Below are 115343 nucleotides of genomic sequence, written 5' to 3' on the forward strand. Positions count from 1 at the left end.
CTCCGCCGTCAGCGCGTCTTGCGGAAGCGGATTCCCTCCGCCGTCAGCGCGTCTTGCGGAAGCGGATTCCCTCCGCCGTCAGCGCGTCTTGCGGAAGCGGATTCCCTCCGCCGTCAGCGCGTCTTGCGGAAGGCGTGCAGGGTGAAGACGGGGTCCGGGCGGGGGCGGTCCCGGTCGGGGAGGGCCGCCAGGCGGTCGGCGAAGGCGGCGGCCAGCGCGGATTCCGGAGGCAGCGTGACGAACCAGCCGCGTCGCAGGTCGGCGATGGTGCGGCGGGGGCTGCGGCCCTGACCGCATCCTGTGAAGCGGGCCTGACCGGCCCGGTTCAGGCCGTGTGCGGCGGCGTACTCGGCGACGCGTTCCGCCGCGTCGTTGACCAGGCTGCCCGGCCGGGCGGCGAGCACGGCGTCGATGTCGCTTCCCACGTTGTGGGAGGCGGCCTTGTCGACCGTGGCGACGAAGACGCCGCCGGGCCAGAGCACCCGGGCGCACTCGGCGACGAGGGCGCGGGCGTCCGCCGCGCTCGGCGCGAGGTGGAGCAGCCAGACGCCGGTCACGGCGTCGAACCGCTCGTCGGCGAAGGGCAGTCGGCGGCTGTCGGCGCGGACGACCGCGCCGGGCAGACGGGTTGCGGCCTGCCGGGCCATCGCGGCGGACCGGTCCACGCCGGTCACCCGCGTCCCGGCGCGGGCGGCGGCGAGGCGGCGGGTCACGATGCCGGTGCCGCAGCCGGCGTCCAGCAGCTCCCGCGCCCGCGGGGGCACCAGATCGAGTACGGCCTCGGCCGCCGCGGCGGCCCGGGGTTCGCCGCCGCGCAAGGCGTCGTAGCGCTCGGCTTCCTCGTCGTAGTCCAGCACCCGGCTCCCCCGTCCTGGCCCCCGGCGCGGCTCAGTCCGCGCCGTGCACCGGTGCCAACGCGTGTACCCGGCGGGCGAGTTCGAAGTCCTTGTCAGTGACGGCGCCGCCCACGCTGTGCGTGTTCACGCTGAGCGAGACCGTGTCGTAGCCGAGGGTCAGATCGGAGTGGTGGTCGAGTTCCTCCTGCACCTGGGCGATGTGCACCACCATCGCCGTGGCCGCGGAGTGGGAGCCGAGCCGGAAGGAGCGGGTGAGCCGGTCCCCGTCGACGGACCATCCGGGCAGTTCCGCCAGCCGGACCTCGATCTCCTTCTGGGACAGCGGTTCGACGGCCATGCGCCGGCTCCCTTCCTGGGCGTCGCGGGGTCGCTGCGGACGCCTTCAGACTGCCACAGGACGGCCTCTCCGTCCCTGACTCGGGGGCCCGGCGCGGCGCCGCCCGTCAGCGGGGCCCGCACTCGGCCGCGAGGTCGTCGGCCAGCGCGGCGATGCGGTCCCGCCCCTCGACTTGCCGCACCCACGCGTGCGGCAGGCCGTGGTCGCCGTGCCGGGCGCCGAGGATGTTGCCGCAGATCGATCCGGTGGAGTCGCTGTCGCCCGAGTGGTTGACGGACAGCAGCAGCGCGTCCGCCGCCTCGGGAACGGCCAGCGCGCTGCACACGCCGATGGCCAGCGCCTCTTCGGCGACCCAGCCGCCGCCGAGCCGTTCCAACCGCTCAGGGGACGGCCGACCCGCGGACGCGAGGTCGAGCGCCTGCTCCAGGGCGGCGGCGGTCTCCTCGTGGCCGGGGCGCCGGGCGAGCAGGCGCAGCGCGCGCAGCACCGCCCCCTCCACGGAGTCCCCGGCCACCAGACAGGCGACGATCGCCGCGAGGGCGCCGGCCGCGTAGTAGCCGGTGGGGTGCCCGTGGGTCATCTGGGCGCAGCGCGCGGCCATGCCGAAGGCCGTCTCGGCATCGGCGCCGGTGAGGCCGAAGGGCGCCGAGCGCATCACCGCGCCGCAGCCTTTGGAGTCGGGGTTGACGGGGCCAGGCGGGCCGAGTTCGCCGTACGGGTCGGGCACGAAGTCCTGGGCGAGCCCGGTCAGGCAGGCGTTGCCGGGGGCCCGGCGGGCGTACAGCCACTGCTCGTCGACCAGTCCCCCGCGCGGTCCGGCGTAGCCGGCGTCGCCAGAGGACCGGGCGCGTTCGCCGGCCTCCGGGCTCTCGTGGCGCTGGGTCTCCAGCCAGCGCTCGTAGGCCCAGCGCACCAGGCGGGGCCAGCCGCCGCCGATGCCCTTGCGCCGTTCGCGCTCGTGCGCCTGCCGCAGGCCCTCGGCGGTGAACAGGGTCATCTGGGTGTCGTCGCTGATCAGGCCCACCGCTCCGGCGGGGCCGGGCGCCAGGTCGGTGATCCCGCGCGGGCCGTGCGCGGCGCGGACGGCGTCCAGGGAGCTGAACTCGATCGGATAGCCGAGCGCGTCCCCGACGGCGCCGCCCAGCAGGCAGCCGCGCACCCTGGCCCGGTACACCGCCGTCTCCCAGGACGGCCCCCACGACGTGCTCATACGTCCCCTCCCCCGGCACCGGTCACACGATGGTCGTGCCCATGACCATAGCCGCATGCACGAGCGCCGCATCGCTCTGAGGGAGGCGGCGCGCGGTCGGCCGGAGCGGGCGTCAGACAGCGGGCGGCCGACGTCGAGCAGCGGGCGGCGGGCGGCGGCCCGGTGTCCGGGCGCGACGAGCTCGGTGTCAGGCGGCTCCTCCCTTGGCGTCGCGGTCGTCGTCGACGATCTCCGCGTCCACCACGCCCTCGTCCTCCTGCCCCGACGGACCCGCCCCCTCCGGGCGCCGCGGCCCGGCGCCCTCCTCCGCCGGGTTCTGCTGCGCCTGGGCGTACATCGCCTGGCCCATCTTCTGGCTGACGGAGGCGAGACGGTCGACGGCGGTGCGCAGGGCCGCGGTGTCCGCCGCGCCCTCGTCCCGGCCGAGGAGGCCCTTCACCTCGGCGACGGCGGACTCGACCTCCGTCCTGGTCTCGGCGGGGACGCGGTCGCCGTGCTCGCGGAGGAAGTTCTCCGTCTGGTATACGAGTTGCTCGGCCTGGTTGCGGGTCTCGGCGGCCTCCCGGCGCCGGCGGTCCTCCTCGGCGTACTGCTCGGCCTCGCGCATCATGCGGTCGACGTCGTCCTTGGGCAGCGCCGAGCCGCCGGTGACGGTCATCTTCTGCTCGCGGCCGGTGGCCAGGTCCTTGGCGGAGACGTGCATGATGCCGTTGGCGTCGATGTCGAAGGCGACCTCGATCTGCGGCACGCCGCGCGGGGCGGGCGGCAGTCCGGTGAGGTCGAAGACGCCGAGCTTCTTGTTGTACACCGCGATCTCGCGTTCGCCCTGGTAGACCTGGATGCCGACGGAGGGCTGGTTGTCGACGGCGGTGGTGAAGATCTCCGAACGGCGGGTCGGGATCGTGGTGTTGCGCTCGATGAGCTTGGTCATGATGCCGCCCTTGGTCTCGATGCCGAGGGACAGCGGGGTGACGTCGAGCAGCAACACGTCCTTGACGTCGCCGCGGAGCACGCCGGCCTGGAGGGCGGCGCCCACGGCGACCACCTCGTCGGGGTTGACGCCCTTGTGCGGGTCCTTGCCGGTCAGCTCGCGCACCAGGTCGGTGACGGCGGGCATCCTGGTGGAGCCGCCGACCAGGATCACGTGGTCGATGGCGGACAGCTTGACGCCCGCGTCCTTCACGGCCTGGTGGAAGGGCGTACGGCAGCGGTCGAGCAGGTCCGCGGTGAGTTCCTGGAACTGGGCCCGGGTGAGCTTCTCCTCCAGGTGCAGCGGGCCCTCGGCGGAGGCGGTGATGTAGGGGAGGTTGATCGAGGTCTCGGTGGACGAGGACAGCTCGATCTTGGCCTTCTCGGCGCCCTCGCGCAGCCGTTGCAGGGCCATCTTGTCGGCGGCGAGATCGATGCCGTACTGCCCCTTGAACCGCTGGACCAGGTGCTCGACGACCCGCTGGTCCCAGTCGTCGCCGCCAAGAAGGGTGTCGCCGTTGGTGGCCTTCACCTCGATCACGCCGTCCCCGATGTCCAGCAGGGACACGTCGAAGGTGCCGCCGCCGAGGTCGAACACGAGGACCGTCTGCTCCTCGCCCCGGTCCAGGCCGTAGGCGAGCGCGGCGGCCGTGGGCTCGTTGACGATCCTGAGCACCTTCAGGCCGGCGATCTCGCCGGCTTCCTTCGTCGCCTGCCGCTGGGCGTCGTCGAAGTAGGCGGGGACGGTGATCACCGCGTCGGAGACGTCCTCGCCGAGGTACGACTCGGCGTCCCGCTTGAGCTTCTGGAGGACCCGGGCGGACAGCTCCTGGGCCCGGTACCGGGTGCCGTCGACGGCGCCCTGCTCGGGGAACCGCCAGGCGGAGTCGCCCATGTGCCGTTTGACCGAGCGGGCGGTGCGCTCCACGTTGGTCACCGCCTGCCGCTTGGCGATCTCCCCGACGAGCACCTCGCCGGTCTTGGCGAACGCGACCACCGACGGGGTGGTGCGGGCGCCCTCGGCGTTGGCGACGACCGTGGGCTCGCCGCCCTCCAGGACGGAGACCACCGAGTTCGTCGTCCCCAGGTCGATACCGACCGCGCGTGACATGTCCGTCCCCTTCCGCCTGCGCGAGGGCCGCCTCCCGTCACGCGGGGGCCGTCGTCCGCTGGCGGGAGGGCCGTCCGCATGTCCGGCTGTCCTTCCAGCACAGAACGCGGGCGGGCGGTTGTCAATGCGGCGCGGGCCCGGCGGGAGACGCGAGGGCCGCGTCCCGCCGGGCGGGACGCGGCCCTCGCGGTGCGGGGCGCGGGCGTCAGGCCAGCTTTGCGTCCAGGGTGATCGTCGTACCGGTCAGCGCCTGGCTGACCGGGCAGTTCTTCTTGGCGTCCTCGGCGGCCGCGACGAACGCGTCCTGGTCGATGCCGGGGACGACGCCCTGCACGGTGAGGTGGATTCCCGTGATGCCCGTGCCCGGCTGGAGGGTCACGTCGGCCTTGGTCTCGATCTTGGTGGGCGGGGTGCCGGCGCCGGCCAGGCCGTGCGACAGCGCCATCGAGAAGCAGCTCGAGTGGGCGGCCGCGATCAGCTCCTCGGGGCTGGTCTTCCCGTTCGCCTGCTCGGCGCGCGAGGGCCACGACACCGGCTGCTGGCCGATGCCGGAGGAGTCGAAGGTGACGACGCCGCTGCCCTCCAGCAGGTTGCCCTCCCAGACGGTGTGAGCGGTGCGCGTGGTTGCCACGGTGCGGTCCCTGCCTTTCGCCTGGCAGCCCGTCTTCGGGCTTATGTGGCCTCCATACGATCACATCCGCGCGGCGCGCACCCGGCGATCGGCCGCGCCGTGCCGGAGAGACACCGGCCGTCGCGGGGCCGCGCGCGGGTCAGGCGGCCCGCTCCCCTTCGCGGGGCTCCCCCGCATCCGCGGGCTTCGCGGGCTCTGCGGTCTCCGCGATCTCTGGGGTCTCCGCGGTCTCTGCGGACTCTGCGGTCTTCGCGCGCCCTGCGGACTTCGCGGACTCCACAGGCCCTGCGGGCGCCGCGATCTCCGCGGGCTCCCCTGCCTCCGCTGGCTTCCGCGCTTCCGCGGGCTCCGCGCTCTCCCCCGCCTTCGCAGGCTCCCCCGCCTCCGCTGGCTTCCGCGCCGCCGCGGGCTCCGCGCTCTCCCCCGCTTCCGTGGGCCGCTCCGTCTCCGCGGGCTGCCCCGCTTCCGCGGCGTTCCCCGGCCGGTCTGGCGTCCGCGACGTCTCCGGCTCTGCCGCCGGGTGCGGCGCCTGCGGTTCGGCGGCCTCGTGCAGCCAGCGGCGCAGGACGCGGTGGATCTGCTGGGCGCCGACGAGTTCCGCGTCCTGCGCCGCGGGTGGGGAGCAGGCGAGCGGCGCCAGCAGGAACGGGCGGCTCTGCGCGCCGCCGAGCCCGCCGTGGGAGCCGATCTGCTCCTCGAACGCCAGCACCTCGCCGTCGGCCGGTTCGTGGACGGAGTTGACCATGATGTCCGCCACGTGCGGGAAGGCGTGGGTGCGCCGTACGGCGTCGGCGGCGCCGTCGCCGAACGCGGCGAGCGGGCCGGTGTGGTCGGCCAGCTCGTCCAGGGGCGTCCGCGCGCCCCGCGGGCCCAGCACCAGACCGCCGTGCTCCTCGCTGCGCACCAGCAGGAAGCCGACGCCGGGGTGGTCGGCGAGGGTGCGCAGCAGCGCCGGGAAGCGTGCGTCGATCTCCTCCCGGCTCATCCGGTGCGGCACGTCCGGGAACGAGATCAGGCCGAGGTTGCCGGAGGCCAGCACGACCGGCTCCGAACCGCGGGCGGAGCGCAGATGCGCCCCGCCCTCCTCCACCGGACGGCGCAGCGCCGCCCGCACCGCGGCCCGCGCCTCGGCGCCGCTGCGGGTCCGCTCGGCCCGGCGCGGCACGGGCAGCCCGCAGCCGGCCCGCACCAGGTCGCCCAGGGTGAGGCCGAAGCGGGCGCGGAAGGTCTCGCCGGGGCTCTGGCCGTGGTCGGACAGCAGGACGATCCGGTACGGGCGCGGCGCCTGCGCGGCGACGTTCGCGATCAGCGCGAGCGAGCGGTCCAGGCGGCGCAGCACCTGCGCGGCGTCGCGGCTGTGCGGCCCGGAGTGGTGGGCCACCTCGTCGTAGGCGACCAGGTCGGCGTAGACGGCGGTGCGCCCGGCGAGCAGGTCGCCGATCACGGAGGCCACCACGACGTCCCGTTCGACGACGGTGGCGAACGCGCGCACCAGCGGGTAGAGGCCGCCCCGGGAGACGCGCGGGCGCTGCCGCCGGATCCGGGCGCGCAGGCACTGGCCCCACTCGCGTACGACCTCGGCGACGAAGGACAGGGCGGTGCGGACGGCGTTGGCGGGGTCGGAGAAGTAGGCGAAGTAGCCGGCCCGCGAGCGGTTGCCCGGTCCCCGGCGTGCGGACACCGACAGCACGAGGGCGAGTTCGTCCGCGCCGCCGCTGAACAGGTTGCCGCGGCTGGCGCCGTCGGAGGCGAGCAGTCCGTCGTCGCCGGCGCGTGCCACGGCGCGGCGCTGGAGTTCGGCGGCGCTGCTCGGCCGGTTGCAGACCATCACCTCGCCGGTGTCCTTCTCGTACCAGCGGAACGCGGGGACGTCGTAGTTGTCGCCGTGCAGGATGCCGAGCTGGCTGGCGCCGGTCTGGCTGGACCAGTCGGTGCGCCAGGGCAGGAGCCGGTGGGTGGGGCCGCGCCCGTCCGGACCGGCGCCGAGCCAGTGCGCCACGGTGGGCATCAGCCCCCGGTCGACCGCGTCCCGCAGCACGTCGTGGCCGACGCCGTCGAGCTGGACGACGAGCGTGCCGGGGGCGCCCGCGCCGGACGGCGGGCCGCCGCGGCGGCGGGCGGCGAGCCGGTGCAGACGGCGCCGGTACGGCTCGTCGTCGCGGACGGTGAGGGCGCCGCCGGTGGCGGAGGCGACCGCGGACATCACGGCGGCCACGATCACGGCCGTCTCGGGGGCCGCCTCCGACTGGCCGTACGGGTTGAGGCTCAGGGCGAGCATGAGCAGCGAGCCGTTGAGGAAGAACACCAGCAGCCCGAGCACCAGCGCGGGCACGAGCAGCAGCAGCCGTACGAGCAGCGGCCAGACGACGGCGGAGAGCACGCCGAAGACGCCGGCGCCGAGGGCCGCGGTGACCGCTATGGCGGTGGCGCTGTCGCCGTCGGCCGAGTGGAGCCGGAAATCGGGCAGGATTCCGGCGAGGACGAGCATGGTGACCGTCGAGACGGCCCACACGGTGACGCTCCGCCCGATCTGACCGGCGGCCCGCCGCCACCACGCGCCACGCAACGCCCGCACTCCTCACGTTCCACCCGGACCCGCGCCCGGCGGGCTCCAGCTTGTCACACGCCCGGTACGGCGCTCCGGCCCCGTCGTCGAACGCCTGTACGACGACCGTCCGGGGCCCGCGCGTCCCGTTTCACGGCGGGGGACGGGCGTGCGGGAACCGGGAGCCTCCGTGCGGGAGACCGGGCCTGCCGGCCATCGCAGCCCGCGGTCGGCCGTCGCAGCCCGCGGCCGGCCGGCGCAGCCCGCTACCGGCCGGCGCAGCCCGCTACCGGCCGTCGTAGCCCGCGGTCGGCATGGACAGGCGGCGGTGGACCCGGGCCTTCATCCGGGCGTCGTAGGAGGGTTCGGCCTGGCCGACCGTCTCCACCCGGACGCCGCGCCGGGCGCATTCGGCGGTGAACTCCTCCAGGGAGGACACCGCGCGCTCCAGCACGCGCCGGCTGGGCGCGACGAACACGTCGACGCCCGGCCGCACCCCGTCCCACAGGGCGCAGTGGTCTGGGCGCAGGCTCCGCAGCAGCAGCTCGCGCCGCACCACGTAGCCGCGCTCGGCGGCCCAGCGGGCGCACATCGCGTGCTGGCCGCGGGAGTCCACGAGGAAGGGCTCGTCGTGCAGTTCCTCCAGGGGCGTCAGGCTGGCGATGGCCGTGACGCGGACCGGCGTCGCGGCGTCGCCGCCGCGGGCGTCCCCCGCTGCTCCCATGGCGTCCCCTCACCTACGGGTCCTCGCCGCAGACCCTACCGCTGCACGTAGGCTCTGCGGGAGTCGCGCGAAGGAGGCGGAGAAGGTGCCGGTGGAGATCACCTGGTGGGGTCACGCGACCTGCACGGTGGAGGACTCGGGCGTGCGTGTGCTCACCGATCCGCTGTTCGCCCGGCGGCTCGCGCATCTGCGCCGCCGTCGCGGCGCGCCGCCGCCGCCCGGCGCCTGGCGCGCGGACGTCGCGCTGGTCTCCCATCTGCACGCGGACCACCTTCACCTGCCCTCGCTCGCCCGGCTCGCGGCGGGTACGCGCCTGCTCGTGCCCCGGGGCGCGCCGCGGTCGGCACCCGGACTGCGCAGGCTGACGGGGCTGCGGATCACCGAGGTGGAGCCCGGAGACCGGGTCGAGATCGGCGGGCCCGGCGGGGGCGGCGAGGTGGTCGTCCGGGTCGTGTCCGCGCGGCACGACGGGCGGCGGCTGCCGGTGGGCCCGCACCGCTCGCCCGCGCTCGGCTTCGTGGTGGAGGGCGAGGCGAGGACGTACTTCGCCGGGGACACCGGGCTGTTCGCGTCGATGGCCGAGGAGGTCGGGCCGGTCGACGCGGCGCTGCTGCCGGTGGGCGGCTGGGGGCCGTACCTCGGTGAGGGGCATCTGGACGCGCGGCGGGCGGCGCAGGCGCTGGCCGCGCTCGCGCCGCGCACCGCCGTGCCGGTGCACTACGGCACCTACTGGCCGATCGGGATGGACGCCGTGCGCCCTCACGAGTTCCACGCGCCGGGCGACGAGTTCGTGCGCTACGCGGCGCAGTGCGCGCCCGAGGTGTCGGTGCACCGGCTCGGGCACGGGGAGAGCGTGCGGCTGGAGGTCGCCCGGTGATACGGCTCGCCGCCGCCCTGACGTCGCTGGGGCCGGAGTCGACGCAGGCGGCGGGATATCCGACCCTCTTCCTGCTGGTGCTGGTCGGGGCGCTGGCGCCGGTGGTGCCGACGGGAGCGCTGGTCAGTTCGGCGGCCGTGGTGGCCGCGCACCAGAGCGCGCCGTACGCCTCCGGGCTGGTGTTCGTGACGGCGTCGCTGGCCGCGTTCCTCGGGGACGCGGCGCTGTACTGGCTGGGGCGGCGCGGGCTGGGGTCGAAGAACGGCTCGCGCTGGCTGGAGGCGATCCGCTCGCGCGCGCCGGAGCACCGGCTCGCGCAGGCGCAGGAGAAGCTCGCCGAACACGGGGTGGCGGTGCTGGTGCTGTCCCGGCTGGTGCCCGCGGGGCGGATACCGGTGATGCTGGCCTGTCTGCTGGCGAAGTGGCCGCTGCGCCGGTTCTCCCGCGGCAACCTCCCCGCCTGCCTGGCCTGGACGGCCACGTACCAGGTGATCGGCGTGGTCGGCGGCGCCCTGTTCCCGGCGCCATGGGAGGGCGTGCTCGCCGCGATCGCCCTCACGGTGCTGGCCGGGGCGGTCCCGGGCGCCTGGCGCCGGCTCCGGCGCACGGCCCCGGCGGAACGCACGCACTGACGGCGACGCGCCGCGCAGGGGCTCGGGGAGCGGTACCGGGACGCGCGGAGCGATACCCGGGGCTCGGAGAGCGGCGCCGGCGAGGCGCGGGCCGCGCCCGAGGGAGAGCGGACAGCGGTCCGAGAGGCCGGCCTAAGAAAGTACGGGCAGCGGTGCAGGGCCAGGTACGAGATACGAGCAGCGGTGCGGGCGAGGTGCGAGGCGCGGGCAGCGGTGCAGGCCAGATGCGAGGCGCGGGCAGCGGTGCAGGTCAGGTGCGAGGCGCGGGGAGCGGTGCGGGCGGGGCACGGGCAGCGGTGCGGGCGGGCTGGGCGGGGGCCGGTCACTCCAGGACGCGGGAGGCGCCCACCGGGAGGTCCCACAGGTCCTCCCGGGCCAGCCCCTCCTTGTCCCAGGCGGCGCGGACCCGGGTGAGGGGCTCCAGGACCGGCTCGGCGGACAGCACGAACGTCCCCCAGTGCATGGGGGCCATCCGCCGGGCGCCGAGGTCCACGGCGGCCCGGACCGCCTCCTCCGGGTCGCAGTGGACGTCGCTGAGCCACCAGCGCGGGTCGTAGGCGCCGATCGGGAGCAGGGCGAGGTCGATGCCGGGGTGGCGGCGGCCGATGCGGGAGAACCAGTGGCCGTAGCCGGTGTCCCCGGCGAAGTACAGCCGCTGCCCGTCGGGCGCGGTGAGCACCCAGCCGCCCCACAGGCTGCGGCAGGTGTCGGTGAGCGTGCGCTTGGACCAGTGGTGCGCGGGCACGAAGTCGAAGCGGACGCCGCCCAGTTCGGCCGCCTCCCACCAGTCCAGCTCGGTCACGCGGGTGAACCTGCGGCGCTGGAACCAGCGTCCGAGCCCGGCGGGCACGAACACCGGCGTGATGCGCGGGAGTCGGCGCAGGGTGGGAGCGTCCAGATGGTCGTAGTGGTTGTGGCTGATCACTACGGCGTCGACCGGCGGCAGCGCGTCCCAGGAGACGCCGACGGGGGTGACGCGCGCCGGGGTGCCGATGATGCGGCGGGACCAGACCGGGTCGGTGAGCACGGTGAGCCCGCCGATCCGGATGACCCAGCTCGCGTGCCCGGCCCAGGTGACGGCGACGGTGCGGGCGTCGACCCGGGGCAGCGGGCCGGGCGCGTAGGGCAGTTGGGGAATGCCGGCCAGGCCGTCCTTCCCCGGTCTCACGGAGCCCTCCCGGGCGAACCGGGCGAGGGCCTTCAGGCCGGGCAGCGGGGCGGTGAGCCGGTCGTGGAAGGTGCGCGGCCACAGCCGCCGCTCCCCCAGCGGCCGCGGCCGCACCTGTGGCGGCTCGGCGGCGGGCGGCGCGGCGAGAGCGGCCGTGCCCGCCGTGGCGACGGTCTCCCGGGGGGCGGTCGCCACGGCCTGGAGCGCGGAACCGGCGGGCGGCGGGGACGGGACGGGTGGAGCGGGCGGCGCGGACGCCGGTGTGAGGGACGCGGCCGTGGGCGCCGACGGGGCCGTGGGCGTGGTCGGCTCGGACTGCTGCGTCATCGAGGAGACTCCCATCGCTGAGCGTGGTCGCGGAGCGCGTCGAAGACGGACCCCAGGGACATCAACGCGCGTTGCACGTGCGGCAGTTCCAACGGGTGGGGCGACAGGAGGCATTCCGTGCGCTCCTCGGCGCCGCCGCCGAGGAGGTCCGCCGTGGACAGCCGTACGCGCAGCGCTCCGAGGTCGTCGCCGAAGCGGTGGCCGCCGGGCGCGGACAGGCCCAGGCGGGCGCTGAGGAAGTCCTCCAGGTCCTGCGCGTCGGCGACTCCCTGGGCCGTGAGGGCGGGACGCAGCGGGCCGAGGTCGGCGTAGAGATGGCGGCCCGCCTGCGGCGGCCTTGCCAGGGCGCCCGCCGCGTCCAGGGCGCCGTGCAGGGCGCGGGCCAGGCGTGCGTGCAGGCGCACGGCCTCGGTCCGGCGCGCGGTGACCGGACCGGGCTCGTCGAGGGCGTAGGCGGCCGCGGCGGCGACGGGGTCGGCGATCCGGGCGTCCAGCGCGGTGAGGACGTCGAGGACGCGTGCGCGCAGCGCCTCGCCGTCGGCCCCGGCCGGGAAGCGGGCGATCGCCGCGGGCCAGCCGGCGGGCAGGAAGGGACCGGCGAGGTCGGTGACGACGACGGTCCGTTCCGGCAGCATCTCGGCGGGACTGAGCAGGACCGTCTGGTGCGGTGCGTGCACGGTGTCGCGCCAGGTCTCGTCGCTGACCAGGTGCAGTCCCTCGCCCGCGGCGGCCTCGACGGTCTCGTGCACCGCCTCCGGCGGCGCGACGGCGGCGGTGGGGTCGTCGGCGACCGACAGCACGAGCAGCCGGGGGTCGCCGCCCTCCGCGCGCACCCTGCGCACGGTCTCCAGGAGCGCGTACGGGTCGGGGACGCCTCCGCACTCCGCGGGGGTGGCGACGTGGAAGACGGGCCGTCCGAGCAGGCGCGCGTAGGGCGCCCACCAGGCGGCGCAGGGCCGGGGCGCCAGGACGTCGCCGCCCAGCGCGGCGGTCAGCGCGAGCAGCAGGGCGGGCGCCCCGGGCGCGGCCGCCACCGAGCCGGGCCGGGTGGGCAGCCCGCGCCGTCGCCAGTACCCGCCGGCCGCGTCCAGCAGCGCGGCGCCGCCGCCGATCGGCCGGGCGCGGGCGGGGGTGCGGTCCGCGGCGGCCGTGAGCGCGGCGGCGATCTCCGGCAGCACCGGCAGGCCGTCGCCGGGCAGGGCCGACGGCCCGTAGCGGACGGAGCCGTGCCCCTCCGCGTCCGTCCGCCGCATGCGTGCCTCCGCGCAGTCGTCGCCGTGCCGTGCCGCCGCCGGGCCCCGTGCGCCGGGGTCTGCGGGTCCGCGCCCCGCGGGGCCGCGCCGCGCGCGCCCGGCGCGGCGCTCTGGGCGTGCGGGTACCCAGCCCCGAGGCGTCCCATGGGCGCCCGGCCGCCTCGGGGCTATCGTCCGTCCGCGCTGGTCCCTCCGGCGCCGCTGCGGTCCGGCGCCGGTCAGCCTCCCGCGCGCCTGCGGCGCCATGTCCGGTGCGCGGCGCCGCACAGCGCGATGGCGATGAGCGCAGCGCCGCCGATCAGCGCGGGCAGGGACGCGGTGAACGAGCCGCCCTCGCCGGCCTGCACCCCGTGCGCGAAGGCGCCGTCCGGCTCGCGGGCTCCCGGCTCGGCAGGCGGTACGCGAGAGGGCTCCCCGCGAGCGGGGTCCTGCGCGTCCGCCGCACCGGCGGGGGCGTGCGCGGCGCCGGTGTCGGCGGGGGCGTGCGCGGCGCCGGTGTCGGCGGGGGCGTGCGCGGTGCCCGCGTCGGCCGGGGTGTGCGAGGGGGCCTGGGCGGCCCCGGGGGCGGAGGCGCCGGACGGGTCGCGGCCCGCGCCCTGCGCCGGGTCGTGCCCTGCGCCCTGGACCGGGGCGTAGGCCGGGTCGCCGGCGCCGGGAGCGCCACCCGCTCCGGTCCCGGGAACGGCCGCGCTCGGGGCGGCCGCACCGGGGGCGGCGGCGCCCGGATCAGCGGCGCCGGGGACGGCGTCCAGGGCGGGGGCGCCCGGATCGTGGGCCAGTGCGTCGAGGAGCAGCGGGTCCGCGGCGGGGTCGCCGGAGGCCCCGCCGGACGAGGCGGCGCCCGACGAGGCGGCGGCGTCGCCCGGCGCTCCGGGGGCGGCCCGCACCGCCCCGGTGCAGGCGGCGCTGTCGGCGGCGCCCGCGGACGCGCACGCGCGGGGCTGAGGGGGCAGCTCACGGGACGCGGCGGCCGGGTTCGGGGAGGCGAGGACCGGGCGGGGCGTTCGCGGCCCCGGTCCGGCCGCGGCAGCGGCCGTCGCCGCCGAGCCCGCTATCAGACCGGCCAGGACGGCGGCGGACAGGGCGCGGGGGGTGCTACGGCGCATGGCGGGCTCCTCGAACCGGCGGGCGGCTGCGGGCGGCACGGTGCGTGCCGGTCCAGCCATCACAGCCCCGGCCGCCTCCGGCCGCGCGCCACCGAGCCCCATTCGCGGGACGCCACCGGCCCTATCGGGTGACGAGGGGGCAGCACGGGTGACCCGTCCGAGCGCCTTGGCAGCACGGCGACGGCGACCCGCCCCGGCCACCCCGCCGGTCGGTCGAGGTACGGCGGGGCAGCACGGGTGACCCGTCCGACCGCCCCGCCAGCACGGCGCCGCTCACCCGACCGACCGCCCGGCGATACGGCGATGATGGCCCGCCCCGGCCACCCCGCCGGTCGGTCGGATGACAGCGGGGCAGCACGGACCACCCTTCCGGGCGCCCCGCAAGCACGGCGACACTCACCCGACCGACCGCCCCAGCGGCACAGCGCCGCTCACTCGCCCCGGCCACTCCGCTGGTCGGTCGGGGGACGGCGGGGCAGCACGGGTGACCCGTCCGACCGCCCCGCCAGCACGGTGCCGCCCACCCGACCGACCACCCGACGATACGGCGACGGCGACCCGCCCCGGCCACCGCGCCGGTCGGTCGGTCGGATGACAGCGGGGCCATACGGATCACCCGTCCGGGCGCCCCGCCAGCACAGCGACGCTCACCCGCCCGACCGCCCCAGCGCCACGGCACCGCTCACCCGTCCCGGCCACCCCGCCGGTCGCCGTCTCGCGCGGCCGCCGGGGGGCTACGGCATGTCCCGTAGCACCTGGTCGCGCAGGCGGTTGCAGCTTCGGCTGATCAGGCGGGAGACGTGCATCTGGGAGATACCGAGCAGCTCGGCGATCCGGCTCTGCGTCATGTCGTCGAAGAACCGCATGTAGAGGATGGCCCGTTCCCGCTCGGGCAGCGCCGCCAGGCGGGGTTTGACGGCCTCGCGGTCCACCACGGTGTCGAGCGCCGGGTCGGACGCGCCGAGGGAGTCGCTCAGGGAGTAGCCGTCCTCGCCGCCGGTCATGTCCGCGTCGAGGGAGAGGGCGGTGAAGCTGTCCAGCGCCTCCATGCCCGCCCGGACGTCGTCCTCGCTCATCCCGGCGTGCTCGGCGACCTCCGCGACGGTGGGCCCGCGGCCCGGGATCGTCTGCGACAGCTCCTGACGCGCGGTACGGACGCGGTTGCGCAGGTTCTGCACCCGGCGCGGCACGTGCAGCGTCCACATGTGGTCGCGGAAGTGCCGTTTGATCTCACCGGTGATGGTGGGCACGGCGTAGCTCTCGAACGCGTTGCCCCGGTCGGGGTCGTAGCGGTCGACGGCCTTCACCAGGCCGAGGGCGGCGACCTGCCGCAGGTCGTCGAAGCTCTCGCCGCGGCTGCGGAACCGGCCGGCCAGCCGCTCCGCCATGGGCAGCCACGCCTCCACGATCTCGTCGCGGACGGCGTCGCGCTCGGGACCCTGGGGCAGCCGGGCCAGCCGGAGGAACGCCTCGGCGGTGCGGGGGGCGTCGTCGTGCGGGTGGGGCCTCGCGCTCGCTTGCGTTTCCATGGCGCCTCGCAACTCCCTCGGAGTGCTCTACGGGTGGGACGGTCACCGTGAGAGCGCGAGCGCGGCGCCGGAGAGCACCGCCGCCCGCGGGCGGCGGTCGTACGCGTCGCCTCCACGGACGTGCCTCCGGTCCGAAGCACTTGGACGAGCGCATGCCCCCGGCCCCCTGCACCAAACCACCCGATCGGGTACGGAAAGCGCATCCGGCGCCCCCGTGTCATCCGGCCGGGAAAGGGCGGTGTCGGTCACGCCTGCACGGGTACGCGGGGGGCCGTCCCCGACCTCTGGAGGGAGAAAATGCAGCGAGGCAGTGACCGGCTGAGCGTCCACCGCGACGACGAGATGAAGCACGAGCTGGAAGGGCTGCTCAGGTCCGGCCGTCTCACCCGCACGGAGGAGTGGCACGACCCCGAGCCGACCGCCGAGGACGACCCCGAGGTCTGGGGCGGACCGGTGGCGCCGGACGGCCCCCGGGCGTCCCTGGAGAACGTGCGGCTGGAGATGGCCCGCATCCTGGGCCGCGGTTCCTTCCCCGGCGGGCCGAGCGACCTGATCCGCGTGCTGCGCCGCGAGCACGCGCCCGACGCGCTGATCGAGGCGCTGGAGCGGCTGCCCCAGCGGGCGCGCTACGCCACCGTCCAGGAGCTGGCGGAAGCGCTGACGCGGACAGAGCGATCCGAGCCGACCGGGCGCTCCGAGCCGACCGGGCGATCCGGTCGACGAGCCCATGGATAGGCCCGGCCCCGGAGCGGGCGAGCCGGAACGGACCGGGTCGCGGGCCGTGTACGTGCGGGACGTCATGACGCCGGGCGTGACCGCCGTCCGGCCGGAGGCCTCCCTCTTCGAGGCGGCCCGGCTGATGCGCACCCAGGACATCGGGGACGTGGTGGTGGCCGACGGGCAGGAGGTCGTCGGTCTGCTGACCGACCGCGACATCACCGTGCGGGCGGTGGCCGAGGGCCTGGACCCGCAGACGGTGAGCGCGCGGTCGGTGTGCACCGAACAGCCGCTGGTCGTCGGCCCGCACGACCCGCTGTCCGCGGCCGTCGCGCTGATGCGCGAGCACGCCGTGCGGCGGCTGCCCGTCGTGGAGGACGGCCTGCCGGTCGGCATGGTCGGTCTCGGCGACGTCGCCGAGGCGCAGGACCCGGACTCCGCGCTCGCCGAGATCAGCCGCGCCGAGTCCGACACCCCTCCCGCCGAGCGGCCGCGCCCGTGACGCGACCGGCGCGGGAGGGACGCGAGGCAGAAGCACGACATGACACAGGAACGAAAGGAAGTAGAACAGCCATGCGCATCGCATTTCTGACCGCACCCGAGGGCGTCGAGCAGGTCGAGCTGACCGAGCCCTGGAAGGCGGCGAAGAACGCGGGTCACGAACCCGTGCTCGTGTCCACCGAGTCCGGCCAGGTCCAGGGGTTCAACCATCTGGACAAGGCGGACACGTTCCCCGTGGACGAGGTCGTCTCGGAGACGTCCGCCGACTCCTTCGGCGGGCTGGTGCTGCCGGGCGGCGTGGCCAACCCGGACTTCCTGCGCACGGACGAGAAGGCCGTGGAGTTCGTCCGGGACTTCTTCCGCCAGGGCCGTCCGGTCGCCGCCATCTGCCACGCGCCCTGGACGCTCGTCGAGGCCGACGTGGTGCGCGACCGGGTGCTGACCTCGTGGCCGAGCCTCCGGACGGACATCCGCAACGCGGGCGGCACCTGGGTGGACGAGCAGGTGAAGGTCTGCGACCACGGCCCGAGCAAGCTGGTGACCAGCCGCAAGCCCGACGATCTGAAGGCGTTCTGCGAAACGTTCCTGGACGTCTTCTCCGAGAGCGCCGGCTGACCGCACACGGGCCGGGGCCGGCTGCCCCGGGCAGGCGAGCGAGTGCCCGCCGACGCGCCGCAGGAGGCGCGTCGGCGGGCACGACCGTGACGTCACGACGACATGGCGACCATCGCGCCGCCGGGCAGCGTCAGCCGCGCGGACCGGCGGGACCGCCCGCCCTGCTCAGCCGCGTTCCCGGGCGCCCTCGCGGGTGCGGCCCGCGGCGACCGGGCGGCGGGGATTGCGGCGCAGGTACTCGCCCTCGAGCTGGGCCATGCGCTCGTTGTGGGCGCGCAGGGCGTCGTTCGAGCCGTAGAGGAGCGTGTCGTGACGCGTGCGGTGGATGGTCTCCAGCTCCTTCATGAGCTGCTGGTCGTCCAGCCGACCCGGGTCGACTCCGGTCATGGTGACACCCCGCTCGTCGTGTTCGTTCATGCGGTACGGGTACCCGGCCGAACAGGACTGCCACCGAGCGGCGACCGGGAGGGAGCCATGGATCTGGCTTACCTGCACCCACTCTACGAAGCGCCGGGGCCGTGGGCTTCCGTGTACGTCGACTCCTCCCGGCGCACGGAGGACACCGCCCATGAGGTGCATCTGATGGCGCGGTCGGCGGTCCGGGAACTGGCGCGGCAGGGCGCGGACGTGGCGACGTGCCAGGCCGTGCGGGACGCGATCGAGGATCTGCGGCACTCCCCCGAACCGTACGGGCGCGCCGTGTTCGCCCGGGACGGCGCGGTCGCCCTGGACCCGCGCCTGGCCCGGCCGCCGCAGGGCGGGACGTGGGCGGAGTGGACGGCGCTGCCGCGGGTGGGGCCGCTGCTGGACCTGGCGGGCGAGGACCCGGTCGCGATCGTGGCGTACGTCGACCGCAAGGGCGCGGACTTCGAGCTGCGCGGCGCTCTGGGCGGCGCGCAGGCAGGCGCGGCCGCGGGGCGGCAGTGGCCCGCCCACCCCGCGACCGGCATGGACTGGTCGGAGCGGCACTTCCAGCTCAAGGTGGAGAACGCCTGGGAGCACAACGCGGCGGAGATCGCCGACGCGCTGAGCGTCTGCCAGGAGGAGACCCGGGCCGATCTGCTGATCATGGTCGGAGACGACCGGGAGCGGCGCGAGGTGCGCGAACGGCTGCCGAAGCGGCTGCACGACCGGGTCGTGGAGGCCGCCCACGGCGCCGGCAGCCGGCTGCTGGACGAGGACGTGGAGGAACTGCGCGCCGAGCATGTGCGCGATCTCGTCGACGGGGAGCTGGACCGGTTCCGGGCGGCCCGCGCGCCCGACGAGGAGGGCCGGGCCGGCGCGGTGGAGGGCGTGCCCGCGCTGGTGGAGGCGGCCCGCGAGCACCGGCTCGCGGAACTGCTGATCCGGTCGGAGGGGGCCGACGCCCACCGTCAGGTGTGGATCGGCGAGGACCCGGACCAGATCGCGGCGCGCCGGACGGAGCTGAAGATCCTCGGCGAGCGGCACTCCCGGCCCGCCCGCGCGGACGACGCCCTGATCCGCTCCGCGGTCGCCACGGACGCCGCCGCCCTGTCCCTGGCCCCGGTTGCCCCGCTGATGGAGCCCGACGTCCCGGCGGGCGGCCTCGGCGCACTGCTCCGCTGGACATAGCGTCGCGCGCCGGATCCTCCCGCGACGCCCCGGCCGGACGGCGTCGCGGCCCCGGGCAGGCACCGCTCCGGCCGCGGCAGCCCGCTGTGCTCCGCCCCGAGCGCGCGGCGGCGCGTGCGAGGTGAGGCGGTGTGCGCGAGGGTGACGGGCGGGTGCGGGGCGGTGCGCGCTCGGCCGCCGTCGGCGCCGTGAGAGCGGTCCGCGCGGCCGCTCAAGCGGCCGGTCGGGCGTACGTCCGGCCGCTCCGCGTACGCGTGTGCACAAGAAACGGCCAGTTCAGGGTAACGGCACCTGTATGACCCCAGACGTCGACCTCACCGCGCCGAAGAACGGCGCGCACACCGCCCTGAAAAGCCTGCTCGCTCTGGACGGCCGGCTGTTCCAGGGAGCGGCTGAGCGCAACTGGCCGGCCGCCGAGCCCGTACTGCCCCGGCTGAGCCGGAGCGCGAACCACGGTGTGCTCTGGTTCGCGACGGCCGCGGCCATCGCGGCCAGCCGCACACCGCGCGCCCGCCGCGCGGCGGCGCGCGGCCTGGCGTCCCTGAGCCTGGCCTCGCTGACCATCAACACGATCGGCAAGCGCTCGGTGCGCCGCGCCCGGCCCGTGCTGGACCCGGTGCCGACGGTGCGCCGACTGCGGCAGCAGCCGATCACAACGTCGTTCCCGTCCGGGCACGCCGCGTCCGCGGCCGCCTTCGCGGCGGGCGTCGCCCTGGAGTCCCCGGCGTGGGGCGCGGTCGTCGCGCCGGTGGCCTTCTCGGTGGCGGTCTCCCGCGTCTACACCGGGGTGCACTTCCCGAGCGACGTGCTGGCGGGAGCGGCGCTGGGCGCCGGGGCCGCGTTCGCCGTGCGGGCCTTGGTCCCCACCCGCAGCCAGATCGTGCCCCCGGCCCGGCCGCTGGCCCAGGTTCCGGCGCTGCCCGAGGGCGAGGGCCTGGTGCTGGTGGCCAACAGCGCCTCCGGCACCTCCGACCGGGCGCGGGCGCTGCTCGGCGCGCTGCCGAAGGCGGAGGTCGTCGAGTGCGCGCCGGAGGACGTGCCGACCGCGCTGGAGAAGGCGGCGTCCCGGGCGCGGGTCCTCGGGGTGTGCGGCGGCGACGGCACCGTCAACACGGCCGCGGAGGTCGCGCTGCGCCACGACCTGCCGCTCGCGGTGCTGCCCGGCGGCACGCTGAACCACTTCGCCTACGACCTCGGCGTGGAGGACGCGCGCTCTCTGGCCCGCGCCGTGGAGGGGGGCGAGGGCGTGCGCGTGGACGTGGGCCGCTTCGTCTCCGGGCGCCGGCAGGGCATCTTCCTCAACACCTTCAGCCTCGGCGTGTACCCGGAGCTGGTGCGTCAGCGCGAGCTGTGGACGGAGCGGATCGGCGGGTGGCCGGCCGGGATGCTGGCCGCGCTGCGGGTGCTGCGCGCGGACCGGCACCCCCTGGAGGCGGAGTTCCAGGGCAGCCGCCGCCCGTTGTGGCTGCTGTTCGCAGGCAACGGCACCTACCACCGCATGGGCCTGGCGCCGGGCCGTCGGCTGGACCTGGCGGACGGGGTGCTCGACGTGCGGGTGGTGCACGGAGGCCGCAGGCCCGCCCTGCGGCTGCTGTCGGCGGCGCTCGCTGGCCCGCTCACCCGCTCCCCCGCGCACGCCGCGGTCCAGGTGAGCCGGCTGCGTCTGGCCGGTGTGGAGCCGGGCACCCTGCTGGCCTACGACGGCGAGGTCATGGAGGTGGAGGACGAGGTACGGCTGGAGAAGCTGCCCCAGGCGCTGACGGTGTACCGGCCGCTGCCCCCCGCCTGACCGCGTCCCGGGGCAGAGGAGAACCGAGGGCCCGCCCTGAGCCGATGGGCCGTCAGTCCACATGGCAGGACGCATGTCTCGCCATTCGGCGGACGCGCGTACCGTGATCCGCGTCCGCCCCGGGGCCGCGGGCCCCGCCGGGGCCGAGGCGACGAGAAGGGGCGCCGCCATGCCGGAACCGCAGCGGGCACGGGAGACGGCCGTCTACACGCACGGCCACCACGAGTCGGTGCTGCGTTCGCACACCTGGCGCACGGCGGCCAACTCGGCCGCCTACCTGCTCGGTTCGCTCACGCCCCAGACGACGATCCTGGACATCGGCTGCGGACCCGGCACCCTCACCGCCGACCTCGCGGAACGGGTTCCCCAGGGGCACGTCACCGGTGTGGACCAGGCGCCGGGCGTCCTGGAGCAGGCGCGGGCGACGGCCGCCGAACGGGGCCTGTCCCACGTCGACTTCGCGGTCGCGGACGTGCACGCCCTGGACTTCCCGGACGACTCCTTCGACGTGGTCCACGCCCACCAGGTGCTCCAGCACGTGGGAGATCCGGTGGGGGCGCTGCGCGAGATGCGCCGGGTGGCGAGGCCGGGCGGCTTGATCGCCGTGCGGGACGCCGACTACGCGGCGATGACCTGGTATCCCCAGACGCCCGGCCTGGACCGGTGGCTGGACCTGTACGAGCGGGTGGCGCGCGCCAACGGCGGCGAGCCCGACGCCGGACGGCGGCTGCGCTCCTGGGCGCTGGCGGCGGGCTTCGCCGACTCCGCGATCACCGCCGGCTCCAGCACCTGGACGTACGCTGCCGCGGCTGAGCGGGAGTGGTGGAGCGGTCTGTGGGCCGACCGCACGCTCGCGTCCGCGTACGCCGAGCGCGCCGTCGCGGGCGGCCACGCGACCGAGGAGCGGCTGCGGGCCGTGTCGGCGGCGTGGCGGGAGTGGGGCGCCCGGGAGGACGGCTGGTTCGCCGTGCTGCACGGCGAGATCCTGTGCCGCAAGGAGTCGTGAGCGCCCTCGCTCGCCCGAGACCGTGGCCGTGGCCGTGGCCGTGGCCGTGGCCGTGGTGGGTCAGGGCCCCGGGCGGCGCGGCGTCACGGCGGCCCCTCCTCGGCGGCCCCAACGGCCCCAACGGCCTCAACGGGCTCAGCGGGCTCAGCGGGCTCAGCGGGCTCGCTGGGGCGCCGCGCTCGCGGCGTCGCCGAGCCGGTCAGCGCGTTCAGGTCGACGCGGACCAGGTCGCCGCCCGCGACGCACAGGGCGACGTCCCCGGTGACGACGGCGCCGCCGCCCAGGAGCCGGTCGAGCAGGTCGGCCAGGGCGAACTCCCGCCGTTCGACGACCGTCACGGCGCTCCCTCCCCCTCCTCCGGCGCCGCCGCGGCGGGCTCGCCCGCGAAGGAGTAGGCCGCCCAGGGGCCGGTGAGTTCCACCCGCAGCCCGGGGACGTCGTCCTTGGTGCGGTCCACGACCTCCACGAACTCCTCGGAACGGGCGCGGGAGACGAGATACGCGGCGTTGAGCGCGTTCGGTCCGGACGCCCCGGTAAGGGCGGCGTTCTGCGGCGCGTGCAGCCGGGAGTCCTCGGCGTACCCGGCGAGCCGCTCGTGCAGCCGGGACGCGAAGGTCTCCGCCCGCTGCCGCAGTTCCTCCTGGGCCACAGGCGCCGCCGGTTCCTCGGCCGCCTCCAGGTAGACCTTCACGCCCCACTCCACGCGCCCGTGGAGCCGTTCCAAGGTGGCGCGGAAGTGGTCCTCACGGGCCTCGATCATGGTGCGCACCCCGCTGTCGTCGCGGAAGACGGTGGCCAGCCGCAGCGGCAGCGGGGTGGTGACGACGGTGAGAGCGTCGATCACGCCGTGGTGGGCGCGGGCGGTGGCGGCCAGCCACTCCAGGTCGTCCAGGTGCGCGCGCAGCGGCTCGTGCGCGAACTCCGCCTCGGGCACCTCGCTGACGACGGCGACCAGGCCGTGGTGGGCGAGCGGTTTGGCCGGGGCGCCCGCCACCCCGGTCAACTGCGCCTGGAGCGGCGCGCCGAGGGGGCGGCAGACGGCGTAGACGTACCGCAGTCCGGTCATGGTCCCTCCTCCCGGGGCGGCCTGCGGCCGGCGCGGCCGGCGCCCCGCGCGGTTCCACCGGTTCTCCCGGCGTGCGGTCCTGCTCTGTCCGGTCCCGCGTGCGCGCAGGACGCCTGCCTTTCCGCGCACGCGGGACCCGGCGTCCTCCGCCGGCCGTCCGTCCCGCCTCGGCGCCGGACGGCCGTCGGCGGACCGTCGCTTACGGCGCCACCCCCTCCTCCACGAGCAGCCGGGCGGAGGCGGCGATCGTCTCGGCGTCGATGCCCGCCGCGTGCAGTTGCTCCTCGGGCGAGGCCGACCCCGGCATCGTCCGGACGGCCAGCCGCGCCAGGCGCGGCACCGGGCGCCCGTCGAGGAAGGCTTCGAGGACCGCGTCCCCGATGCCGCCCTCCTCGCGGTGGTCCTCGACGGTGAGCAGGCAGCCGGTGTCCTCGGCGGCCTCGCGCAGCGTCGCCTGGTCGACGGGCTTGACGGAGTACAGGTCGATCACCCGGACCGGGACGCCCTCCCGGCCGAGGGCGTCGGCGGCGGCCAGCGCCTCGTGCAGGGTGACGCCCGCGGCGACGATGGTCAGCCGGTCGCCGTCGGAGGAGCGCAGCACCTTGCTGCCGCCCACCGGGAACTCCTCGTCGGGCCCGTAGATCACCGGGCTCTCGCCGCGCGAGGTGCGCAGGTAGCGGATCCCGTCCAGGTCCGCCATCGCGGCGACGAGTTTGGCGGTCGAGTTGGCGTCGCTGGGGTACAGCACGGTCGAGTCGTGCACGGTGCGCATCGTCGCCAGGTCCTCCAGGCCCATCTGGCTGGGCCCGTCCTGGCCGATCGAGACGCCCGCGTGGGAGCCGTTGAGGTTGATGCCGGCGCCGCTGACGGCCGCCATCCGCACGAAGTCGAACGCCCGGGTGAAGAAGGCGGCGAAGGTGGAGGCGTACGGCGTCCAGCCGAGCCGGGCGAAGCCGACCGCGGTGGCGACCATCTGCTGCTCGGCGATGTAGCACTCGAAGTAGCGTTCGGGGTGCTCCTTGCCGAAGAACTCCGAGCGGGTGGAGTCCCCGACCTCGCCGTCCAGGGCGACGACGTCGCCGCGCGCGGCGCCGAGCGCGGCGAGCGCCTGGCCGTAGGCGTCCCGGGTGGCGACCTTTTCGCCCTCGTCCCAGCGGGGCAGTTCGAGGCTGCCGTCGCCGACGGCGCGCAGCGAGCGCGCGGACGGCGGTTCCTGCACCTGGACGCGCAAGTCGCGTACCCCGCCGAGTTCCTCGATCGCCTCGTCGGCGTCTTTGAGCGGCTTGCCGTGCAGTCCCTCGTGATCCTCGACGCCCTTCACGCCCTTGCCCTTGAGGGTGCGGGCGATGATCGCGGTGGGCTGTCCGGTGGTGGAGACCGCCTCGTCGTAGGCGCGGTCGACGGCGTCCACGTCGTGGCCGTCCACCTCGACGGCGTGCCAGCCGAAGGCGCGGAAGCGACGGGCGTAGACGTCCAGGTCGTGGCCGTACCGGGTGGGGCCGCGCTGGCCGAGGCGGTTGACGTCCACGATGACGGTGAGGTTGTCCAGGCGCTCGAACCCGGCGGCGTCGGCGGCCTCCCAGATCGAGCCCTCGGCCATCTCGCTGTCGCCGCACAGCACCCACACCCGGGAGTCCGAGTGGTCCAGCCGCTTTCCGGCCAGCGCGATGCCGACGCCGATGGGCAGGCCCTGCCCGAGGGACCCGGTGGCCGTCTCCACCCACGGCAGCCGCTGCGGTGTGGGGTGGCCCTCCAGGCGGCTGCCCAGCTTGCGGAAGGTGAGCAGTTCCTCGTCGTCGATCGCGCCGGCCGCCTTGTAGGCGGCGTACAGCAGCGGGGAGGCGTGTCCCTTGGACAGCACGAAGCGGTCGTTGCCCGGGTGGTCGGGGCGGTCGAAGTCGTAGCGGAAGTAGCGGGCCAGCAGCACGGCCATCAGGTCGGCGGCGGACATGGAGGACGTGGGGTGCCCGGAGCCCGCCGCGGCCGCGGCGCGCACGCTGTCGACGCGCAACTGCTGTCCGAGTTCGACGAGTTCGTCACTGTTCCCGAAGTTCTCGAACGCGTCGCTGTTCACGGGTTCCTCGCGGTTCATGAGTCTCCTTCTGCGGGGATGTCGTCACGTTTGACCGGACCGGGGGCGGGGTGCTGGTCGTGCGGTGCGGCGGGCGGGGACGGCGGCCGGTCCTCGTCGGACTCCCCGCTCGCCCACTGGGCCTTCTCGGTCGCGTCGACCACGTCGGTGAGGTCGTCCGCGGCCGGGCCGCCGGCGGCGCCGCTCTCGCCGGGCCACCCGGTTCCGGTGGGCACGGCGCCGGTGGGCACGGCGCCGGCGGCGCGCGCGCCGTCCGGGGCGCCGATCACCCGCGCCACCTCGGGGGACGCGGTGTCCAGCGGCACCGAGCGCGCCCTGACGAGCCCCAACTGGACGGCTTGGCGCGGCAGTACGGCGTCCAGCAGCCAGTCCGCCGCGACCCGGACGCGGTTGCCGGGCATCGCCGCGAGGTGGTAGCCACGCGTGACCGCTCCGGCCAGCAGGCCGGAGAGAGGGACGCCGAGCGGGTCGGCGGCGGCCCGCACGCCCCCGAGGTCCACGACGAAGCCGAGGTCCCGGTGGCGGTAGGCGCGCCGGGCGCAGGCGCCGAGCGAGGCGGCGACGTTGATCGCGGCGATCCGGCCCTGCCGCCAGGCGTGCTGGGCGGTCATCGGGGTGTACTGGCCGGGATGGTGCAGATCGGGCACGGCGGCCGCGTCGCCGCACGCGAACACCTCGGGCCGCTGCGGCGTCTGGAGGTAGGCGTCGACCACGAGCCGTCCGCGCTCCAGCGGCTGCCCGGTGTCCGCCACGAGCGGGTCGGGCCGCACGCCCACGCACCACACGAGGGTGCGGGTCGGGACGAACGCGCCGTCCGTGAGGAGCACCCCGTCGGGCGTGGCCTCCTTCACGGAGACGCCCATGCGCACCTCGACGCCCCGTTCGCGCAGCACCCGGTCTGCGGTGCGCGAGAGCCGTTCGTCCATCTCGGGCAGGACGCGCGGGGCGATGTCGAGCAGCAGCCAGCGCGGCCGGACGCCTTGGCGCAGCGGGTGTCCGCGCACTTGGGCGTCCGTGTACATCTGCTCCTGGGCGGCGACCTCGGTGCCGGTGTAGCCGGCGCCGACCACCACGAAGGTGCTGCGGGCGGCGCGGCTCTCCGGGTCGGGCGCGGCGGCGGCCAGTTCCATCTGGCGGGTGACGTGGTCGCGCAGGTACAGCGCCTCGGGCAGGCTCCGGAAGCCGTGCGCGTACTCGGCGACCCCGGGGATGGGGAGCAGCTTGTTGACGCTGCCGACCGCCAGCACGAGCCGGTCGTAGCCGAGCGTGCCGTCCGCGCCCTCGGGGCCGGTGTAGTGCACGGCGCGGGCGTCCAGGTCGACGCCGTGGGCGTCGCCCAGGACGAGGCGCACGCCGGGCAGGGCGTCCGGCAACGAGACGGTGACCCTGCGGGGTTCCAGCACGCCCGCGGCCACCTGGGGCAGCAGCGGCAGGTACAGGAAGTAGTCGGTCGGGTTCAGCAGGGTGACGTCCGCCTTGTTCCGGGACATGCGGGACAGTGTCCGGGCCGCGCGGTAGCCGGCGAAACCGGCACCGACGACCACGATGCGGGGTCGACTCACGGTTCGCCTCCCGACGTCGTCGCGGTACGCAGTGCGGGAACCGCGTCCCCCGGGGCGCGGCGGGCAAACACCCCGGCGCCGCGGCGGCCCGCCGGTTTCCGCCCGCGCCGCCGGGTACTCGGGAGTCCGTCCCGACCGCTCACGCCGCGGAGGTCTCTCCCATGCCCGAATACGGCTGCTTCCTGTCGAGCGAGCAGTACGGCCCGGCGGACCTCGTCGAACAGGCGAGGATGGCCGAGCAGGCCGGCTTCCAAGCGCTGTGGATCTCGGACCACTACCACCCCTGGAACAGCGCGCAGGGGCAGAGCCCGTTCGTGTGGTCGGTGATCGGGGCGCTGTCCGAGGCCGTGTCCCTGCCCGTCGAGACGGCCGTGACCTGCCCGACCGTGCGCATCCACCCGGCGGTGGTCGCGCAGGCCGTCGCGACGAGCGCCGTGATGACGGAGGGGCGGTTCCGGCTCGGCGTGGGCACCGGCGAGGCGCTCAACGAGCACATCCTGGGCGATCGGTGGCCGCCTGCCCCTGTGCGCCTGGAGATGCTGGAGGAGGCGGTCCAGGTGATCCGGCGGCTGCTGACCGGCGAGCAGGTCAACCATCACGGGCCGCACTACACGGTGGAGAACGCCCGCCTCTACACGGTCCCCGAGGAGCCCGTCCCGATCGACGTCTCCGGCTTCGGGCCGAAGGCGACCGCGCTCGCGGCGCGCATCGGCGACGGCTACATCACGATGACGCCGGACGAGGAGATGGTCACGCGGTTCCGCAAGGGCGGCGGGGGCGCGAAACTCGTCAGCGGCGGCACGAAGGTCTGCTACGGGCACGACCGCGAGAGCTGCGTCCGCACCGTGCACGAGCTGTGGTACAACGAGCGACTGCCCGGTGAGGCGGCCCAGGTGCTGCCGACGCCCCGGCACTTCGAGCAGCTCAAGCCGCTGGTCACCGAGGACATGGCGGAGCGGAGCGTGGTCTGCGGCGACGACGCCGAGCAGCACGTGGCCGCGCTGGCGCGGTTCGCGGACGCGGGCTTCGACCGGGTCTACGTCAACCAGATCGGCGCCGACCAGCGCGGCTTCTTCGACTTCTACCGCACGAAGGTGCTGCCGCGGCTGCCGTAGGCGCCCGGCGGCCCAATTCCCGTCCGCGGCACGGCGGTCGGCGGGTGAGCGGGCCCGGCGCGGGGATCCGGCGGAGTGATCTCCTCACCGACAGGACACCGCATTAGGCTCGTGGGCATGGAGATTCTGGGAACCAGCCTGCGCGTCTGCGTCGACGAGTTGGAGACCGCCGTCCCCTTCTACGAGCGGCTGGCGGGCGGCAGAGCCGTCCGCTTCGAGCGCGGCGGGGTCCAAGTGGCCGCGGTCGGCTGCTTCCTGTTGATGAGCGGGCCCGAGGCCGAGCTGGAGGTGCTCCGCAAGGTGGCCGCGACCATCGCCGTAGACGACGTCGACGAGGCTCACCGGGTGCTGACCGAGCTGGGCGCCCGGATCGTCGCGGGCCCGCTGGCCACTCCGGCGGGCCGCAACCTCATCGCGCTGCATCCCGACGGGACGGTCTACGAGTACGCGGACCGCCGCGGCTAGTGCCGTGACCGGAAGGGTCTGACGGGGAGGCGAGCCGGTGGGGCCTCCCGGTCACGGCGCCAGCCGGACCGGCCTCGCTCACGGCGTGGGCGGCCGCATCCGGAAGTCGTGGCGCGCGGGCAGGTCGCCGCCGCCGAGCCGGTCCCACAGGCGGCCGATGCGCTCCTCTCCCTCGCGCAGGTCAGCGACCTCGAACCCCTCGTCGAAGAGGGCCCGCGCCTCCTCGCGCCGTCCCTCGGCGAGCAGCAACTCCGCCTGGAGCAACCGGAAACGGCCGCGGGCCCGGGTCGCCGGGCGCAGCCGGTCCCAGACCGCGCGCGCCTGCTCCGGGCGCCCGGCGCGCAGCAGCGCCTCGACGGCCTCGCGGCCGAGCGCGGCGGTGGCGGCGGTCCACTGCTCGCCGTCGTCGCGGCGCTCCCGGCACAGGTCGTCGAAGGCTTCCGCGTACCGGTCCGCGGCCCGCTCGCCGTGGCCCGCCTCCTGATCTGCGACGGCCAGGCAGCGCAGCAACGGCCAGAGAGAAGGGGCCAGTTCCAGCGCGCGCTCCCAACTGCGCACGGCCTGCGCGCGGTCGCCGGCGTGCCACTGGGCGACCCCGAGGTGGTACTCGGTCAGCGGCGCGGTCGGGGCGGTCTCCAGCATGTCCCGCCAGTGCGGCGCGACCAGCGTCGGGCCGGGCGGCCGGACCCGGCGCGGCTCGGGGAAGGCGCCGGAGCGCAGCAACTCGCGCCAGGGCGCCTGCTCCTCGCCGAGGCCGGACTCCGGGAAGGGCGTGCCCGGCAGCTTCCAGCCCGCGCGCAGCACTTCGAGCGCGCCCCAGCCCGACCCGGTCGCCAGCGCCTCGCCGGGCTCGGCGTCGGCGTACGGCTTCCAGGCGGCGTGGGCGGCCGCCACTTCGGCGCGCGGCAGCACGGCCTCCAGGCGGGCTTCGGCGCCCGCCACGGCGGCGTCCCACTCGCCCGTCGGCGGCGGCGCGTTGAGCGGACCGTACGACTCCAGCCAGGACACCTCGCTTCCGGCCTCCATGCGGACGTGCTCCATCTGGGTGCGGGCCAGTCCGGCCTGGATCTCGCAGTAGCCGCCCGTGCCGGGCTCGGTGAGCCACCGCTGCCAGCGGCGCCCGCCCGGACCGCTGCCCCACACGAACAGCTTGCGGCCGCGCAGCGCGTCGGTGGAGGTCTGCACCAGGCCGTCGCCGTGCTCGTCGAGCGCGGCGATCCAGCGGCGCCGCCCGTCGGGCACGTCGTAGAAGCAGTCGGCGGGGTAGACGCTGTTCAGCGGGCGGGTGCGGTCGGTTCCGCCGGACACCGGGACGGCCACGCGGCGCAGCCGGCGCTCGTAGCCGAAGTGCCACGCCTCCTGGGCGGGCGCGAGCACCCGGCGCTCCTCGGGCACGGCCGCGTTGGACCACCAGTAGGCGGCCACGGGCCGGTCGTGCGGGTTGCGGATGCGGACGCCGACGTGCAGGAAGTCGGAGCCGTCCGGCAGCCACAGATCGACCTGGAAGGGCAGGTCGCGCAGCCGCTCCCACTCCCACAGGCGCAGCATCGCGCCGCCGTCCGGCGCGGGTGCGACGGCCGCGTGCAGGGGCGCGCAGGAGAGCGCGGTGTGGCCTGTGGCGCCGATGTTCCATTCGATGCCGCCGGAGAACCAGGCGCCGTTGAGGGCGAAGTTGGCGGGCTGGAACACCGGGTTGCGGTAGAGGAGTTCGCGGCCGGTGGGCTTGTGGAAGAGGGAGGCGACCCGGCCGCCGAGCCCGGGGAGCACGGTGGCGCGCAGCCGGTCGTTCTCCAGGACCAGGGCGTCGATCCGGCGCGGTTCGCGCGCTCTGCCGTACCCGTCGCGGACCCGCTCGGGCAGCAGGCTGCGCAGCGGCGCCCAGCCGATCTGCCGGGCCATGTCCTGCGGCAGGCCGGCGCGGTCGCGGTCCTCGATGCGGTGCGCCTCGTCCAGCGGGCGCAGCGCCGGCAGCGGGTTGTCCGGCCCCAGCGGTGCGGCGGGCAGCGTCAGTGCCTCGCGTCGGATCGTCGTCACGACGACCATGGAACCCGGTCGTCGGTGCGCTGGCCAGGGGCGGCGCCGGTCAGGATCGCGCAAAGACGTCCGGTTCGCTCCCGGTTCCGGGTCGACGCGCGGCCGGCGTTTCAGGGGCGCCGGCGCATCTCCGTGGTGAGCGCCCACCGTTCGTGGTCGCGCCAGGCGCCGTCGATGTAGAGCATGCCGGGCGAGTAGCCCTCCAGGCGGAAGCCGCAGGAGCGGGCCAGGGCGAGGGAGGCGGCGTTGCCGGGCTGGGCGTTGATCTCCAGGCGGTGCAGGCCCAGGGGGCCGAACGCGTGGTCGATGACGAGGTTCACGCCCTCCTTCATCAGCCCGCGCCCGGCGGCGTGCGCGAAGGCGCCGTAGCCGAGGGCGCCGCTGCGGAAGGCCCCGCCGACGATGTTGTTGACGCTGACGTATCCGGCGAGCGCGCCGTCGCCCCTGTCGCAGACCAGGAACCCGGCTCGGGCCGGGTCGTCGGCGAGCCGTGCCGTGTAGGCGGCGTACGTCTCGGCGGTGGCGGGCGGGAACAGCCACGGCCGGTGCAGGTCCTCGCTCTCGCGCGCACGGGCGGTGAACTCGGCCTCGTCCTGCGGGGTGAAGGGGCGGACGCCGACGCGGGGGCCTTCGGCGAGGAAGCGGGATGCGGTGTGCGGCACCCCGCCACCCTATGCGCTCACACCGCCTCCGCCGCGCCCCCGGGGCCGTCGCGGCGGCGTCGCGCCACCCGCACCGCACCGCACCGCGCACCGCAGCCGCGCCGGACCAGGTGCGGCGACCCCAGCGCGCCGCCCCCATACGCCGCCCCCGGCGCGGCGGTCAGCGCAGGGCGGGCTCGTCCAGCGTCAGCGTGCCCGCTTCGGCGTCGAGTTCGGCGGCGACGCCGAAGGGGACGGTGAGCGCGCCGGCGCAGTGGCCGAAGCCGAACTCCTCGGCGACGGGGACCCCGAGGCCGCCGAGCCGGTCCGCCAGCATCGCCCGCACCCGCTCGGGGGCGGCGCAGCCCTCCCACGAGCCGAGCAGCACCCCGCGCACCCCGTCGAGCCAGCCGGAGCGCAGGAGTTGGGTGAGACAGCGGTCCAGGCGGTACGCGTCCTCGCCGACGTCCTCCAGGCACAGCAGGCCGCCGGCCGCCGAGGACCGCGCGCCGGGGACGCCGAGTTCGGAGGCGAGCAGGGTCAGGCAGCCGCCGAGCGTGACGCCCCGGGCCCGCCCGGGGACCAGCGCGGCGCCGCCCGAGGCGAGGGTGCGCACCGTCTCGGGAGCGAAGAGGGTGGCCCGCAGGTGCTCCTGCGCGCGGGCGTTCTTGAGGAAGTCGACGCCGGCGGCCATCGGCCCGTGCAGGGTGACCAGGCCCAGGCGGGCGGCGAACGCCTCGTGCAGCGCGGTGACGTCGCTGAAGCCGACCAGCACCTTGGGCCCGGCCGCCCGCATCGCCTCCCAGTCCAGCAGGTCCGCCATCCGCTGCGCCCCGTAGCCGCCCCGGGCGCACAGCACCGCGTCCACCGCCGGGTCGCACCAGGCGTTCTCCAGGTCGGCGGCCCGGTCGGCGTCCGTGCCCGCCAGGTAGTCGAAGACGCCGTGCCGGTCCAGGACGTGCGGCGCCGCCACCGGGTCCAGGTCCCAGCCGCGCAGCACGTCGAGACCCGCCTGGAGCCGTTCCTCGGGCACCGGCCCGCTGGGCGCGACGACGGCCACGCGGGCGCCGGGGGCGAGCCTCGCGGGACGCACGAGTTCCTTCATGTGCCCAGCTCCAGGGTCGGGACGCCTGGCTGGTCCAGGCCGAACACCTGAGCGTACAGCGACAGCTCCGCCTCCAGCGCGCGCACCATCGTCGCGGTCCGCCGGAACCCGTGCCCCTCGCCCGCGAACGTCAGGTACGCGTGCGGCGTCCCGCGCCCCTTGAGCCGGGACAGGAAGCGCTCGCACTGCACCGGCGGGCAGATCACGTCGTCCAGGCCCTGGAGCAGCAGGAACGGGACGTCGATCCGGTCGGCGTGCTCGGCGGGCGAACGCTCGGCATACCGCTCGGGCACCTCGGCGAGCGGTCCGACCAGCGACTCGAGGTACCGCGACTCGAAGTCGTGGGTCTCCCCGGTCCCCCAGCCGGTCAAGTCGAGGATCGGGTAGAAGACGGCGCCGCAGGCGTAGACGCCGGCGGCGGCCAGGGACGCGGCGCTGGTCCAGCCGCCGGCGCTGCCGCCCCGGATCGCCAGCCGGGAGCGGTCGGCGGCGCCCTCCTGGGCGAGGGCGAGCGCGACGGCCGCGCAGTCCTCCACGTCCACCACGCCCCACTGCTCGCGCAGCCGGTCGCGGTAGGCGCGGCCGTGGCCGGTGGAGCCGCCGTAGTCGACCTCCACGACGCCGATGCCCCGGGAGGTGAAGTAGGCGATCTCCAGATCCAGCGCGAGCGGGAACCGGCTGGTGGGGCCGCCGTGCGCCCACACGACGTACGGCGGCAGCTCGCCGCCGGGCGCCTGGCAGCCGGGGTTGCGGGGCGGGTGGACGTGGGCGTGCACGTCGCGTCCGCCGGGCCCGGCGAACGTGCGGACCCGCGGCTCGGGGTAGTAGGCGGGGTCCACCGGGTCGGCGTGCGCGGCGCCGATCACCCGGGCGTGGCCGGTGCGCGTGTCCAGCTCGACGACCTCGTACCCGCTGCGCGGACCGGCGCCGACCGCGACGACCCGCTCGCCGTGCGCGGCGAGCACGGCGTCGAACTCCGCCCAGGGGCCCGCCGCGTCGGCCACCTCGCCGGTCTCCGGGTCGAGCACGCCCAGCGCGAGGGCGCCCCGGCCGTGCAGGACGGCGATCAGCCCGCTGTCCAGGGGCGCGAACCAGCGCTGGCCGAGCTTCCACAGCGGGCCGCCGAACTCCTCCTCGCGCGGGCACAGCGGTTCGCCGTCGCGGTACAGGTTCCACCACCCGCTGCGGTCGCTCGCGTACAGCAGGGCGCCGTCGGGGGCCCAGTCCACCTGGGCGACGGACTCCTCGGGGCCGCCGGCCACCGTGCGCGGCGTGCCGAACCGGCCGTCCGCGCCGACCTCGGCCACGATCGCCTCGGTTCCGTCCCACGGCATCCTCGGGTGGTCCCAGGCCAGCCAGGCCGCGCGCCGCCCGTCGGGCGACAGCCGGGGACCGGTGACGAACCGGTGCCGCTCGGGGGTCAGTTCGCGCACCGCGCCGCGGTCCTCGGCGGCCGAGCCGTCCAGCGGCACCGCGACCAGGACGCGCCGCACGTCGCTGGGGCCCTCGCCGGTGAACTCCTCCAGCACGCACCAGACCTCGCCGGACTCCAGGCGCACCTGCGGCTCGGCCCAGCGAAGCCCGCCGCCCACCGGCGACAGCGGCGTCAGCGGGCGCGGCTCGCCGCCGGGTTCCCACCGGTACAGCCGCTGGTCGTCGAAGTGGACGAACACCGCCAGCGGCGCCCCGTCGCGGACCGCTCCCGCCCAGGGCCGGCCGCCGTACTCGATGACGCGGCTGCGCACGTTCCACGGCGCGGGCAGGACGGACTCCTCCGCGCCGCTCGCGACGCGGCGCACCAGCGTGCGCCGGCCGCCCTCGGCCGGACGCGGCTCGGTCCACCACACCTCGTCCCCGACGTAGCCGGTGAACTCCGGTTTGCCGTCGTGCGCGGCGGCCAGGGCCGCGTCGACGGGGGACGGCCAGGAGCCGTACGGGAGGGTCTGCACTGCCTGTTCTCCCCACTCGCTCTCAGGACGCCCGCAGGAAGCGGTCCAGGACGCGGACGCCGAAGTGCAGCGCCTCGACGGGGACCCGCTCGTCCACTCCGTGGAAGAGGGCGTGGTAGTCGATGTCCTCGGGCAGCTTCAGCGGCGAGAACCCGTAGCCGGTGATCCCCAGGCGCGAGAACTGCTTGGCGTCAGTGCCGCCGGGCATGCAGTACGGCACCACGTGCCCCTCGGGGGCGAACTCCTCCACCGCCGCCCGCATCGCGGCGAACACCGGTGCGTCCACGGGGGCTTGCAGCGCCACCTCGTGGTGGGCGAACTCCCAGTCCACGTCCGGGCCGGTCAGCCGGTCCATGGTGGTGCGGAACTCGTCCTCCCCGCCGGGCAGATAGCGTCCGTCGACGTGGGCGACGGCCTCCCCCGGGATCACGTTGAGCTTGTAACCGGCCTCGAACATGGTCGGGTTGGCGCTGTTGCGCAGCGTCGCCTCGACGAGCCGGGCGCCCGGACCGAGCTTTTCGAGGAACGCGTCCAGGTCGTCGAGATCGGGCGCCACGCCGTACAGGGCGGCGAGTTCGGTGACGGCCGCGCGCACGGTCGGGGTGAGCCGCAGCGGCCAGGTGTGGTCCCCGATCCGGGCGACGGCGGCGGCCAGCCGGGTCACCGCGTTCTCCCGGTTGACCCGGGATCCGTGGCCCGCCCGGCCCCGCGCGGTCAGCCGCAGCCAGGCGGTGCCGCGCTCGCCCGCCGCGATCGGGTAGATCTGCCGTCCGGCGCCGTCGTGGAAGGTGAACGCCCCGGACTCCCCGACCGCCTCGGTGCAGCCCTCGAACAGCTCCGCGTGCCGGTCGGCGAGGAAGCCGGAGCCGTCCTCGGCGCTGGCCTCCTCGTCGGCGGTGAACGCGATCACCACGTCCCGGCGCGGCTTCAGGCCCCGCCGGGCCCAGGAGCGGACCACGGCGAGGATCATCGCGTCCATGTTCTTCATGTCCACCGCGCCCCGGCCCCACACGACGCCGTCGCGGACCTCGCCGGAGAACGGGTGCACGCTCCAGTCCTCGGCCCGCGCGGGCACCACGTCGAGGTGGCCGTGGACCAGGAGCGCGGGGGCCGACGGGTCGGACCCCGCGACCCGGGCGACGACGTTGGTCCGGCCCTGGGTCCGCTCCAGCAGCACGGGGTCCAGGCCCGCGTCCGCCAGCCGCTCGGCGGCGTACTCGGCGGCCGGACGCTCCCGGCAGTCGCCGCCGCCCCGGTTGCTGGTGTCGATGCGGATCAGGTCGGAGGTGAACCCGACGACCTCGTCCAGCGCCTGCGCGTCAGCCATACTGCTCCTCCACGGCGGCCGAGGCGATGGTGGTGACCGCCTTGAACGTCCGGATCGCCTCGTACATGGTCGCATTGGTGTACGCCGTCCTGCGCTCCCCGATCCGGGTCACGCCGGGGACGACGGTGACGGCCTGGGCGAGGTGCTCGGCGTCGAACTCCGTCACCACGGTGAACGGGCCCCGGTCGGACGGCTCTCGGCGGCCCGCCAGGGAAACGGCCTCCTTGGCCGCCGCGCGGATGTCCGCGGCGGTGCGGGCCGGGGTGCGGCACACGGCCGCGTACCGCGACACATGGTCCTTCACCGCGACCTTCAACGCCTCGGGCGCGTACCCGAGGGCGTCCTCGCAGGCCACGTCGTCCCCGGTGACCAGCACGACCGGCACGCCGTGCTCGGCCGCCACCCGCGCGTTCAGCAGCCCCTCGCTGGCCCGTACGTTGTTCAGCCAGACGCCGGTGAGGGAGTTGGCGAGGTAGGTGTGGGCGAGGACGCCCTCCATGCCGGCGCCCGCGTGGTAGCCGACGAAGGCGACGCCGTCCACGTCACCGTGCTGCACGCCCTCCACCATGGACAGCGACTTGTGGCGTCCGGTGATCATCTGCGCCCGCTCGTCCAGCTCTTCGAGCAGCAGGTTGCGCATCGTCCAGTGCGCCTCGTTGATCAGGACCTCGTCGGCGCCGCCGTCGAAGAAGCCGAGGACGGCGGCGTTGACGTCGGAGGTGAACATCGAGCGGCACCGCTGCCACTCCGGGGTCCCCGGCAGCACGTCCGCGGGCCAGGTCACCCCGGTGGCGCCCTCCATGTCGGCGCTGATGAGGATCTTCACACCACTGCTCCCTCTCCTGCTCGGGTCGACCCGGCGCGGTCCGTGTCCGTCGTTCGCCGAGGGGCAGGCGCGAGTTTAGACCCCGGCCGAGTGATCGCCTAGCGATCCCCTGGTGATCCCCTACGGCGGGCCCTAGACCGCCTTCTGCGAGGCGGCGGCCTCGGGCCGCAGGTCGGCGAGGGTGAGCGGGTGCGCCGGAGGGTCGGGCAGGATCACCCGGCGTGTGGTCCGCTGGTCGGGTCCTACGTGCAGCAGTTCGCCGGAGGCCAGGGGCCGCCAGTCGGGGTTGTCGTCCATGCGCTCGCTGGCCACGACGACGGAGGGCGAGTCGGCCAGGCTCTGGGAGTGCACGCGCATCCGCCCCTGGGCGCCGGAGTGGTCCAGGTGCCGGCCCCCGTGCGGGCCGCCGGCCGCGCGCTGGAGGACGTACAGCTCGTGCGTGGCGGGGTAGCGCAGCGCCCACAACTGGTCGGGGGCGGCGAGCACGAGGTTGAGGGCGAAGACGGGCAGGTGCGCGGCGATCCACCCGGCGGCCCGCTCAAGGCCGGCGGCGACGTCTCCGCCGGCCAGGCGGGTCTCCCGGGTGATCAGGGCGAAGAACCGCTCGGAGTCGGTGTCGCCGTGGACCAGGGAGCGGTCCTCGCCGAGCCGCTCGTCGAGCCGGTCCAGGTCCTCGATCACCCCGTTGTGCGCGAACAGCCGCCCGTCCTGCGCGAACGGATGGGTGTTGCGGGCCTTCAGCGCGCCGGTGGAGGCGTAGCGCACATGGGCGACGAACACAGCGGAGTCCGCCTGCCGCGCCTCCGCGGCGAAGGCGCGGTCCCGGTAGGCGGCGATCGGCGATTTGTCGACGCGCGGGGCGCCGTCCGCGGCGAAGTAGCCCAGACCGGTGCCGTCGGGGTCGTGGCGGCTCTGCCGGCTGAGGCTGTCCGGGGCGTCCAGCAGCCAGAACGTCGCGTGGGTGCGCCGCGGGGCGCTGCTGAGAGCGAACAGACGGCACATCGGGTCCTCCTGGAGTCCTTCGCGAGGGACGGGCCCGGCCTGGTCCGCGCATGCGGACCCGGTCAGCGCCGTCCCGGCCGGAGCGGGTTCTTGGTCTCGGCGCCGTGGGCGAAGCCGCCCGCGTCGTCGGCGCTGCGGCAGGGCTCGCTCTGCTTCTCCAGCCGGGGCAGCACGCGGCGCAGGTCGGCCATCAGCAGGTCGGCCAGGTCGCGGCTGAAGCCGTTGCGGATCACGAAGCGCAGCACGGCGAGGTCAGTGCGGTTTTTGGGGAAGGTGTACGCGGGCACCTGCCAGCCCCGCTCGCGCAGCGCGGCGGACACGTCGAACACGCTGAAGCTCTCGACGCCGTCGCGCACCCGGACGGCGACGACCGGCAGCTCGCCGCCGTCGGTGATCAGCTCGAACGGGCCGAGCGCGGCTAGCTCGGCGGCCAGCCAGACGGCGACGTCCCGGCAGGTCTGCTGCACCCGTCGGAAGCCGTCGTGGCCCAGGCGCAGGAAGGTGTAGTACTGGGCGACGACCTGGGCGCCCGGCCGGGAGAAGTTCAGCGCGAACGTCGGCATGTCGCCGCCGAGGTAGTTGACGTGGAACACCAGGTCCTCGGGCAGGGCGTCGTGACTGCGCCACACCGCCCAGCCGACCCCGGGCATGACCAGGCCGTACTTGTGCCCGGAGGTGTTGATGGAGGCGACCCGCGGCAGCCGGAAGTCCCAGGTCAGGTCAGGGTCCAGGAAGGGGGCGATCATCGCCCCGGAGGCGCCGTCGACGTGGATCGGGATGTCCAGGCCGGTGCGGGACTGGAGGTCGTCCAGGGCCGCCGCGATGCCGGCGACCGGCTCGTAGCTGCCGTCGAAGGTGGAGCCCAGGACCGCGACGACCCCGATGGTGTTCTCGTCGCACAGTTCGACGGCCGTCTCGGGGGTGAGGTGGAACCGGTCCCCCTCCATCGGCACGTAGCGCGGCTCCACCTCGAAGTAGTCGGCGAACTTCTCCCAGCAGATCTGCACGTTGACGCCCATGACCAGGTTGGGCCGGTCGGCGGGCTTCCCCTCGGCGCGGCGCCGGTGCTGCCAGCGCCGCTTGAGCGCGAGGCCGCCGAGCATGGCCGCCTCGCTGGAGCCGGTGGTCGAGCAGCCGGTCGCGTGCCGCGGGTCCTCGGCGTGCCACAGCCGGGCCAGCATGTGCACGCACCGGGTCTCGAGTTCCGCCGTCTGCGGGTACTCGTCCTTGTCGATCATGTTCTTCGCGGCGGACTCGGACATCAGCCGCAGGGCCTGCGGCTCCGCCCAGGTGGAGACGAACGTCGCGAGGTTCTGCCGGGCGTTGCCGTCGAGCATCAGCTCGTCGTGGACCACCTGGTAGGCGGTGTCGGGCTCCATCTCCCGCTCCGGCAGCGTGTAGCGGGGGATCTGGAGGGGCTCCCGGCTGAACACCGGGTTGACCTCCAGGTCCCTGCTCCTGCCCTGGTCGTCGTGGGGATGCCTCACCGTCATGCGCGCTTCGTCTCCCGTGTCGTCCATGCTGCCCAGGGGTGTTGGCGTGCGGCAGGAGCGGCCCGTCGGCCCGTCCTCAGCGCTCCAGGAAGTCGAACAGCGCTTCCCAGCGGTCCGTGATCTCCTCCGGTTCGAAGCGCCGTACGCTGCGCAGGGCCTGCTCGCCCATCTCGTCGCGCAGGCGGTCGTCCGACATCAGCCGGACGAGATGGCGGGCGAGTTCGGAGGTGTTGCCGGGACGGGCCAGCAGGCCGTCCTCCTCGTGGGAGACGATCTCGCGGACGCCGGGCGCGCAGTCGAACACCGCGCAGGGCACGCCGCAGGCCATCGCCTCCAGCAGGACCAGCGGGAAGCCCTCGCCGCGGGAGGACTGCACGAAGACGGAGGATCCGCGCAGCGCCCCGGGCACGTCGGCGGTCTGCCCGGCGAAGTCCACCGAGTCGTCGAGCCCGAGTTCGGTGCACCGCCGGCGCAGTTCCTGCTCGGCCTCTCCCCTGCCGTAGACGCGCAGGGTCCAGCCGGGCTGCTGCGGCGCGGCCTCGGCCCAGGCGTCCAGGAGCAGGTCGACGCCCTTCTCGTGGGAGAGCCGGCCGATGCTCACGACTGTCTTCTCGCTGCGCGGGGAGGGCGCGTCGGGCACGATCGGCAGCGGGTTCGGCATGAAGCCGACGTTGTTCAGGCCCTCGCCGACCCAGCGGTCGGCGTCCTCCTGGGTGAGCGCCAGCATCCGGTCGACGTCCGCGAAGTACGTCTTGACCCGGTTGAACCGGGAGCTTTTCCGGCAGGTGTCGAAGGACTCGTGGCTCATGCCGACGACGCGGTGCCCGGCGGTGTCGGCGAGCGCCACCCACTCCATCGCCCACACCTGGGGCACGATGATCATCGCACCGGGCCGGGCCTCCCGGAACAGGTCGCTGAGCCGGGAGGCGGCGGCGCGCATGTGCGCCTCGTGGCGGCGCGGGGCCGGGTCGGCCGGGCCCAGCAGGCGGCGTGCCCGGGGGCGGCCGGGCGGCCGCTGGGAGTACAGCGTCACGGTCCGGAAGGGGGGTTCCTCGCCGAGGTCCATCGGATGGTGGGCCGGGGCGATGCCGCAGACGGTGACCCGGTGGCCGCGGCCGGCCAGCAGTCCGGCGAGCTGGGTCTGCCAGCGGCCCACGCCGCCTAGCTCGTTGACCTCGTTGGCCACGAAGAAGATGTCGCGCTGGGTCATCGGGTCTCTCCCGCGGGGCCGAAGAAACGGTCCACGATCTGCGCCGCGGCGTCCCCGCGGTCGTACTCGCCGTACTTGTCCACGAATTCCTTCAGCCGCGCCTCGTACGCCGTGCGCACGCCGCTCAGGTCGTCGAGGACCCCGAACAGCTCCTCCGGGGTGCGCGGGACCGGGCCCGGCGCCTCGGAGAGCAGGTCGAAGTAGGTGCCCCGGGTGTCCTGGGCGTACTCCTCCCAGTCGTACGCGAAGAACACGAGGGGACGCTGGAGCAAGGCGTAGTCGAACATCACCGAGGAGTAGTCGGTGATCAGGGCGTCGGCGAGCAGCATCAGCGGGGTGATGTCCGGCTCGGCGCTGACGTCGATCACGCGTCCGGCCACCGACGGGGGCAGGGTGAGCCGGTTCAGGTAGTGCGCGCGGACGAGCAGGGTGTAGTCGTCGCCGTAGCGGCCGGCGAACTCCTCCACGTCGAAGGGGAACTCGAAGTCCTTGACCCGGCCGTCGGCGCGGGCGCGGAAGGTGGGCGCGTACAGCAGCACCTTGCGGCCCGGCTCGACGCCGAGGCGTTCGGCGATCTCGCGCGCCTGGGGGTCGGGAGCGCCGGACTGCCGGGCCCGGACCAGGGCGTCGTTGCGCGGGTAGCCGGTGCGCAGCAGCTTGTGCTCGGGGATGCGGTAGGCGCGGGCCAGGGTGCGCACGTCGTGTTCGCCGCGGACCACGAAGTGGTCGAAGCGCTCCAGCGCCTTCTGGTAGTCGCGCTGCTCCGTCTCGGACAGCATCCGCAGGCCGGGCTCGTCGTAGCCCATCCGCTTCAGCGCGGAGCCGTGCCAGGTCTGGATGTACGTGGTCTCCGGGCGCTTGGGCAGGCGCAGCGGGTAGCCCTGGTTGTCGATCCAGAACTCGGCCTGGGCGAGCGCCTTGAGGTAGCCCCAGGACCAGCGGCGCACCAGCTCGGCGTCCTTGGGGAAGTCGCGGGGGCGCTCGCCGGTGTAGGACCAGATCGGGGTGATGGGCGTCCCGCGGCGGCGCAGCTCCTCGAAGACGGCGCGCGGGCTGTCGCTGTACTGCTTGCCCAGGTGGCTCTCGAAGACGACCGTGCCCTTGCGGATCGGCAGCCTGGTCAGCATGCGCTCGTACACCTGGATTTTGCGGGCGCCGGAGTTCAGCTCCCGGCGCAGCTCGCGCACCTTGCGGTAGGCGTCCTTGGCGGAGCGCGCGGGGCGGCCGTGCAGGTTGCGCTCCACGGCGGCGCGTCCGGCGCGCGCGGCCTGACCGTGCTGGGTCAGCACGAAGGCGAGGTGGCCCTTGGCGGAGACCTGGGCCTCCAGCCGGTCGGCCAGCAGCCGGGTGAGCCGGGGCCGGACGGGCACGGCCGCGGCGTGTTCGAGGTCGACGGCGCCGACGGTGAGCCGGCTGGTGCTCTTCGCGCCGTCCACGGTCAGGTGCAGGCGGACGTCCCAGACGTCGTCGACCAGGCCGAGCGGCCGCAGTCTCTGGGCGAGCGGGAGCACCGCCTTCCAGGCGACGGCGTCGCCTTCGTGGCGCGGGGCGGGGACCGGGAAAGCGAACGTCTGGAGGCTGCGGCGGCGGGCGCGGAACTCCAGTTCGGCGCTGAGGGTCGCGCCCGGGGCGATCGTGCCCAGCGGGTTGACGACCTCGCCCGCGAGCGTCACGTCGCCGCCGCTCACGGTGCACTCGGTGAGCTGGTTGCGCAGGTTCATCTGTTCCACGCGTTTGGCGTGGTAGCCGAACGCGGTGACGTCCAGGACGGAGCGCATCCCCTCGTCGTCGAGGTAGCGGTCGGTCCAGTAGATCCTGCCGTCGCGCTCGGTCAGCGGGGCGGAGATCTTGCCGCGGTTGATGAGCGTGTCGATGGCCGGCATCAGGTCGGTCCAGTCCTCGCGCAGCAGGAGCTGGGCGCAGATGGCGTGGATCCGGTCCAGCTCGGCGTAGGCCGCCTCGGGGAAGCCCTGGATGTAGCCGCGGGCCAGCTCGGCGAAGCGGTGCCGGTACTCGTCGTCCAGGAACGGCAGTTCGCGCAGGTAGAGCACCAAGTCGTGCTTGAGGAACTTGATGTCCTTGCGCAGCTTCAGCTCGTCCTGGCCCTGGAGGTCGAGGAGGCCGTCGATGCGCCGGTGGATCTCGACCCGGTGGGCGAAGTTGCTGATCTCCCCGCGCCGGTTGCTGATCGACTTGACGGCGGACTTCTGCACGACGTTCCAGAAGTAGACCGTGTTCGGGATCAGGGTGATGCGCCGGGCGGCGAGGTACGCCTGTGCGGAGAAGAGCAGGTCCTCGTAGTGGATGCCCCGGGGGAACTCGAGGGCGTTGTCCACCAGGAAGTCACGCCGGTAGCACTTGTTGGTGGACAGGGTGTCGAAGACGAACAGGTCCGGCAGCTCCGCGATGGAGTCGATCGTGCGGGTGCCGCGGTACAGCCACTGGTACCACGCGGCCCGCTTGGTGTGCCGGCTGTCGGTGTGCACGCGCACGCACAGGCCGGAGACGAGGTCGGCGCCGGTGCGGTCGCCGGCCTCGACCATGTTCCGGCACGCGTTGGACTCCAGCGTGTCGTCGCTGTCCAGGAACATCACGTACCGGCCGCGGGCGACCTTGACGCCTTGGTTGCGGGGCTCGCCGCAGCCGCCGCTGTTCTCGGGCAACTGGATCGCGCGCACTCTGCCGGGGTGGGCCGCGGCGAGCGCCTGGGCGACCGCGTAGGAGCCGTCCGTCGAGCAGTCGTCGGCGATGATCACCTCGACATTGCGCAGAGTCTGCGCAAGGACGGAACCTACGGCCGCTGGAAGGCGCTCTTCGTCGTTGTAGACGATGACGACAACACTGACGTCCGGTTCGGGCGCGACGCTCGACACGGCCACCTCTCGTCCTTGTTAGCTGAGCGCTCGCTCAGCTCCATTGGGGGTGGGGCAATCCTACAGGCTGTAGGTAAGACCCCGTCCCCGGCCCTTCAAACTACGCGAATACGACAATATGCCACCCCTGTGACACGCAGAGGGTCGCACGGGGGCGGGACGTGGGCCACGTGGGGCCGTCACCACCGGGGCTCAACGGCGCTCAGAAACAGGAGAGTGCGGGACCCGAACCGGGTGCTTCGAAGCCGGGCGGTCCGAACCGGCGGGTGCTTCGAGGCCGGGCGGCCCGGACCGGGTGCGCGGAGAGGCCGCCCGGAGCCGGTCCCGGGCGGCCCGGTCCGGTCCGGGCCCGTGCCGGTCAGTCCTCGTGGCCGAGCTGGAGGTCGCGTTCCGTGCGTCCGCCGCCCGCGACCTGCAAGACCGTGGCGACCGGCGGGTAGCCCGCGGCGATCACCGTGTACTCGCCGGAGGACAGGTCCACGAACCGGAACGTCCCGTCCAGTCCGGTGGTGAGCGTGTCCACCACGTTGCCCGCCGCGTCGAGCAGCGTCACCCGCGCATCTTGCACGGGCCGCCCGCCGCCGGCCCGGACCGTGCCGCGCAGCACCGCGCCCCCCGCCAGCTCGACGTCCTGGCGGGTCTCCCGGGACGCCTGCACGCTGACCGGGAGCGCCACCGGGCGGAAGGCGGGCGCGCTGGCGGCCAGGGTGTACTCGCCGGCGACCAGCTCGGTGAGGACGTAACCGCCCTCGCGTCCGGTGCGGGTCCCGGCCACCACCTCGCCGTGCACGTTGGTCAGGGTGACGGCGGCGTCGTACACGGGGCTGCCGTCCGCCGTGCGCACGGCGCCCGCCAGGCGGCCGGCCCCGCCGAGGACGACGTCGAGTTCGACGGGCCGCTCGCCGACGGTCACGGACACCGCCTGCGGCTGGTGGCCGCCGGCCGCGGCGATCAGCACGTAGGACCCGGCGCCCGGCGTGGACAGCGCGTAGCGTCCGTCCTCGCCGCTCGCGCCCCGCCCGATCTGCTGCCCGCCGACGTCGATCAGGGTGAGCGCCGCGCGGGGCACGACGGTGCCGTCCGCGTGCTGCACGGCGCCGCAGACGGGGACTCCGGCCGGGTACGGCGCGCGCGCCGGCGGCACCTCGGGGGTCAGCGGCGCGGGGTCCGTCTCGTAGACGGGGGCGGCGGGGGTGTGGTGGGACACCAGCGGTCTCTCCTTGAGGAAGAAGGCGATGATCAGGCCGAGGACGAGCACCGGCACCAGGTAGAGGAAGATCCGCGGCATGGCGTCGGCGTACGCCTGGACGTAGGCGTCGCGGACGGCCGGCGGCAGCGCCCGCACGGCCTGCGGGGTGATCGACTCGGGGTCGGGCAGGGCGGCGCCCGCGGGCAGCCGGTCGCGCAGGGCGGCGCCGAGCCGGTCGGCGAACAGGGTGCCGAAGACGGCGGCGCCCACGCTGCCGCCGATCTGCCGGAAGTAGTTGTTGGCGCTGGTCGCCGTGCCGAGGTCGGCGGGGCGCACGGAGTTCTGCACGGCGAGCACCAGGACCGGCATGACCAGGCCGATGCCCGCTCCGAGCACCGCCATGAAGACGCTGTACTCAAGCTGGGGCGTGTCGGCCTGGAGACCGGACAGCAGCCACATGCCGACGGCCGCCAGGGCGGCGCCGAGCACCGGGTAGACCTTGTAGCGGCCGGTGCGGCTGATGAGCTGGCCGGAGAGGACCGACGCGCCCACGATGCCGCCCATCATGGGCAGCATCAGCAGTCCGGATCCGGTGGCGGAGGCGCCGTCGACCATCTGGAGGAAGGTCGGCAGATAGCTGGCGGCGCCGAACAGCGCGACGCCGATGACCAGTCCGACCAGGCCGCTGACGGTGAAGACGGAGTCGCGGAACAGCCGCAGCGGGATCAGCGGCTCGGCGGCGAAGCGCTCGGTCACGGCGAACAGCGCGGCCGCCGCGACGGCGCCCGCGCCGAGGCCCAGGATCACGGCGGAGCCCCAGGCGTACTCGGTGCCGCCCCAGCTCGTGAGCAGCACCAGGCAGGCGGAGGCGGTGGCGAGCAGCAGCGCGCCCAGGACGTCGAACCGGGCCCTGGCGCGGGGCCTGGGCAGTTTGAGCACGACGGTGATCACGGCCAGGGTGACCAGGCCGAAGGGCACGTTGACGTAGAAGCACCAGCGCCAGGAGAGGTGGTCGGTGAAGTAGCCGCCGAGCAGCGGTCCGGCGACGGAGGCGAGGCCGAAGGCGGCGCCGATCAGCCCCATGAAGCGGCCGCGCTGCCGAGGCGGGACGATGTCGGCGATGATCGCCTGGACGCCGATCATGAGGCCGCCCGCGCCGACGCCCTGCACGGCGCGGTAGGCGATCATCTGGTCCATGGTCTGCGCCCGTCCGGTCAGCGCGGAGCCGATGACGAAGACGCCGATGGCGAACTGGAAGACGCCCTTGCGGCCGATGAGGTCGCCGAGCTTGCCGTAGACGGGCAGTCCGACGGTGGCCGTGAGCAGATACGCGGTGATCGCCCAGGACATCCGGTCCAGACCGTGCAGCTCGCCGACGATCTTGGGCAGCGCGGTGGCCACGATCATCTGGTCGAGCGCGGCCAGCAGCAGCGCGAGCATCAGGCCGAGGAAGACCAGCCGCACCTGGCGGGGGCCGAGGTCGGGGACCGGCGGCGCGGCGTCCGCCGTCGCTCCCGGCGCGCCCGGCGCGCCCGGTGCGCCCGGGACGCCCGGGTGCTCCGCGGCCGCCGGGTCCCCCGCGGTCTCCGGATGAGCGGCACGGGGGTCCGGCGGGGGCGCGACCGGTTCGTCCTGCACCAGAGTGATCCCGCCCACGTGCCTCTCCCTCGTCGCGGCCGCCGCGCGTTCTCCGCGCATGAAGCGACAACTACGGGCAAGCACGGCGAGTTACGGCAAGACGGGGCGCCGTGCAGAGATCACTCGAACCGGTGAGAGACCAACGCTGGCCTCCCAGAGGCGAGTTGCGCCGGGGTCTACTTCTCGACCTCGGCGGCGAGCCGGGCGAGCACGGCGTCGTAGATGCGGCCGAGGCCCTTGGGGGCGAACGTCTTCTCGAAGAAGCCGCCGACGCCGCCGGCGCCCTGCCACGTGGTGGTGACGACGACGCGGGACCTGCCCTCGCCGGCGGGGGTGACCCGCCAGACGGTGACCATGGAGGAGTTGCGGTCCTTCTCGACCAGCTCGCCGTCGGTGGGCTCGCTGACGTCCAGCAGGCAGTCGCGGACGCGCTTGCTGGTGGCCTGGAGCTTCCAGTGGACGAGGGTGCCCTCGCCGTCCCCGCCCTCGCGCACCTCGTACTCGCTGAAGTGCTCGGGCAGCAGCCTCTCGCGGGTGCCGCTGTAGTCGGCGAGGGCGTCGAACACCTTCTCCGCGTCCGCCGCGACGACCCGCTCCGTTGTGGCCTCGACCTGCGCCATGAGGTTCCTCCAGGACATCCGTACTCAGGGTGGGGGCAAAGCCAACCACCCCGCCGTCCGGCCCCCCAAATCGGGGTGCGGCGGGCGAGCGGCGCGGGGCGCGGGCGCCGCGGGGCGACGCAGGGGCACGGGGCGGCCCGCGGACGCCGGGACGCCCCCCTCGCGGTGCCGTCCGCACGATCAAGGGAACATGTGTTCTATTCTGGAGCCAGAGCTACCGAGGAGGCGTCATGCGCTGGGACAACCTCACCGCCGGCTCCGGGGACTCCGGCGACACGCGGGACTCCGGAAGCGCCGGGGGCACGCAGCGGGGCCGGGCCGAGGCCGCGCTCTTCGGCGCGGAGGCGGTCGTCACCCGCACCTTCGACACGCCCGAGTTCCGCGGGATCACCTTCCACGAGGTCCGGGCCCGTTCGATCATCAACCGCGTGCCGGGCGCGTCCCGCATGCCGTTCGAGTGGACGGTGAACCCGTACCGCGGCTGTTCCCATGCGTGTGTCTATTGTTTTGCCCGCAAGACGCACAGCTACCTGGACCTCGACACCGGCCTCGGCTTCGACAGCCAGATCGTGGTCAAGGTGAACGCGCCGGAGCTGCTGCGCCGCCAGCTCGCCTCGCCCCGCTGGCACGGCGAGCACATCGCCATGGGCACCAACGTGGACTGCTACCAGCGGGCCGAGGGCCGCTACCGCCTGATGCCGGGCATCGTCGCCGCGCTGCGCGACCGCGCCAACCCGTTCTCGATCCTGACCAAGGGCACGCTGATCCTGCGCGACCTGGACCTGCTGACGCAGGCGGCGGAGGTCACCGACGTGGGCGTCTCCGTCTCCGTGGGCTTCACCGACGCCGAGCTGTGGCGCACCGTGGAGCCGGGCACGCCCTCCCCCGAGCGCCGCCTGGACGTGGTGCGCGCCCTCGGGGAGCGCGGCATCGGCTGCGCCGTGCTGATGGCGCCGGTGATCCCCTTCCTGAGCGACGGCCCGGACCAGCTCAGGGCGACCGTGCGCGCCATCGCGGCGTCCGGCGCGGCGTCCGTCACGCCGCTGACGCTGCACCTGCGGCCGGGCGCCCGCGAGTGGTTCATGGCCTGGCTCGGCCGCCGTCACCCGCACCTGACGCCGCGCTACGAGCGCCTGTACGCCGACGGCGCCTACGCCCCCACCTGGTACCAGCGCCGGATCACCCGCCAAGTGCACGACCTGGCGCGGGAGTACGGCATCGGTCCCGCGCGTCCCGGCGAGGCGCGGCGCCTGCGCCCGCCGGAACCCCCGGCGCCGGGGCCGGACGGCGCCGCGACGACCGGACCGACGCAGCTCACGCTTCTCTGAATCATCCGCTCATCCCCCTCTGAGGTCGCCTCATCCTCAACTGAGGTCGTCCGTTCACGATCCTCTGAGATCGTCCGCTCACGCGCCTTCGGGGTCGTCCGTTCACGCCCCTTTGAAGTCGTTCGAGCGCATCACCAGGCCCGATCGGGTCAAGATTCACCTGAACGCCCCTCTTTGGGCGATCTTTCCGGGACGATGCGGCGGCGAGGACCGCGAGACCCGCGGTCCTCGGCGGCTCCGTCCTGGGAGGACCCATGAGAAGAAGCGCTGCCCTGCTGTGCGGCGCCGCCGTCGTCGCCGGTTCCCTGACGGCCGTCCCCGCCGACGCCAGCACGCCCCGCCCCGCGGCGGCGGTCCGGGCGGCCGGGATCCACTGGAAGAAGTGCGGCGCCGATGCGCAGCCGGCCCTCCAGTGCGGGTCGGTGACCGCGCCGCTCGACTACCGGCGCCCCGGCGGCCGGCAGATCACTCTCGCCGTCTCCCGGGTGCGGCACACCGCGAGGGCCTTCCAGGGGCCGCTGCTGGTCAATCCGGGCGGGCCGGGCGGCAGCGGCCTCTCCCTGGCCGCGTTCGTCGCCTCCTCGCTGCCCAGGGCGGTCGCGTCCCAGTACGACGTCATCGGCTTCGACCCGCGCGGCGTGGGCGCGAGCCGGCCGGCGCTGGACTGCGCGCCGGGGTACTTCGGCCCGGTGCGCCCCGACTCGCTGCCGAGCACCCCCGCGCTGGAGCGGGCCAACCTCACCCGCGCGCGCTCCTTCGCCGCCGCCTGCGGCAGGAAGTACGCGAAGCTGCTGCCGTACGTCGACACGGTCAGCGCGGCCGCCGACATGGACGCGATCCGCCGGGCCCTGGGCGCCCCGAAGGTCAGCTACCTCGGCTACTCCTACGGAACCTACCTCGGCGCGGTGTACGCCAAGCTCTTCCCGCAGCGGGTGCGCCGACTGGTCCTGGACTCCGTCGTCGACCCGGCCGGCGTCTGGTACGACGACAACCTCCGGCAGGACTACGCCTTCGACGACCGCCAACGCGCCCTCATGGCCTGGATCGCCGCGAACGACTCGACCTACCGGCTGGGCGGCGACCCGGCCGAGGTGGCGGCCGAGTGGTACGCGATGCGGGCGGCGCTCGCCAGGAAGCCGGCCGGCGGGAAGGTCGGCGCCTCCGAACTGGAGGACACCTTCATCCCGGGCGGCTACTACAACGGCTACTGGCCGTCCCTGGCAAGGGCGTTCGCGTCCTACGCGCACGGCGGGAACACCGGGCCGCTCCTGACCGCCTACGCCGCCCTCGGCGCGCTCGGCGCCTCCGGCGACAACGGTTACAGCGTCTACACGTCGGTGCAGTGCCGCGACGCCCGCTGGCCGCGCGACTGGAAGCGGTGGCGCGCGGACGAATGGGCGGCGTACAGCAAGGCGCCCTTCATGGTCTGGAACAACGCCTGGTACAACGCGCCCTGCGCGTTCTGGCCGACCGCCGCCGCGCGCCCGGTGAACGTCGCCAACGGCGAGCTGCCGCCCGTGCTGCTGTTCCAGGCCACCGACGACGCGGCCACCCCGTACGAGGGCGCGGTGACGGCGCATCGCCTGCTGGCCCGCTCCAGCCTGGTCGTCGAGCAGGGCGGCGCCAACCACGGCGTCACGCTGAGCGGCAACTCCTGCCTGGACCGCTACCTGTTCGACTACCTGCGCCACGGCACGGTGCCGCGCGGGCGCCTCGGCACGGCCGACGCGGTGTGCCCGAAGCTGCCCGACCCGGAGCCGGAGAGCGCCAAGGCGGCGGCCGCCGAGCCGTCCTCCGGCGCGTCCCGCGGCGCGCTGCTGCACGGGCTGATGGGGTTCCGCGGCTGAGGGCGCGACCGCCCGCCGGACGAGACGCAGGAGCAGGAGCAAGGGCAGAGGCAGGGGCCGAGGCAGAGACACAGGTGCAGCCCCAGACCCAGGCGCAGACCCAGGCGCAGGCAGGCGGGGGCTCACGGGTCCCCGCCCGCTTCCCTCACCGCTGCCGGGGAAGGCGCCCCAGCGCCCGTACCGCCGCCTCGGCCAGGGCCGGGTGGGCCAGGGCCTCGCTGAGCACGGTACGGGCTCGCGCGTCACCGAGGGCGCCCAGGCCGTCCACGCAGGCCAGCGCAACCCGGCGGTACGGGTCGTGCGGGCGCAGCCGGCGCTGCAAGGCGGTGATCAGTGCGGGCGCCGACTCCGGGGCGCGCAGCTCCACCAGGAGGCGCACGGGGTGCAGGGCGTAGGCGACGCGCAGTTCGTTGGTGGCCAGGGCCGCCGCCGCGCGGGCGGTGCGCGGGTCGCCGAGGCGGGCCAGGGCGTGGGCGGCGGACGCGCAGCGCGGCGGGTCGCGGTGGTTCAGCAGCAGGACCAGCGACTCGAAGGCACGCCGGTCCCCCGCGAGGCCCAGCCGGAACGCGGCCAGCTCCCTGGCCCACAGCGGCTGTCCGGGCGCCATAAGGACCTCGGCCAGTTCCTCCGCGTCCTCGGCGCCCTCGACGTCTTCGCGCGCCGCGAGGCGCCGGTAGGCCGCCGTCCCGCCCGACTCCTGCCGGACGCGCTCCGTGAGCGATCGCCACTCTTCGTCCACGAAGGCCACCATAGAGCCGAACCGCCGGCGTGAAACCCGTATCGCGCACGCAGCGCACCCCATCGGGGACATGGAGGGCTCGGCGCAGGGGCAAGGGAGATCCGCCTCGGCCATGCGGGAACCCGACCAGTGAACTCAAGGGGGTGGCGCGCTCGTTACTCACGGGTTAAGCTCATACGAGCGAGTTACCCACTCGCACCCCCTCGCGGTGGCCTGGTGACGCAGCCACTGCGAGCGTTGTCGGTTCGGTACGTCAGGTACCGCAGTACGACTCGGCTTGGGACAGAGCCGGTCGGCACCATGCCGCTGTCCGTGGGCGCGTGAGCCCGCGGCGTTCGGCGCCGGGCGTGTGCGCTCGCGGCCCGGCCACACCCGCACCCTCTCTTCCTCCGCACCCGGTGCGCCGTCGCGGCGCACCGGGCCGCGCTCCCAGTCGTCACCCTCATTCCTGGAGTCCCGCGATGGCCACTCCCCTCTCCGACACCTCTCTGTCCTCCTCCGCGTCCCCGCTGAAGACGATCGCCGTGGTCGGCCTCGGCACCATGGGCACCGGCATCGCCGAAGTCCTGGCCCGGGGCGGCCGCGAGGTCATCGGCATCGACGTCAGCGAGGCGGCGGCCGCCCGGTCCGTCGCCGCTCTGGAGACCTCCACCGCCCGCGCCGTGGAGCGCGGCCGCCTCACCGAGCAGGAGCGCGCGGACGTCCTCGCCCGTGTGCGCACCGCCGCCGACCTGGCCGCCGCGGCCGACGCCGACCTGGTCATCGAGGTGGCGCCGGAGTCGTACGAGATCAAGCAGCAGATCTTCCGCGAGCTGGACCGGGTGGTGCGGCCGGAGACGATCCTGGCCACCGGCACCAACGCGCTGTCGGTGACCCGGCTGGCCGCCGACTCCGCGCACCCGGAGCGGGTGCTCGGCCTGCACTTCTTCAACCCGGCGCCGGCCATGAAGCTGGTCGAGGTGGTCTCCTGCGTGCTCACCGCGCCGCAGGCCGTCGCCGCCGTCACCGATCTCGCCGTCGACCTGGGCAAGGAGCCCGTCGCGGTGGGCGACCGGCCCGGCTTCGTCGCCGACGGCCTGCTGTTCGGCTACCTCAACCAGGCCGCCGCGATGTACGAGGCGAAGTACGCCTCCCGGGAGGACGTCGACGCGGCGATGCGGATGGGCTGCGGCCTGCCGATGGGCCCGCTGGCGCTGCTCGACCTGATCGGCGTGGACACCGCGCGCACGGTCCTGGAGGCCATGTACGCGGAGTCCCGCGACCGGCTGCACGCCCCCGCGCCGATCCTCAAGCAGCTCAGCGAGGCGGGCCTGACCGGCCGCAAGGCGGGCCGCGGCTTCTACACCTACGAGGCCCCCGGCAGCGGCGCCGTGGTGCGCGACGCGCTGACCCCGCCGGAGAGCGGCGCCCTCGCCGCCGGCCGCCCCGTCCGCTCGGTCGGCGTGGCCGGCTCGGGCACCATGGCGTCGGGCATCGCGGAGGTGTTCGCGAAGGCGGGCTACGACGTCGTGCTCGCCGCGCGCACCGAGGAGAAGGCGCAGGCCGCCCGCGCCCGGATCGGCGCGTCGCTCGCGCGCTCGGTCGACCGGGGCCGGATGACCGCCGAGGCCGCCGCGCAGACCCTGGACCTGGTCAGGGCGACGGGGACGTACGACGACTTCGCGGACGTCGACCTGGCCGTGGAGGCGATAGCCGAGGACCTGTCGGCCAAGCAGCAGTTGTTCGCGACGCTGGACAAGATCTGCAAGTCCGGCGCCGTGCTGGCCACGACGACCTCCTCGCTGCCGGTGGTGGCCTGCGCCCGCGCCACCTCGCGCCCGCAGGACGTGGTCGGCATGCACTTCTTCAACCCCGCGCCGGCCATGAAGCTGGTGGAGGTCGTGCGGACGGTGCTGACGGCGGACGACGTCCACGCCACGGTCCGCGAGGTGTGCGCCCGGATCCGCAAGCACCCGGTGGACTGCGGCGACCGGGCCGGTTTCATCGTCAACGCCCTGCTGTTCCCGTACCTGAACAACGCCATCAAGATGGTCGAGGAGCACTACGCGTCCCTGGACGACATCGACGCGGCGATGAAGCTCGGCGGCGGCTACCCGATGGGCCCGTTCGAGCTGCTGGACGTGGTCGGTCTGGACGTCTCGCTGGCCATCGAGAAGGTGCTCCACCGGGAGTTCCGCGACCCGGGCCTGGCCCCGGCGCCGCTGCTGGAGCACCTGGTGGCCGCGGGCTGCCTCGGCCGCAAGACGGGCCGCGGCTTCCGCGAGTACGCCCGCCGCCGCTAGGAGGCGCCTCATGGGTGAGGCCGGCTCCGAGGAGCGGCCCCGCGGACGGTCGCGGGAGGGGCGCCGGGCGGAACGGGACTGGGGCGGCCTGCTGGACCCGGCCGCCCCCGGCCGCCCCGCCGGGCCCGACCGTCCCGCCGGGCCCGGGGGGACGCCGGGATCCGCGCACCGGGCCGCGGCGATGCAGTACGTTCAGGTCATGCCCCAGTCCGCCAGGTCCTCTCGTACGCCGTCCGCGCAGGATGCCCCGGAGAGCGCCGCCGGCTCCCGCGCGGCCGCCCAGCGGCTCAAGATGCGCCGGGAGCTGGCCGCCGCCGCGATGGAGCTGTTCGCGACGAAGGGGTACGAGGCGACCACGGTCGACGAGATCGCCGCGGCGGCCGGGGTCGCCCGCCGCACCTTCTTCCGCCACTTCCGCTCCAAGGAAGAGGCGATCTTCCCCGACCACGACGACACCCTGATCCGCGCCGAGGCGGTGCTCAACGCCGCTCCGGCGCACGAGCACCCGCTCGACACAGTGTGCCGCGGCATCAAGGAGGTCATGAGGATGTACGCGGCGCGGCCGGACATCTCGGTCGCCCGCTACAAGCTGACCCGCGAGGTGCCCACGCTGCGCGAGGCGGAGATCGCCTCGGTGGCCCGCTACGAGCGCCTGTTCACCCGCTATCTGCTGGGCCACTTCGACGAGCGCGCGCACGCCGACGACGCCAACGACGACCCGCTGCTCGCCGAGGTCGCCGCCTCGGCCGTGGTCACCGCGCACAACCACGTGCTGCGGCGCTGGCTGCGGGCGGGCGGCCAGGGGGACGTGGAGGCGCAGCTCGACCACGCCTTCGCCATCGTCCGCAGGACGTTCGGCACCGGGATCGGGGCCGGGCGCAGCACGGCGGCGCGGACCGCGTCCGGCGTCTCCGCTTCCGGCGTCTCCGCGACCGTGGCCTCGGCGGCCGTCGTCTCCACAGCCGGCCCGTCGGCGTCCGGCGCCTCCGCGGTCGCCTCGCGACAGGGCGACGTGCTGGTGACCGTCGCCCGCACCGACGCTCCGCTGGACGAGGTCATGCGGACCATCGCGGAGGCGCTGAACCAGCGCTGAGCGCCGCGCTCGCACGCCGGAGACGGCGCGCCCGGCGGTGAGGGCCGGTCCGTACGGCGAGACCCGCTCCGTCCGGGGAGACCCGCTCCGTCCGGGGAGACCCGGTGAGACCACCGAGAACGGCCACCCCGCCCGGGTGGCCGTTTTGGCGTTCAAGGTGCGCTTTCGGCCCGGATCGTAGATCCTCTTCGATCGATCATCGCTCATTTGTTGCGCAAAGATTTCGTCTGAGCGAAGATAGTGGCACTCAGTGCCTTGTCACCTGACACGCGGTGTCATACGTTGAAGGAGTCCGAGCGACCGGCGTGCGGCCACCGCACCGCGCACCGGCTGTCCCGGCGGACCTTGCCGGCCCGCACGCCCGGACGCCTGCGTCACAGGCAACCTCCCGCGCCACCCAGCGCTTCCCGCACCACCCGCCGAACCGACGGCGCCCTCACCCCCGCCCTCACCCGCACCGACGCAACCCTCAGCGCCCCTCCCTCATGGGCGCTCACCGCCGGAGGCAACACCGTGACCGTGAAGGACATCCTGGACGCGATCCAGTCGTCGGACTCCACGCCCGCCGACTTCGCCGCACTGCCGCTCCCCGAGTCGTACCGGGCGATCACCGTGCACAAGGACGAGACGGAGATGTTCGCCGGGCTCGAGACCCGCGACAAGGACCCCCGCAAGTCGATCCACCTGGACGACGTCCCGGTGCCCGAACTGGGTCCGGGCGAGGCCCTGGTGGCCGTCATGGCCTCCTCGGTCAACTACAACTCGGTGTGGACCTCGATCTTCGAGCCGCTGTCCACGTTCGGGTTCCTGGAGCGCTACGGCAAGGTCAGCGAGCTGACCAAGCGGCACGACCTGCCGTACCACGTCATCGGCTCCGACCTCGCGGGCGTGGTGCTGCGCACCGGCCCCGGCGTCAACGCCTGGCAGCCCGGCGACGAGGTGGTCGCGCACTGCCTCTCCGTCGAACTGGAGTCCTCCGACGGCCACAACGACACGATGCTCGACCCCGAGCAGCGCATCTGGGGCTTCGAGACCAACTTCGGCGGCCTCGCCGAGATCGCGCTCGTCAAGTCCAACCAGCTCATGCCCAAGCCCGCCCACCTGAGCTGGGAGGAGGCCGCCGCGCCCGGACTGGTCAACTCCACCGCCTACCGCCAGTTGGTCTCCCGCAACGGCGCCGGCATGAAGCAGGGCGACAACGTGCTGATCTGGGGCGCGAGCGGCGGACTCGGCAGCTACGCCACCCAGTTCGCGCTGGCCGGCGGCGCCACCCCGATCTGCGTGGTCTCCTCGCCCGAGAAGGCCGACGTCTGCCGCGCCATGGGCGCCGAGGCGGTCATCGACCGCAACGCCGAGGGCTACAAGTTCTGGAAGGACGAGCGGACCCAGGACCCCAAGGAGTGGAAGCGCTTCGGCAAGCGCATCCGCGAGTTCACCGGCGGCGAGGACATCGACATCGTCTTCGAGCACCCCGGCCGCGAGACCTTCGGCGCCAGCGTCTACGTCACCCGCAAGGGCGGCACCATCACCACCTGCGCCTCCACCTCGGGCTACATGCACGAGTACGACAACCGCTACCTGTGGATGTCGCTGAAGCGGATCATCGGCTCGCACTTCGCCAACTACCGCGAGGCGTGGGAGGCCAACCGTCTGATCGCCAAGGGCAAGATCCACCCGACCCTGTCGAAGACGTACTCCCTGGAGGAGACCGGGCAGGCCGCCTACGACGTGCACCGCAACCTGCACCAGGGCAAGGTCGGCGTGCTCTGCATGGCGCCCGAGGAGGGCCTGGGCGTGCGCGACGCGGAGATGCGCGCCCGGCACCTCGACGGCATCAACCGCTTCCGGAACATCTGAGGACACGAGGTCACCCATGACTGAGCGTCAGCCTGCCGGAGAGCGGCGGGAGAAGGACCGGCCGTGGCTCATGCGCACGTACGCCGGTCACTCCACGGCGGAGGCGTCCAACGAGCTGTACCGGCGCAACCTCGCCAAGGGCCAGACCGGCCTGTCGGTGGCGTTCGACCTGCCGACGCAGACCGGCTACGACCCCGACCACATCCTCGCCCGCGGCGAGGTCGGCCGGGTCGGCGTGCCCGTCTCGCACCTCGGCGACATGCGCCGGCTGTTCCAGGACATCCCCCTGGAGCAGATGAACACCTCGATGACGATCAACGCCACCGCCATGTGGCTGCTGGCGCTCTACCAGGTCGTCGCCGAGGAGCAGGGCGCGGACGTCGCAAAGCTCCAGGGCACGACCCAGAACGACATCGTCAAGGAGTACCTGTCCCGCGGCACGCACGTCTTCCCGCCGGGCCCCTCGCTCCGCCTGACGACGGACATGATCGCGTACACGGTCTCCCACCTCCCCAAGTGGAACCCGATCAACATCTGTAGCTACCACTTGCAGGAGGCGGGCGCCACGCCGGTGCAGGAGATCGCGTACGCGATGTCCACCGCGACAGCCGTGCTGGACGCCGTGCGCGACTCCGGCCAGGTGCCGCAGGAGCGCATGGGCGACGTGGTGGGCCGCATCTCCTTCTTCGTGAACGCGGGCGTCCGCTTCGTCGAGGAGATGTGCAAGATGCGCGCCTTCGGCCGCATCTGGGACCGGATCACCCGGGAGCGGTACGGCATCGAGAACCCCAAGCACCGCCGCTTCCGCTACGGCGTGCAGGTCAACTCGCTCGGCCTGACCGAGGCCCAGCCGGAGAACAACGTCCAGCGGATCGTGCTGGAGATGCTGGCGGTCACCCTCTCCAAGGACGCCCGCGCGCGGGCGGTGCAGCTTCCCGCCTGGAACGAGGCGCTGGGGCTGCCCCGCCCCTGGGACCAGCAGTGGTCGCTGCGCATCCAGCAGGTGCTCGCCTACGAGAGCGACCTGCTGGAGTACGACGACCTCTTCGAGGGCTCGAAGGTGATCGAGGCGAAGGTCGAGGAGCTGGTCGAGGCCGCGACGGCCGAGATCGAGCACATCGAGGAGCTGGGCGGCGCGCTGGCCGCCGTGGAGTCCGGCTACCTGAAGTCGCAGCTCGTCGCCTCGCACGCCGAGCGCCGGGCCCGGATCGAGTCCGGCCAGGAGAAGATCGTCGGCGTCAACGCCTTCGAGGGCACCGAGCCCAGCCCGCTCACGGCCGACCTGGACACCGCGATACAGACGGTCGACCCGGCGGTCGAGGCCCGGGTGGTGCGGGCGCTGGGCGACTGGCGCGACACCCGTTACCAGCCGCCGTTCAACCACCCGCGCCCGTGCAAGGCGCTGGAGCGGCTGAAGGAGGCCGCCCAGGGCTCCGCGAACCTGATGGAGGCCACCCTGGAGTGCGCCCGCGCGGGCGTCACCACCGGCGAGTGGGCCGGGGCGCTGCGCGAGGTGTTCGGCGAGTTCCGGGCGCCCACGGGCGTGTCCTCGGCGCCGGTCGCGGTGACCGCCGGGGAGGGCACGGCGATGGCCCGGGTCCGCCGCACGGTCGATCTCACCGCCCGGGAGCTGGGCGTGGGCAAGCTGCGCTTCCTGGTCGGCAAGCCGGGTCTGGACGGGCACTCCAACGGCGCCGAGCAGATCGCCGTGCGGGCCCGCGACGCCGGGTTCGAGGTGGTCTACCAGGGCATCCGGCTCACCCCGGAGCAGATCGTGGACGCGGCGCTGGCCGAGGACGTGCACGCGGTGGGCCTGTCCATCCTGTCCGGCTCGCACGCCCAGCTCGTGCCGGACGTGCTGAACCGGCTGCGCGAGGCCGGCGCGGCCGACATCCCGGTGATCGCGGGCGGGATCATCCCGACCGGCGACGCCGCCCGGCTCAGGGCCGCGGGAGTGGCCGCGGTCTTCACCCCGAAGGACTTCGACATCACCGGGATCATCGGTCGTATCGTCGACGAGATCCGCAACGCGAACAAGCTCGACCCCCTGGAGGTCCCCGCATGACCGCCCTCGCCCCGAACGGCGCCGCCGCGCCCCAGTCCGGTCCCCCGGTCGACCGGCTGCGCCCGCGGCGCTCCTGCCTCGCCGTCCCGGGCAGCAACCCCCGCTTCCTGGAGAAGGCCCAGGGGCTGCCCGCCGACCAGGTCTTCCTGGACCTGGAGGACGCGTGCGCCCCGCTGGCCAAGCCGGAGGCGCGGCACACCATCGTCAAGTTCCTCAACGAGGGCGACTGGACGGGCAAGACGCGTGTCGTGCGGGTGAACGACTGGACCACCGAGTGGACCTACCGGGATGTCGTCACGGTCGTCGAGGGCGCGGGCCCCAACCTGGACTGCATCATGCTGCCCAAGGTGCAGAACGCCCAGCAGGTCGTCGCCCTCGATCTGCTGCTGACGCAGATCGAGAAGACCATGGGCTTCGAGGTCGGCCGCATCGGCATCGAGGCGCAGATCGAGAACGCCCAGGGCCTGAACAACGTCAACGAGATCGCGCAGGCGTCCCAGCGGATCGAGACGATCATCTTCGGCCCGGCCGACTTCATGGCGTCGATCAACATGAAGTCCCTGGTGGTGGGCGAGCAGCCGCCCGGCTACCCGGCGGACGCCTACCACTACATCCTGATGAAGATCCTGATGGCCGCCCGCGCCAACGACCTCCAGGCGATCGACGGCCCCTACCTCCAGATCCGCAACGTCGACGGCTTCCGCGAGGTCGCCGGCCGCGCCGCCGCGCTCGGCTTCGACGGCAAGTGGGTGCTGCACCCCGGCCAGGTGGACGCCGCCAACGAGGTGTTCTCCCCCTCCCAGGAGGACTACGACCACGCCGAGCTGATCCTGGACGCCTACGAGTACTGCACGTCCGAGGAGGGCGGCAAGAAGGGCTCCGCGATGCTCGGCGACGAGATGATCGACGAGGCCAGCCGGAAGATGGCGCTGGTCATCGCGGGCAAGGGCCGGGCGGCCGGTCTGCGGCGCACCACCACGTTCGAGACCCCCGCCAGCTAAGGAGCCCTGAGCCCGATGCAGTTCGGACGCACCTACGAGGAGTTCGAGGTCGGCGCGGTCTACAAGCACTGGCCCGGCAAGACGGTCACCGAGTACGACGACCACCTGTTCTGCCTCCTCACCATGAACCACCACCCGCTGCACCTGGACGCGCACTACGCGGAGCGGACGACGGACTTCGGCCAGAACGTCGTCGTCGGCAACTACGTCTACTCGCTGCTGCTCGGCATGTCGGTGCCGGACGTCTCCGGCAAGGCCATCGCCAACCTGGAGATCGAGTCGCTGCGGCACGTGGCGCCGACCTTCCACGGCGACACGGTCTACGGCGAGACGACCGTGCTCGACAAGTGGCCGTCGAAGTCGAAGAGCGACCGGGGCATCGTCCACGTCGAGACCCGGGGCCACAAGCAGGACGGCACGCTGGTGTGCGTCTTCCGCCGCAAGGTGATGGTGCCGACCGAGACGTACATCAAGGAGCGCGGCGGGGAGCAGCCCGGCCGCCCCGAGCCGGCCGCGCCCGCGGAGAAGAGGACGGAGAAGCAGACATGAGCCGTCTGGCGCAGACCCACGGTCTCACCGAGGTCCAGCGGGAGATCCTCTCCACCGTCCGCGACTTCGTGGACAAGGAGATCATCCCGGTCGCCACCGAGCTGGAGCACCGCGACGAGTACCCGCAGGCGATCGTCGACGGCCTCAAGGAGCTGGGCCTGTTCGGCCTGATGATCCCGGAGGAGTACGGCGGCCTCGGCGAGTCGCTGCTCACCTACGCGCTGTGCGTGGAGGAGATCGCCCGCGGCTGGATGTCGGTGTCCGGGATCGTCAACACCCACTTCATCGTCGCGTACATGCTGAAGCAGCACGGCACGCAGGAACAGAAGGACTACTTCCTGCCGAAGATGGCCCTCGGCGACGTCCGGGGCGCGTTCTCGATGTCGGAGCCCGCGCTGGGCTCGGACGTCTCGGCGATCACGTCGAAGGCGGTGCGGGACGGCGAGGAGTACGTCCTGAACGGCCAGAAGATGTGGCTGACCAACGGCGGCACGTCGTCCCTGGTGGCGGTCCTGGTCCGCAGCGACGAGGGCCATCCCGAGGGCGCCGCCCCGCACAAGTCGATGACGACGTTCCTGGTCGAGAAGGAGCCCGGCTTCGGCGAGGTCCGTCCGGGCCTCACCATCCCCGGCAAGATCGACAAGATGGGGTACAAGGGCGTCGACACCACCGAGCTGATCATGGACGGCCTGCGCCTGCCGGCCGACCGGGTGCTCGGCGGCGTCACCGGCCGCGGCTTCTACCAGATGATGGACGGCGTCGAGGTCGGCCGGGTGAACGTGGCCGCCCGCGGCTGCGGCGTCGCCCAGCGGGCCTTCGAGCTGGGGGTGGGGTACGCCCAGCAGCGGCACACCTTCGGCAAGCCGATCGCCCAGCACCAGGCCGTCCAGTTCAAGCTCGCCGAGATGGCCACCAAGGTCGAGGCGGCGCATGCGATGATGGTGAACGCCGCGCGCAAGAAGGACTCCGGCGAGCGCAACGACCTGGAGGCCGGGATGGCGAAGTACCTGGCCTCGGAGTACTGCAAGGAGGTCGTCGAGGACGCCTTCCGCATCCACGGCGGCTACGGGTTCTCCAAGGAGTACGAGATCGAGCGCCTCTACCGCGAGGCCCCGATGCTGCTCATCGGCGAAGGCACCGCCGAGATCCAGAAAATGATCATCGGCCGCCGACTGCTCGAAGAGTATCGGTTCCAAGGCTGAACGTCCGTTACGGGGTGTTTTCTCCGAGGGGAAGATCACACCCCGTAGGCGCTCTTCGGCGACCGACTCGGCTTCCCGGCTTACCCAGTTGCGGCCCTTAACCGCTACGATCGCGGAAAGCCGCCGTCCCCCGTCGAAGAGCGCGGCACCACCCGCTACGAAGGTCATCCATGCCCCACAGCCAAACCTCTGCACCTCGCGACAGCCTCGCCGGCGTACGCCTCGCGCGCGGAGCATCGCCGTGGCTCCTGCCGACCGTCGCCACCGCGGCCGTCAGCCTGGTCCGCGCCCGCCGCTCGGGCGCCGCCAAGGCCGTGGCCGTCCCCGCCACCGCTCTCGCCGCGGGGATGCTGTGGTTCTTCCGCGACCCCGAGCGCGAGATCGCCCGGGGCCGGGTCATCTCCCCCGCCGACGGCGTGGTGCAGAGCATCATGCCCTGGAAGGACGGCCGCACCCGGGTCGCTATCTTCATGAGCCCGCTGAACGTCCACGTCAACCGCGCCCCGCTCTCCGGCACGGTCACGTCCGTCGAGCACATCCCCGGCGGCTTCGTCCCGGCGTTCAACAAGGAGAGCGAGAACAACGAACGGGTCGTCTGGCACTTCGACACCGAGCTGGGCGACGTCGAGATGGTCCAGATCGCCGGTGCGGTGGCCCGCCGCATCGTCCCCTATCTCCCGTCGGGCTCCAAGGTCGAGCAGGGCGAGCGGATCGGTCTGATCCGCTTCGGCTCGCGCGTGGACGTCTACCTGCCCGAGGGAGTGGAAGCCGACGTCGAGGTCGGCCAGAAGACCGTCGCTGGGGTGACTCGCATTGACCGTGACTGATCCCGAGACCCAGGCAGGCTGGGTGCCCGAGGCCGACGACGACGTCGACGACGAGGAGATGCCCCTCTCCCTGCGTCTGTCGATAGCGGACACCCTCACCCTCGGCAACGCGACGTGCGGCTTCATGGCGGTGTACTTCACCACCACCGGCATCCTGATCCCGCACCTCACCGGCAGCCAGGAGTCGGGCATGGCCCGGCACAGCGCCGCCACCGCCGTGATCCTGATGCTGTGCGCGGCCGTGTTCGACCTGTTCGACGGCCTGGTGGCCCGGAAGCTGCGCTCCTCCCCCATGGGCGCGGAGCTGGACAACCTCTCCGACCTGATCAGCTTCGGCCTGGCCCCGGCGTACTTCGTGCTGGTCTACGGCATGGTCGCGGACGACGCGCACCAGCGGATGGCCGCGCTGGGCGCGATCGTGGTGCTGCTGGCGGTCGTGCTGCGGCTCGCGCGGTTCTCCTGCGTGACGATGAAGGACGGCGTCTTCCAGGGCATGCCGTCGCCGTTCGGCGCGCTGACCGTCGTCTCGATCGTGCTGCTGGAGCTGCCCTTCGTGGCGACGCTGCTGGCGATCGTGGGCACGGCGTGGCTGATGGTGAGCCGGGTGGAGTACCCCAAGCCGCGCGGCCGCCTCGCCGGGGCGATGCTCTCCTGGATCGTGCTGTCGATGGGCCTGCTGGCCGCCTGGGCCTTCGACGCCCCCAGCGGCCAGCTCCTGCTCCAGACCGGCTGCGCGCTCCAGCTCGTCATGGGCGCGGTCATCCCGTTGTTCGCCACGGCCCGCCGGGTGAACAACTTCCGCGGCAACCGGCGCGAGGCGCGTACGGCGCAGATGCCGTAGCCGCGCCGCACGCGACAGCGCGAGGGCCCCGGACTGGTTGTCCGGGGCCCTCGCCGTGTCTCACGCGGGTGTCTCGCGTGGACGTCTAGTGCAGGCGTCTCACGCGGACGTTTCAGGCGGGCGCCTCAAGCCAGGGCGGGCGGCGGGGTCAGAGCAGGCAGTCCCGTGCGACGCGCTCCGCCACCCGTTCCAGGATCGGTCCGGCGTCCGCGAGGCATCGGGCGACGTCCGGTTCGACGTCGGTCAGGGCGTACGCCCGACGGATTCCGGCCTCGTGCAGGGCCTCGGGGGCCAGGGCGAGCCGCCCGCACACCGCGACGACCTCCCGGTCCGCCGCCCGCGCCGCCGCGGCGACCCCGGCCGGGGCCTTGCCGTGCAGGGTCTGCCGGTCCAGCGAGCCCTCGCCGGTGATGACCAGCGCGGCCCGCTCCAGCGCCGGCGCGAAGCCGAGCACGTCGAGCATGACGTCGATGCCCGCCCGGAAGCGGGCCCCGAGGACCAGCGCGCCGTACCCGACGCCGCCCGCGGCGCCGGCCCCGGGCGAGGCCGCGTACGCCGCCGCCCCGGCCCCGAGCGCCCGCTCCACGACCTCGGCGTACCGCGCGAGCGCGGCGTCCAGGGCGCGCACGTCCTCGGATGACGCGCCCTTCTGCGGCCCGTAGACCGCCGCGGCGCCCTTCGGGCCGGTCAGCGGGTTGTCGACGTCGCTGGCGAGCACCAGCTCGACCGCGGCCAGCCGCGGGTCCAGCCCGGACAGGTCCGCACGGGCCAGCTCCGCCAGCCCGCCGCCGCCCGGCGGGACCGGCTCGCCGTCCGCCGTGAGGAACCGCGCCCCCAGCGCGGACAGCATGCCCGCGCCGCCGTCGGTGGTCGCGCTGCCGCCGACGCCGAACACGATCGTCCGGGCGCCCGCGTCCAGCGCGGCGAGCAGCAGCTCGCCCGCGCCGTACGTGGACGCCGTGAGCGGCGCGAAGACGCCCTCCGGCAGCCGCTGCAACCCGCTCGCCTCGGCCATCTCCACCACCGCGGTGGCGCCGCGCAGTGCGAACGCGGCCGTCACCCGCTCGCCGAGCGGCCCGGCGACCCGCGCCTCGCGGCGCTCGAACCCGGCCGCGACCGCCGCGTCCACGGTCCCGTCGCCGCCGTCGGCCACGGGCAGTGCCTCGACCGCCACGTCCGGCACGACCCGGCGCAGCCCGGCCGTCACCCGTTCGGCGACCTGTACGGCCGTGAGCGAGCCCTTGAACTTGTCCGCGGCGATCAGCACCCCGCGGGCGCCGTGCACTGCGCCGTCCGTCACCTTGCCATCCCCTTGTTCTTCGGGCCCCCGCACGTCAGAGGGCCGGTCGCGCCGCTGCGACCCTAACCGGCGACCGCCCCCGGCGTCATGCCCCGACCGCACCGTGAGAAAGCCGGAAGATCCCCGGCGACGGGTCCGCGTCGGCGTCGGCCCAGAGCCTCGGCTACTCGCCTCAGTCGCTCAGTCACTCGCCTCAGTCGCTCAGTCGGCGATCAGCACTCCGAGCACCGCGAGCCAACAGACCGCCCGTGGGCTCGCTACCCTTCCTGGATGACCTCTCCACCGAACCCGGACTACGCCGCGTACATCGCCGGACTGCCCCGCGTCCTCGCCGGGGCCGCGGTGCTCTTCCGCGACGGAGCGGGCCGGGTGCTGCTCGTCGAGCCGAACTACCGGGAGGGCTGGGCGCTGCCGGGCGGCACCGTCGAGTCCGACGCGGGCGAGACGCCGCGCCAGGGCGCCCGCCGCGAGACCCTGGAGGAGATCGGCCTCGACCGCGAGCCGGGACGGCTGCTCGCGGTGGACTGGGTCCCCGGCACAGCGCGCCCGCCGGTGGTGGCGTACCTCTACGACGGCGGGGTCCTCGCCGAGGAGGACGTCAAGGCGATCCGCCTCCAGGAGGAGGAGCTGCTCTCCTGGCGACTGGTCCCGCGCGACGGTCTCGCCGCCCACCTGCCCGGCGCCCTCGGCCGCCGCGTCCTGGCCGGCCTCGACGTCCTGTCCGAGGGCGCGGGCACGGCGGAGCTGGAGGACGGGCGCCGCCGCACGGGCTGAGGCGGCCGCCGCCTGCCGCCGGTTCGCGCCGTACGGGGTCGCTCGTCGGTTCGCGCTGTGCGGGGCGGCTCGTCGGGCGGTTTATCGGTTCGCACCGTGCGGGTCGGCGTCCTACCCTCGGCCGCATGGACAAGCCGCTCGTCGCCCTTCTCAGTGGCGCAGGGATCTCCACGGACTCCGGCATCCCCGACTACCGAGGTCCGAACGGCCTGTGGCGGCGGGATCCCGAGGCCGAGAAGCTCGTGACGTACGCGTACTACATGGGCGATCCGGAGATCAGACGGCGGGCGTGGCAGATGCGGCGCAAGAACCGCACGCTCCAGGCCGAGCCCAACGCCGCGCACCGGGCCGTGGCCGAACTGGAGCGCTCCGGCGTGCCGGTGCGGGTGATCACGCAGAACGTGGACGGACTGCACCAGCTCGCCGGGATGCCCGCCCGCAAGGTGCTCGAACTGCACGGCAGCGCACGCCGGTTTATGTGCACGGCGTGCCCGGCGCGCGGGCCGATGGCGGACGCGCTCGCCCGGGTCGAGGCCGGCGAGGAGGACCCGCCGTGCCAGGAGTGCGGGGGGATCCTGAAGTCGGCCACGGTCATGTTCGGCGAGCGGCTGGATCCCGCGGTGCTCGGTGAGGCGGTCGCGATCACCAAGGCGTGCCAGGTGTTCCTCGCCGTCGGCACCAGCCTCCAGGTGCAGCCCGCGGCCGGTCTCGCCGGGATGGCGGCCGACCACGGCGCGCGCCTGGTCATCGTCAACGCCGAGCCGACCCCGTACGACGAGATCGCCGACGAGGTCGTCCGGGAGCCCATCGGCGCCTCGCTGCCGGCTCTGCTGCGCGGACTGGCCTCCGCGGACGGCTGACCCGGTTGCGCGGCGGCCGGCCTGGAACGCCGACCTGGAACGCCGGCCTAGAAGAGTGCCGTGCCGCCCTCCTCGAAGTCCAGGAGCCGCCGCTTGCGGGCGAGGCCGCCGCCGTAGCCGGTCAGGCTGCCGTCGGCGCCGACGACGCGGTGGCAGGGGACGATGATGCCGATGGGGTTCCTGCCGTTGGCGAGGCCGACGGCACGGGAGGCGCCCCGGGCGCCGAGGGCGTCGGCGAGCTGGCCGTAGGAGCGGGTCTCGCCGTAGGGGATGCGGCGCAGCCCGTCCCATACGCGGCGCTGGAACGGCGTGCCGTTCAGGCGCAGTTCGAGGGTGAACTCCGTCAGCTCGCCCGCGAAGTAGGCGTCCAGTTGACGCCGGGCCTCGTCGAACGCGGCCGTCTCGGCGCGTGCGCCGAAGGACTCCTGCGGCGGCCGGTGGCGCTGGTCGACCATGTACAGGCCGCACAGGACGCCTTCCTCGGCGACGAGGGTGAGAGGGCCGTACGGGCTGTCGGTGACGGTGTGCTGCCGGTGCACCCGCGGGGCCGGTGCGCGCGGCGTGCTCCGCGCTTCCGGCGCGTCCGACGTGTTCGGTGCGTCCGACGTGTTCGGTGCGTCTGGCGTGGTCGGTGCGTCTGGCGTGGTCGGCGTGTCCATGAGGTCCGGTGTGTTCATGAGGTCCGGTGTGTTCATCGTGGTCATGATGCGGTCTCCTCAGACGGGGAGGAAGTTGACGGGGTGGTCGCCGGTGGCCCACAGGTACTGGACGGCGTAGGCACGCCAGGGGCGCCACGCTTGCGCGCGGGCGGTGAGGGCGGCGGGAGTGGCGGGCAGGCCCAGCTCGGCCGCCGCGCGCCGGATGCCGAGGTCGCTGGGGAGGAAGGCGTCGGGATCGCCCAGGGCGCGCATGCCGATGACGTCGACGGTCCAGGGGCCGAAGCCGGGGAGGTCGAGCAGCCGCGCCCGGGTCTCCTGCCAGTCGCTCTCGACGCCCAGGTGCAGGGCGCCCTCGGCCAGGCCCCGGACCAGCGTGGTGAAGGTGGTGCGGCGGCTGCGCGGCATCGCCAGCGTCTCGGGGTCGAGCGACGCGAGCGCCTCGGGGGTCGGGAACAGGTGGGTGAGGCCGCCTTCGGGGTCGTCGACGGGGTCGCCGTGCGCGAGGGTCAGCCGGGCCGCGTGGGTGCGGGCCGCGGCCGTGGAGACCTGCTGGCCGAGCACGGCCCGGACGGCCAGCTCGGCCTCGTCCACGGTGCGCGGCACACGTCGGCCGGGGGCCTTGTCGACCACGGGCGCGAGAACGGGGTCGGCGCGCAGCCGGTCGTCGACGGCCACCGGGTCGGCGTCCAGGTCGAGCATGCGCCGGCAGCGGCTGATGGCGACGGTGAGGTCGCGCAGGTCGCTGAGGCTGAGGCGGCAGGCGATGTGGTCGGGTGCGGGAGTGAGCGCGACGATGCCGTGGCCGTAGGGCAGCCGCAGCGTGCGCCGGTAGGCGCCGTCGCGCCACTCCTCCACGCCGGGCACGGCGGTCGCCGCGAGGTGGCCGAAGAGGTTGTCCGGGTTGAGCGGGGCGCGGAACGGCAGGCGCAGCGACATGGCGCCGGGGACGGCGGCGGTCCTGGGCGGGGCGCCCGGCGCCGGAGGCCGCTCGTTGACGCGGGCGCGCAGCTCGCTCGGGGAGAGCGCGAAGACCTCGCGGACGGTGTCGTTGAAGGCGCGGACCGAGGAGAAGCCGGCGGCGAAGGCGATCTCCGCCATGGGCAGCGCGGTGGTCTCGATCAGCAGCCGGGCGGTCTGGGCGCGCTGGGCGCGGGCGAGGGCGAGCGGGCCGGCGCCGAGTTCGGCGCGGAGCTGGCGTTCGACCTGGCGGGCGCTGTAGCCGAGGCGGGCGGCGAGTCCCGGCACGCCCTCGCGGTCCACGGCGCCGTCGGCGATCAGCCGCATGGCGCGCGCCACCAGGTCGGCGCGTTGGTTCCACTCCGGCGAACCGGGGCTGGTGTCGGGCCGGCAGCGCTTGCAGGCCCGGAACCCGGCCTGCTGGCAGGCGGCGGCGCTCGGGTGGAAGACCATGTTCTCCGGCTTGGGCGGCACCGCCGGACAGCTCGGCCGGCAGTAGACGCCGGTGGTCCTCACGGCCGTGAAGAACCATCCGTCGAACCGCGCGTCCTTGGACTGCACGGCGCGCACGCACTGCTCCCGGTCGGTGTGCATCCCGTTCCTCATGCCTCCAGCATGGGCCATCCGGGAGCCCGAGGGCTCGCGGGAATCCGACATGAAGGTTCGGTGCGCTGGGACGGCGCGGATTGACCAGCCCGACGGTGGGGGCCGATCGGGATCGGCAGGCGTCGGTGCGCGCCACCGGGGTACGCGCCCGGGGCCACCCCGGAACGGGCCTCGTATTGGACCGCGTCCAGATGTTGCCGATGTCATGGCGGCGGAGTTGACTGCTGTCGGGGTGGGCGATACGACCTGAGACGATCGCAGGACGGAGGACGCTCGTGACACAGGAACCCCAGACGGCCCCGTACACCACGACCAACGCCGGCATTCCGGTGGAGAGCGACGAGTATTCGCTCACCGTCGGCCCGGAGGGGCCCATTCTGCTTCAGGACCACTACCTGATCGAGAAGATGGCCCAGTTCAACCGGGAGCGGGTCCCCGAGCGTGTGGTGCACGCCAAGGGCAGTGGCGCGTACGGGTTCTTCGAAGTGACCGATGACGTGAGCCAGTTCACCCGGGCGGACATGTTCCAGCCCGGCAAGCGGACGCCGATGCTGGCGCGGTTCTCGACCGTCGCCGGTGAGCAGGGCTCCCCGGACACCTGGCGGGACCCGCGCGGCTTCGCGCTGAAGTTCTACACCGAGCAGGGCAACTACGACCTGGTCGGGAACAACACGCCGGTGTTCTTCGTGCGGGACACGATCAAGTTCCAGGACTTCATCCGCTCGCAGAAGCGGCACCCGGTGACCGGTCTGCGCAGCAATGACATGCAGTGGGACTTCTGGACCCTGTCCCCGGAGTCGGCCCACCAGGTGACCTGGCTGATGGGCGACCGCGGCATCCCGAAGACGTACCGGAACATGAACGGCTACTCGTCGCACACGTACATGTGGATGAACGAGGGCGGCGAGCGGTTCTGGGTGAAGTACCACTTCAAGACGGACCAGGGCATCGACTTCCTCACCCAGCAGGAGGCCGACGAGCTGGCCGGCTCGGACCCCGACATGCACCGCCGCGACCTGTTCGAGGCGATCGAGTCGGGCGACGCGCCGAGCTGGAGCCTGAAGGTCCAGATCATGCCGTTCGAGGACGCGGCGGACTACCGGTTCAACCCCTTCGACCTCACCAAGGTGTGGCCGCACGGTGACTATCCGCTCATCGACGTCGGCCGGATGGTCCTCGACGCCAACCCCGAGGACTACTTCGTCCACATCGAGCAGGCGGCGTTCGAGCCGTCGAACCTGGTGCCGGGCATCGGGCCGTCGCCGGACAAGATGCTGCTCGGCCGACTGTTCTCCTACCCGGACACCCACCGCTACCGGATCGGCGCGAACTACGCCCAGCTCCCGCCGAACCGGACGCACGCGCCGCTGAACTCCTACGCCAAGGACGGCGCGATGCGGTTCGAGCCGTCGCGGGCGGCGATGCCGTACGCGCCGAACTCCTACGGCGGTCCGGACGCGGACTACGCCCGCTTCGGCGACCCGGCGAGCTGGTACGCGGCCGGCGAGCTGGTGCGCGAGGCGTACAAGCCGCACCGCGAGGACGACGACTGGGGCCAGGCCCACACCATGGTCCGCGAGGTGCTGGACGACGCGGCGCGGGACCGGCTGGTCTCCAACGTCTCCGGGCACCTGCTCAAGGGCGTGTCCCGCCCGGTGCTGGAGCGCGCTCTGCAGTACTGGCGCAACATCGACAAGGAGACGGGCGACCGGATCGCCACCGAGGTCAACGGCGGCTGAATCGGGAACGCCGACCGTGACCGGGAAGCGGCACGGCGCGACACGACGGGGCGGGGCGCCCCGCATCAGGGCGCCCCGCCCCGTCGTGTGCCGTGCCGTCGCGGCCTCGGCGTACGCCGTCTCGCCGCGTCGTCGTGTGCTGCCGCGCCCCTCGCGGGGTCGTCGTGTGCTGCCGCGCTCCTCGCGGGGTCGTCGTGTGCTGCCGCGCCCCTCGCGGGGTCGTCACGTGCTGCCGCGCCCCTCGCGAGGTCGTCGTGTGCCGTCGCGCTCCTCGCGGGCCGGGGCGGTCAGACTGCCGTCGCGCGCGCCCGCCCCCCCCTTCGAGCCAGGTGGGGCGGTCAGTCGGTGCCCGACTCCATCGCGGCGCGGTCCAGCAGTTCGTCGTCCTCGGAGACCTCGCCGCGTGAGGCGATGGCCTCCGCGCCGCCCTCCGGCATGCTGCCGATGAGCCCGGTCGCGGCGGCCTGCGCGGCGCCGACGGCGGGACCCGCGGCGCCGATCAGTCCGATCCCGGCGTACTGCTCCAGCTTGGCGCGCGAGTCGGCGATGTCGAGGTTGCGCATGGTGAGCTGGCCGATCCGGTCCACCGGGCCGAACGCGGAGTCCTCGGTGCGCTCCATGGACAGCTTGTCCGGGTGGTAGCTGAACGCCGGGCCGGTGGTGTCGAGGATCGAGTAGTCCTCTCCGCGGCGCAGTCGCAGCGTCACCTCGCCGGTGACCGCCGCGCCCACCCAGCGCTGGAGCGACTCGCGGACCATCAGCGCCTGCGGGTCCAGCCACCGCCCTTCGTACATCAGCCGTCCCAGGCGCCGCCCCTCGCCGTGGTAGTGGGCGAGGGTGTCCTCGTTGTGGATCGCGTTGACCAGGCGTTCGTACGCGGCGTGCAGCAGGGCCATGCCGGGCGCCTCGTAGATGCCGCGGCTCTTGGCCTCGATGATCCGGTTCTCGATCTGGTCAGACATGCCCATGCCGTGCCGGCCGCCGACCGCGTTGGCCTCCGTCACCAGGTCGACCGCGGAGGCGAACTCCTTGCCGTTGATCGTGACCGGGCGGCCCTGGTCGAACCCGACGGTCACGTCCTCGGGGGCGATCTCCACCGAGGGGTCCCAGAACCGGACGCCCATGATCGGCTCGACGGTCTCCACGCCGGTGTCCAGGTGCTCCAGGGTCTTGGCCTCGTGGGTGGCGCCCCAGATGTTGGCGTCCGTGGAGTACGCCTTCTCCGTGCTGTCCCGGTAGGGCAGCCCGTGGGCGAGCAGCCACTCGGACATCTCCTTGCGGCCGCCCAGCTCCGACACGAAGGCCGCGTCCAGCCAGGGCTTGTAGATCCGCAGGTGAGGGTTGGCGAGCAGGCCGTAGCGGTAGAACCGCTCGATGTCGTTGCCCTTGAAGGTCGAGCCGTCGCCCCAGATCTGTACGTCGTCCTCCAGCATCGCGCGCACCAGGAGGGTGCCGGTGACGGCACGGCCGAGCGGCGTGGTGTTGAAGTAGGCGCGGCCGCCGGAGCGGATGTGGAACGCGCCGCAGGCAAGGGCGGCCAGGCCCTCCTCGACCAGCGCCGCACGGCAGTCCACCAGGCGCGCGATCTCCGCGCCGTAGGTCTTCGCGCGTCCGGGCACCGAGGCGATGTCCGGCTCGTCGTACTGGCCGATGTCGGCGGTGTAGGTGCAGGGGATGGCGCCCTTGTCGCGCATCCACGCGACTGCGACGGAGGTGTCGAGACCGCCCGAGAAGGCGATGCCGACACGCTCACCGGCGGGAAGGGACGTGAGGACCTTGGACATAGGAAGAGTATGCAGCACCACGTATGAACATGCAAAGCTCACGGTCAGGGGAGGCGCGCTTCCGGTCGGGGAGGGGGTGCGACCCAGATACGTGCCGACGGGACAGCGGGGGCCGTCGCTCTCTCCCCCGCTGAGCACCCAGAACCGACGCCCTGACCGAGGAGTCAGACGACGGGGATGACGTACGCGCGGGCGAAGTGGGCGCCGATGCGGGCCTCGTGGAGGTGTCCGGCGACGGCGCGGTCGCCTTCGACGCCCATGACGACGTGGAGGTGGACGAAGCCGTCGCGGATCTCGCCGGTGCCGGTCATCTCGCCGGGCAGGTCGTACTGGGTGACGGTGTCCTTGAGCGCGTCGCCCTCGGGCATGGTCGAGACGGTGAAGGAGTCCGCGGCCCCGATCAGGGAGACGATCGCCGCGTCGGTGACACCGGCCTCGACGGCCTGGCGGTTCAGCTCTTCGATGAGCTCACCGGCGGGGACTTCGACGACGAACAGCCGATGCCCGTCGCCGCGTACGGCCCGGCCGTCGAGGCGGCACCCGGCTGCTCTGTGACCGCGCTGCCGCTGACCGTCCCTTACCCGGAGCACACCCTGGCCCGGATGGTGTGGGAGTGGACGCCCGCAACCGGCCTGATCAGCGGTGAGAAGGCGCTGCTGCCGGTCGATCTGATCCGCCGCCGCGTGCAGCGGCCGGAGTGGAGCCCGGATCTGCTGCGCGCGACCAGCACCGGCCTGGCCTGCGGCAACACCCGCGATGAGGCCCTGCTGCACGCCCTGTTCGAAGTGGTGGAGCGGGACGTGCTGTACCGGGACGGGCAGGCGGGCGGACAGCGGCGCACCCTCATCGCGCCCGGCACGGTCGACGACCCGCACGGCCAGGAGGTCATCGAGCGGCTGGCGGCGGCTGACACGGCGCTGGAGATCGCGCTGGTGGACGGCCCGTACGGACTGCCGGTGTGCGTCGCCTACCTGTGGTCGGAGGACTACCCGGTCGTCTTCGCCGGCGCCGGCTGCCACAGCGTCCCTTCCATCGCGCTGACCCGGGCGCTGACCGAGGCCGCGCAGTCGAGGCTCGCCGCCATCGCCGGAACCCGCGACGACCTGCCCGGCGACCCGGGCAGTCGCGACGCCCCGCCCTTCCGTCCGGCCATGACCGCCGGTCTCGCGCCGTGGCCGCAGGCCGTCGGCTGCTTCACCCGGGCGGGCGGCGGTTTCGCTGAACAGGTGGGAACCGTGGCCCGACAGGTCGCCCGCGTCACCGGGTACGAGCCGGTCGTCGTGGACCTGTCCGTCCCAGGCGCCCCCGTCCACGCCGTGCAGGTCGTCTGCCCCGGTACCCGCTCACGGATCAGGAGGTCGATGCCTCGATGAACGCCGCCGCCACAGCGCCGCCCGGACCGGGCGCAGGGCGCTCCGCCCGGTACGACGCCTTCCACGCCGCCCGCGCCCGCACCGATCTGGTCGCCCGCTTGTACGCCGAGGCGATGGGCGAGGACTATCCGGCCGAGGTCGCCGCCTCCAGCTCCTGCGATTGGCCCCTGCTGGGGTTGATGACCGCACGGCTGAGGTTGCGACCAGGCCAGCTCCTGGTGGACGCGGGCTGCGGCGCCGGCGGCATCGGCTTGTGGCTGGCCCGCGCCCTCGCCCTGCGCTTGGCGGCCTTCGACCTGTCCCCGATCGCGGTCGCCCAGGCCGCAGACCGCCGTCCCCGTTTCAGCCTGTCCGCTGAGCGGGCCGCCTTCCACGTTGCCGAGCTGGAGAACACAGGTCTGCCCGACGCCGGCGCCCACGGGATCGTGTGTGTGGACGCCCTCGGCGGCGCCGCCGACCGGGACGCGGCACTGCGCGAGCTCAGCCGCGTCCTGGCGCCGGGCGGTCGGCTGGTGGTGACCCGGGCCGCGCGACGGGGCGCCGCCCCCGCCTGGACGGAGCAGGCCCGCGCCGCCGGCCTCACGGTCGAGCACGTGGACGAGCGGCCCGCCGAGCCCGCGCTGTGGGAGCGGCTTCACCGGCTGTGGATCGCGCACGCCGACGAGCTGCGCAGCGAGCTGCGCAGCGAGCTGGGCGAGGACCAGGCGCAGAACATGCTGCGCGAGGCGCACCACGCGCTGCCCAAGCTGCCGGGCCGCCGCGCGGTCCTGCTGACTCTGCGGCGCGGCGCGAACGCCCCGGCCGCGCCCGGCACTGCCGATACGATGACCGGACCCGACCGTCCCGATGAGAGGACCCCGCAGTGACCCAGCACCGTTCCACCCGTGCTGCGGTGTTCTCGGCCGGGTCCTGGGGCACTGCCGTCGCCAAGATCCTGGCCGACGCCGGCACCGACGTCATCCTGCACGCCCGCCGCCGCGAGATCGCTGACGCGATCAACACCCAGCACCACAACCCGGGCTACTTCCCGGACGTCGAGCTGCCCGCCGCACTGACCGCGACGACCGACCCGGCCGCCGCCCTGGACGGCGCTGACTTCCTGGTGCTGTCGATCCCCGCGCAGACCCTGCGCGCCAACCTCGCCGTGTGGGCTCCGCACATCGGGCCCGACACCGTGATCGTGTCGCTGATGAAGGGCATCGAGCAGGGCAGCCACTTGCGGGCGAGCCAGATCATCACCGAGGTGGCCCACGTGAGCGCGCACCGGGTCGCGGTGCTGTCCGGCCCGAACCTGGCACGCGAGATCATGGACGGTCAGCCCGCCGCGGCCACCGTCGCCTGCCCCGACGAGGACGCCGGCCACCGCTTCCAAAGGGCCTGCCACACCGGCTACTTCCGCCCCTACACCAGCACCGACGTGACCGGATGCGAGCTGGGCGGGGCGGTGAAGAACGTCATCGCCCTCGCGGTCGGCATCGCGTCCGGCATGGGCCTGGGCCACAACGCACAGGCCATGCTCATCACCCGCGGTCTGGCGGAGACCACCCGGCTGGCCGTGGCCATGGGCGCCCACCCCGCCACTCTCGCCGGGCTCGCCGGCCTGGGCGACCTGGTGGCCACCTGCTCCTCCCCGCTCTCCCGCAACCGCACCTTCGGCGCCCACCTCGGCCAGGGGATGAGCGTCGAGGAGGCCACGGCAGCCACCCGGCAGACCACGGAGGGCGTCAAGTCCGCCGAGGCGATCCTCGACTTGGCCCGCGCCCACGACGTCGAAATGCCGATCACGGACGTCGTCTCCGCACTGCTGCACGAGAAAGTCACCCTCGACGAGGCCGCAGCCGCGCTGATGCAGCGGCCCACCAAGCCCGAGCGCTGACCCCCGGCGCCCCGGTTTCGGGGCGAACCGCCATCGCCTTCACCCTCCCCACCCGGAGGTTCCCTCCCATGCACGCATCCGTGCTGTCCGCCGTCCAGATCGCCGTCACCTTCGGCCTGGTGGCGTGGATGATCACCGGCTTCACTCCCCTGCCCGGCCGCTGGCTGCGCTGGAAGATGTTCTGCCGGGCCACCTTCACGATCATCACGCTCGTCGGCGCCAAGGACGGCCGCACCGAGCCCGTGAACGTCTACGAGCACCTCTCCCCGGGCTCCTTCATCCTCGGCCCCTCCCAGCTCCAGACGATCCTCGACCACCTCACCGCAAGCGGCCGGTACGACCGGATCGACGGCTACGGCCGCGTCCTGTCCGCCCGCGGTGAGCAGACCGTGGAAGTACGGGGCAGCCGTGTGGTTCTTTGACGCCCTCGCCTCCGGCTTCACCCGCCCCACCGACCCCGGCCACCTCCAGTGGTTCAGGATCATCTTCGGCATCGTGCTCACCGCGCGATTCGCCCTTGCCTTCGGCCAGGGCGGCTGGGACCGTCTCGACCCCGGCTCGCTCAGCGCCCGCCTCGCCGAGCAGCGTTTCGGCCCCGCCAGGGCCCGCCTCCTGGTCGGCGCCTACCGGCCCGCGCTGATCATCCGCACGGTCGCCGCCAGCGCCCTGGCGCTCGGCCCTGCGCCTCGGCTCTCGCTGCTGGTGGTCCTGGCCGGCGCCGCGATGGAGCTGCTGTATCTCAAGAGCCCCAACGCCGTCCGCTACACCCTGCTGACCGGCACTTGCCTCCTGCTCGCCGGAGACCTCGGCCACGGCCCGCACATCGAGCACGGCCTGAGCACGGCGAACACCTGGGCGCAGTGCCTCCTCGTGCTGATCACGACCGACGTCTACTGGAACAGCGCCTGGCAGAAACTCCGCTCTCCCCAGTTCCACAGCGGGCTCTATCTCGCCCAGTGGGTCCACACCTACAGCCAGATCAGGGAACAGCTACCCCACCGGCGCCAGTTCGCCGTCCCCGGCGTCGTCCGCCGCCACGCGGGCAACCTCACCGACCGGGACGTCCGCCTCTGGCGTACGGTTTCGGGCTGCGTCATCGCGGCGGAGACGGCGCTGCCGCCCGCGCTCCTCATTCCGCAGACGATGCCGTACGCGGTCGCCGCGGGCATCGGCATGCACGTAGCCTTCACCTGCCTCAAGCCCCGCCAGCTCATCACCTTCTCCAGCCTGACTCTCGGCGCGTACGTCGCCTTCGCCGTCTGAGCACACCCCCGGCGCCGTGCTGCCGCCGGTCGTCGAGACGCCGTCCGGATGGGACGGGGTGGTGGTCATGGTCTGCTACGACCTTGAGTCCCCCGAGTGCACCCGGCAGGTCGCTCTGGCGGGGGTCGGCCTCATGGGGGCGAGCGGCGAGACGCTGCCGCGCACGACGACCTCTTCGGCGGGCGCGGAACCGGTCTCCGCCCGGCGCACATGTCTCAAGGGTGACAAGGGGTCGTGCCGCACACGGATCTCAGGGCCGGGCCCCGGGTCAGGCAGGAGTTTCAGCGCCGGCCGGCGGTCAGCCGGCTTCCGCGGCGAACGCCTCGTAGGCCGTTGAGTCGAAGAGGACGAACCTGACTTCCTCGACGGCCGTGTCGGCGCTCCGCACCGCCGCCACCGCGATGCGCGCCGCGTCGTCCAGCGGCCACCGGTATGCGCCGGCCGAGATCGCCGGGAACGCGACGGTCCGCGCACCGAGTTCATCGGCGACGCGCAACGATGTGCGGTAGCAGGACGCCAGCAGCGAGGGGTCACCGGGTGAACTCCCGAACACCGGGCCCACCGTGTGGATCACCCACTGGGCGTCCAGCTCGCCCGCCGTGGTGGCCACGGCCTGTCCGGTGGGCAGGCCCCGGCCGTACCGGGAGGCGCGCAGGGCCCGGCACTCCTCAAGGATCGCGGGGCCGCCGCGGCGGTGGATCGCGCCGTCCACTCCCCCGCCGCCGAGCAGGGAGGAGTTGGCGGCGTTGACGATCGCGTCGGCGTGCTGCCGGGAGATGTCGCCCTGGACGAGCGTGATGGCGGGACTCATGTCTGTCGCAGCCTCCTCCAGACGGCCTTCGCCGCGTTGTGCCCCGACATGCCGTGCACGCCGGGGCCGGGCGGCGTCGCCGACGAGCAGATGAAGACGGCCGGGTGAGGGGTGTGGTACGGGAACAGGGTCGGTCGGGGGCGCAGCAGGGTCTGGAGCCCGGAGACCGCGCCGCAGGCGATGTCGCCGCCGACGTAGTTGGCGTTGTGGGCGGCCACTTCGGCGGGTCCGGCGACGGCGCGGGCCAGCACGCGGTCGCGGAAGCCCGGGGCGAACCGTTCCAGTTGGCGCTCCATGGCGTCGGTGAGGTCGCCCTTCCAGCCGCTCGGCACATGGCCGTAGGCCCAGAAGACGTGCTTGCCCTCGGGAGCGCGAGTGGGGTCGACCACGCTGGGCTGGACGGTGATCATGAACGGCCTGTCGGGGGCGCGGTCCTCGCGGGACGCGGCCCGCAGGGCGGCGCCGATCTCGGCCCGGCTCGCGCCGACCTGCACGGTGCCCGCGGCGCGGGCCTCGGGGGCGGTCCACGGCACCGGGCCGTCCAGCGCGTAATCGATCTTGAAGACCCCCGGGCCGTACCGGTAGCCGTCGCAGTAGCGGCCGAGACCGGCGATGCGGGCCAGGGCGGTGGGCGACGTGTCGAAGACGTACGCGCGGGCGGGCGGCAGATCGTCCAGCCGCTTGACCTCGTAGTCGGTGTGCACGGCGCCGCCGAGATCCTTCAGGTACCCGGCGAGGGCGTCGGAGATCGCCTGGGAGCCGCCGCGGGCCACGGGCCAGCCCCGGGCGTGCGCGGCCAGGGCGAAGACCAGTCCGACGGCTCCGGTGGCCACACCGCCGAGAGGGGCCATGACGTGGGCGACGAGGCCCGCGAAGAGGGCCTTGGCCCGCTCGTCATGGAAGCGGCGCATGAGCCAGGTCGAGGGCGGCAGCCCCGCCAGGCCGAAGCGGGCGAGGGTGACCGGGTCCTGGGGCAGCGCGCTGAGCGGCAGCGACATGAAGTCCCGCACCAGCGCGTCCCACCGGGGCAGGAAGGGCGCGACCAGCCTGCGGTACGCGCCCGCGTCGCGCGGCCCGAAGGAGGCCGCGGTCTCGGCGACAGAGCGGGCCAGCACCGCCGCCGTGCCGTCGGTGAAGGGGTGGGCCATGGGCAGCTCGGGGTGCAGCCACCGCAGTCCGTAGGACTCCAGGGGCAGGGCGCGGAACGCGGGCGAGTTCACGCCCAGAGGGTGCGCGGCCGAGCAGGGGTCGTGCCGGAAGCCGGGCAGCGTCAGTTCCTCGGTGCGCGCGCCGCCGCCGACGGTGCCGCGTGCCTCGAAGACGGCGGTGGAGAAGCCCCGGCGAGCCAGCTCCACGGCAGCGGTCAGTCCGTTCGGCCCCGCACCCACCACGACTGCATCGAGCATCGACGGCACCTTCGGACTCCTTCGTCAGCCGATGGCCACTCGCGATCAGCATATGCCGTGCCCCCGACACGCCGGGCGAAGAGCCGCAGAGCCGAGCTGCCCGCTACCGGGCCGACGCGGCCCCCCGAATACCGGGCCGACAAGGCCCCCGAAGTCAGGGCAGCTCTCGGAGCAGGGCGGCGACGAGACAGGGGCCTGGGGCCGGGCCGGAACCCGGGGTCAGCACCGCCCCTGGGCGGGGACGAGGGTCGCCAAACCGGGGCGCGGCCCGAAGCCGAGGCGAGGCCCGAAGCCTGAAACCTGGGCAAGGCCCGAAGCCGAGGCGAGGCCCAGAGCCGGGACGAGGTTCGAAGCCGAGGCGAGGCCCAGAGCAGGGGCGCCGCCCGAACCCGGGGCGCGGCTCGAAGCGGACGCGAGCCCCGAAGCCGGGACGAGGCTCGAAGCCGGCGCGAGGCCAGGCAGCCGAGGCGAGGCCCGGAGCCGGGGCTCACGCCCGTTCCGTCAGCAGCCCTCGCACCCGGCGCGCGGTCGCCGCGTCGCGGGCCGCCGTGAACGGCAGGGCGTTGCCCCCGGTGACGCGGAACGGCTCGCCGGACCTCGTCAGATGGGCGCCGCCCGCCTCCTCGACCAGCAGCAGACCCGCCGCGTGGTCCCAGGCCGCTTCCCAGCAGAAGGCGGTGGCGTCCAGCTCTCCCTGGGCTATGGCCAGGTACTCCAGGCCCGCAGCGCCGCAGGGGCGCGGCTCGACGCCGTCGGTCCACAGGCCCAGCAGGGCGTGCTTCTGCTCCTTGGTCGTGTAGTCGGGGTGGGAGGTGGCCACCCGCAGCGGGCGGTCCGGGTCGGGCGTGCCGCAGCGCAGCGGACGGCCGTCCAGGCGGGCGCCCGCGCCGCGTATCGCGGTGGCGAGCTGGTCGCGGGCCGGGGCGTAGGTCCAGGAGGCCAGCACGACTCCGCGGCGAGCCAGGGCGACCAGGGTGCAGAAGCCGGGGTCGCCGTGCACGAACTGCCGGGTGCCGTCGACGGGGTCGACGATCCAGACCGGGGCGTCGCCGCGTATCGCCTCGTAGACGGCGGGGTCGGCGTGCACCGCCTCCTCGCCGACCACCACGGAGCCGGGCAGCAGGGCTCCGAGGGCTTCGGTGAGATACCGCTCGGTCAGGCGGTCGGCGTCGGTCACCAGGTCGTGCGGCCCTGACTTCTGGTCGACCTCGTGCTCGGCGAGCCGCCGGAAGCGGGGCATGATCTCGGCCGCGGCGGCCTTGCGGACCGCCTCCTCCACGTCGGCCGAGCGGCGTGCGAGAAACTCCTCGATGGTTTCCGTCTCTTCGATCATGCCTCCATGAGACCACGCACCACTGACAATCCCCTCCCGGCCGGTGTATGTGCGGTGGAATCGGGATGAACACGCGTCGCCGGGGCGGGCGGCTGCGCCGGTGCGCAGGCGCGGGCGGCGGTGGCTCTCACCCCCTGCTCTCACCTCCGTGCTCTCATCTCCGTGCTCTCACCCTCCTGCTCTCACCCGCTGCTCTCACCCGCTGCTCTCAAGGCGCCCTGCCCTCACCGTCCGACCGCGTACCCCTGCATTCCCCGGGGGTTCGCGCCCGCCGACAGGATTCCGGTCCGCGGGTCCCGGGCCACCGCGCACATCCGGCCCTCCGACCAGGGGCCGCCCACGGTGACGTCGTGGCCGCGGCGGCGCAGCTCCGCGACGGTCTCCGGGTCCGTGCGGGCCTCCACGGTGACGCTGCCGGGACGCGTCCCGCGCGGGTAGAAGGACCCGGGGAAGGAGTCGTTGTGCCAGTTCGGGGCGTCGATGGCGCCCTGGAGGTCGAGGCCGCCGCGCACGGCGGGGCGCAGCACGAGGGCCAGGAAGAAGTGAAGCTGCCACTGGTCCTGCTGGTCGCCGCCGGGCGTGCCGAAGGCCAGCACGGCCTCGCCGTCGCGCAGGGCGATCGACGGGGTGAGGGTGGTCCGCGGGCGGCGGCCGGGCGTCAGTGAGTTGGGCAGTCCCTCCTCCAGCCAGGTCATCTGGAGCCGGGTGCCGAGCGGGAAGCCCAGTTCGGGCACGACGGGGTTGGACTGGAGCCAGCCCCCGCTGGGCGTGGCGGCGACCATGTTGCCCCAGCGGTCGACGACGTCGAGATGGCAGGTGTCGCCGCGGACGCCGCCGTCGGCGGCGACCTCGGGTTCGCCCGGGACCGGCGAGGCCGGCGACGTGGCGACCGTCGGCTCGCCCACTCCGAGGGCGTCGAACACGCCCGCGTCCGGGGCGGCGGTCTGGTGGTTGAGCGCGCTCAACCTGGGGGCGCGGCCGCCGGGGCTGCCGGGCCGTAGGTCGTAGGAGGCGGTGGGGCCGATGAGTTGACGCCGTTCGGCGTTGTACTGGTCCGACAGCAGCTCGGCGAGGGGGACGTCCGCGGCGTCCCCGTACCAGGCTTCCCGGTCGGCCATGGCGAGTTTGCAGCCCTCGATCAGCAGATGGAGGTAGTCGGCCGATCCAGGGGTGGGCAACTGGGTGGGCAGCAGGGCGAGTTGCTGGAGCAGGACGGGTCCTTGGCTCCAGGGGCCCGCCTTGCACAGGGTCCAGCCGTTCCAGTCGTAGGTCGCCGGGCTCTCATAGGTCGCGGACCAGGCGGCGAGGTCGTCGGCGGTGAGCGTGCCGCGGTGGCGCTCGCCGCTGACGTCCAGGGTGGGCTGATCTGCCTGCCGGACCAGCGCCTCGGCGATGAACCCCGAGCGCCACACGCGGCGGGCGGCCTCGATGCGCGCCTCACGGTCCCCGGCGCCCGCGGTCTCGGCGAGCAGCCGCTTCCAGGCCGCGGCGAGCGCGGGGTTGCGCAGCAGCCGTCCGGGGCGGGGCGGGCGGCCGCCGGGGAGGTAGACCTCGGCCGAGGAGGTCCACTCGGTCTCGAACAGCCGCCGCACGGTCTCGACGGTCGCGCCGACCGCCTCCACCGGCGGGTGCCCGTGCTCGGCGTACCCGATGGCGTACTTCAGGACGTCGGCGAGGCCGAGAGTGCCGTGATCGCGCAGGAGGAGCATCCAGGCGTCGAAGGCGCCGGGGACGGCCGCGGCGAGCGGTCCGGTGCCGGGGACCATGTCCAGCCCGAGTCCCGTGTAGTGCGCGACGCTCGCTCCGGCCGGCGCCACGCCCTGGCCGCACAGCACCCGCACCTCGTCGCCCGCGGGGGCGAGCAGGATCGGCGCCTCGCCGGCCGGGCCGTTGAGATGCGGCTCCACCACGTGCAGCACGAACGCCCCTGCCACGGCGGCGTCGTAGGCGTTGCCGCCGTCCTCCAGCACGGCCATCGCCGACTGTGAGGCGAGCCAGTGCGTGGAGGACACCATGCCGAAGGTGCCCTGGAGGGTGGGGCGGGTCGTGAACACAGGGTCTCTCACCTCGCTGCTGTGGTGCATCGGCCCGGATGATAGGCGCTCGGGACCGGTCCTGGGGGGAATCCGGGGAGTTCGCGCCGGGGCTCCCTCCTCTCCACCCGGCCAGCCGGGGCTCTCTCCTCTCCACCCGCCAGCCGGGGCTCCCTCCTGTCCACCCGCCCAGAGGCCCGTCGACAGCCTCCCTTCGCGGAACCCGCTCCCCGTGCGCCGACACGTCTTGGCAAAAAGTCGCGGGCAGGTGTCGATCCGGCCGGGTCCCGTTCGACGTCATGGTGTGCGGCGCATCGCCCCACGCAGACGCGACACGACCTTGAGGAGAGAACACGTGGACCAACTGCTGCGACTCATGAACTTCAACGTCTCAAGCGACGGAATCGCCGCCGGTGAGGACCAGACTCTCGATCGGCCGTTCGGGCACGACGATCCCGAAAGGCTGTTCGGGTGGGCCGGAGAGACGGCGAGCTGGCCCATGCGCACGGCGCCGGGCGGCAGCCGGGGCCTGGACGACTACTTCACGCGGGACTTCGCACGCAATGTCGGCGCCGAGATCATGGGCCGCAACATGTTCGGGCCCCAGCGCGGGCCCTGGCAGAACCACGAGTGGCGCGGCTGGTGGGGTGAGGAACCCCCGCTCCACACACCGGTGTTCGTGATGACTCACCACAAGCGTCCGTCGTTCACGCTCTCCGACACCACGTTCCATTTCGTCGACGGCGACCCGGCCACGGTCCTCGACCGGGCGCGGGAGGCGGCGCAGGGCAAGGACGTCCGGCTGGGCGGCGGGGTCGCCGTCGTCCGGCAGTTCCTCGACGCCGGCCTCGTCGACACCCTTCATGTGGCGGTCTCGCCGGTGAAGCTCGGGTCCGGACTGCGGCTGTGGGAGTCCCCCGACGAGTTGCTCGACCGGTTCCATCTGGAGGTCGTGCCCAGCCCGAGCGGCGTGACGCATCACCTGTTCTGGCGAAGGTGACGGGAGGATCCACGCGCGTTCAGATCGCGAGGGCCAGGGGGCGTTCGCCGCAGCGGACGCCTTGGTGAGAGAGCGCGATGGCGCCCGTCCACGGTTTTCGGACAGGAAGCAGTATCCGTCCGACGGTGGAACGCCAGCCGAAGGGAACGCGACGCTTGCCGCGGGGCCATTGACACCTACAGCCGGGGTGCGCTGCACTGATCCGCGCCCGCCTGCTTCCTCCCACCCTCGTGCGCCGTGCTTGCCGCGCCGGTTCGCCGTGAGAGCGAGAGGCGACGACGGCGTGCGACAGAGTTCCCCGCTCCGCGTTCTCCGCTCCGCGATCAACTGCCCTTTCCGCTCCTTCGCGAAGAAACGCCCGATGATTCCCCGTGCGGGAATTGCGCATGAACTCAAGGGGAATTCTCCGTGCCCGATGTCAGCCGCCGCAGGTTTCTGCAGATCGCCGCGGGAACCGCGGCCGCCACGAGCCTGTCCGCCGGAATCGCCCGCGCCGCGTCGATCGCTCCCGCCGCGGGCACCGGCACTCTCGCCGACGTCGAGCACATCGTCGTCCTGATGCAGGAGAACCGCTCCTTCGACCACTACTTCGGCACGCTGCGGGGCGTCCACGGCTTCGGCGACCCGCGCCCGCTCGTGCTGCCCTCCGGCAAGAGCGTCTTCCACCAGGCGGACGCCTCGGGGCACGAGACGCCGCCCTTCCGGCCGAAGGCCGACAACCTCGGCATGCAGTTCATCCAGGATCTCGACCATAGCTGGTCGGGCACGCACGCGGCGTTCGACGGCGGCGCCTACGACAAGTGGATCCCCGCCAAGTCGACGACCTCGATGGCCTATCTGACGCGCGCCGACATCCCCTACCACTACGCGCTCGCGGACGCGTTCACCGTGTGCGACGCGTACCACTGCTCGATGCTCAGCTCCACCGACCCCAACCGCTACTACATGTACACCGGCTACGCGGGGAACGACGGCAAGGGCGGCGGACCGGTGCTCGGCAACGAGGAGACCGGCTATTCCTGGACCACGTTCCCGGAGATCCTCCAACAGGCGGGCGTCACCTGGAAGGTCTACCAGGACATCGGCACCGGGCTGGACGCCGCGGGCGGTTGGGGATGGACCAGCGACGCGTTCATCGGCAACTACGGCGACAACTCGCTGCTGTACTTCGACCAGTACCGCAACGCCAAGGCCGGCGACCCGCTCTACGACCGTGCCCGCACCGGGACCCACGCGGCGGGCGGCGACGGCTACTTCGACCGGCTGCGGGCCGACGTGACCGCCGGCGCGCTGCCCCAGGTCTCCTGGATCGCCGCGCCCGAGGCCTTCTGCGAGCACCCCAACTGGCCCGCCAACTACGGTGCCTGGTACATCTCGCAGGTGCTGGACGCGCTCACCTCCAACCCGGACGTGTGGAGCCGCACCGTCCTGCTGCTGACCTACGACGAGAACGACGGCTTCTTCGACCACGTCGTGCCGCCGTTCCCGCCCGCCTCCGCCGCCCGCGGCCTGTCCACCGCCGACGTGACGCAGGATCTCTACGGCGGGTCCTCCGCGTACGGCGCCGGACCCTACGGACTCGGCCCGCGCGTGCCCATGCTCGTCATCTCCCCGTGGAGCACCGGCGGTTGGGTCTGTTCGCAGACCTTCGACCACACCTCCATCGTGCAGTTCATCGAGAAGCGCTTCCACGTGCACAACCCCAACGTCTCGCCCTGGCGCCGCGCGGTGTGCGGGGACCTCACGTCGGCCTTCGACTTCTCCCGGGGCGACGCCGCCGCTCCCGGCCTGCCCGACACCAGCGGCTACGCACCGCCGAACCACTCCAACCCCGGCGACTACGTGCCCGTGCCGCCGACCGGCGGCACGCTGCCCAAGCAGGAGCGCGGCACGCGGAGCGCACGACCGCTGCCCTACGACCTGGCCGTGGACACGAAGGCGGTCAGCGGCCGGATGCAGTTCACCTTCGCCGGCCTCGGCGCCGCCGGGGCCGCCTTCCACGTCACCTCGGCCACCCGCACCGACGGCCCCTGGCCCTACACCGTCGAGGCCGGCAAGAGCCTGACCGATAGCTGGGCGCTGCCCGGCGCCCGCTACGACTTCTCCGTGTACGGCCCCAACGGGTTCCTCCGCCGTCAGGCCGGCGCCAACTCCGCCGTAGGCCCCGAGGTCACCGCCCGGCACGACAATGCGGCCGGACAGGTGACCCTGACGTTCGCCAACGCGGGCAGTACCGCGGTCACCTTCACCGCCACCGACGCCTACGCGCCGACCCAGCACTACACGTACACCGTGCAGCCCGGTGCGTCCCGCGTGGTCAAGGGCTGGGGTGTGGCCGCCGGCAACCACTGGTACGACGTCACGGTCACCTCCAGCACCGACTCCGCGTTCCTGCGGCGCTTCGCCGGGCACGTCGAGACGGGCGCGCCCAGCACGAGCGACCCCGCGACCGCCACCGCCTGACACTCCAGCACTAGCACTAGCACTAGCACAGGCTCAGCGGTTCGACCGTCCGCGTCACGGAGTCATAGCTCCGGGCCGCGGTGAACGCGCCGTCGTACGGCTCGGACAGGTCCGCCGGGAGCAGTTCGTCCGGCCAGTCGGCCGCACCGGACCGGGTGCGGCCGAGGGTGAGGTGCGGGACCCAGGTCCCCGGCTCGTGCAGGGGGTTGCCGTCCTCCGCGCCCAGCGCGACGAGCGCTTCCCACACCCGCCGGTGCAGGCTCGCCAAGGCCGCGTCGGGCACGACCCGCCAGGCCAGCGCCTCGGTCCGGCCCGTGAACCGGATCGTGCCGTCGAGTCTCAACGGCAGCGGCAAGACCGAGAGCGCTACAGCCAGTTCGCGGCGCACGGCGGGCGGGAGCCCGGACGTCGTCGCCAGGGTCAGGTGCGGCCGGTTCGTGGCGTGGCGGTGAGCGGCCAGGCTGGGCAGCCCGGTGCGCGCGAGGCGCCGCCATACCTGGCGCACCCGCGCCTCGGTCGCCGGGTCGGGCAACAGTTCCACGGTGTGCACCGCAGCAGCTTAGGCAGCGGACCGTTCCCAGACCGCCCACGGCGCGGGAGCGGCGGCCCAGACGCCGACCGACTGGCCCACCGCCCACCGCCCGCTGGCCGACCGGCGACCGGCGACCGGCGACCGGCGACCGGCGACTGGCGACTGGCTCACGGTGCGACACCCATCGTTCACCACCCGCCACCACCGCCCACCGTCCACCGCCCGCGAAGCCCTCCCCGCGTGCGACTCACCGGCCCCGCACGCCCAACGTCCGTCACGGAGCGACACGTTCAGGCCATTGCCGCACGACGCCTTGTGACGGAACAGACCCCTCCGTACCGTGCTGGGGATGCGCACGGGAGCGCTCCCATTTCCGTGCCTCTCGTTCCGCGCGATCGACCTCCCCCACACGCAGTCGAACGGAAGGAACTCCATGAACGGCACCTCCCACCGCGCACACCGGGCCCGCCCGCTGGCGGCCGCTCTGATGCTGACCGCCGGAGCGATCACCGCCGCGGTGGCCACGACGGGAAGCGCCCACGCCGACACGCAGGTCTGCGACAAGTTCGGCTCGACGACCACCCCCGGCAAATACGTCGTGCAGAACAACGCCTGGGGCACCAGCTCGCCGCAGTGCGTGAAGCAGACCGGCGACGGCTTCCAGGTCACCCGGGCCGACGGCTCCGTGCCCACCAACGGCGCCCCGAAGTCGTACCCCTCGATCTTCGTCGGCTGCCACTACACCAACTGCTCGCCGGGCACCAACCTGCCCAAGCGGATCAGCTCGATCGGCAGCGTCCCCAGCCAGATCTCGTACCGGTACGTGAGCGGCGCCGTCTTCGACGCCGCGTACGACATCTGGCTGGACCCCACCCCCAAGAAGGACGGGGTCAACAAGACCGAGATCATGATCTGGCTGAACAAGGTCGGCCCGATCCAGCCGGTCGGCTCGAACACGGGCACGACCAAGATCGGCGGCCGGACCTGGCAGGTGTGGAAGGGCAACAACGGCTCCAACGACGTGATCTCCTACGTCTCCCCCTCGACGCTGACCGGGCTGAACTTCAACGTCAAGGACTTCGTCAACGGCGCCGTCTCGGCCGGACTGGCCACCCCGAACTGGTATCTGACCAGCGTGCAGGCGGGGTTCGAGCCCTGGCAGAACGGGACGGGCCTGGCGGTCACGCAGTTCCACACGACCGTCAACTGACGGTCCCACGGGGGGCGGACGGCGTGCACGGGCTCAACGCGGCACGCTGCCCGCCCTCTTCGCGTACCACGGCGCCACCCCCACTCATGGAGCCTCGATGCGCACACGCCACGCCACCCGCCCCCTCCGTCCACTCCTGCGCCGCGTCTGCCGGGTCCCGCTCTTCGCGGCGCTGACGGCGCTCGTCGCCGGACTGCTGACGCTGAACGCCGTCTCCGGCGCGCAGGCCGCCACCGGCACACCGCTGCGCGGGGACGGGCTCTACCCCCGCGCGATCCGCCTGGAGCACAGCGGCGCCGCCGACGGCGTCATCCTCACCTCCGTGGTGACCTTCGACGCCGGTGACGGCGTCGGGGTGATCTCGCAGTCCACCGACGACGGCCGGACGTTCGCCGAGGTGGGCCGGGTGCGCGCGCCGGACGCGGCCGGCGGCGAGGGACTGTGCTGCTCGACTCTGTACGAGCTTCCGCAGGCGGTCGGCGACCTTCCGGCGGGCACGCTGCTGTGGGCCGCGTCCGTCGGCCAGGACGCCTCCCCCCGCCGCATGTCGCTCCAGGTGTTCCGCAGCGACGACGTCGGCCGGACCTGGAGCTACCTCTCCACCGTCGCCGCCTCGTCGAACGACGAGGGCCTGTGGGAACCGGAGTTCTCCCTCGCCGCCGACGGGCAGTTGGCGGCCCACTACTCGGACGAGACCGACCCCGCGCACAGCCAGAAGCTGGTCGCCGCCCGCACCGCCGACGGCGTCCACTGGACCGGCCACCACGACACGGTGGCCAGCGCCCTCGCCTCCGACCGGCCGGGCATGGCCGTCGTACGCGAACTGCCCAGCGGCGCCTACGTGATGACGTACGAGATCTGCACCCCCGGCGGGCAGTACGCCTGCGTCGTGCACTACCGCACCTCGCCGGACGGCTGGAACTGGGGAGACCCCGCCTCCCTGGGCATCCGCCCGGAGACGCCGGACGGGCAGTACTTCCGCCACGCGCCCACCCTCGCCTGGGCGCCGCTCGCGGGCTCGCCCCAAGGCCGGCTGTTCCTGGTCGGCCAGGAGCTGGTGAACGCCGACGGCGCCCGTGCCGATGGCTCGGGGAGGACCGTATGGGTCAACGACGAAGGCGGCGAGGGGGCGTGGCGCGCCGTCGCGGCTCCGGTGGCGGTGCAGTCGCAGCAGATCGACTACTGCCCCAACTACAGCTCGGCGCTCCTGCCCTCGGACGACGGCACGCGCCTCTTCGAGGTCGCCACGGACTGGGACGGCGCCGTGTGCCGCCCCTACTACGCGCAGGGCGCGGTGTGACCCGCGGAACTACGCGCAGGGCGCGGTGTGACCCGCGTACCCGGTCACGACGCTCGGCCCCGCCGCGCCGCCGCGCCGCCGGCCGCCCTGACCGGCGGCCCGCGCCGAAGACGCGCCGGGACGGAGACGCCTCGGGACGGGAGCCCGCCGGGACGGAGACGCCCCGGCACGGAAGCGCGCCGCGCCGAAGACGCGCCAGGAGGGAAGCGCGCCGGGACGGAGGCCCCCCCGGGGGACGGAAGCGCCCCAGCCAGCAGACGCCCCCTCCCTCGGCGCTGAAGTCGAAGAGACCCTTCGGACTCCTCCCGCGCCCGTGTGCGGAAACGGGGATCCGGCCGACGCGCCCCGGCACGGGGCCGTAGCCTGGTAGCGGAGCACCTGTGCGGCGGCGCACGCGTCCCGCGCTGGCCGATGCGGCGAGGAGGAGCGATGGCCGGCATCACGACGCAGGCGATGGCGTCGCTGCGCCGCCGGACCGGCGGCGCCCTGTTCGCGCGCGTCGCGGGCCCGGACGGGCCGAGGAACCGGATGCTGATCCACTCCACTCCCGGCCCCCGCTGGTTCGCGCCCGACAGCGCGATCCGCCGTGTGCACGCCGACAGCTCGATGTTCATCGGCGGGCTGTCCGCGCTCCTGCTCCAGTCGCTGCATCCGGTGGCCATGGCCGCGGTGGCCGCCCATTCCGGGTTCCGGGGAGACCCGTGGGGACGCCTCCAGCGCACCAGCACCTTTCTGGCCACGACGACCTACGGCACGGCCGAGAACGCCCAGTCGGCCTGCGACCGGCTGAACGCCGTGCACGCGCGCATCACCGGGGTCACCGACGAGGGCGTGGGCTACTGCGCGGCGGACCCCCACCTCCTGCTGTGGGTGCACGTCGCGGAGGCGGCGAGCTTCCTCAGCGCGCACCAGGAGTTCGGCGCCCACCCCCTCACCCCTCGGGAATGCGACGACTACGTGGCCGACATGGCCCGGGTGGCGCGGGCCCTGGGAGTCCCCGACGCGCCCCGGACGCTGCGCGAACTGCACGCCTGCCTCGCCGGATACCGCACGGAGCTGCGCTGCACTCCCGCCGCGCTGGAGACCACGCGGTATCTGCTGCTCCAGCCGCCGGTTCCGCTCGCCGCTCTGCCCTTCTACAGCGTCCTGGCGTCCAACGCGGTGTCCCTGCTGCCGCGCTGGGCGTCCCACGAACTGCGCATCGTCCGGTCGGCCTGGGCCGAGCGGCTGCTCGTGCGCCCGCTCGGCGCCGGGGCGGCCCGGCTGATCCGATGGGTCATGGCGCAGCCGCGCCCGCTGACCGCGAGCGGCACGCTCCCGGAGAAGGAGGAGCGGACATGACCCGTCCCGCGCCCCGGCCGCAGGAGTCGGTCTGGGACTACCCGCGGCCGCCCGCTCTGCGGCAGGACGACCGCCGGGTCCGCGTCGAGTGCCGCGGCGAGGCGGTCGCCGACTCGACCCGGGCGCTGCGGGTGCTGGAGACCAGCCATCCCCCGGTGTTCTACGTCCCCGCCGCCGACGTCCGTACCGATCTCCTGCGGCCCGCCCCCGGGCGGACGTGGTGCGAGTGGAAGGGCGAGGCGCGGTACTGGGACCTGGTCGTCGACGACGAGGTCCGCGCCCAGGCGGCCTGGAGCTACGCGCAGCCCAGCTCCGGATACGCGGCACTCGCGGGGCACTTCGCCTTCTATCCGGAGCGGGTGGACGGCTGCACGGTCGCCGGGGAACCCGTCCGCGCCCAGGAGGGCGACTTCTACGGTGGCTGGATCACGCGCGAGATCCAGGGCCCGTTCAAGGGGGCCCCGGGCACCCGCTCGTGGTAACCGCGATCCGACGGCGGCGGGCGTCCGACCAGGCGATCGACGCGGAGGCGTCCCGTCCGCGACCGTGACACGGCCGGGGCGCGGGTCCACCGAGCCTTTCCCGCCAACTTCGCGCAGGCGCCGAGGCCGCCCGGGGCGACCTATTGACGTGTGCACGCGGGGTGGCTTCCATGGGCGCAGTCCGGCTCCGGCGAGTCGGCCGAATCGGAATACGTCACTCCGGATCGGCCGGTGGAAGCCGCCCTCCCGGACCTCCCTTCACCCCGAGCGCCCCCGAGGAACCCCACGGCTCGAAATGGGAGCGCTCCCATCACAGACGGCGACCGAGAGGACCTTGAGATGCCTCATCCGCCCGTACGCCGCTTCAGACGCGCGCTGCTCGCGCTGCTGACGGCTGCCACCGCCGCACTGATCCCGCTCGCGTCCGTCCCCGCGCAGGCCGCTGCTCCCGTGCGGCAGTCCCCGGCGGCCGCCGCCGCGCCGGGCAGCGGCTACTGGCACACCAGCGGCCGCCAGATCCTCGACGCGCAGAACCAGCCGGTGCGGATGGCCGGCGTCAACTGGTTCGGCTTCGAGACCGCCAACTACGTCACGCACGGCCTGTGGTCCCGCGACTACAAGTCGATGATGGACCAGATGAAGTCGCTCGGGTACAACACGATCCGCCTGCCCTACAGCGACGACATCTTCAAGAACACGACGCCCAACGGCATCACGTACGCGAACGGCCTCAACACCGACCTCCAGGGCCTGACGTCGCTTCAGGTCATGGACAAGATCGTCGGTTACGCGGGGTCGATCGGTCTGAAGATCGTGCTCGACCGCCACCGCCCGGACTCCTCCGCGCAGTCGGCGCTCTGGTACACCTCGGCGGTCCCCGAGTCGACCTGGATCAACGACCTGAAGGCGCTGGCGACCCGCTACCTGGGCAACACCGCGGTCGTCGGCATCGACCTGCACAACGAGCCGCACGACCCGGCCTGCTGGGGCTGCGGAGACCAGGCCACCGACTGGCGCCTGGCGGCCGAGCGAGGCGGTGACGCCGTGCTGTCCGTCAACCCCAACCTCCTGATCTTCGTGGAGGGCGTGCAGACGGTCAACGGGCAGAGCGACTGGTGGGGCGGCAACCTCTCCGGAGTCGCCACCGCGCCGGTGCGGCTGAGCGTGGCCAACCGCCTGGTGTACTCGGCGCACGACTACGCCACCAGCGTCGCCCAGCAGCCCTGGTTCAGCGACCCGTCGTTCCCGGCCAACATGCCGGCCGTCTGGGACAAGTACTGGGGCTACCTCTTCAAACAGAACATCGCCCCGGTGTGGGTCGGCGAGTTCGGCACCACCCTCCAGTCGGGGGTCGACCAGAAGTGGCTCTCCGCCCTCGTCGACTACCTGCGGCCCACCTCGACCTACGGGGCCGACAGCTTCAACTGGACGTTCTGGTCCTGGAACCCGGACTCCGGCGACACCGGCGGCATCCTCAAGGACGACTGGCAGACCGTGGACACCGTCAAGGACGGCTACCTGGCCGGTATCAAGGCGCCCGGGTTCGCCGGGGGCGGGACGGGCGGCGGAGGCGGGGACACCAAGGCCCCCTCGACGCCGACCGGGCTGAAGGTGACGGGGACCACCGCGTCCTCGGTGTCCCTGTCGTGGACGGCGTCCACCGACGACACCGGCGTGGCCGGCTACGACGTCTACCGGGGCGCGGCGAAGGCCGGTTCGAGCACCGGCACGTCGTTCACCGACACCGGCCTCACCGCCGGCGCCCGCTACGACTACACGGTGCGGGCGCGGGACGCGGCCGGGAACACCTCTCCCGCCTCGGCCTCCGTCAGCGCGACGACGGCGGGCTCGGGCGGCGGCGACTCGGGCTGCACGGCCGCGTACAAGGTGAGCAGCGACTGGGGCAGCGGCTTCAACGCCGACGTCACGGTGAGCAACACCGGCAGCGCGCCGACGAAGGGGTGGCAGGTCACCTGGACCTGGTCGGGCGCGCAGACCGTGACCGGGATGTGGAACGCGACCTACACCCAGACCGGCAAGACGGTGACCGCCTCCAACGCCGACCACAACGGGGTGATCGCCCCCGGCGCCTCGGCCTCGTTCGGGTTCGGAGCGGCGCCGGGCGGCGCCGGCACGCCGAGCCTCACCTGCCGCACGAGCTGATCCGCGAAGACCGGGGAGTCATCCCTCAAGTCTCCTGCCGGGCCCACCCGGCACTCCGCCGCCTGCTCCCGTCCCTCACCGGGGCGGGAGCAGGCGGCGTCCGCGGACCGCTCGGCAGGCGGGGACCGCCCGCCTGTCGGGGCGGGGCGGCCCCGACGGCGGCCCGTCTCAGAGGCGGCTCATGGAGGCCGCCGCGTAAAGGAACTCCAACGTCGCCGTCGGGTCGCCGCGCTGTCCGGCGGCGACCGTACGCGGTGTGAGGTGGCCGGCCGCCAGACGGCAGAACTCCACCTCGTCCAGCACCACATGGCTCACGCAGTTGTCGGGGCCGGCCGCCTCCTCGACGCCGTCCAGCGGCACGTACCACTCGCCTCCGCTCTCGCCCTCGATCTGGAGGCGCAGACTGCGGGCCGACGCGCCCGGTTCCACGACCGGCAGCGGCGGAGACGCGAGCCCCGCCTGCCTGCGGGCGGCGAGAACGGAGGGGAGCATCTGCACGGCGACCGCGATCAGGATCCGCAGGTGCTCCGGCACCGGCGGGTTGTACGGGTAGTCCACCGCCGCGGCGATGTCCGCGGCGTGGATCCACGTCTCGAAGGCGCGGTCGAGCAGCGCGAGCCGCAGCGGCAGCACGCCGCCGTCGCCGTACGGGACGGCGATGTCGGCCACTCCGCCTCCGGCGAACGAGCAGGTGCGGATCAGTTCGTACGCGTGATCCCGCCATGTCTCGCGCAACGCGCCGGGGCCGTCAGCGGAGTCCGCCCGCCGGTCCTCAGCGGTGAAGCCCAACTGCCTCCACAGGGCCTCGGTCCGATCCTGCGGGGCGCCCGTCTCGTCCTCGGACGGCGTCAACGGGTCGGGGAGCCCGAGCGACTTCCCCACCATGCCGTCCACGGCCAGCAGATGGCCGACCACACCCGCCACCGAGACGCTGCGGGTGGCGGTGTCGCCCTCCTCGAGCCACTCCAGTTGGACGGCGGTCGACCACTCGTCCTCGCTCAGATCCGCGAGAAGCGCGTCCAGCCGGGCCGTCTCGGCGTCGTAGGGCTGCGCGTAGTCCGGTACGGAGACCTCCGGGGCGCGGGCGCCGAGGCAGGCGCCGAGCACCTCCGCGCGCAGCGTCGGGGCGAGGTCCAGGTCCATGTGCGGGTGCAGCAGGTCCACGGCGGAGCGCAGCCGTGCCGCCTCCGCGGCGCACTCCGCGCAGACGGCGAGGTGGGTGTCGACCTGCCGCCGCTCCTCGGCCGAGCACGCGTCGAGGGCCCAGGCGCCGAGCATGCGCTGACGACGCAAGTGATCGTTGGAGTCGCTGCTCATTCCCTGACCTCCACGTCCTCCACGTCCTCCGCTTCCTCCGTGCTCTCAGCGGGCTCGGCGGCCTCGGCGGTTCGAGCGCCGTGCCCGCCCTCCGGGCCCGTACCGGTGGCGTCGGCCACGGACTGGAGCCCCTGGAGCAGGCAGCGGAGGATCTCCTCCTCCGTCATGCCCAGTTCGCCGGCGGCCTGACGGTAGTCCCGGTCGCCATGGCGCACGAGGTGCAGGGCGGCGCGCACGCGGGAGCCCAGCGCGCCGAGCGCCTCGTCCGCCGCCGTCTCCTCCGGGCGCCCGTAGGCTGCCCGCCGCCCGCTCGCCTGCTCGGGGGCGGATAAGCGCTGCGGAGGCGCCGTCGCGGCCGCGTCGTCGGCCTTCACGCGCTCGGCGGCGCGCTCACAGGTCTCCATGGCCAGCCACGTCCTCAGGCGTTGGCGTCGTGGGTCGAACGCCTCTGGATGCTGCCATAAGCGGGTGAACACCTCGGTCATGACCGAGGTGGCCGCTTTCTCCTCGCCGATCAGGCGCGCCGCGATGGCGTGCACCAGGCGGGCGTGCCGGTCGTAGAGTTCGCCGAGAGCGGCCGCCTCCCCCCGGGCCAGGCGCACCTGCACGCGGCGCTCCCAGTGCGCCGCTCCGTCCGGCGCATCGGCCATGGTCTGTTCCCCTTGCGTCCTCTTCGTCGATCGCGCGTCTCCCCCACCGTAGCGAGTCCGCCCGGGGCGGCGGATCATAACCGGCCAACCGTCCGGCCCCGGCCCGCCGACCCCTCGCGGAACCGCCTGACGCGACCTTCAGGCGCCGCGCCCCGGCGGGACGCGGCTCCTGGAGGTCGCGGGGCCCTCCCGGTCTCGCGCTCGGTCGTTCCGGCGCGGCGCGCGGTCCGGCTTCCGCCGTCGGACTCCCGCCGCCCCTGCGGGCGCGGGGCTGCGAGCGGCGACGGGCGCCGTGGGCGGCGCCGCGAGATCCTGGACGGGAGCGGTGACCCGACGACGGCGTGCCGGTACGACGGCGCGGCGCGGCGACGGCGTGGCCAGGCGGCCGGGAGGCGCGGGATGTGGCGGGAGGTGGCCAGAAGTGATCGCCGTCGACCCGACGGACAGCGCCTCGGTGCTGGCCGCTTTCGGCGCGCTCGGAGTGCTCGCGGCGATCTTCGCGGAGTCGGGGCTGCTGGTGGTCGGCTTCTTCCTGCCGGGCGACACGCTGCTGGTCCCCGCCGGAGTGCTGTGCGCGGGCGGCGCCCATGACGCGCCGCGGCTCCAGTTGTGGCAGGTGATGCTGTGCGCGGCCGTCGGGGCCGTGGCGGGCGGCCAGGTGGGCTACCTGATCGGGCGGCACGGCGGCCGGGCGCTGCTGAACCGCCGTGCCGGTCCGCGGGTGAAGCGGGCCGTCGCGCGGGCCGAGCGGCTGCTGGCCCGCTACGGCTACGGCAAGGCCCTGGTCCTCGGCCGCTTCGTCCCGCTGCTGCGCACGGTCCTGCATCCGGCGGCCGGCGCGCTCGGCGTGCCCGCGCGGACCTTCGCTCTCTGGCAGAGCGTCGGCGGCGTGCTCTGGTCGCAGACGCTGGTGCTGGCCGGATACGCCCTGGGCGCCTCGGTCCCGCACATCGACGCCTATCTGCTGCCGCTGATCGCGCTCGTCGTCGTGCTCTCCCTGCTGCCCGTGCTCGTCCAGGCGCTGCGCGGGCGCCGGGCGCGGCGGCGGGAGCGGTGAGGCGCCGGGCGCGGCGGCGAAGGCGGTGAGGCGCCGTGACCGCGCGGGCACAGAGCGAGTTGGCACTTCCGCCGTGTCGGCAGTCGTGTGAAACTGTCGTCCCGTCCCTCTGCGGACGGCGTCCGCAGCGTCCCCCACACGAGAAGTGCGCCGTGCGTGAACTCTCCTTGCCGCTCGCGCTCACCGCGCGGCTGAGCCCGGTCGTCGTACTCGCCTGTGCGGGCTGGGCGTTGACGTCCGGACCGTTCGCCGCCTCGCCCGCCGCCGGGGCCGGCTCCGGCGGGCGGCAGGCCCACAGCTCCGGCGCGGGCGGGAACGGGGCGACCGCCGCGCCGTCCGCGCCCGCCGCGTCCAAGGCGTACACGTCCTCCCCCGCGCCGTGCACGGCCGTCGCGCAGAAGACGATCACCTCGCTGGTGCCGGGCGCGAAGACGGCGGGCAAGGAGATACCGTCGACGGACGCCAAGGTGCGCCGCACCTGTTCGTGGAACGCTCTCAAGGGCTACGACTACCGCTGGCTGGACGTGTCGTTCGAGGTGACGCAGTCGGACGCGGCGGCGCAGAAGGCGTACGCGCAGCGGACGGCGGAGAAGAGCGGCGGCGGCGCGGTCCCCGGGCTGGGCGACGCGGGGTACTCCTTCGTCGGGCTGAGCACGCAGGACAAGCAGCAGACGCGGGAGGGCACGGTGGTGGTGCGGGCCGCCAACGCGCTGGTGGTCGTCACCTACAACGGCAGCGACTTCGAGACGAAGAAGGCGCCGAGCACGGACGAGATCAACAAGGGCGCCATCAGGGCCGCCCGGGACGCGGTGGCCGCTCTGAGCGGCGGCCGGCAGAGCTGACCTCCCTCTCCCCCGCCGCCGGGGCACGGGGGCCTTTCTGCTCGCCGGTGCGGACGTCGCGATCCACAGCAGGCAGCGGGGGTTGCGGTGTCGTCCCGGACGCGGGAAGAGTCCTGCGGCGCCGGATCGTCCAGCCGACTGCCACCATCGCCGCCGCCACCGCGTAGGCGGTCGTTCCCACCGCGTTCGGATGGTCGAAGGCCCGGCTGGTGACGTATCCGGCCGCTCCCGCCGCCGCGACGCCGAGCCATTCCCAGCGGCCGTCCAGTGCGACGAGTCCGATCAGGAGCAGGGCGTACCAGGAGTAGCCGGGGGTCAGGAGCAGGAACGCCGTCCCGGTGACCAGCAGGGCGCCGCTCCAGGGGCGTGCGGGGTCGCCCCGCCGCAGGACGTGGGCGCAGACCGCGGCCATGAGGACGATCAGCGCGGGCAGCGCCCAGGCGTCGGGCAGCACCAGCCGCAGCAGCGCGTAACGGTTGCGGGCGGACGCGTCGTCGTAGCCCTCCTCCTGGACGTAGCCGCTCAGGTAGCCGAAGACGGAGCCCTTGGACACGAGTGCGTACGGCAGGTAGGTGAGCAGCACCACCGCCGTGGCGGGCAGCAGCACGGACGCGGCGTCGCGGACGCGCCGCACCCCGGACAGGGCGCCGGGGAGCACGACGGCGGGCATCAGCTTGGCGGCGACGGCCGCCCCCAGGAGGGCGCCTCCGGACAGCCGGCGCCGCTGTGCGACCAGGCCGAGGCCGGCCACGGCGAACAAGACGCCGAGGGTGTCGACGTGGGCGTTGTTCACCGCCTCCACGGGGACGGCCGGGCACCAGGCCCAGTAGGCGGCCGTCCGTGGGTCGCCGCGGCGGCGCAGGATCAGCGTGAGCACACCCGTCACGGCCACGGACAGCGCCGCGCCGCCGATCTGGAGGGGCTTCAGCCGGGCGCCGGCCGGAGAGAGGAGATCGACTCCGTAGAAGTAGGACTCGGCTGCCGGCGGGTAGATCGTGTGCACCGCGGGGCGGTTGATGAGAGTGCAGTGGCGCGTCGTTCCGCTGGACGGGATGAGGGCGTGCTCGGGCTGGGCGCAGCCGGCGCCTGCGGGGAAGAGCCAGCCGTCGCGCAGGCGCTCCAGTTCGGGGGCCTGGGGCGGGTAGTCGTACGGGGAGACGCCCGCGGCCTGCACCCTGCCGTCCCAGGCGTAGCGGTAGGCGTCGCTGCTGGTCCGCGGGGCCGCGACCAGGCCCGTCGCCGCGACGGCCGCCGCACCCGCGAGGAGGAGGACGACCGCCCGGCGGGCGGGGACCGCGCGCACCGCCCAGGCTGCCGCGGCGAAGAGCGCCCAACTGGCCGCGTACCACAGGGAGAGCCCCGCGGCGTCGGTGTAGTAGCCGTCGTAGCGGACGGTGCACACCAGGACGGTGGTCAGGGCGGCCAGGAGAGCGGCGGTGAGCAGGGTCCGGGGCCAGGCCGACGGCCGGGTCCGGCCGGTCGCGCCGGGGTGGAGCGCGGTGCGGAGTTCGGTCACTCCCTCACCCTCGCAGTGGTCTGCGGTTCCGGACGGCCGACGCCGCCTGGCGTCCGTGTTTCGTAAGGAGCCGCAGCGCCGATACGCGGCCCGCGAGGAGTCTGATGGAGGCATGAGACTGCGCTTGCCTCCCCGCCCCGCGTTGCGGCCGCCGTCCTTCTCGGGCCGCCTCCATGACGCCAGGACCGCCACGTCGGTCGGCCGGTGGCTGGGCGTGGCCCTCGCGGTGTGCTTCGTCACCGGCGTGATCAGCCACTGCCTCCAGCATCCGCCTGGCTGGCTGATCGACGAGCTGCCGAGCCGCCCCCTGTGGGGATACCGCGTCAGCCAGGGGCTGCACGTGGCGAGCGGCATCGCGGCGATCCCGCTGCTGCTGGCCAAGCTGTGGACCGTGTATCCGCGGCTGTTCCTGTGGCCGCCGCTGCGCTCGGTGCGGCACGCCCTGGAGCGGCTGTCGATCGCACTGCTGGTGGCGGCCGTGGTCTTCGAGCTGTTCAGCGGCCTGCTGAACACGGTCCAGTGGTATCCGTGGCCGTTCTCCTTCGTCCCGGTGCACTTCGCGGTCGCCTGGCTGGTCGTGGGGGCGCTCCTGCTGCACATCGCCGTCAAGCTGCCCGACATCCAGGCGCATTGGGGGCGGCGGTCACCGGGGACCCTGAAGCTCCCGGCCGAGGACGAGCCCGACCGCCGCTCCCTGCTGGCGTGGATCGCCGTGGCGGTGGGCGCGGTGACGGTGACCACGGTGGGGCAGTCGTTCACCCCGCTCAAGACGCTCGATCTGCTCGCGCCGCGCCATCCCGACCACGGGCCGCAGCGACTGCCGGTGAACAAGACGGCGGCGGCGGCCGGCGTGACCTCCGTGGGAGCGGACTGGCGGCTCACCGTCGTGGGACCCCGCCCGTACGCGCTCACGCTGGACGAGTTGCGCGCAATGCCGCAGTTCGAGGTGGAGTTGCCGATCGCCTGCGTGGAGGGCTGGAGCAAGACGGCGCACTGGACCGGGGTGAGAGTGCGGGACCTGATGGAACGCGCCGGGGCGGGGCCGGACGCGCGGGTGCGCGTGGAGTCGCTGGAGCGTGGCGGGGCTTACCGCGTCATGGAGATGGGACGCGGTTACGCGCGCGATCCGCTGACCTTGCTGGCGCTGCGGCTGAACGGTCAGGTGCTCTCCGCCGACCACGGTTACCCGGCGCGGATCATCGCGCCGAACCGTCCGGGTGTGTGGCAGACCAAATGGGTCAGCAGACTGGAGGCACTGTGATGGGGACTTCCCTAGGATGGCTGCGCTACGGGATCGGGGCGTTGGGCGCGGCCCTGGCAGGCGTCGGTGTGTGGCTGGTGCTCGGAGTGCCGCATCCCCTGGACGTGGGGGTGTGGCTGGTCGGGGCGCTCGTGCTCCACGACGGCGTGGTCGCCCCCCTCGTCCTGGGCGTCGGGCTGCTGGTCGCCGCGCTTCCCGCACGGCGCGCGGTGCGGGGCGCTCTGATCGTCGCGGGCTGTCTGACCGTCGTCGCGCTGCCGGTGCTGGCACGCCCCGGGGCGACGGCCAATCCCTCGGTCCTGCCGCTGGACTACCTGCGCAACTGGCTGCTGCTCCTTACGGCCGTGGCCGCCTGCACGGGTGTGCTCATCGCCGTCCGGTGTGTACGCCGGCGCCGGCGCAAGTGAAGGAACCGCCGCTCGCCGGACTGCCATTGGTCCACGGCTGACCAGCCCCGGGCGCCCGCGTGCGAGAGAAGCGCGCGGGCGCCGACCCGGGCCCAGGGGAAGACGGCGCCGCGGGCCCCGCGTCCGTCGTCGACATGGACCTCGACCCGCTCGTCGACGTCCTGGGCCGCGGCTTCGACGACGATCCGGCCGCCGGGGGCAAGGAGGTCTCCGGCGCGCCGCAGGAGCGCTCCGGGGTCTCCGCCGATGCCGATGTTCCCGTCCATCAGCAGGACCGTCCCCCAACAGCCCTCGTTCGGCAGCGGATCGAAGACCGACCGGCACAGGGCCGCACCGCCGTCGCGCCGGGTCCGGTCCACGGCCGCCAGGCTCACGTCGATGCCGAGCGCCGCGACGCCGAGTCCGGTGAGCGCCGTCACCAGACGGCCCGGTCCGCAGCCGACGTCGAGGACGGGGCCCTGGCAACGGGCGAGCACGGTCGCGTCCGCGGCGTCCGGCGCCGCGCACCAGCGTTCGACGTCCAGGGGCAGCAGCCAGCCGTCGCCGCGGCGCAGATAGAGGGGGCCCTGGCCGGTGCGCAGGGCGGCGGTGTACGGATCGGCCCGCCACTCCAGTCCCGTCCGCGGGGCCTCGACGGGGCTCACCACGCGCGGACTCCGGTCATCTCGGCGTGCGCGGCGGCGAAGCGGCCGTCCGGCGCCAGCGCGGCCACGGCTTGGGCGTCGTCCGCGGTGTCGACGTCCCGCAGCGTCGGCAGGTCGCGTACCGCGAGTCCCGCCGCGACGAGCCGGCGCCGCTGGAGGGCGCCGGTGTCCGGACGGGACATGGGGACGCCCCGCAGCAGCGCGGCGTCGGGCTCCCGGAGGCCGAGCGCCCAGAACCCGCCGTCCGCGGCCGGTCCGAAGCGGGCGTCGCACCCCGCGAAGTCCAGCCCGGCGGCGAGGAGAGCGGGGGTGACCTGCGGGGTGTCCATGCCGATCAGCAGCGTCGGCCCGGCGCAGGCCGCGAAGGCCGCCGCGAGGCGGACGTCGAGGGAGCCGTCGCACTGGGCCCGCACGTCGAAGCCGTCGGGCAGCCAGTCGCCGGGAGCGCCGGCGAGGACGAGGACGTGCCGGTCGGCGGGCGTGGCCAGGACCGCGTGCAGCGTGTCGGAGAGCGAGGCGCGGGCCAGCAGGGCGGCCTGCTCCGGCGTGAAGGCGGGGGTCAGCCGGGTCTTCACCCGGCCGGGCGCCGGCTCCTTGGCGATGACCAGCAGGGTGCGCTCGGCGGCCGTCGCGCTCATCGGGCCGCTTCCAGCGGCGCCTGGGCCAGGACGCGCCGCATGTCCCGCACCGCGTGCCAGGTGCCGCGCCAGGTGCCCGTGACCTTGGACTTGCCCGCGCGCGGCAGATACGGCACGTCGCGCTCGGCGACCCGCCAACCGGCGTCCGCCGCGCGGACCACCATCTCCAGCGGGTACCCGCTGCGCCGGTCGGTGAGAGCGAGCGACAGGAGGGCCTCGCGGCGCGCGGCGCGCATCGGTCCCAGGTCGCGCAGGCCGAGGCCGGTGCGGCGGCGCAGCATTCGGGCGAGGGCCAGATTCCCGGCGCGGGCGTGCGGCGGCCAGGCGCCCCGGCCCTCGGGGCGCCGTCTGCCGAGGACCAGATCGGCTTCGTCTGCTGCCACTTGAGCCACGAAGGGCGCCAGCAGCCCGGGGTCGAGCGAGGCGTCGCAGTCGCAGAAGCAGACGATGTCGGCGCTCGCCGCGAGCAGCCCCGAGTGGCATGCGGCGCCGAAGCCCCGCCTCGGTTCGGCCACCACCGTCGCGCCCCACGCGCGGGCCAGCTCCGGGGAGCCGTCACGCGAACCGTTGTCGACGACGATCGCCCGCCAGCCGGCCGGGATCCGCTCCAGTACCCAGGGCAGTGCCTCCGCTTCGTCGAGGCAGGGCAGCACCACGTCCACCGTGGGAACGACCGGCGCCATGGTGGTCGACGAGTTCGCAATGTTCACGGCTCTTACGCTACGAACCAGGAGCGGGTATCCGGCGACTGAGGACCTTACGAAACGCGGACGTCACCACTTTCGGCAGCGCACAGCCGCCGCGACGGAACATCGCGGCGGCTGCCGAGCCGCCGGCCGTCCCCCGGCAGTGCGCGCCCGGGAAGCGGCCGGATGCTCCAGGCGCGACGGCCGCGCCTGACGTCAGGAATCCGAAGGGTTCTCGGACCGCCGTCGCGAGGCTCAGGCGTCCTGGTCTCGCCGGGCGCCGAGGCTGAGCAGCGTGTAGAGCAGCGCGGCGGAGGCCAGGCCGACCGCCCAGCCGTAGTCGGCCAGCGGCTTGAGGAACGGGATGACCCCGTCGACGGGGAACGGGCCCTGCTTGACGCCCTGGACGACCGTCGAGTACGAGCCGCCGACGGCCAGGACGCCGCCCACCGCGAACGCCGCCACGGCGCGCAGGTTCCAGCCGCCGGTGTACCAGTAGCGGCCGTCGGACCGGTACAACTCCCCCAGTGCCAGGCGGGTACGGCGCACGATCCAGTAGTCCGCGACGAGGACGCCCGCGACGGTGCCGAGCAGGCCGCCGACGAAGCCGAGCCACGTGAAGATGTACACGTGCGGGTTGGCGATGAGCTTCCACGGCATGATCAGGACGCCGACCACGCCGGTGATCAGCGCGCCGGTGCGGAAGCTGACCAGTCGCGGCAGCAGGTGGGACAGGTCGTACGCCGGGGAGACGACGTTGGCGGCGATGTTCACCGACAGGGTCGCCACCATGACGATCAGCAGCGCGAACAGCGCGCCGACGGTGTCGCTCATCTTCGCGGCCAGGGCGATCGGGTCCCAGATCGGCTCCCCGTAGACGGCCTGCGAGCCGGATGTGACCAGCACCGACAGGACCGCGAACAGGGTCATCGTGGTCGGCAGGCCGAATGCCTGGCCTCGCATCTGTGCGCGCTGGCTGCCGCCGAAGCGGGTGAAGTCGGGGATGTTCAGCGACAGGGTGGACCAGAAGCCGATCATGCCCATGAGGGAGGGGAAGAAGACCTTCGCGAAGTCGCTTCCCCAGCCGAGACGTGACGGCTGGTCCAGGAGCGGGCCGAAGCCGCCCGCCTTGGCGGCCATGAAGCCCAGCAGGGCCAGCGCGCCGACGATCACCAGCGGCGCCGCCCAGTTCTCCACCCTGCGCAGGGTCTCCATGCCGCGGGTGATGATCGCGACCTCGACGAGCCAGAAGACGAGGAACGACAGCCACTGGGTCCATGGCGTGCCCGAGATCGTGCCGGCGTCCAGCCAGCCGTGCCCGAACAGTTTGCCGGCGAGCAGGAAGACGCCCTCCCCGCCGATCCAGGTCTGGATGCCGAACCAGCAGCACGCCACCGCCGCGCGCACCATCGCCGGCAGGTTGGCGCCGCGCACCCCGAAGGACGCCCGTGCGAAGACGGGGAACGGGATGCCGTACTTGGTGCCGGCGTGGCCGGTCAGCAGCATCGGTATCAGCACGATCACGTTCGCCAGCGCGATCGTCAGCACCGCCTGCTTCCAGTCCATCCCCAGCGCCACCAGCCCCGAGGCCAGCGTCCACGAAGGAATGCAGTGCGCCATCCCCACCCAGAGGGCGAGATAGTTGTACGTCCCCCAAGTCCGATGCTCGATCGCGACCGGCACGAGGTCCGCGTTGGCGAAACGCGAGTCCTCCAGCACCGCCGGATCGGACAAGGCGACCCGGCCGTCCGGATACGCCTGCTGGGCGCCGGCTGGATCGGCCAGGGTGCTTTCACTGGAAGACATGGGAGACCACCTCGTATCTCGGAGATCCGTGCAAGGACGTGAACGCGGGGCGCGGGTCCGCGTGGGCATAAGGGGCGCTGGGCGGCGCAGTGCCGGGGGCGGTCTCCGTCCGGCCGTCGTCCAGGGCGCTGGGGGCGGACGGCGGTACGCCCGGCGAGGCGGCGCCGGTCATGGGCGGCCCCGTCGACGCGGGGAGCGGTCGTCGGGGGTCATCTGGCGCCGAGGGCGGGGATGACCTGTTCGCCGTACGCGTCGATCACGGCCTCCCGCGCGTCGTGCATGGCGTACAGGGCGAACTGGTCGACGCCCAGGGCGCGCAGCGCGTTCAGCTTCTCGACGTGCCGCTCGACGGGTCCGATGACGCAGAACCGGTCGACGATCTCGTCGGGCACGAACTGGGTGTCCGGGTTGCCGCTGCGCCCGTGGTGGGAGTAGTCGTAGCCTGCGCGGGACTTGATGTAGTCGGTGAGCTCGCCGGGGACCGCGCCGGTGTGCTCGCCGTAGCGGGCGACCAGGTCGGCGACGTGGTTGCCGACCATGCCGCCGAACCAGCGGCACTGCTCGCGGGCGTGGGCGAGCGCCTCGGGAGAGTCGTCGGCGGTGACGTAGGCGGGGGCGGCCACGCAGATCCTCACCGCGTCGGGGTCGCGTCCGGCGGCGGCCGCGGCGTCCTTGACCGTCTTCACCATGTACTCGGTGAGGTAGAGGTCGGCGAGCTGGAGGATGAACCCGTCGGCCTCCTCGCCGGTCATCTTCAGCGCCTTCGGCCCGTACGCGGCCATCCAGACCGGCACTTGGGCGCCGGGCCGGATCCAGGGGAACTTGACCACGGCGCCGCCGCCGAGGTCGGCCTCCTCGCCCCGGCCCAGGGCGCGGATGACCTTCATGGCCTCGCTGATCCGGGCCAGGGTGTTGGGCTTGCGGCCGGCGACCCGCATCGCGGAGTCGCCGCGGCCGATGCCGCAGATCGTGCGGTTGCCGAACATGTCGTTGAGCGTGGCGAAGGCGGAGGCGGTGACCTCCCAGGTGCGGGTGCCCGGGTTGGTGACCATCGGGCCGACGGTGAGGCTCTGGGTGCCGGCGAGGATCTGGCTGTAGATCACGAAGGGTTCCTGCCAGAGCACCGCCGAGTCGAAGGTCCAGCCGTGGCTGAACCCGTTGCGCTCGGCCCGCTGCATCAGGCTGACGACGCGTGCGGCGGGCGGGTCGGTCTGGAGGACGAGTCCGAAGTCCATGGCGCCACTCCTAGTCGAGGTACTGGCAGGCGGAGCGGGGGGTGTAGACGCCGTGCCCGGCGCGACCGGTGAACTCCCGCTCGGTGATGACCGGTTCGCCGCGCGAGAGCACGGTCTCCACGCGTCCGGTGACGCGTCGGCCCTCGTAGGCCGAGTAGTCGACGTTCATGTGGTGGGTCTGGGCGGAGATGACCTGCTCGGCGTGCGGGTCGTAGATCACCACGTCGGCGTCGGCGCCGGGGGCGATGGTCCCCTTCTTCGGGTACAGGCCGAACATGCGCGCCGGAGTGGCGCAGGCGATCTCGATCCAGCGGCGGCGCGAGATGTGCCCGTCGACGACGGCCTGGTGGAGCAGGTCCATGCGGTTCTCCACGCCCGGCAGCCCGTTGGGGATCTTGGAGAAGTCGCCCCGGCCGAGTTCCTTCTGGCCGGTGAAGCAGAACGGGCAGTGGTCGGTGGAGACCACCTGGAGGTCGTTGGTCCGCAGCCCCTGCCACAGGGCCCGTTGGTGGTCGCGGGGCCGAAGCGGCGTGCTGCAGACGTACTTCGCGCCCTCGAAGTCCGGTTCGGCGAGGTCGTCGGTGGACAGGAACAGGTACTGCGGGCAGGTCTCGCCGAACACGTTCAGGCCCTCGTCGCGGGCGCGGGCCAGCTCCGCGACCGCCTCGCGCGCCGAGACGTGCACGACGTACAGCGGGGCGCCGGCGACCTGGGCGAGCCGGATGGCGCGGTGGGTGGCCTCCGCCTCCAGCAGCGCCTTGCGGACCTCGCCGTGGTAGCGGGGGTCGGTCTCGCCGCGGGCCAGGGCCTGTTCGACCAGGACGTCGATGGCGATGCCGTTCTCGGCGTGCATCATGATCAGGCCGCCGTTGTCGGCGGCGCGCTGCATAGCGCGCAGGATCTGGCCGTCGTCGGAGTAGAACACGCCCGGGTAGGCCATGAACTGCTTGAAGGAGGTGACGCCCTCCTCCACCAGCAGGTCCATCTCCTTCAGCGTGTCCTCGTTCACGTCGGAGACGATCATGTGGAAGCCGTAGTCGATCGCGCAGTTGCCCTCGGCCTTCTCGTGCCAGGCGTCCAGGCCCTCCCGCAGCGCTCCGCCGACGCTCTGGATCGCGAAGTCGACGATGGTGGTCGTGCCGCCCCAGGCGGCGGCCCGGGTGCCGGTCTCGAAGGTGTCGGCGGCGTAGGTGCCGCCGAACGGCATCTCCATGTGCGTGTGGCCGTCCACCCCGCCCGGGATCACGTACTTGCCCCGGGCGTCGATGGTGCGCTCGGCGGTGAACGCCTCGGCGGCGGGCGTGCCCGAGGCGGCGAGCGCGGCGACGCGTCCGTCCTCGATCAGGACGTCGGCGTGGATCTCGTCGGCGGCCGTGACGACGAGGCCGCCGCGGATGACGGTACGGCTCATGCTCCCTCTCCTTTCCGTTGCCGTGTGCGCGCGAGTGGCGGGCGCGGCTCAGGGCGCGGTCAGCGGCGTGTAGGCGCCCGGCGCGCGGTCGCGGTAGAACTGCCAGCGGTCGCGCACCTCGCGCAGCTTGGCCAGGTCGAGGTCGCGCACGACCAGTTCGGTCTCCTTGTCGCCGGCCACCTCGCCGACGAACTGCGCCTCCGGGTCGACGAAGTAGCTGGTGCCGTAGAAGTCGTTGTCGCCGTACTCCTCGACGCCGACCCGGTTGATCGCGCCGACGAAGTACTCGTTGGCGACGGCCGCCGCGGGCTGCTCCAACTGCCACAGGTAGCCGGACAGGCCGCGGGAGGTGGCCGAGGGGTTGAAGACGATCTCGGCGCCGGCCAGGCCGAGGGCGCGCCAGCCCTCCGGGAAGTGCCGGTCGTAGCAGATGTAGACGCCGATCCGGCCGACGGCGGTGTCGAAGACGGGCCAGCCGCTGTTGCCCGGACGGAAGTAGAACTTCTCCCAGAATCCCTTGACCTGGGGGATGTGGGTCTTGCGGTACTTGCCGAGGTAGGAGCCGTCGGCGTCGATCACGGCGGCGGTGTTGTAGAGGACGCCGGGCTGCTCCTCCTCGTACATCGGCAGGACGAGGACGACGCCCAGTTCGGCGGCGAGCGCCTGGAAGCGGCGGACGATCGGGCCCTCGGGGATCTGCTCGGCGTACTCGTAGAACGCCGGGTCCTGCACCTGGCAGAAGTAGGGGCCGTAGAACAGCTCCTGGAAGCACAGGACTTCGGCGCCCTGGGCGGCCGCGTCGCGGACCGCCTGCTCGTGAACCCGGATCATGGACTCCTTGTCGCCGGTCCAGGCGGTCTGGAAGACGGCGGCGCGGATCACTCGGCTCATCGGGGCCTCCGCTGGTCGGGGGTGCGGGTGTGGGGTGTGCGGCGAGCGTAGGAAGCGGGCGGGGCCGCTTTGAGGTGCACCGTGTCACGTCTGCCGGGGCGCGGCGTGTCACCGTGTCACGGTCGCCCGCCCCCGTGTTTCGCCGCCGTTGTCGCAGGCAGTCCCCGGTTTCGACGGTGTTGCGCTCACTGCTGTTGCGCGTCGTGCGCGAGGAGCGCGATGTGCACCGAGGCGGCCTGCTCGAAGTCGTCGAGGTCCGCCCCCAGGCGTGCCTGTATCGCTTCCAGGCGGCGGTAGAGGGCGGGCCGGGAGACGTGGTGGAGCTGGGCGGTGCGGGACTTGTTGCGGCCGGTGGCCAGGTAGGTGCGCAGCACGCCGAGCAGGTCGGCGTCGGCGCCGCAGAGCAGCCCGTTCAGCTCCCGCTCCGCGAAGGACTGCACCTTCGGGTCGTCGCGCAGCAGCCGGATCAGACCGCGCAGGTGCACGTCCTTGAGCCGTACGACGCACGGCAGTTCGAGGGCGGGCGCCGAGTCCGCGACGGCGTCGGCCACGTGCCGTGCCTCGCGCAGCCCGGCGGGCACCTCGTCCCAGTCGGTGCGGGGGTCGGCGGCCGCGACGACCGTGCGGGCGCGGTGCGAGGCGGCGCGCAGCCGGGCCGCGAAATGCGCGGTCAGGGCGGCGGCGTCCTGGTCGCGGGCGAGGCTGAGCAGGACGGCGGTGACGCCGTCGGCGAGTTCGGCGACCAGTCCGGGCAGCCCCAGCAGCTTCAGCAGCCGGTCGAGTTCGGCGCCCCCGGCGCCGGGCACGGCCAGCGGGACGAAGGCGCGCCGGTTGACCGGCAGTCCGGCGGCTCGCACCCGGGGCAGCAGGTGCCGGGCCGGTACGACCCCGCTGACCAGGTCGGTCAGCAGGCCCTGCGCGGACTGCTCCTCCCAGGTGCCGCCTGCGGCACCGAGCATCCGGTGCAGCACCAGCGCCTCGGCGGCCCGGTCGGCCAGCAGCCGTCCAGCGGCGGCGTCGCCGCGGTGCCCGCACAGCACGATCCGGCCCCACCGCTCCCCGCGGCCGCCGAGTTCGGCGCGGACCCAGCCGTCGCCCTCGCTGCCGCCGGCCTGCCGGGCGATGCGCTCCCAGTCCCGCAGCACGTCGTCCACCGCGGATCGCTCGCCGGCCGTGGCGAGCACGCGGTGGGCGAGGTTGGCGACGACGACGGGGCAGGCGCTGTACTGGGCGATCACGTCCAGCAGCGCCTGGAGCGGCGCGCCCGCGGTGATCAGCGCGGTCAGGGCGGTGCGCACCGACTCCGACAGGCTGACCGCGGCGAACTTGCGGCGCACCAGACGGGACTGGACCTCTTCCGTCAACTCGGTGAAGGGAAAGGGGCGGTGCAGCACGACCAGGGGCAGCCCGCAGCGTTCGGCGGCCCGCCGCATCACGTCCGGCGGCCGCGGGAACGCCCGCCCGAGGCCGAGCACCACGGCGGCGGCCTCGGCGCGGTGCAGCGAGCGGACGTACTCGGCCTGCTTCTCCTCGTCCCCGGCGAGCAGCACCCCGGTGGTGAGGACCATCTCGCCGCCGTTGAGCATCACGCCGACGTCCGGCGCCTCGGCGACGTGCACCCAGCGCACGGGCCGGTCGAGATGGCGGGCGCCTGCCACCACCTCGGGCTCCCCGGCGAGCACCCGCTCCAGGGACAGGACGTGACGGACCGACAGGGCGGGTTCCAGGGGCTCGGCCGGCCCCCGGTGCTCCACGGTGGTGGTCATCGGGCTCCCTCGTTCAGGCCGGAGCGTGTTCCTGCGTGCTGCGCAGCGCGTGTGCGAGGATCGCGGCGCCCTCCTCCGCCTCCGCGACGGTCAGGGACAGCGGCGGGGCGATCCGCAGGGCGCTGGTGCCGTGGCCGCCGCCCTTGCCGATGAGCAGGCCGCCGTCGCGGGCCGCCTGCATCACGGCGGCGGCCGCCGCCGGATCGGCCTCGTCCGTTCCCGGCCTGGTCAGCTCGATGCCGATCATCAGTCCGCGCCCGCGCACCTCGCGGACGCCGGGCAGTCCGGCGGCGGCCGCCCGCAGTCGCTCGATGAGCAGGCCGCCCACCCGCCGGGCGTTGCCCTGGAGGTCGTGCTCCACCAGGTGGTCGAGGTTGGCGAGACCGGCGGCCATGGTGATCTGGGTGCCGCCGAAGGTGGAGATGCTGTTGGCGTCCAGGCAGTTCATGATCTCGGCGCGGGCGACGACCCCGCCGATGGACATGCCGTTGCCGATGCCCTTGGCGAAGGTGAGCATGTCCGGCGGCCCGCTGCGTCCGTGCGCCTGCCAGCCCCAGAAGTGCTCGCCGGTGCGGCCCCAGCCGGTCTGCACCTCGTCGGCGATCCACAGGACGCCGTGCTCGTGGAGCACGTCCCGGAAGGCGGCGTACAGGCCGTCGGGCGGGGAGGTGAATCCGCCGACGCCCTGGATGGGTTCGGCGATGAGCGCGGCGGGCGCCCGGGTGTGGCCGAGGAGGTCTTTCAGGTCCTCCACGCAGGCGGCCACGAACTCGTCGTCGCTCAGGTGGGCGAACGGGCCGCGGGTGCGGACGCCGCCGTGGACGTAGAGCGTCTGGAGGGGGGACAGGGAGGTCGGGGACCAGCCGCGATGGCCGGTGACGCCGACCGCGCTGAAGGAGCGGCCGTGGTAGCTGTTGCGCATGGCCAGGATCGTGTTGCTGCGCCGGTGGGCGGTGGCGAGCAGCAGCGCGGTGTCGTTGGCCTCGGTGCCGGAGGTGGTGAAGAAGACCCGGGCGTCGGGGATGCCGCTGATCTCGGCGATGCGCTCGGCCAGTTCGACCATGGGCCGGTTGAGGTAGAGCGTGGAGGAGTGCACGATCCGCCCGGCCTGCTCGCTCACCGCCTTGGTGACCTCGGGCAGCGCGTGGGCGGTCATCGTGGTCAGGATGCCGCCGAAGAAGTCGAGGTAGCGCCGGCCCTCGGCGTCCCAGACGTGGCGGCCCTCGCCGTGGGTGATCTCCAGCGGGTCCTCGTAGTACAGCGCCAGCCAGTCCGGCAGGACGGCCCGGTGCCGGTCGTAGAGGTCGTTCACGGCTGCACCAGCCCTTCGTAGGCGTCGGGTCGGCGGTCCCGGTAGAAGGCCCACTGCCGCCGCACCGTCTCGATGAGGTCGAAGTCGAGGTCCCGGACGAGGAGTTGCTCCTTGGAGTCGTCGGCCGCTTCTCCGACGATCTCGCCGCGCGGGTCGACGAAGTAACTCGTCCCGTAGAAGTCGTCGTCGCCGTACTCCTCGACGCCGACGCGGTTGATCGCGGCGACGAAGTACTCGTTGGCGACGGCCGCGGCGGGCTGCTCCAGCTTCCACAGGTGGGCGGAGAGACCGCGGTGGGTGGCCGAGGGGTTGTAGACGAGCTGGGCGCCGCGCAGGCCCAGTTGCCGCCAGCCCTCCGGGAAGTGCCGGTCGTAGCAGATGTAGACGCCGACTCTGCCGACGGCGGTGTCGAAGACGGGCCAGCCCAGGTTGCCGGGCCGGAAGTAGTACTTCTCCCAGAAGCCCTCGACCTGGGGGATGTGGTGTTTGCGGTACTTGCCGAGATAGGCGCCGTCGGCGTCGATCACGGCGGCGGTGTTGTAGTAGAAACCGGACTGCTCGACCTCGAAGACCGGCACGACGATCACCATGCCGGTCTCGCGGGCGAGGTCCCGCATCCGCCGCACGGTCGGGCCGTCCGGGACCGGCTCGGCCCAGCGGTAGTGCTCGGGGTCCTGGACCTGGCAGAAGTAGGGCGCGTTGAAGACTTCCTGGAACCCGATGATCCGGGCGCCCCGCCGGGCCGCCTCGCGGGCGTGCTCCTCGTGTTTGGCGACCATGGACTCGGTGTCGCCGGTCCAGGTGGCCTGGACCAGGGCCGCACGGACGACGTTGGCCATGAGCTGCTCCTTCGACGTACGTCAGAGCCTCTACGCCCGTAGAGGGGGCCCAGGTCCCGGCGCCGCACGTTCCGTCGTCCGCCCGGAGGGCGGGGTCCGCGGCGCCCGGTGCGCGCTCGCGACGCGCCGGGCACTGCGCGTACGGGACGCGTACGCGGGTCACGGACCGGTGCGGCGAGTGGGCGGGCAGGGCGGCGCGGCGCGGCGCGGGCGGGAGGTTCGACGACAGGGCCTGGCGGGTCGAACGTAAGCCTCCGCGACGGCGTTGCCAAGACCATCGCCGTGAAGCCGCCGAGTCGATCGTGTTTCGCACTCCGGTGGGTGAGCGGGGGTGACGCCGCGCGGGGCCCGTGCCGGGGGTGCGGGGACGGGCCTTCCCCGCCCTCACGACTCGCGGTCGGGGACGGCATGCTCGGCCGCGCGCCTCCCGGTGGACAGGGCCCTCGTGGGGGCTCGCACCCGGCCCTCATGGGGACTCCCACCCGGCCAGCGTGGAGGCTCGCACTCGGCCCTTGTGCGGGCTCGCACCCGGCCCTTGTGCGGGCTCGCACCCGGCCCTCGTGCGGGCTCGCACCCGCGCCCCGGGGGACACGGCGCCGCTGCGGCCCGCTCCCCCGCCGGACACGGCACTCCCCCGCGTCAGACCTCCGCCAGCGCGCACCGTCCCGCCAGCTCGTCCATCGACAGGTCGAGGGAGCGGGCCAGCGCGGCCACGGTGAAGAAGGCGGGCGTCGGCGCGCGGCCGGTCTCGATCTTGCGCAGGGTCTCCGCCGAGAGGCCCGCGCGCGCGGCGATCTCGGCCATGCTGCGGTCGCCGCGCGCCGCGCGCAGCAGCCGCCCGAGCCGCTCGCCGCGCTCGCGCTCCTCGGGGGTCAGGGGGGTGCGCACCATGCGGCCATCGTAGCGCGATTCAAATACCGGTATAGTAATTGGCATGGTGGAACTGAAGACGGACGCATCGATCGACGCCATGCACGAAGCCGGCCAGGTGGTGGGGCGGGCGCTCGCCGCACTGCGCGACGCCGCCGGCGTGGGCGTCTCCCTGCTGGAACTGGACGCACTGGCCCGGGAGGTGCTGCGCGAGGCGGGCGCAACGTCGCCGTTCCTCGGCTACCGGCCCTCCTTCGCCCCGGCGCCGTTCCCGGCCGTGCTCTGCGCCTCCGTGAACGACGCGATCGTGCACGGCGTGCCGACCGGGTACCGGCTGCGCGACGGCGACCTGCTGTCCCTCGACTTCGGCGCGGAGCTGGGCGGCTGGGTCGGCGACTCGGCGACCAGCCTGGTCGTCGGGCGGCCGCGCCGAGCGGACCTGCGGCTGATCGAGACCGCCGAGCGGGCGCTGGCGGCGGGCATCGACGCGGCCGTGGTCGGCAACCGCATCGGGGACATCGCGCACGCCGTCGGCTCGGTGTGCCGCGCGGCGGGCTACGGCATCCCGGACGGCTTCGGCGGTCACGGCGTGGGCCGCCGGATGCACGAGGACCCGGGGGTCCCGAACGAGGGGCGCCCCGGCCGGGGCCTGCCCCTGCGGCACGGCATGGTGCTGGCGATCGAGCCCATGCTGATCGCCGACGGCACGGACGGCTACCACGCCGCTCCGGACGGCTGGACGCTGCGGACGAACGGCGGCGCCCGCGCGGCCCACGTCGAGCACACGGTGGCGATCACCGAATCGGGGCCCAGGATCCTCACGGCGCGGTAGGCGCGGCGCGCCGGGCAGCCGGAACCTCATCCCGCGCTCTCGCCCCGCATTCTCACCCGGCGGGCAGGGGGTCGGCGCTTCGGTTCCGACGCGGCGGAGGGAGGGGCGCCGACCTGCCGCGTCGCCGTGCCGCGGAGGGCGGATCGACGCCAGGGACCTCATGCCCGGGACGGCGATCGGCGCTCCGGATCCCCCCGGCGCCGCGGCGCTCCCAGTGGCCCGCCGCCCCCGGCGGAACGCGGCGTTCCGACGTGCCCGCCGGATCGGATCGTGTCATCGTGGCAGGACCGCGGCTCAACCGGGTCACCCGGCGGGAGCACGTCGTCAGCGAAGGAACGGAACACGATGACCAGCGGCTTCATCGGCCCGGAGGGCGACCCCTTCGGCGAATTCTTCGCCCGCTTCTTCGGCGGCTCGGGATCGCGTCCCGGTCCCCGGCAGGTCGACATCGGCAGGCTGCTCAACCAACCCGCCCGGGAACTCGTCAAGGGCGCGGCGCAGTACGCCGCCGACCACGGCAGCCGGGACCTGGACACCGAGCATCTGCTGCGCGCGGCGCTCACCACCGAACCGACCCGCAGCCTGCTCAGCCGGGCCGGCGCGGATCCGGACTCGATGGCCAACAAGATCGACGAGCGCTCCGGGCCCCTTCAGGGGCCGCCGGGCGAGACGCCCCCGCCCACCGCGCTCTCGCTCACCCCGGCCGTCAAGCGCGCCCTTCTCGACGCGCACGACATGGCGCGGGCCAGCGGCGCCGGGTACATCGGACCCGAGCACGTGCTCAGCGCGCTCGCCGCCAACCCCGACTCCGCGGCCGGACACATCCTGAACGCGGCCCGCTTCGCCGCGTCCGGCAAGCCGCCCGAGACGGCGGACACGAGTGCGCCGCCCGGCGCCGAGCGGCAGCGGCCGACCGGGACGCCCACCCTGGACAAGTACGGCCGCGATCTGACCGAGTCGGCCCGGCAGGGGCGCATCGACCCGGTGATCGGGCGCGACCAGGAGATCGAGCAGACCATCGAGGTGCTCTCCCGGCGCGGCAAGAACAACCCCGTGCTGATCGGCGACGCGGGCGTGGGCAAGACGGCCATCGTCGAGGGCCTGGCGCAGCGCATCGCCGACGGCGACGTGCCCGACACCCTGGTCGGCGGCCGGGTGGTGGCCCTGGACCTGACGAGCGTGGTCGCGGGCACCCGCTACCGGGGCGACTTCGAGGAACGCCTGAACAACATCGTCACCGAGATCCGCACGCACTCCGACCGGCTGATCGTCTTCATCGACGAGATGCACACGGTGGTCGGCGCCGGGTCCGGCGGCGAGGGCGGCGCGATGGACGCGGGCAACATCCTCAAACCCGCTCTCGCCCGCGGCGACTTGCACGTCGTCGGCGCGACCACGCTGGAGGAGTACCGCCGGATCGAGAAAGACGCGGCGCTGGCCCGCCGCTTCCAGCCGATCCTGGTGCCCGAGCCGTCGGCGGCGGACGCCATGGAGATCCTGCGCGGGCTGCGCGACCGCTACGAGGCCCACCACCAGGTGCGCTTCACCGACGAGGCGCTGGTGGCCGCCGTCGAGCTGTCCGACCGGTACCTGACCGACCGGCGCCTGCCGGACAAGGCGATCGACCTGATCGACCAGGCCGGCGCCCGGGTGCGGCTGCGGGCCCGGACCAAGGGCACGGACGTGCGCGCCCTGGAACGCGAGGTCGACCAGCTCGTCTACGACAAGGACCAGGCGGTGACGGGCGAGCGGTACGAGCAGGCCACGGAACTGCGCGACCGCATCGCCGAGTTGAAAGAGCGCATCGGGCAGGCCGACGGCAACGAGGAGGCGGACGAGGGGCAGCACCTGGAGGTCACCGCGGAGGCCGTCGCCGAGGTGGTGTCCCGGCTGACGGGCATCCCCGTCAGCCGCCTCACCGAGGAGGAGAAGGAGCGGCTGCTCGGACTGGAGGACCATCTGCACCGGCGCGTGGTCGGCCAGGTGGAGGCAGTCGCCGTGGTCGCGGACGCGGTGCTGCGCTCGCGGGCCGGACTGGCCAGCCCCGACCGGCCGATCGGCAGCTTCCTGTTCCTCGGCCCCACCGGCGTCGGCAAGACCGAGCTGGCCCGCGCGCTCGCCGAGGCCCTGTTCGGCAGCGAGGAGCGCATGGTCCGCCTGGACATGAGCGAGTACCAGGAACGGCACACCGTCAGCCGCCTGGTGGGAGCCCCGCCCGGCTACGTGGGCCACGAGGAGGCCGGACAGCTCACCGAGGTGGTGCGCCGGCACCCGTACTCGCTGCTGCTGCTGGACGAGGTGGAGAAGGCCCATCCGGACGTCTTCAACATCCTGCTCCAGGTGCTCGACGACGGGCGGCTCACCGACTCCCAGGGCCGCACGGTGGACTTCGCCAACACGGTCATCGTGATGACCAGCAACCTCGGCTCCGAAGCGATCACCCGGCGCGGGGCGGGCATCGGGTTCGGTCCGGGCGGCGCCGAGGCCGACGAGGAGGCGCGGCGCGAGCAGATCCTGCGTCCGCTGCGCGAGCACTTCCGGCCCGAGTTCCTCAACCGCATCGACGAGATCGTCGTCTTCCGCCAGCTCACCGCCGAGCAGTTGCGGCAGATCACCGATCTGCTGCTGGGGCAGACGCGTCGGCTGATGCACGCCCAGGACGTCGCGATCGATTTCACCGACGGGGCGGTGGACTGGCTGGCCCAGCGCGGCTACCAGCCGGAGTACGGCGCCCGTCCGCTGCGCCGCGTGATCCAGCGAGAGGTCGACAACCAGCTCTCCCGGCTGCTCTTGGACGGCCGGGTCGGCGAGGGCAGCCGGGTGACGGTGGACGTGGCGGACGGCTCGCTGGTCTTCCGCACCCAGGAGGAGCAGGAGTCGGCCTCCGACGCCGCGCCCGCGCCCGCCGACTGAGCGGGCCGCGACACCCGACCGAGCGAGCACGGCGGGGCCCCTCTCCCGGACCGGGAGAGGGGCCCCGCCGCTGTGCGCCGCTGTGCGCGAACGCGCTGGCCGCCGTTGCGTCGGCCGGGGGGATCAGGGCGACGGCGACACCACCATGGCGGAGCCGCCGCCCCTGCGCGTCATCTCGGCCGCCGCCCGCCACCTGCCGTCCGGGAGGCGCTGCACGCCGGTGGCCGCGCCGATCTCCGGGTTGAGCGTGAAGGAGTGGCCGATCGCCTCCAGACGCTTGCGCAACGGGCTGTCGTACAGGGCGGGTTCGAGTTCTGTCTTGGCCGCGTTGCGCTGGCTGGCGCGGGGGGCGGCGATGGCGTCGACCAGCGGGAGGCGCCGGTCGAGGAACTCCGTCAGGGTCTGGAGCACGGTGGTGATGATGGTCGCGCCGCCGGGCGAACCGAGCGCCACTACGGGCCGGTTGTGCCGGTCCAGCACGATCGTCGGCGAGATCGACGAGCGCGGGCGCTTGCCGGGGCCGGGAAGGTTCGGGTCGTGCACGGCCGGATCAGCCGGGACGAAGGAGAAGTCCGTCAGCTCGTTGTTGAGCAGGAACCCCCGGTGCGGGACGGTCATGGCGCTGCCGCCGGTCTGCTCGATGGTGAGGGTGTACGAGACGACGTCGCCCCAGCGGTCGGCGACCGTCAGATGCGTGGTGTCGTCCCCCTCGTAGGTCGTGCGGACCGCCGGGGCGGCGGCGCCGCAGGCGGCGGGGTGGCGCGGGTCGCCGGGGGCGAGCGGGCTGGTGAGGACCGCGTTGTCCTTGATCAGGCAGGCCCGGGAGTCGGCGAACCGCTGGGACAGGAGCTGCTTGGTCGGCACGTTCTCGAAGGCCGGGTCGCCGACCCAGCGTCCCCGGTCCGCGAAGGCGATCCGGCTCGCCTCGATGAAGTGGTGCAGGTACTGCGTCTCGCTCGCCTTCGAAAGGTCGGTGTCCTCCAGGATGTTGAGCGCTTCGCCGACCGTGGTGCCGCCGGAGGAGGAGGGCGCGATCGAGTAGACGTCGAGCCCGCGGTAGGACGTGCGGGTGGGCGCCTGGGCTTTGACGCCGTAGGAGGCGAGGTCCGCGGCGGACAGCTTGCCCGGCCGGGCCTTCCATCCCGAACCCGGGTCGACCGGCGGGTGGTTGACCGTCTTGACGACGTCCCGCCCCAGGTCGCCGCGGTAGAGCGCGCCGACGCCGTCGCGGGCCAGCTCGCGGTAGGTGCGGGCCAGGTCGGGGTTCTTGAACACGGCGCCGACCGCGGGGAGCTTCCCGCCGGGCAGGAACAGCTTCGCGGTGTCCGGGAAGTAACGGAAGCGGGTCTCGTTGGCCGCGGTCTGCGAGCGGAAGGTGTCGTCCACGGTGAAGCCGTCGCGGGCGAGCCGCTCGGCGGGCTTCAGGACGGCGCCGAGCCGCCGGGTGCCCCACTGCTCCAGCGCCCGCTGCCAGGTGGCGGCGGTGCCGGGAACGCCGACGCTCAGGCCGCTGCTGACCGCGTCGCCGAAGGGGAGCGGCTTGCCGTTCTCGGTGAAGAGACGGGAGTCGGCGGTCCGCGGCGCGGTCTCGCGGCCGTCGAGGGTGCGGACGGTACGGCTGCGGGCGTCGTAGTAGACGAAGTAGCCGCCTCCGCCGATGCCCGCGGAGTACGGCTCGGTGACGCCCAGGGCGGCGGCGGTGGCGACCGCCGCGTCGACGGCGTTGCCCCCCTCCCGCAGCACCTCGATGCCGGCCGCGGTGGCGTCCTGGTCCACGCTGGCGACGGCTCCCCCGTAGCCGACGGCCACGGGGGTCTTCCGTTCCTTGTGCGCGGTCCCGGCGCCGGGTG

At 73.8% G+C, this 115343-nt stretch carries 96 protein-coding genes (1 of these 96 only partly in view); 42 read left to right on the top strand and 54 right to left on the bottom strand.

Features of this window, described 5'->3' with window-relative positions; all coding sequences use genetic code 11:
• Positions 1-113 precede the first annotated feature (113 nt).
• The 7 genes from ABZ861_RS06650 to ABZ861_RS06680 form a co-directional block, all read right to left on the bottom strand.
• On the bottom strand, positions 114-857 hold the full coding sequence (locus ABZ861_RS06650; RefSeq protein WP_361624759.1) for a class I SAM-dependent methyltransferase: 744 nt from the start codon (positions 855-857) through the stop codon (positions 114-116).
• Positions 858-888: 31 nt separating this feature from the next.
• Positions 889-1194 (bottom strand): 4a-hydroxytetrahydrobiopterin dehydratase, encoded by a 306-nt coding sequence (locus ABZ861_RS06655; RefSeq protein WP_361624762.1) that lies wholly within the window; start codon positions 1192-1194, stop codon positions 889-891.
• Positions 1195-1300: 106 nt separating this feature from the next.
• Positions 1301-2404: an ADP-ribosylglycohydrolase family protein gene (locus ABZ861_RS06660; protein WP_361624765.1), complete on the bottom strand. Its 1104-nt coding sequence runs from the start codon at positions 2402-2404 to the stop codon at positions 1301-1303.
• Between the two features lie 187 nt (positions 2405-2591).
• A complete protein-coding gene (gene dnaK / locus ABZ861_RS06665; protein WP_361624768.1) occupies positions 2592-4484 on the bottom strand; it encodes a molecular chaperone DnaK in 1893 nt (630 codons plus the stop codon).
• 205 nt (positions 4485-4689) lie between these two features.
• Positions 4690-5115, bottom strand: coding sequence for an OsmC family protein (locus tag ABZ861_RS06670; protein ID WP_361624771.1), 426 nt, complete (start codon positions 5113-5115; stop codon positions 4690-4692).
• A 139-nt stretch (positions 5116-5254) separates the two neighbouring features.
• Positions 5255-7681, bottom strand: coding sequence for a phage holin family protein (locus ABZ861_RS06675; protein ID WP_361624774.1), 2427 nt, complete (start codon positions 7679-7681; stop codon positions 5255-5257).
• A gap of 265 nt (positions 7682-7946) precedes the next feature.
• Positions 7947-8384 (bottom strand): hypothetical protein, encoded by a 438-nt coding sequence (locus ABZ861_RS06680; protein ID WP_361624777.1) that lies wholly within the window; start codon positions 8382-8384, stop codon positions 7947-7949.
• Between the two features lie 85 nt (positions 8385-8469).
• Here ABZ861_RS06680 and ABZ861_RS06685 point away from each other — a divergent pair, with 85 nt between their 5' ends.
• Complete coding sequence (locus ABZ861_RS06685; protein WP_361624780.1) at positions 8470-9261, top strand: MBL fold metallo-hydrolase; 792 nt, start codon at positions 8470-8472, stop codon at positions 9259-9261.
• Positions 9258-9893 carry a VTT domain-containing protein gene (locus tag ABZ861_RS06690; RefSeq protein WP_361624783.1) on the top strand — a complete coding sequence of 212 codons (636 nt, stop codon included), beginning with the start codon at positions 9258-9260 and terminating at the stop codon, positions 9891-9893. Before ABZ861_RS06685 ends, ABZ861_RS06690 begins: the two co-directional genes overlap by 4 nt.
• A gap of 322 nt (positions 9894-10215) precedes the next feature.
• On the opposite strand, the gene ABZ861_RS06695 is transcribed toward ABZ861_RS06690, so the two are convergent.
• The 4 genes from ABZ861_RS06695 to ABZ861_RS06710 all read right to left on the bottom strand — a co-directional run bounded on the left by ABZ861_RS06695 (position 10216) and on the right by ABZ861_RS06710 (position 15276).
• Positions 10216-11388, bottom strand: a complete 1173-nt coding sequence (locus ABZ861_RS06695) for an MBL fold metallo-hydrolase (RefSeq protein ID WP_361624786.1) — start codon at positions 11386-11388, stop codon at positions 10216-10218.
• Positions 11385-12641 (bottom strand): aminotransferase class I/II-fold pyridoxal phosphate-dependent enzyme, encoded by a 1257-nt coding sequence (locus tag ABZ861_RS06700; protein ID WP_361624789.1) that lies wholly within the window; start codon positions 12639-12641, stop codon positions 11385-11387. The genes ABZ861_RS06695 and ABZ861_RS06700 overlap by 4 nt, the downstream gene beginning before the upstream one ends.
• Before the next feature lie 218 nt (positions 12642-12859).
• Positions 12860-13747, bottom strand: coding sequence for a hypothetical protein (locus tag ABZ861_RS06705; RefSeq protein ID WP_361624792.1), 888 nt, complete (start codon positions 13745-13747; stop codon positions 12860-12862).
• A 734-nt stretch (positions 13748-14481) separates the two neighbouring features.
• On the bottom strand, positions 14482-15276 hold the full coding sequence (locus tag ABZ861_RS06710; protein WP_361624795.1) for an RNA polymerase sigma factor SigF: 795 nt from the start codon (positions 15274-15276) through the stop codon (positions 14482-14484).
• Positions 15277-15573: 297 nt separating this feature from the next.
• Between ABZ861_RS06710 and ABZ861_RS06715 the strand changes: the two genes are divergently transcribed.
• The 3 genes from ABZ861_RS06715 to ABZ861_RS06725 all read left to right on the top strand — a co-directional run bounded on the left by ABZ861_RS06715 (position 15574) and on the right by ABZ861_RS06725 (position 17109).
• Positions 15574-16011, top strand: a complete 438-nt coding sequence (locus ABZ861_RS06715; protein WP_361624798.1) for a DUF2795 domain-containing protein — start codon at positions 15574-15576, stop codon at positions 16009-16011.
• Positions 16004-16495 (top strand): CBS domain-containing protein, encoded by a 492-nt coding sequence (locus tag ABZ861_RS06720; protein WP_361624801.1) that lies wholly within the window; start codon positions 16004-16006, stop codon positions 16493-16495. Before ABZ861_RS06715 ends, ABZ861_RS06720 begins: the two co-directional genes overlap by 8 nt.
• 71 nt (positions 16496-16566) lie before the next feature.
• The gene (locus tag ABZ861_RS06725) at positions 16567-17109 is read left to right on the top strand and encodes a type 1 glutamine amidotransferase domain-containing protein (protein WP_361624804.1); all 543 of its coding nucleotides are present in this window, start codon (positions 16567-16569) and stop codon (positions 17107-17109) included.
• A 165-nt stretch (positions 17110-17274) separates the two neighbouring features.
• On the opposite strand, the gene ABZ861_RS06730 is transcribed toward ABZ861_RS06725, so the two are convergent.
• Positions 17275-17526, bottom strand: a complete 252-nt coding sequence (locus ABZ861_RS06730; protein WP_361624807.1) for a DUF6158 family protein — start codon at positions 17524-17526, stop codon at positions 17275-17277.
• A 57-nt stretch (positions 17527-17583) separates the two neighbouring features.
• Between ABZ861_RS06730 and ABZ861_RS06735 the strand changes: the two genes are divergently transcribed.
• The 3 genes from ABZ861_RS06735 to ABZ861_RS06745 all read left to right on the top strand — a co-directional run bounded on the left by ABZ861_RS06735 (position 17584) and on the right by ABZ861_RS06745 (position 21497).
• Positions 17584-18702 (top strand): Vms1/Ankzf1 family peptidyl-tRNA hydrolase, encoded by a 1119-nt coding sequence (locus tag ABZ861_RS06735; protein ID WP_361624810.1) that lies wholly within the window; start codon positions 17584-17586, stop codon positions 18700-18702.
• 295 nt (positions 18703-18997) lie between these two features.
• Complete coding sequence (locus ABZ861_RS06740; protein ID WP_361624813.1) at positions 18998-20491, top strand: phosphatase PAP2 family protein; 1494 nt, start codon at positions 18998-19000, stop codon at positions 20489-20491.
• 169 nt (positions 20492-20660) lie between these two features.
• Complete coding sequence (locus tag ABZ861_RS06745; protein WP_361624816.1) at positions 20661-21497, top strand: class I SAM-dependent methyltransferase; 837 nt, start codon at positions 20661-20663, stop codon at positions 21495-21497.
• Between the two features lie 83 nt (positions 21498-21580).
• Here ABZ861_RS06745 and gvpJ read toward each other — a convergent pair whose 3' ends face one another.
• From gvpJ to ABZ861_RS06765, 4 genes are all read right to left on the bottom strand, one after another.
• Positions 21581-21835: a gas vesicle protein GvpJ gene (gene gvpJ, locus ABZ861_RS06750; protein WP_361624819.1), complete on the bottom strand. Its 255-nt coding sequence runs from the start codon at positions 21833-21835 to the stop codon at positions 21581-21583.
• On the bottom strand, positions 21832-22563 hold the full coding sequence (locus ABZ861_RS06755) for a GvpL/GvpF family gas vesicle protein (RefSeq protein ID WP_361624822.1): 732 nt from the start codon (positions 22561-22563) through the stop codon (positions 21832-21834). The genes gvpJ and ABZ861_RS06755 overlap by 4 nt, the downstream gene beginning before the upstream one ends.
• Positions 22564-22762: 199 nt before the next feature.
• Positions 22763-24655 (bottom strand): transketolase, encoded by a 1893-nt coding sequence (locus ABZ861_RS06760; RefSeq protein WP_361624825.1) that lies wholly within the window; start codon positions 24653-24655, stop codon positions 22763-22765.
• Positions 24652-26217, bottom strand: coding sequence for an NAD(P)/FAD-dependent oxidoreductase (locus tag ABZ861_RS06765; RefSeq protein ID WP_361624828.1), 1566 nt, complete (start codon positions 26215-26217; stop codon positions 24652-24654). The genes ABZ861_RS06760 and ABZ861_RS06765 overlap by 4 nt, the downstream gene beginning before the upstream one ends.
• Positions 26218-26378: 161 nt before the next feature.
• Between ABZ861_RS06765 and ABZ861_RS06770 the strand changes: the two genes are divergently transcribed.
• Positions 26379-27332, top strand: a complete 954-nt coding sequence (locus ABZ861_RS06770; RefSeq protein WP_361624831.1) for an LLM class F420-dependent oxidoreductase — start codon at positions 26379-26381, stop codon at positions 27330-27332.
• A 117-nt stretch (positions 27333-27449) separates the two neighbouring features.
• Positions 27450-27797 carry a VOC family protein gene (locus ABZ861_RS06775; protein ID WP_361624834.1) on the top strand — a complete coding sequence of 116 codons (348 nt, stop codon included), beginning with the start codon at positions 27450-27452 and terminating at the stop codon, positions 27795-27797.
• A 78-nt stretch (positions 27798-27875) separates the two neighbouring features.
• Here the strand turns inward: ABZ861_RS06775 and ABZ861_RS06780 are convergent, their stop codons facing one another.
• The 12 genes from ABZ861_RS06780 to ABZ861_RS06835 all read right to left on the bottom strand — a co-directional run bounded on the left by ABZ861_RS06780 (position 27876) and on the right by ABZ861_RS06835 (position 45704).
• A complete protein-coding gene (locus tag ABZ861_RS06780) occupies positions 27876-29840 on the bottom strand; it encodes a DUF5107 domain-containing protein (RefSeq protein ID WP_361624837.1) in 1965 nt (654 codons plus the stop codon).
• A 101-nt stretch (positions 29841-29941) separates the two neighbouring features.
• Positions 29942-30493, bottom strand: a complete 552-nt coding sequence (locus ABZ861_RS06785; RefSeq protein ID WP_361624840.1) for a GNAT family N-acetyltransferase — start codon at positions 30491-30493, stop codon at positions 29942-29944.
• 160 nt (positions 30494-30653) lie between these two features.
• Entirely contained in the window at positions 30654-31577 is a 924-nt protein-coding gene (locus tag ABZ861_RS06790) for an LD-carboxypeptidase (protein WP_361624843.1), read from the bottom strand.
• A complete protein-coding gene (locus ABZ861_RS06795; RefSeq protein ID WP_361624846.1) occupies positions 31574-33526 on the bottom strand; it encodes a prolyl oligopeptidase family serine peptidase in 1953 nt (650 codons plus the stop codon). Before ABZ861_RS06795 ends, ABZ861_RS06790 begins: the two co-directional genes overlap by 4 nt.
• 22 nt (positions 33527-33548) lie before the next feature.
• Positions 33549-34853 (bottom strand): M20/M25/M40 family metallo-hydrolase, encoded by a 1305-nt coding sequence (locus tag ABZ861_RS06800; RefSeq protein WP_361624849.1) that lies wholly within the window; start codon positions 34851-34853, stop codon positions 33549-33551.
• A complete protein-coding gene (locus tag ABZ861_RS06805) occupies positions 34846-35679 on the bottom strand; it encodes a M55 family metallopeptidase (protein ID WP_361624852.1) in 834 nt (277 codons plus the stop codon). Before ABZ861_RS06805 ends, ABZ861_RS06800 begins: the two co-directional genes overlap by 8 nt.
• 132 nt (positions 35680-35811) lie before the next feature.
• A complete protein-coding gene (locus ABZ861_RS06810; protein WP_361624855.1) occupies positions 35812-36681 on the bottom strand; it encodes a class II glutamine amidotransferase in 870 nt (289 codons plus the stop codon).
• Positions 36682-36743: 62 nt separating this feature from the next.
• Entirely contained in the window at positions 36744-38174 is a 1431-nt protein-coding gene (locus ABZ861_RS06815; RefSeq protein ID WP_361625326.1) for a glutamate decarboxylase, read from the bottom strand.
• 76 nt (positions 38175-38250) lie between these two features.
• On the bottom strand, positions 38251-39384 hold the full coding sequence (locus ABZ861_RS06820) for a glycosyltransferase (protein ID WP_361624858.1): 1134 nt from the start codon (positions 39382-39384) through the stop codon (positions 38251-38253).
• Entirely contained in the window at positions 39381-42263 is a 2883-nt protein-coding gene (locus ABZ861_RS06825; RefSeq protein ID WP_361624861.1) for a bifunctional glycosyltransferase family 2 protein/CDP-glycerol:glycerophosphate glycerophosphotransferase, read from the bottom strand. Before ABZ861_RS06825 ends, ABZ861_RS06820 begins: the two co-directional genes overlap by 4 nt.
• 352 nt (positions 42264-42615) lie before the next feature.
• Positions 42616-45102 (bottom strand): MFS transporter, encoded by a 2487-nt coding sequence (locus ABZ861_RS06830; RefSeq protein ID WP_361624864.1) that lies wholly within the window; start codon positions 45100-45102, stop codon positions 42616-42618.
• Positions 45103-45260: 158 nt separating this feature from the next.
• Complete coding sequence (locus ABZ861_RS06835; protein WP_361625329.1) at positions 45261-45704, bottom strand: SRPBCC family protein; 444 nt, start codon at positions 45702-45704, stop codon at positions 45261-45263.
• 230 nt (positions 45705-45934) lie between these two features.
• On the opposite strand from ABZ861_RS06835, the gene ABZ861_RS06840 reads away from it, so the two are divergent.
• Positions 45935-47032 (top strand): Rv2578c family radical SAM protein, encoded by a 1098-nt coding sequence (locus tag ABZ861_RS06840; protein WP_361624867.1) that lies wholly within the window; start codon positions 45935-45937, stop codon positions 47030-47032.
• Positions 47033-47286: 254 nt separating this feature from the next.
• Positions 47287-48879 carry an alpha/beta hydrolase gene (locus tag ABZ861_RS06845; protein ID WP_361624870.1) on the top strand — a complete coding sequence of 531 codons (1593 nt, stop codon included), beginning with the start codon at positions 47287-47289 and terminating at the stop codon, positions 48877-48879.
• 145 nt (positions 48880-49024) lie between these two features.
• On the opposite strand, the gene ABZ861_RS06850 is transcribed toward ABZ861_RS06845, so the two are convergent.
• On the bottom strand, positions 49025-49618 hold the full coding sequence (locus ABZ861_RS06850; protein WP_361624873.1) for an adenylosuccinate lyase: 594 nt from the start codon (positions 49616-49618) through the stop codon (positions 49025-49027).
• A 461-nt stretch (positions 49619-50079) separates the two neighbouring features.
• Between ABZ861_RS06850 and ABZ861_RS06855 the strand changes: the two genes are divergently transcribed.
• The 9 genes from ABZ861_RS06855 to pssA all read left to right on the top strand — a co-directional run bounded on the left by ABZ861_RS06855 (position 50080) and on the right by pssA (position 61335).
• Positions 50080-51900, top strand: coding sequence for a 3-hydroxybutyryl-CoA dehydrogenase (locus ABZ861_RS06855; protein WP_361624876.1), 1821 nt, complete (start codon positions 50080-50082; stop codon positions 51898-51900).
• 181 nt (positions 51901-52081) lie between these two features.
• Entirely contained in the window at positions 52082-52993 is a 912-nt protein-coding gene (locus ABZ861_RS06860) for a TetR family transcriptional regulator (RefSeq protein WP_361625332.1), read from the top strand.
• A 519-nt stretch (positions 52994-53512) separates the two neighbouring features.
• Positions 53513-54850 carry a crotonyl-CoA carboxylase/reductase gene (ccrA, locus tag ABZ861_RS06865; RefSeq protein ID WP_361625335.1) on the top strand — a complete coding sequence of 446 codons (1338 nt, stop codon included), beginning with the start codon at positions 53513-53515 and terminating at the stop codon, positions 54848-54850.
• A gap of 16 nt (positions 54851-54866) precedes the next feature.
• Positions 54867-56915, top strand: coding sequence for a protein meaA (locus ABZ861_RS06870; RefSeq protein WP_361624879.1), 2049 nt, complete (start codon positions 54867-54869; stop codon positions 56913-56915).
• On the top strand, positions 56912-57916 hold the full coding sequence (locus tag ABZ861_RS06875) for a CoA ester lyase (RefSeq protein WP_361624882.1): 1005 nt from the start codon (positions 56912-56914) through the stop codon (positions 57914-57916). Before ABZ861_RS06870 ends, ABZ861_RS06875 begins: the two co-directional genes overlap by 4 nt.
• 15 nt (positions 57917-57931) lie before the next feature.
• On the top strand, positions 57932-58465 hold the full coding sequence (locus tag ABZ861_RS06880; RefSeq protein WP_361624885.1) for a MaoC family dehydratase: 534 nt from the start codon (positions 57932-57934) through the stop codon (positions 58463-58465).
• Entirely contained in the window at positions 58462-59667 is a 1206-nt protein-coding gene (locus tag ABZ861_RS06885; RefSeq protein WP_361624888.1) for an acyl-CoA dehydrogenase family protein, read from the top strand. Before ABZ861_RS06880 ends, ABZ861_RS06885 begins: the two co-directional genes overlap by 4 nt.
• 170 nt (positions 59668-59837) lie before the next feature.
• Positions 59838-60494, top strand: a complete 657-nt coding sequence (locus tag ABZ861_RS06890; protein WP_361624891.1) for a phosphatidylserine decarboxylase — start codon at positions 59838-59840, stop codon at positions 60492-60494.
• Positions 60495-60516: 22 nt separating this feature from the next.
• Positions 60517-61335, top strand: a complete 819-nt coding sequence (gene pssA / locus ABZ861_RS06895) for a CDP-diacylglycerol--serine O-phosphatidyltransferase (RefSeq protein WP_361625338.1) — start codon at positions 60517-60519, stop codon at positions 61333-61335.
• Between the two features lie 148 nt (positions 61336-61483).
• Here the strand turns inward: pssA and ABZ861_RS06900 are convergent, their stop codons facing one another.
• Positions 61484-62635: a glycerate kinase gene (locus ABZ861_RS06900; protein WP_361624894.1), complete on the bottom strand. Its 1152-nt coding sequence runs from the start codon at positions 62633-62635 to the stop codon at positions 61484-61486.
• A gap of 270 nt (positions 62636-62905) precedes the next feature.
• On the opposite strand from ABZ861_RS06900, the gene ABZ861_RS06905 reads away from it, so the two are divergent.
• Entirely contained in the window at positions 62906-63409 is a 504-nt protein-coding gene (locus ABZ861_RS06905) for an NUDIX hydrolase (RefSeq protein WP_361624897.1), read from the top strand.
• A 125-nt stretch (positions 63410-63534) separates the two neighbouring features.
• Positions 63535-64269, top strand: a complete 735-nt coding sequence (locus ABZ861_RS06910; protein WP_361624900.1) for a Sir2 family NAD-dependent protein deacetylase — start codon at positions 63535-63537, stop codon at positions 64267-64269.
• A 47-nt stretch (positions 64270-64316) separates the two neighbouring features.
• Here the strand turns inward: ABZ861_RS06910 and ABZ861_RS06915 are convergent, their stop codons facing one another.
• A complete protein-coding gene (locus ABZ861_RS06915; RefSeq protein WP_361625341.1) occupies positions 64317-64808 on the bottom strand; it encodes a methylated-DNA--[protein]-cysteine S-methyltransferase in 492 nt (163 codons plus the stop codon).
• 177 nt (positions 64809-64985) lie between these two features.
• Positions 64986-66491: an AlkA N-terminal domain-containing protein gene (locus ABZ861_RS06920; protein ID WP_361624903.1), complete on the bottom strand. Its 1506-nt coding sequence runs from the start codon at positions 66489-66491 to the stop codon at positions 64986-64988.
• 275 nt (positions 66492-66766) lie between these two features.
• Here ABZ861_RS06920 and ABZ861_RS06925 point away from each other — a divergent pair, with 275 nt between their 5' ends.
• Entirely contained in the window at positions 66767-68230 is a 1464-nt protein-coding gene (locus tag ABZ861_RS06925; RefSeq protein ID WP_361624906.1) for a catalase, read from the top strand.
• A gap of 338 nt (positions 68231-68568) precedes the next feature.
• Here the strand turns inward: ABZ861_RS06925 and argG are convergent, their stop codons facing one another.
• Both argG and ABZ861_RS06935 read right to left on the bottom strand, forming a co-directional pair.
• The gene (gene argG / locus ABZ861_RS06930; RefSeq protein WP_361624909.1) at positions 68569-70014 is read right to left on the bottom strand and encodes an argininosuccinate synthase; all 1446 of its coding nucleotides are present in this window, start codon (positions 70012-70014) and stop codon (positions 68569-68571) included.
• 164 nt (positions 70015-70178) lie between these two features.
• On the bottom strand, positions 70179-70604 hold the full coding sequence (locus ABZ861_RS06935; RefSeq protein ID WP_361624912.1) for a DUF296 domain-containing protein: 426 nt from the start codon (positions 70602-70604) through the stop codon (positions 70179-70181).
• 12 nt (positions 70605-70616) lie between these two features.
• Between ABZ861_RS06935 and ABZ861_RS06940 the strand changes: the two genes are divergently transcribed.
• The 5 genes from ABZ861_RS06940 to ABZ861_RS06960 all read left to right on the top strand — a co-directional run bounded on the left by ABZ861_RS06940 (position 70617) and on the right by ABZ861_RS06960 (position 74526).
• Positions 70617-71387, top strand: coding sequence for a YcaO-like family protein (locus ABZ861_RS06940; RefSeq protein ID WP_361624915.1), 771 nt, complete (start codon positions 70617-70619; stop codon positions 71385-71387).
• A complete protein-coding gene (locus ABZ861_RS06945; protein ID WP_361624918.1) occupies positions 71384-72253 on the top strand; it encodes a class I SAM-dependent methyltransferase in 870 nt (289 codons plus the stop codon). Before ABZ861_RS06940 ends, ABZ861_RS06945 begins: the two co-directional genes overlap by 4 nt.
• Positions 72250-73263 (top strand): NAD(P)H-dependent glycerol-3-phosphate dehydrogenase, encoded by a 1014-nt coding sequence (locus tag ABZ861_RS06950; protein WP_361624921.1) that lies wholly within the window; start codon positions 72250-72252, stop codon positions 73261-73263. Before ABZ861_RS06945 ends, ABZ861_RS06950 begins: the two co-directional genes overlap by 4 nt.
• A gap of 68 nt (positions 73264-73331) precedes the next feature.
• Entirely contained in the window at positions 73332-73685 is a 354-nt protein-coding gene (locus ABZ861_RS06955) for a hypothetical protein (RefSeq protein ID WP_361624924.1), read from the top strand.
• The gene (locus ABZ861_RS06960) at positions 73672-74526 is read left to right on the top strand and encodes a hypothetical protein (protein ID WP_361624927.1); all 855 of its coding nucleotides are present in this window, start codon (positions 73672-73674) and stop codon (positions 74524-74526) included. The genes ABZ861_RS06955 and ABZ861_RS06960 overlap by 14 nt, the downstream gene beginning before the upstream one ends.
• 298 nt (positions 74527-74824) lie before the next feature.
• Here the strand turns inward: ABZ861_RS06960 and ABZ861_RS06965 are convergent, their stop codons facing one another.
• The 4 genes from ABZ861_RS06965 to ABZ861_RS06980 form a co-directional block, all read right to left on the bottom strand.
• Positions 74825-75337: an O-acetyl-ADP-ribose deacetylase gene (locus ABZ861_RS06965; protein WP_361624930.1), complete on the bottom strand. Its 513-nt coding sequence runs from the start codon at positions 75335-75337 to the stop codon at positions 74825-74827.
• A complete protein-coding gene (locus ABZ861_RS06970) occupies positions 75334-76743 on the bottom strand; it encodes an NAD(P)/FAD-dependent oxidoreductase (protein ID WP_361624933.1) in 1410 nt (469 codons plus the stop codon). The genes ABZ861_RS06965 and ABZ861_RS06970 overlap by 4 nt, the downstream gene beginning before the upstream one ends.
• 487 nt (positions 76744-77230) lie before the next feature.
• Entirely contained in the window at positions 77231-78076 is an 846-nt protein-coding gene (locus tag ABZ861_RS06975; protein WP_361624936.1) for an inositol monophosphatase family protein, read from the bottom strand.
• Between the two features lie 224 nt (positions 78077-78300).
• Entirely contained in the window at positions 78301-80160 is a 1860-nt protein-coding gene (locus ABZ861_RS06980; protein WP_361624939.1) for a gamma-glutamyltransferase, read from the bottom strand.
• Between the two features lie 304 nt (positions 80161-80464).
• Between ABZ861_RS06980 and ABZ861_RS06985 the strand changes: the two genes are divergently transcribed.
• Both ABZ861_RS06985 and ABZ861_RS06990 read left to right on the top strand, forming a co-directional pair.
• Positions 80465-81109, top strand: a complete 645-nt coding sequence (locus ABZ861_RS06985) for a dihydrofolate reductase family protein (protein WP_361624942.1) — start codon at positions 80465-80467, stop codon at positions 81107-81109.
• A gap of 408 nt (positions 81110-81517) precedes the next feature.
• Positions 81518-83572: a phosphocholine-specific phospholipase C gene (locus tag ABZ861_RS06990; RefSeq protein ID WP_361624945.1), complete on the top strand. Its 2055-nt coding sequence runs from the start codon at positions 81518-81520 to the stop codon at positions 83570-83572.
• A gap of 22 nt (positions 83573-83594) precedes the next feature.
• On the opposite strand, the gene ABZ861_RS06995 is transcribed toward ABZ861_RS06990, so the two are convergent.
• Positions 83595-84122 (bottom strand): 2'-5' RNA ligase family protein, encoded by a 528-nt coding sequence (locus tag ABZ861_RS06995; RefSeq protein ID WP_361624948.1) that lies wholly within the window; start codon positions 84120-84122, stop codon positions 83595-83597.
• 415 nt (positions 84123-84537) lie between these two features.
• Here ABZ861_RS06995 and ABZ861_RS07000 point away from each other — a divergent pair, with 415 nt between their 5' ends.
• The 5 genes from ABZ861_RS07000 to ABZ861_RS07020 all read left to right on the top strand — a co-directional run bounded on the left by ABZ861_RS07000 (position 84538) and on the right by ABZ861_RS07020 (position 90600).
• Positions 84538-85314, top strand: a complete 777-nt coding sequence (locus ABZ861_RS07000; RefSeq protein ID WP_361624951.1) for a glycoside hydrolase — start codon at positions 84538-84540, stop codon at positions 85312-85314.
• A gap of 97 nt (positions 85315-85411) precedes the next feature.
• A complete protein-coding gene (locus ABZ861_RS07005) occupies positions 85412-86614 on the top strand; it encodes an exo-alpha-sialidase (protein WP_361624954.1) in 1203 nt (400 codons plus the stop codon).
• Between the two features lie 429 nt (positions 86615-87043).
• Positions 87044-87955 (top strand): oxygenase MpaB family protein, encoded by a 912-nt coding sequence (locus ABZ861_RS07010; RefSeq protein ID WP_361624957.1) that lies wholly within the window; start codon positions 87044-87046, stop codon positions 87953-87955.
• On the top strand, positions 87952-88437 hold the full coding sequence (locus ABZ861_RS07015; protein ID WP_361624960.1) for a DUF427 domain-containing protein: 486 nt from the start codon (positions 87952-87954) through the stop codon (positions 88435-88437). The genes ABZ861_RS07010 and ABZ861_RS07015 overlap by 4 nt, the downstream gene beginning before the upstream one ends.
• A 339-nt stretch (positions 88438-88776) precedes the next feature.
• Positions 88777-90600: a cellulase family glycosylhydrolase gene (locus tag ABZ861_RS07020; RefSeq protein WP_361624963.1), complete on the top strand. Its 1824-nt coding sequence runs from the start codon at positions 88777-88779 to the stop codon at positions 90598-90600.
• A 168-nt stretch (positions 90601-90768) separates the two neighbouring features.
• On the opposite strand, the gene ABZ861_RS07025 is transcribed toward ABZ861_RS07020, so the two are convergent.
• Together ABZ861_RS07025 and ABZ861_RS07030 are read right to left on the bottom strand one after the other, a co-directional pair.
• A complete protein-coding gene (locus ABZ861_RS07025; protein ID WP_361624966.1) occupies positions 90769-91917 on the bottom strand; it encodes a zf-HC2 domain-containing protein in 1149 nt (382 codons plus the stop codon).
• Positions 91914-92567, bottom strand: a complete 654-nt coding sequence (locus tag ABZ861_RS07030; protein WP_361624969.1) for a sigma factor — start codon at positions 92565-92567, stop codon at positions 91914-91916. The genes ABZ861_RS07025 and ABZ861_RS07030 overlap by 4 nt, the downstream gene beginning before the upstream one ends.
• Positions 92568-92988: 421 nt before the next feature.
• Here ABZ861_RS07030 and ABZ861_RS07035 point away from each other — a divergent pair, with 421 nt between their 5' ends.
• Together ABZ861_RS07035 and ABZ861_RS07040 are read left to right on the top strand one after the other, a co-directional pair.
• Positions 92989-93624, top strand: a complete 636-nt coding sequence (locus ABZ861_RS07035) for a DedA family protein (protein WP_361624972.1) — start codon at positions 92989-92991, stop codon at positions 93622-93624.
• 152 nt (positions 93625-93776) lie between these two features.
• On the top strand, positions 93777-94466 hold the full coding sequence (locus ABZ861_RS07040) for a hypothetical protein (RefSeq protein ID WP_361624974.1): 690 nt from the start codon (positions 93777-93779) through the stop codon (positions 94464-94466).
• On the opposite strand, the gene ABZ861_RS07045 is transcribed toward ABZ861_RS07040, so the two are convergent.
• Positions 94414-95982, bottom strand: coding sequence for a glycosyltransferase 87 family protein (locus tag ABZ861_RS07045; protein ID WP_361624977.1), 1569 nt, complete (start codon positions 95980-95982; stop codon positions 94414-94416). The genes ABZ861_RS07040 and ABZ861_RS07045 overlap by 53 nt on opposite strands.
• Positions 95983-96094: 112 nt before the next feature.
• Between ABZ861_RS07045 and ABZ861_RS07050 the strand changes: the two genes are divergently transcribed.
• Together ABZ861_RS07050 and ABZ861_RS07055 are read left to right on the top strand one after the other, a co-directional pair.
• Positions 96095-97243, top strand: coding sequence for a molybdopterin-dependent oxidoreductase (locus tag ABZ861_RS07050; RefSeq protein ID WP_361624980.1), 1149 nt, complete (start codon positions 96095-96097; stop codon positions 97241-97243).
• Positions 97243-97650: a hypothetical protein gene (locus tag ABZ861_RS07055; protein ID WP_361624983.1), complete on the top strand. Its 408-nt coding sequence runs from the start codon at positions 97243-97245 to the stop codon at positions 97648-97650. Before ABZ861_RS07050 ends, ABZ861_RS07055 begins: the two co-directional genes overlap by 1 nt.
• On the opposite strand, the gene ABZ861_RS07060 is transcribed toward ABZ861_RS07055, so the two are convergent.
• From ABZ861_RS07060 to ABZ861_RS07110, 11 genes are all read right to left on the bottom strand, one after another.
• Positions 97554-98297 (bottom strand): methyltransferase domain-containing protein, encoded by a 744-nt coding sequence (locus ABZ861_RS07060; RefSeq protein WP_361624986.1) that lies wholly within the window; start codon positions 98295-98297, stop codon positions 97554-97556. The genes ABZ861_RS07055 and ABZ861_RS07060 overlap by 97 nt on opposite strands.
• Positions 98291-98932, bottom strand: a complete 642-nt coding sequence (locus tag ABZ861_RS07065; RefSeq protein WP_361624989.1) for a DUF2064 domain-containing protein — start codon at positions 98930-98932, stop codon at positions 98291-98293. The genes ABZ861_RS07060 and ABZ861_RS07065 overlap by 7 nt, the downstream gene beginning before the upstream one ends.
• The gene (locus tag ABZ861_RS07070) at positions 98929-99615 is read right to left on the bottom strand and encodes a glycosyltransferase family 2 protein (RefSeq protein ID WP_361625344.1); all 687 of its coding nucleotides are present in this window, start codon (positions 99613-99615) and stop codon (positions 98929-98931) included. The genes ABZ861_RS07065 and ABZ861_RS07070 overlap by 4 nt, the downstream gene beginning before the upstream one ends.
• 258 nt (positions 99616-99873) lie before the next feature.
• A complete protein-coding gene (locus ABZ861_RS07075; RefSeq protein ID WP_361624991.1) occupies positions 99874-101424 on the bottom strand; it encodes an NCS1 family nucleobase:cation symporter-1 in 1551 nt (516 codons plus the stop codon).
• A gap of 209 nt (positions 101425-101633) precedes the next feature.
• Complete coding sequence (locus ABZ861_RS07080) at positions 101634-102659, bottom strand: TIGR03842 family LLM class F420-dependent oxidoreductase (protein WP_361624994.1); 1026 nt, start codon at positions 102657-102659, stop codon at positions 101634-101636.
• Between the two features lie 10 nt (positions 102660-102669).
• The gene (hydA, locus tag ABZ861_RS07085) at positions 102670-104070 is read right to left on the bottom strand and encodes a dihydropyrimidinase (protein WP_361624997.1); all 1401 of its coding nucleotides are present in this window, start codon (positions 104068-104070) and stop codon (positions 102670-102672) included.
• A gap of 48 nt (positions 104071-104118) precedes the next feature.
• Positions 104119-104961: a nitrilase-related carbon-nitrogen hydrolase gene (locus ABZ861_RS07090; RefSeq protein WP_361625000.1), complete on the bottom strand. Its 843-nt coding sequence runs from the start codon at positions 104959-104961 to the stop codon at positions 104119-104121.
• Positions 104962-105146: 185 nt separating this feature from the next.
• Positions 105147-106727, bottom strand: coding sequence for a PucR family transcriptional regulator (locus ABZ861_RS07095; RefSeq protein ID WP_361625003.1), 1581 nt, complete (start codon positions 106725-106727; stop codon positions 105147-105149).
• Between the two features lie 13 nt (positions 106728-106740).
• Positions 106741-108039 carry an aspartate aminotransferase family protein gene (locus ABZ861_RS07100; protein ID WP_361625006.1) on the bottom strand — a complete coding sequence of 433 codons (1299 nt, stop codon included), beginning with the start codon at positions 108037-108039 and terminating at the stop codon, positions 106741-106743.
• Complete coding sequence (locus ABZ861_RS07105) at positions 108036-108878, bottom strand: nitrilase-related carbon-nitrogen hydrolase (protein WP_361625009.1); 843 nt, start codon at positions 108876-108878, stop codon at positions 108036-108038. The genes ABZ861_RS07100 and ABZ861_RS07105 overlap by 4 nt, the downstream gene beginning before the upstream one ends.
• A 639-nt stretch (positions 108879-109517) precedes the next feature.
• Positions 109518-109769, bottom strand: coding sequence for a helix-turn-helix transcriptional regulator (locus ABZ861_RS07110; protein ID WP_361625012.1), 252 nt, complete (start codon positions 109767-109769; stop codon positions 109518-109520).
• A 43-nt stretch (positions 109770-109812) separates the two neighbouring features.
• On the opposite strand from ABZ861_RS07110, the gene map reads away from it, so the two are divergent.
• Both map and ABZ861_RS07120 read left to right on the top strand, forming a co-directional pair.
• The gene (gene map, locus ABZ861_RS07115; protein WP_361625015.1) at positions 109813-110580 is read left to right on the top strand and encodes a type I methionyl aminopeptidase; all 768 of its coding nucleotides are present in this window, start codon (positions 109813-109815) and stop codon (positions 110578-110580) included.
• A 345-nt stretch (positions 110581-110925) separates the two neighbouring features.
• The gene (locus ABZ861_RS07120) at positions 110926-113493 is read left to right on the top strand and encodes an ATP-dependent Clp protease ATP-binding subunit (RefSeq protein ID WP_361625018.1); all 2568 of its coding nucleotides are present in this window, start codon (positions 110926-110928) and stop codon (positions 113491-113493) included.
• 123 nt (positions 113494-113616) lie between these two features.
• Here ABZ861_RS07120 and ggt read toward each other — a convergent pair whose 3' ends face one another.
• Positions 113617-115343: the 3' portion of a gamma-glutamyltransferase gene (gene ggt / locus ABZ861_RS07125; protein ID WP_361625021.1), read on the bottom strand. The gene runs 85 nt beyond the window's last position; only the last 1727 of its 1812 coding nucleotides appear in the window; its start codon lies beyond the right edge, outside the window; the stop codon is at positions 113617-113619.

It is taken from the genome of Streptomyces sp. NPDC046985 (genome assembly GCF_040644415.1).
In the GTDB taxonomy this organism is placed as follows: Bacteria; Actinomycetota; Actinomycetes; order Streptomycetales; family Streptomycetaceae; genus Streptomyces.

What these genes read in the sequence shown, in the direction of transcription:
- ABZ861_RS06655 (WP_361624762.1), bottom strand. Translation starts at nt 1,194, where the DNA reads ATGGCCGTCGAACCGCTGTCCCAGAAGGAGATCGAGGTCCGGCTGGCG.
- ABZ861_RS06660 (WP_361624765.1), bottom strand. Translation starts at nt 2,404, where the DNA reads ATGAGCACGTCGTGGGGGCCGTCCTGGGAGACGGCGGTGTACCGGGCC.
- dnaK (WP_361624768.1), bottom strand. Translation starts at nt 4,484, where the DNA reads ATGTCACGCGCGGTCGGTATCGACCTGGGGACGACGAACTCGGTGGTC.
- ABZ861_RS06680 (WP_361624777.1), bottom strand. Translation starts at nt 8,384, where the DNA reads ATGGGAGCAGCGGGGGACGCCCGCGGCGGCGACGCCGCGACGCCGGTC.
- ABZ861_RS06695 (WP_361624786.1), bottom strand. Translation starts at nt 11,388, where the DNA reads ATGACGCAGCAGTCCGAGCCGACCACGCCCACGGCCCCGTCGGCGCCC.
- ABZ861_RS06700 (WP_361624789.1), bottom strand. Translation starts at nt 12,641, where the DNA reads ATGCGGCGGACGGACGCGGAGGGGCACGGCTCCGTCCGCTACGGGCCG.
- ABZ861_RS06705 (WP_361624792.1), bottom strand. Translation starts at nt 13,747, where the DNA reads ATGCGCCGTAGCACCCCCCGCGCCCTGTCCGCCGCCGTCCTGGCCGGT.
- ABZ861_RS06710 (WP_361624795.1), bottom strand. Translation starts at nt 15,276, where the DNA reads ATGGAAACGCAAGCGAGCGCGAGGCCCCACCCGCACGACGACGCCCCC.
- ABZ861_RS06715 (WP_361624798.1), top strand. Translation starts at nt 15,574, where the DNA reads ATGCAGCGAGGCAGTGACCGGCTGAGCGTCCACCGCGACGACGAGATG.
- ABZ861_RS06720 (WP_361624801.1), top strand. Translation starts at nt 16,004, where the DNA reads ATGGATAGGCCCGGCCCCGGAGCGGGCGAGCCGGAACGGACCGGGTCG.
- ABZ861_RS06725 (WP_361624804.1), top strand. Translation starts at nt 16,567, where the DNA reads ATGCGCATCGCATTTCTGACCGCACCCGAGGGCGTCGAGCAGGTCGAG.
- ABZ861_RS06730 (WP_361624807.1), bottom strand. Translation starts at nt 17,526, where the DNA reads ATGAACGAACACGACGAGCGGGGTGTCACCATGACCGGAGTCGACCCG.
- ABZ861_RS06735 (WP_361624810.1), top strand. Translation starts at nt 17,584, where the DNA reads ATGGATCTGGCTTACCTGCACCCACTCTACGAAGCGCCGGGGCCGTGG.
- ABZ861_RS06740 (WP_361624813.1), top strand. Translation starts at nt 18,998, where the DNA reads ATGACCCCAGACGTCGACCTCACCGCGCCGAAGAACGGCGCGCACACC.
- ABZ861_RS06745 (WP_361624816.1), top strand. Translation starts at nt 20,661, where the DNA reads ATGCCGGAACCGCAGCGGGCACGGGAGACGGCCGTCTACACGCACGGC.
- ABZ861_RS06755 (WP_361624822.1), bottom strand. Translation starts at nt 22,563, where the DNA reads ATGACCGGACTGCGGTACGTCTACGCCGTCTGCCGCCCCCTCGGCGCG.
- ABZ861_RS06760 (WP_361624825.1), bottom strand. Translation starts at nt 24,655, where the DNA reads ATGAACCGCGAGGAACCCGTGAACAGCGACGCGTTCGAGAACTTCGGG.
- ABZ861_RS06770 (WP_361624831.1), top strand. Translation starts at nt 26,379, where the DNA reads ATGCCCGAATACGGCTGCTTCCTGTCGAGCGAGCAGTACGGCCCGGCG.
- ABZ861_RS06775 (WP_361624834.1), top strand. Translation starts at nt 27,450, where the DNA reads ATGGAGATTCTGGGAACCAGCCTGCGCGTCTGCGTCGACGAGTTGGAG.
- ABZ861_RS06780 (WP_361624837.1), bottom strand. Translation starts at nt 29,840, where the DNA reads ATGGTCGTCGTGACGACGATCCGACGCGAGGCACTGACGCTGCCCGCC.
- ABZ861_RS06790 (WP_361624843.1), bottom strand. Translation starts at nt 31,577, where the DNA reads ATGAAGGAACTCGTGCGTCCCGCGAGGCTCGCCCCCGGCGCCCGCGTG.
- ABZ861_RS06800 (WP_361624849.1), bottom strand. Translation starts at nt 34,853, where the DNA reads ATGGCTGACGCGCAGGCGCTGGACGAGGTCGTCGGGTTCACCTCCGAC.
- ABZ861_RS06810 (WP_361624855.1), bottom strand. Translation starts at nt 36,681, where the DNA reads ATGTGCCGTCTGTTCGCTCTCAGCAGCGCCCCGCGGCGCACCCACGCG.
- ABZ861_RS06815 (WP_361625326.1), bottom strand. Translation starts at nt 38,174, where the DNA reads ATGACGGTGAGGCATCCCCACGACGACCAGGGCAGGAGCAGGGACCTG.
- ABZ861_RS06820 (WP_361624858.1), bottom strand. Translation starts at nt 39,384, where the DNA reads ATGACCCAGCGCGACATCTTCTTCGTGGCCAACGAGGTCAACGAGCTA.
- ABZ861_RS06835 (WP_361625329.1), bottom strand. Translation starts at nt 45,704, where the DNA reads ATGGCGCAGGTCGAGGCCACAACGGAGCGGGTCGTCGCGGCGGACGCG.
- ABZ861_RS06840 (WP_361624867.1), top strand. Translation starts at nt 45,935, where the DNA reads ATGCGCTGGGACAACCTCACCGCCGGCTCCGGGGACTCCGGCGACACG.
- ABZ861_RS06845 (WP_361624870.1), top strand. Translation starts at nt 47,287, where the DNA reads ATGAGAAGAAGCGCTGCCCTGCTGTGCGGCGCCGCCGTCGTCGCCGGT.
- ABZ861_RS06855 (WP_361624876.1), top strand. Translation starts at nt 50,080, where the DNA reads ATGGCCACTCCCCTCTCCGACACCTCTCTGTCCTCCTCCGCGTCCCCG.
- ABZ861_RS06860 (WP_361625332.1), top strand. Translation starts at nt 52,082, where the DNA reads ATGCAGTACGTTCAGGTCATGCCCCAGTCCGCCAGGTCCTCTCGTACG.
- ABZ861_RS06870 (WP_361624879.1), top strand. Translation starts at nt 54,867, where the DNA reads ATGACTGAGCGTCAGCCTGCCGGAGAGCGGCGGGAGAAGGACCGGCCG.
- ABZ861_RS06875 (WP_361624882.1), top strand. Translation starts at nt 56,912, where the DNA reads ATGACCGCCCTCGCCCCGAACGGCGCCGCCGCGCCCCAGTCCGGTCCC.
- ABZ861_RS06880 (WP_361624885.1), top strand. Translation starts at nt 57,932, where the DNA reads ATGCAGTTCGGACGCACCTACGAGGAGTTCGAGGTCGGCGCGGTCTAC.
- ABZ861_RS06885 (WP_361624888.1), top strand. Translation starts at nt 58,462, where the DNA reads ATGAGCCGTCTGGCGCAGACCCACGGTCTCACCGAGGTCCAGCGGGAG.
- ABZ861_RS06890 (WP_361624891.1), top strand. Translation starts at nt 59,838, where the DNA reads ATGCCCCACAGCCAAACCTCTGCACCTCGCGACAGCCTCGCCGGCGTA.
- ABZ861_RS06905 (WP_361624897.1), top strand. Translation starts at nt 62,906, where the DNA reads ATGACCTCTCCACCGAACCCGGACTACGCCGCGTACATCGCCGGACTG.
- ABZ861_RS06910 (WP_361624900.1), top strand. Translation starts at nt 63,535, where the DNA reads ATGGACAAGCCGCTCGTCGCCCTTCTCAGTGGCGCAGGGATCTCCACG.
- ABZ861_RS06920 (WP_361624903.1), bottom strand. Translation starts at nt 66,491, where the DNA reads ATGAGGAACGGGATGCACACCGACCGGGAGCAGTGCGTGCGCGCCGTG.
- argG (WP_361624909.1), bottom strand. Translation starts at nt 70,014, where the DNA reads ATGTCCAAGGTCCTCACGTCCCTTCCCGCCGGTGAGCGTGTCGGCATC.
- ABZ861_RS06940 (WP_361624915.1), top strand. Translation starts at nt 70,617, where the DNA reads ATGGTGTGGGAGTGGACGCCCGCAACCGGCCTGATCAGCGGTGAGAAG.
- ABZ861_RS06945 (WP_361624918.1), top strand. Translation starts at nt 71,384, where the DNA reads ATGAACGCCGCCGCCACAGCGCCGCCCGGACCGGGCGCAGGGCGCTCC.
- ABZ861_RS06955 (WP_361624924.1), top strand. Translation starts at nt 73,332, where the DNA reads ATGCACGCATCCGTGCTGTCCGCCGTCCAGATCGCCGTCACCTTCGGC.
- ABZ861_RS06965 (WP_361624930.1), bottom strand. Translation starts at nt 75,337, where the DNA reads ATGAGTCCCGCCATCACGCTCGTCCAGGGCGACATCTCCCGGCAGCAC.
- ABZ861_RS06970 (WP_361624933.1), bottom strand. Translation starts at nt 76,743, where the DNA reads ATGCTCGATGCAGTCGTGGTGGGTGCGGGGCCGAACGGACTGACCGCT.
- ABZ861_RS06975 (WP_361624936.1), bottom strand. Translation starts at nt 78,076, where the DNA reads ATGATCGAAGAGACGGAAACCATCGAGGAGTTTCTCGCACGCCGCTCG.
- ABZ861_RS06980 (WP_361624939.1), bottom strand. Translation starts at nt 80,160, where the DNA reads ATGCACCACAGCAGCGAGGTGAGAGACCCTGTGTTCACGACCCGCCCC.
- ABZ861_RS07000 (WP_361624951.1), top strand. Translation starts at nt 84,538, where the DNA reads ATGAACGGCACCTCCCACCGCGCACACCGGGCCCGCCCGCTGGCGGCC.
- ABZ861_RS07005 (WP_361624954.1), top strand. Translation starts at nt 85,412, where the DNA reads ATGCGCACACGCCACGCCACCCGCCCCCTCCGTCCACTCCTGCGCCGC.
- ABZ861_RS07010 (WP_361624957.1), top strand. Translation starts at nt 87,044, where the DNA reads ATGGCCGGCATCACGACGCAGGCGATGGCGTCGCTGCGCCGCCGGACC.
- ABZ861_RS07015 (WP_361624960.1), top strand. Translation starts at nt 87,952, where the DNA reads ATGACCCGTCCCGCGCCCCGGCCGCAGGAGTCGGTCTGGGACTACCCG.
- ABZ861_RS07020 (WP_361624963.1), top strand. Translation starts at nt 88,777, where the DNA reads ATGCCTCATCCGCCCGTACGCCGCTTCAGACGCGCGCTGCTCGCGCTG.
- ABZ861_RS07025 (WP_361624966.1), bottom strand. Translation starts at nt 91,917, where the DNA reads ATGAGCAGCGACTCCAACGATCACTTGCGTCGTCAGCGCATGCTCGGC.
- ABZ861_RS07030 (WP_361624969.1), bottom strand. Translation starts at nt 92,567, where the DNA reads ATGGCCGATGCGCCGGACGGAGCGGCGCACTGGGAGCGCCGCGTGCAG.
- ABZ861_RS07050 (WP_361624980.1), top strand. Translation starts at nt 96,095, where the DNA reads ATGAGACTGCGCTTGCCTCCCCGCCCCGCGTTGCGGCCGCCGTCCTTC.
- ABZ861_RS07055 (WP_361624983.1), top strand. Translation starts at nt 97,243, where the DNA reads ATGGGGACTTCCCTAGGATGGCTGCGCTACGGGATCGGGGCGTTGGGC.
- ABZ861_RS07065 (WP_361624989.1), bottom strand. Translation starts at nt 98,932, where the DNA reads ATGAGCGCGACGGCCGCCGAGCGCACCCTGCTGGTCATCGCCAAGGAG.
- ABZ861_RS07070 (WP_361625344.1), bottom strand. Translation starts at nt 99,615, where the DNA reads ATGGCGCCGGTCGTTCCCACGGTGGACGTGGTGCTGCCCTGCCTCGAC.
- ABZ861_RS07075 (WP_361624991.1), bottom strand. Translation starts at nt 101,424, where the DNA reads ATGTCTTCCAGTGAAAGCACCCTGGCCGATCCAGCCGGCGCCCAGCAG.
- ABZ861_RS07080 (WP_361624994.1), bottom strand. Translation starts at nt 102,659, where the DNA reads ATGGACTTCGGACTCGTCCTCCAGACCGACCCGCCCGCCGCACGCGTC.
- hydA (WP_361624997.1), bottom strand. Translation starts at nt 104,070, where the DNA reads ATGAGCCGTACCGTCATCCGCGGCGGCCTCGTCGTCACGGCCGCCGAC.
- ABZ861_RS07090 (WP_361625000.1), bottom strand. Translation starts at nt 104,961, where the DNA reads ATGAGCCGAGTGATCCGCGCCGCCGTCTTCCAGACCGCCTGGACCGGC.
- ABZ861_RS07095 (WP_361625003.1), bottom strand. Translation starts at nt 106,727, where the DNA reads ATGACCACCACCGTGGAGCACCGGGGGCCGGCCGAGCCCCTGGAACCC.
- ABZ861_RS07105 (WP_361625009.1), bottom strand. Translation starts at nt 108,878, where the DNA reads ATGGCCAACGTCGTCCGTGCGGCCCTGGTCCAGGCCACCTGGACCGGC.
- ABZ861_RS07110 (WP_361625012.1), bottom strand. Translation starts at nt 109,769, where the DNA reads ATGGTGCGCACCCCCCTGACCCCCGAGGAGCGCGAGCGCGGCGAGCGG.
- map (WP_361625015.1), top strand. Translation starts at nt 109,813, where the DNA reads ATGGTGGAACTGAAGACGGACGCATCGATCGACGCCATGCACGAAGCC.
- ABZ861_RS07120 (WP_361625018.1), top strand. Translation starts at nt 110,926, where the DNA reads ATGACCAGCGGCTTCATCGGCCCGGAGGGCGACCCCTTCGGCGAATTC.